Here is a 111529-nt window from a genome sequence, read left to right as displayed (position 1 = left end):
GGTCCGCGTCTCGTAGGACACCTTGATGTCGGCACCCAACTCGGCGAGCCGATCGAGCGCCCGCTGATCGGTGGCGCCCATGTACGTGGTCGTGATGACCCGTACCCGGCCGCCTCGGGCGACCAGATCGGTGATCGCGGGCTCGATGATGCGCAGACCGTGCCACTTGATGAAGGCGCAGAGGAGGTCCACCTCGTCCGCCGACGCCATCTCGTGGCTGACCTCATGGCCGATGCGCGGCTGGTGCCGGCCGTTGACCAGGAGCGCGCCGGTGGAAAGCGGTGTCGAGGGGCGGATCGGGAAGACCGGTGCGGCCGGCGGGGTGGGCGGTGCGGCGATGGCGTGCAGCAGACGCTGGGCGTCCGCCACCTGGTCGTCGGCGGTGACGGCGCGGGGCTCGGCCTGAGCGATGTGCGCGGCGATGCGGTTCGCCAGGTCGACCTGCCGGGCCAGCTTGTTCTCCCCGCCGCCGACGCCGAGGAGCGCCCGGCGCGCGAGGCCCGCGATGTGCCGAGCCAGGACATCATGCGCGTCGGCGGCATCCAGCTTCGCGTCCCGGACGAGGGCGCTATCGACATGCCTGAGCTGCGTCGCCAGCTTCTCCGTGATCAGGTGTTCGTAGATGCCCTTTTCAAGATCCCCCACGGTGGCAAGCTAATCGCGATGAACGCCGGGCGGAAGCCGGTGCGATAGGTGTCAGGAGCTTTGTCCTTTGGCCTGTCGGATCATCGACACCTGAAGGTGAAGGTCGACGCGTTGCCCATCGGGCGGCAGTCGCTTGCCGAGAGGCTCAGACGAGATCGGCGAATGGCTTCCAACGTAGACCGTGGTCGCCTTGGGAAACTGACTGCAATCGCTTGGCAAATTCGGCCGCGACGCTCGCCGAACTCGCGAGAAGCGGAGTGGCGGCAGCGATCATTTTGAGTTCGCGGGCTTCCCGCAGAAGCGGCCAGTTGCGGTCGGACATCACGTCGTACCCGTACGCCTCGGCGAGCGCCCGATGCGCCCCGCTCTTCCCGAAGCGGGCCTCGCCCACAGCGACCGCTGCCAGGTCCACCTGCCAAGGCCCACGACAAGTGGCGTCGAAGTCGCAGAGCAGGGTGCCGCCCGATGCATCCCGGAGCAGGTTGCCGACGTGTGCGTCCCCGTGGATGAGCGACTGCTCGACGCGTTGGTTGAGGTCGGTGACCTGCGGCTCCAAGCGGTCGCACCACGTCATCAAGTAGTCGTGGTCCTCTGCGCTCAAGCCGTCGGCATCCGCCAGGCGTCGACGCGCATCCCCGATCGGATCCCAGGCGGCTAGCGGGAAGGGCGGGGGTTTGAGCGCATGAAACCGCCGCAGCGCCGAGCCGAGGTCATCGACCGTCGGGGTAGGCGCGGCGGGTGGCACGTAAGTCCACACCGAGGCAACCAAGTCACCGACCGCCACGGGCTGCTTCACGCCAGGCGCCAGCCGGATCGTGGGCGCGTCCAGCTCGGCGAACCATCGCGCCAGCTGAACGACCTTCGTCACCCGGTCCCGGAGCCGGTACGTCCGCGCGATGCGGATGACAAGCCCGGATGCCGGCAACGCGAACACGGCGTTGTTGGTCAGCCGCAGGAGCCGAGCGTCGTCGGCCGGTACGTCGAGGCCGCCGGCGATCTCCCGCATGGCGCGGGTCATCGCTTCTTCCGAGAACCGTCCGCTCATGCCGTGGCCGCAGCTCGTGCGGTGAGTGTCCGTTCGAATTCGGCAACGACGGGAAGGTGGCGGTGCCGTCCGAGATCGCGCCGCAGGTTGAGTACTCGATCAACCACTCGACTGGAACTCAGCGCACGCGACTGCTCGACCACGCGCGTGCCGACGGCGACCGCCCGCTCGGGCTCATCGGTGAGGAAGAGCGCGCTGCACAAGCCGACCTCGTTCAGGACCATGCTGCGGACGTTCGCCGGGCCGAAGGCGACGGTCGCCTCTTCGACGCTCCGCACCGCCTGTGCCGCGCGCGTTCCGGCCTGCCGGGCCATGTCGCGGTACACGCGGCCGTACTGGGCTAGCAGTTCGCCACGGTCGTAGAAGGCCATCCAGGTCGGCTCGCGTTCGGGATCCACACGCTCGAACTGATCACTCGCGCGACCGAGGAGGGTCAGCGCGCTTCGGTGGTCGCCGAGTGCGGCTGTCGAAGCGGCCTCCGCGCCCCAGAGCAGCGCCGTCACCGCCGGGGTCGCCCGTGATCCCAGCTCTGAGTGGGCCAGCCTCAGCGCGGCCAGAGCATCCTGGTTGTGCCGAAGGTGCTGTAGCTGCTTGGCCTGCGAGTAGCGGATCAGGGCCGCCAGCGGGGCATCGTCAGCGGACATTGCGGCCCGCTCGCCGGCGGCGAAATGCCGCTGAGCGTCCGTGTGCCGGCCGGCGTCCAGCGCGGTCCAGCCGGCCAGTTGACGTGCCGCCGCGACCGCCGCGACCAAGCGGGGTGTCAGCCCGGGCGCGTGTGACCAGTCAAGCATTCTGTACACCGACTCCGCGAACCGCGCGACCTCCCGATAGAGCAGGCCGCCACCGCATTCGTAGTCGACCGACCGGTAGAGCTCCAGGACCGCGTTCAGCCGAGAGACGTCCGCACTGCCGATACGCCGGGGCCGGGGCTGCTCACCGACCCCGACCAGCCCGGCTCCTGCCGACACCGCGGCGATGCCGGCCAGAAGGGTTCGCCGGCCCAGGTCTGGTGTTGTGCGGACCTTGTCGGCCACAGCGCCGACTGCGAACCAGAGAGATCCCGGCGGGATGCGGAGCACTGTCGCCCAGTGCGCCAGCCGGTCGAGATGCACCAGGGCGGGGCCGTTCTCGATCCGGCTCAACTGCGCCTGCGTGATCCCTAGCCACCCCGCGACGACGCTCTGCGGCAACGGGTTCCGACCGTGGTACGGGTGGTGGCGGTACGCCCGGATCACCTGCCCGAGATGCCGCCGGGCCAACGCCGTCCGTACCGGTTCATGGTCCCAGAACGAGTCGGGTACGGCGGGCGGCGTGCTGAGGCGGTCGCGTTCGGCGGCCTGGCAGGGCGCGCAGCGTCCCGTGTCGTTGTCGCGCGCCAGGCGGCCGCCGCAGCGGGGGCAGTTCGCAGGTGTCACCGGCAACCTCGCCGTTCGCGGAGAACCTGTGTCCGAAGTCGAGCCTAGCCATTCAACCCGTTCCGGAGCGGGCCGGTATACGCGCTGTGCATATCGCGGGATGTTCCGGGGTGGTTACCGAGCGTATGCGGCGCATGCATGGCGGCCACGATCATCAGGGCATACGCCTCCTGCGGAGAAGGACTGAGGGTCGGCGCATGGCCCGGGGCGGGTGCCGGGCTCCGGCGGCACCGCGTCCCCCGATCGCGGCTTCCGCCGACCCCGCCCGCCCCGGCGCCACTCCACGAGATCCGATCCGGAGGCGTTTGCCGATGTCCGCCGTACTCGCCGACTTCCCCGTCCTCACCCCGGTCACCGACGAGGACCTGCTCGTCGCCGCGCTGGCCGTGCGCGTACACGTACCCGAGCGCTGGCCGCAGGGCCCGCTGTGCCGCAGCGAGCGCGTCCCGTACCCCTGCCGGCTGGCCCGGTGGGGGAGGGCGACGCTCGCCGCGGCCGGGCTGCCCGACGAGGCCGTGGCGGCCGGGACGGTGGCGTGGTGATCTACGTGACCGGGGATCGGGTGCAGGCGTACCAGGTACGCAGCGCTGTCTTCGACACCCGCTGGCGTCGCCTGGACCCGGCGCAGGTGCACGACTACCTGTGCCGGGTCGCCGACGAGATGGACCGCCTGCACCGGGAGCTGACCACGGCGCGCACCGAGTCGGAGCGGGTCCGCCAGGCGCTGCGGCAGTGGCAGTCCCGCCACAACGGCTGCCGGCGACGCGGCCACGATGACTGAGCCGCGCTGGATCGTCCACCTGCTGACCACGCTGACCAGCCGGGACGCCGCCGTCGAGCTGGCCGCCGCGCTCGCCCGGTCGCTCGGGCACCTGGATGCTGTCGACTTCGGTGAGACGACGCTCAGCGAGGAGGACGCGCAGCACCTGCGGTACCGGGTCTGGTGTGACGTGCGGCTGCCCGGCGGTGGGCGCTGCGGACACCGGGATGGTCACGACGGGTCCTGCGGGGCGACGGAGCTGCGCTGACAGCGGCGTGTCGATCGATGAACGCCCTGGTGACGGGCCGGTCCACTGGGAGCGGTCCCAAACGGGGCGACCATCCACCCCGTACGGTCGCTACACTCCCCGAAAACACCCGGAACCGTCCACAGAGTCTGGAGACGCCTGTGACCCGCGACAAGGCCGCGCCGCCCGGAATCGACGTCACCATCCCCAGCGTGGCCCGGGTCTACGACTACTTCCTGGGCGGCAAGGACAACTTCGAGGTCGACCGGAAGGTCGCCGAGCACGCCCTGCGGATCACGCCGGACGGGCCGGCCGCCGGTCAGGCGAACCGGGCGTTCCTCCGCCGGGTGATCCGCTACCTGGTGACCGAGGCGGGCATCGACCAGTTCCTCGACATCGGCTCGGGGCTGCCCACCCAGGGCAACGTGCACGAGGTCGCGATCGAGCACAACCCGGCCGCCCGCGTCGTGTACGTGGACAACGACCCGATCGTCCTGGCGCACGGGCGGGCGCTGCTCGCCGCGGAGGGCACCGCGACGGTGATCCAGGCCGACATCCGGGAACCGCAGGAGATCCTCAACGACCCGGACGTCCGCCGGTTCCTCGACTTCGACCGCCCGATCGGGCTGCTGCTGTTCGCGATCCTGCACCACATCGGCGACGACGAGGACCCGCGATCGGTGGCGGCGGCGCTGGTCGACGCGCTGCCGTCGGGCAGTTACGTCGCGATCTCGCACTTCCGTGACCCGGGCGAGCGGGATCCGGAAGGCTCCCGCAAGGCCCGCGAGGTCGAGCGGGTGTTCAACGAGTCGCTCGGCACCGGCCGCTGGCGTACCGACGAGGAGATCCTCGCCTTCGCCGACGGGCTGACGGTGCTGGAGCCGGGCCTGGTGCCGCTTGCGGAGTGGCGTCCGGACCCGGACGCGCCGGCCCAGCAGCAGACCGACACCTACCACACCTTCGTCGGACTGCTCGCCCGCAAGCCGTAGGCGGTGCGAAGGGCCCGCGAGCGGGTGCGGGCACGTCAACCGGGCTCCTCGTCGCTCTCCTCGAACCGTGCCAACGCGGCGGACAGGTCCCGCAGGAACGCGTCGACCCGGGCGCGGTAGTAGCCGTGGGCGACGAGCGGCAACTCGAGCAGGGCCCACTCCACCTGTACCTTCGTTGCGAGGCGCAGCAGGTGATCCTCCGACCGCAGCGCCTCCCGGCCCTTCTGCACGAGGGCGTCGACGGCATCCCTGTCGTATCCGCGCGCTTCGATCGGGAAGTCGGCTGAGTCGAAACGCTGCCGGACGATCTGTCGGTGGTCGGTGAAACGGCTGCCGCCGTACCGGGCGAGAGCGTCGGCTACCTGGTCCGTCTTCTCCCGAACGTCGTGCACTTCGAGCAGGACCAGGCAGGGCCGGTCGTCCAACGGGCTGCGGTGTGTCAGTGGAACGTCGAGGGCCGACGTGGCGGCGGGTACGAGCAGCAGCAGCGGCGATGGCATCCTCTTGTCGGACAGCACCGGAGGTTGCTGGTCCAGGACCAGGTGGTCGATCTCCGCCCAGGGCAGCAGCCGGTTCAGTCCGGCCGTCCGGACGGTCAGGCCGTCGACGTTGATGTGGAACCGGAACGGCCGGACCGCCTCGACGATGCCCGCAGCGCCGACGAGCATGACGAGCCCGCCGAAGATCAGCCCGCCGACCAGTCGAAGGGTGCTGCCGGTCAGCCCGGACAACACCATGCAGAAACCGAACGGCAGCATGACGACGCCGATTACCAAACCGGCGCGACGGTGGTGGAGATCCATCTTCTCACCCGCGATTCCCCGTCTTTCCTGACTGAGAGGGTGACAACCGGGCGCAAATTGATCGATGAAGCAGGCGGCGATCTTCCTGGCGGCGGTGGGCGGCCCTACCCGCGGGCGTGTTAAGAAGGGGCCCCGCCTCTACCGGAGACGTAAAAGGGGGCCCTTCCTTGCACGAAGCCGAGCAGGTGATCCAGCGTGTGCTGCGGGATCTGCGCGACGGCACGCACCGCGGCGTCGTCGTGGACTCGCCTCCCGGCGCCGGGAAGTCCACCCTCGTCGTCCGCGCCGCGATCGAGACCGCAGCCACCGGCGACCCGCTGATGATCGTGGCGCAGACGAACGAGCAGGTGGACGATCTCATCGACCGGCTCGGCCGCAAGGCGCCGGAGCTGCGCGTCGGGCGGCTCTCCGCGACCGACTACCGGCCCACCGAGCGGGTCACCGCCCACCCGGCGGTCCGGGTCGCGGCGAAGGTCGCCGACCTGGGAGGGCCGGCGGTCACCATCGGTACGGCGGCCAAGTGGGCCACCGTCACCGAGGGGAGCTGGCCGTGGGCGATCGTGGACGAGGCGTACCAGATGCGCGCGGATGCGCTGCTGCGCGTGGCGGGGCGGTTCGAGCGGGCGCTGTTCGTCGGCGACCCCGGTCAGCTCGATCCGTTCAGCACCGTGGAGACGTTCCGCTGGACCGGCCTGACCTGGGATCCGATGCAGTCGGCGGTGGCCACGCTGCTGCGGCACAACCCGGAGCTGCCGGTGCACCGGTTGCCGGTGTCGTGGCGGCTGCCCGACTCGGCCGCACCTGTGGTGTCCGCCGCGTTCTACCCGTTTACCGGGTTCCGCGCCGGGACCGGCCCGGCCGACCGGGCGCTGACGTTCACCGGGCCCGGTGCGGGTGACGCCTACGACGCCTCGGTCGAGCTGGCCGCCGCTACCGGCTGGGCGTTGCACGAGCTGCCGGCCCGGCACACGGTGCGTACCGACGGGGAGGCCGCCGCGGCCTGCGCGGAGCTGGCGCTGCGGGTGCTGGCGCGCGGCGCGGTCGCGGTGAGCGAGGCCGCGCCGGGCGGCGCGCCGGTCACCGCGGACCGGATCGCCGTCGGGGCCGCCCACCGCGACCAGGTCGCGGCCATCCGGTCCCGGCTGGGCGCGGCCGGGGCGGGCATCACCGTGGACACCGCCAACCGGCTCCAGGGCCGGGAGTACGACGTGACGATCGTGCTGCACCCGCTCTCCGGCCGGCGCGACGCCACCGCGTTCCACCTGGAGTCGGGGCGGCTGTGCGTGCTGGCGTCACGGCACCGGCACGCCTGCGTGGTGGTGGCGCGGGCCGGGATCGGTGAGCTGCTCGACGCGTATCCGTCGACCGAGCGGGTGCACCTGGACGTGCCGGTGAAGTTCCCGGACGGGTGGGAGGCCAACCAGACGGTGCTGACCCACCTCGATGCCCACCGGGCGTGACGAGGGGCCGTCGCGGCAGGATCGGCGGACCGTTCGGATCTTCCGGCGTTCGCGGCCGGTGGGCACGATGGCCGGATGCATCCTCACGATCCCTATCAGCAGGATCCGTACCAGCACCAGGCGTACCAACAGCAGGCGTACCCGCAACAGCCGTACTATCCGCCGCCGGCGTACGTGGAGCAGCCGAGCGAGGGGATGGGCCGGTGGGCGATCGTCCTGTGGGTGGCGGTGCCGGCGCTGCTGGTGATCCTGTGCTGTGCCGGGTGCGTCGTCTCCGGGTTCGCGGGCGGGTTCATGGAGGGCTTCAACGAGGGCTACTCGTCGTCGTAGGTGCGGGCCGGTGGTACACCGCCGCCCTCGGCGCGCGGCGCTGGCCGCGGTGCGTTAGACAGAGATCATGACCGCGAGCGTGTTGCAGTGGCTGGGCGGCTGTGTGGTGGCGGTGGCCGCCGGTTTCCTCGCCGTGTCGCTGCCCCGGCGCCGCGTCCGGGCCGAGGACCGGCGGGTCGCCTGGTCGTCGGCGCGGGCGGCGATCCACGACGCCACAGTCAGCCGGGACGCGTCCCCGGCCGCGGTGCCGGAGGCCGAGCGGCTGCTGGCCCGCGCCGAGATGCTCGCCGCCGCCCGCGGCGGCGCCGACGCGGCCCGCGCGGCGGCCGAGCACGCCCGCCGCGCCGACGAGCTGTGGCGGGCCGGGCGATGACGAGGGTACGGCGGGAGCTGCTGCGCTGGTCGCTGCTGGCCGCCGCGGCGGCGGTGCTCGTGGTGTTCCTGGTGGCGCAGCGGCAGAGCGTGGAGGTCAGCTACGGGCGTTCCCCGTCGGCCGCCGCGCTGCCGGAGGGCTCGGCCGGGGAGCTGAGCGACGCGAGCGTGCCGTCGGTCGAGGAGATGACGGCGCTGGTCGCCGCCGAGCCGGTGGTGCGGCTGCCGGGGGCGGTCGCGCGCTGGGACGAGCAGCGGGTCCGGGCCGCCATCGGTGACCGGGGCACGCGCATCCTGGTCGCCCCGCCCGGTCTGGACGAGGCCGAACGCCGGCGGGTCAAGGACGTGGAGAACGCGGAGATCCGGATCGTCGGCACCGAGGTCAGCGGCGGGCTCTACGTCGCCTCGCCGGACGACCTGCCGGGCTGGCGGGCCCGGTTCGCCACCGGCGACGTGACCGGCTCGGTGCTCGCGCTGCTGGCCGCGCTGCACGACCAGCCGACCCCGCCGGACGGCGACGACCTGCGCTGGCGGGAGCCGACCGGTCCGGAACTGGCCCCGATGGTCACCGCGTTGCGGGCCACCGGCCGGTACGTGGGCCCCGGAGCCACGCTGACCCGCCTGCCGGAGAAGGCGGCTGGTACCGCGTTCCCGGACGGCGCCTGGTTCGTGGTGCTGCCCGCGCAGCCGTACGGGGAGCCGCTGCCCGCGTACGGGCCGGCGCTGCACCGGCTCGCCCCGGACCAGCCGCTCGTGGTGATGTACGGCGACTGGATCGAGTACCACGGTCCGGGCGCTGCGGAATTCGCCGAGGTGGCCACCGCGAGCTTCTACGCCCAGTTCGGCGGGCGGATCGGCCGTTACGCCTATCCCCAGCAGAACGTGCTCGGCACGTATCTGGCCCAGGTCACCGACGTGCGGTACGCGGGGCTGTTCGACCGCCCGCTGCCGTACCGGCCGTTCGACCCGCTGCGGGTGGCGTTGCCGGCGCTGCCCTGGCTCTTCGCCGCGTGCGTGGCGGGTTTCGTGGTGCTGTCCATCCGTACCGTGCGGGGGTCCGGACGCCGCCCGGCCGACGTCGGCCCCGGTGGCACGCCGGCCCGGCTGGCCGGGCTCTCCGCGCTGGCTGTGGAGTTGTCGCTGCTGACCGACGCGCGCAGCGACCCGGCGCTGGTCCGGGGCGTGGGCCGGTTGCGGGCGGCCCGGGACGCCTTCGACGAGGGGTTGCCCGACCGGCACGTACGCGAACTGCTCGCCGACGCGGCGGCCGAGCTGGACGACGTGGCCCGGGACGTGCGGATGCCCGGCTACCGGCCGGACGTCTACCTGCGGGCGAGGCTGTCGTGAGCCGCGTCGCGAACCGGCCCCGACAGGCGGCGGAGCGTCGTGGCGGGACAGCGACCGGCCCGCGCCGGCTGCTGGGCCGCCTGGTCGGTACCGCGTTCGGCCGGGCGGTGCTCGCCTGCCTGGCGCTGGCCGGCTGGGCACTGTGGACCGGCGGCATCCTGGACGGGCCGATCGCGAGGCAGGTACGCGGCTCCTCGGTCTACGTGGCGCCCGGCGTGGACCTGGACCGGGCCGCCGCCGAACGGGTCATCGGCAACCGGCGGCTGGTGGTGCTGATCATGGAGCCCGGTGCCGACCTGCGGGAGGCGTGCGACGACACCGAGCGCGCCGCCCAGGGCACACTGGTGCTGGCGATGAGCCGCGACGGTGAGGACTGGGACACCTACGGCTGCTCCCGCCTCGGTGGTGACCTGGGCCGGGCCGTGGTCACCGAGACCACCATCGGCCGGGGCGCTGACGCGTTCGTGGACCGGCCGGTCGAGGCGCTGAAGGTGATCGTGCTCAACTACGACCGGCTGGTCCGGGCCGGTCTGGTGCCGGACGGTGCCCGTACCATCAGCCCGTCGCTGCCCCGGTACCTGCTGGCCGGCGGCGCGGTGACCGGGGTGGTCGCCGGTGCGGCGGTGCTCTGGCTGGGCGGCCGGCGGGCCGGGCGGCTGGCCGACGCCCGCCGGGCCGGGCGGGACGCACGCGCCGACGAGCGGGCCGCGCTCGGCGCTGCCACGGCTGTCCTCGCCCAGCAGATCATCGACCTGGACGGGCATGCCGGGCCGGCTGCCCCGGCGCATCGGCGGCTGGCCGCCGACTACGTGGGCCTGCTCGACGAGGTGTCCGAGGTGGACGACGACGCCGGGGCCGTGCGCCGGCTCCGGGAGCGGGTCGAGGAGCTGAGCCGCCGCGCGGCGGATCTCGCCGACGACGCCGCGTCCGGCCGGCGTGGGACGCGCGGACGGGGCCGGCGGTGATCCGCCGACCCCGTCGTCAGTGCGTCGTCAGCGCTGGGCGCCCACCGTCGAGGCGGCCGGCCAGCTGCCGGTGAAGACCTGGGCGGGCGTCGCGCTGCGGACGGCGAAGCCGAACAGCGAGTCGACCCGGGATGCCTCGGCGGAGCTGGGGTACGGGTTGGTGCAGCTCGTGCCGGCGCTGCCGCCGGACATCAGGATGGCGCAGTTGCCGTTGTAGTTGTCCGGCAGGCCGAGGATGTGGCCGATCTCGTGCGTCATGATGCGCAGTGCCGAGTACTGCTGGGCCTGGTTGTAGTCGATCACCACGCGGCCGTTGCCGAGGCTGGTGCGCTGGGCGTACGAGCCGCCGCCGTAGGTGTAGGTGATCCGCAGGTTGGACCCGCACTGGGCCATGTTGATGTTGTTGGTGTAGTTGTTCCAGATCGCCGCCGCCTGCACCGCCGTGTTGGCGAACGGGCCGGCCTGGCTGATGTTGTAGCAGACGTTGCGGACGGCGGCGGAGGCCGGAGCCGGGTTGACGGCTACCGCGCCTACTGCTGCCAGCGTCGCGGCCGCGAGGGTGGCGAGGATCCGGGACAGCTTGGGCTTACGCATGGTTCACACTCCTTGGGATGGGGGGTGAGCGGAACGCCGCAAGCCTATAGATAGGCATTCATCGATATCAAGGGTTGCGGTGAACTGACCGGGCTCGATCATCCGTACCCCTGGTCGTGCGGACCACGGAGCTGGTGACCTGTCCCCGCGAGCCCTGCGAACGGCTCGGCCCGGTCGCTGTGCGCGCCGCGGTGCACCGCTGGCTGCGGCTGATCGCTGCGGACGCGGAGCTGGCGCCGTACCTGATCGGGGTGGACCGCCGCCGGCTCGCCGCGCTGCTCACCGCCCGGCTGGGCGCGGCGCTGGGCGGGACGCGACGGAGTCCGGACGGCGTGCCCGCGGACGCCGGCGCACTGGTCCTCGGTGGACCACGACGCCCGCCGCTCACCGGCGAGCAGCGCTGGCGCGTCCTGGACTACCTGGCCGCGGCACTCTGGACGCTCGACCTGCCGGCGGCGACCGTCGTCGACGCGCAGCGGGCCGTGGCCGGGCTGCTCCGGGCCTGACCGCCCGTCCGGCCGGGGTGGCGTGAACCGGGCACAGGAACGGTCGTTCACGCCGCCGGGTATCCCCGGCTTTCCTGTCGGCCTCCCGTCACGCAGGGTGTATTTCTGATCGCTTCCGGTCGATAGCGTCGGAGCACTGCCGTCGACGAAGGGCCGACGATGAACGACAACGGACACCTGCTCGACCGTCGGCGACTGCTCGCCGGCGCGGCGGCGGCCTCTGCGGTCACAGTGACCGGCCTGGCCGTCGCCACCACCACCGGCGCCGCGGCGGCCGCACCGGGCCGCCCCGCGACGCCACTCGTCTCCCGGGACCGCATCGCCACCGCCGCGCTGCGGGCGCCCGACGGATCCGCACTCCCGGTCGCCGTCCAGGCCGACTTCCACGCCCGGCTCGCCGCCTGGCTGGCGTTCTGGTCGGCGAACTCGCCGGCGGCCTGGAGCGTGCCGGTGCAGGTGGTCGCCCGGATCGAGGCGGCCGGCGACGCGCTGGTGCTGCACGGGATCCGGCACCGCCGCGACGACGAGCTGCGCGCCGGCTTCGCCGCCGGCCGGCGGGACGCCACCCACCTGGCCACGCTGGCCAGCCTGCACCACCACTTCCCGAGCGTGCGGGTCCGCCCGGACGGCACGATCCGGGTCGCCGACGGACCCGCCGGGTTCACCGGCGCGCCGGAACAGGTCGCCTTCGCGGTCGCGTCCTGCCGCGAACTGTGGGGCGACACCACGGCGACCGCCGACCGCTGGGCGGAGCACGCCGCCCGGGTGCTCGCCCGCGCCGGGCATCGCACCGACGCCGCCTCGCACGCCGGCTGGGCGGCCTTCACCCGCACCAGCCTGCGTCGCGGGCTGGGCACCGAATCGTACGAGTGACCGGAGGAAGCACATGGCCCGCAACGAGTTCCGCTTCGTGGTCGACGGCGTCGACCTGAGCCCCGAACAGCAGACAGTGATCGCCGCGGAGATCCAGAAGGCCGGCCTGGCCGCGCTGCGTACCGCCGACGCCAGGCTGACCAACCCGCTGACCGTCGGCCACGGCAACATCAAGCTGCGTCCCGAGTGGTACGGCCTCTGGGTCATCGACGGGCCGTTCGCCCAGGACCTCGGGCAGAAGATCAACGACATCGGGTTCTGGATCCAGCGGTGACCGACGCCGCCCGGCCGGCCGGCACGCCGGAGCGGATGTGCCCGAGCACCCCGGCGTCGAACGCCACCGTGTTCCTCGGCATGATCACTCCGGCGGGCCGGGTGGCCTACGTGACTCCGGCCGTACCGGCCGAGGTGGCGCTCGCCGGGCTCGGTGACTCCGACGAGCCGATCGAGTCGCGGGCCCGACTCGCCGGCCCGTGCGTCACCTCGTCCTGTGGCTTCTGGACCGGCTCGCACTGCGGGCTGGGCGCCCGGATGGCCGCCTCGTACGCCGAGACCGCCCCGCCCGCGGAGGAGACGCTGCCGAAGTGCGCGATCCGGCGTACCTGCCGGTGGTTCGCCGAACAGGGACCGGCCGCCTGCCCGGCGTGCGCGCACGTGGTGACCGACGCGCGGCTCTGAGGGACCCTCCTTGTCGGACCCTTCGGCTAGCGTCGTGAGGTCATGGAGCCGCGGTTCGGCCAACACCTCATCGGGCGGGAGCATCCCGCTGCGCTGCTGCGCGCCGAGGTGGCCCGGCTGGTCGACAGTCACGGCGGTCTCGTCCTGGTCACCGGCGAGCCGGGCATCGGCAAGACCACGCTGGTGTCGGCCGCCGCCGACGAGGCCCGCCGCGGCGGGGCGCTGGTGCTCGGCGCCGCCTGCTGGGACTCCGACACCGCTCCCGACTACTGGCCCTGGGTGCAGGTGCTGCGCCGGCTGGCCCGGTCCGCCGACGACCCGCGCGGGGTGCGGGAGGCAGCCGCCGTCGGCCTGGCGGCACTGCTCGGCGAGCGCGCCGCCGGCGACGCGGCCGAGCCCGGCGGTGCGGCCGAGCCCGGTGACGCCGACGCACCGGGTGACGTCGGCCGGGCCGAGTTCGACAGGCACGACGCGGTGACCGCAGCGCTGGTCGCCGTGGCCCAGCACCGGCCGGTCGCGGTGGTCCTCGACGACCTGCACTGGGCCGACCCGGCGTCGCTGCGGCTGCTCCAGTTCGTCGCCCAGCACGCCTGGTTCGAGCGGTTGCTGCTGATTGGCACCTACCGGGACGCCGAAGTCGAATCCGGCGACCACCCGCTGCGGCAGTGGCTGCTGCCGCTCACCGCCAAGGCCACCACCGTCACGCTCGCCGGGCTGGGCCGCGCCGAGGTGGCCGCCCTGATGGCCCGCACCGCCGGCCGGGAGCCCGACGCGAGCCTCGTCGACGAGGTGCACCGGCGCACCGGCGGGAACCCCTTCTTCGTGGAGCAGACCGCCCGGCTCTGGCACACCCACGGCCTGACCGACACCGTCGCCCCCGGCGTACGGGAGGTGGTGCGCCGCCGGCTCGACCAGTTGCCCGCCGGAGTGGTCGAGGCGCTCACGGTGGCCGCCGTGCTCGGCCGCGAGTTCGACGGGCGGACGCTCGCGGCCTGCGTACCCGCTCCGGTCGCGCAGGTCGACCGGCTGCTCGGCCGCGCCGCCGCGGCCCGGCTGGTGCTGCCCCGCGACGGCGGCCGGTTCGTCTTCGTGCACGACCTGGTCCGCGAAACGCTCTACGACGGGCTCGCCGACGACGAACGGCGGGCCCGGCACGCGGCGGTGGTCCGGGCCGTCTACCGATCGGACGCGCTCGCGTGCGCGCTCAGCCCGGCCCACCTGGCCCGGCACGCCTGGCTGGCCGGCGCCGAGCTGGACCCGGAACGCGCCGGTGACCTGCTGGTGGCCGCCGCCCGCGACGCCGGGGGCCGGATCGCCGTGGACGAGTCGGTACGGCATTACCGGCGCGCGCTCGAGCTGACCGGCGAGCCCGGCCGGCGGGTCCGGGTGCTGCTGGAACTGGCCGGGCTGTTGCACCACGCCGGCCCGCCGGCCGAGGTGGAGCGGCTGCTGGCCGAGGCCGCCGCGCTGGCGAGGGAGCTCCCCGATCCCGGCGTGCTGACCCGGGTGGCGCTCATCGCCCACCGGCAGCACTCCGCCACCCGCCGCCGGCTCGACGCCGCCGAGCTGGTCCGGGAGGCGTACCGGCGGTTGATCGCGGAGCCGGACCCGGAACGGCCGGTACGCGCGCTGGTCACCGACCTGATCACCGCCACCGAGACGCTCGCCCGGCACGGCCGCGACGACGAGGCGCTCACCTTCAGCCTGTGGGCCCGCCACGACACGACCTGGGGTCTCGGCACCGCGCAGGAGCGAGCAGTGGTCACCGCCGAGATCCGGGAGGTGGCCCGCCGCAGCGGCGACCGGGAGACCGAGCTGTGGGCCACGGCGCTGCGCTGGGTCGCGCTGCTGGAGCTGGGCGATCCGGGTTACCGGCAGGAGCTGACCGCGTTCGTGACCGGCGCGCGACGCGACGACGTGGCCCGGCAGCGGGTGGCGGCGATCGCGGACACCGCCATCATCGCCGCCTTCCAGGGCGACCTCGCCGCCGCCGAGGCGGGCTTCGCCGAGGCGGAGAGCTACCGCGAGCCGGGGCACTCCGACCACGCGTTCATGACGCACCACATGCGCTGGTCGATTCTGCTGCTGTACGGCCGCCTCGCCGAGGCCGAGGCGGTGCTCGACCGGGTGGGCACCGGGCACCCGCAGGCCGAGCTGCTCCGGGCGATCACCGCGGCCGAGCGCGGCGACGCGGCCACGGTGCTGCGGCTCACCGCCGCGATCGAGGCCGCGGGAACCGCGTACCCCCGGTCGGTGTCGCCGTTGTGGCTGCGCCTGCGGGCGCAGGCGGCGGCAGTGGACGGCGACCCGGCGCGGTGCGCGGCGGTGCGGGCCGACCTGACCCCGCACCGCGGGCAGTGGGCGGCGGCGTTGTTCGGCTGCGACATCGGCGGCCCGGTCGATCTGTGGCTGGCCGGTGTGGACGCGGCCGAGGGCCGGTGGGACGCGGCGGTCGACTGCTACGCGGCGGCCCGGGACGCCGCCGACCGGCTGGGCGCCCGGCCCTGGTCGGTGCTGGCCCGGGCCGGTCTGGTGGGCGCGCTCGCCGGGCGCGACGGGCCGGGCGACGCGGCCGAGGCGCGGCGACTGCGGGCCGAGACGGTGGCCGAGGCGCGGGCGCTGGGGATGATCCAGGTGGTGGACCGGCTGGGCGCGGCGGATCCCGCCCCGGCGGCGGCGTCCGCAGTGGTCGCGCCGGTGGCGGCCCGGCTCGGCGCGGGCGTTCCGGCCCTGGCCGTCGCGCCGTCGCTGCCCAGCCGGCGGGGCGCGTCGGGCCTGTCCCGGGCGGGTGTGGTGCACGGGCGGACGCCCGACCCCGGCGCGGACGTCATCCGGCCCGAGTTCCGTCCGGACGGGCCGGTGTGGCGCCTCGCGTACGACGGCGTCGTGGTGCACCTGCCCGACGCCAAAGGGCTGCACGACCTGCGCCTGCTGCTGAGCCGTCCCGGCGCGGACGTGCCCGCCGTCGAACTGCTCGATCCGGCGGCCGGTCCGGAACTCGTCGCCGCGCGCCGCCTCGGAGCCGATCCGGTGCTCGACGACGAGGCGAAGGCCCGCTACCGCCGGCACCTGCGGCGGCTCGACGACGAGATCGACCGGGCGGCGGCCAAGGACGACGGGCGGCGGCTGGCCGAACTGGACGCCGAGCGCGCGGCGCTGCTCGACCAGTTGCGTGCCGCCGCCGGGCTGGCCGGGCGCGACCGGCGACTCGGTGACCAGGCGGAACGGGCGCGCAAGGCGGTGACCGGGCGGATCCGGGACACCCTGCGCCGCATCGACGAGCGGCATCCGGCGCTCGCCGCGCACCTGCGCGAGTCGGTCACCACCGGCGGCGCCTGCCGCTACCGGCCGGCCGAGCCGGTGCCCTGGCGGCTCTGACCACCGACGGTGGCGGGGCCGCGTGGACCCCGCCACAGTCGTCGCGTCAGCGGCGGGTGTAGCGGTACATCGTCAGCGTGCCGAACACGACCACGAAGAATGCGCTCCAGAGCAGCATCCACATGGTGCTCGGGCCGTCCATCGAGCCGGCCATCGCCGCGCGGACCGAGGTGACGAGCTGGGTGATCGGGTTGATCTTGACGAACGCCTGTAGCCAACCGGGCATGGTCGACGGGTCGACGAACACGTTGCTCAGGAACGTCAGCGGGAACAGCACCATCATGCTGGTCCCCATCACCGACTTCTCGCTGCGCAGCACCAGGCCGAAGAACGTCCACACCCAGGAGAACGCGAACGAGAAGACCACCAGCAGCCCGATCCCGGCGAGCACCCCGAGCAGCCCGCCGTCGGGACGGAAGCCGAGCACCACGCCCACGGTGAGGATGACCACGGCGGCCAGGACGTAGCGCAGCACGTCGCCGAAGATCATCCCGACCAGCGCCGCCGGCCGCCAGACCGGCAGCGTACGGATCCGGTCGAAGACGCCCTTCTCGATGTCGCTGTTCAGCCCCACCCCGGTGTACATGGTGATCATCACGACGCTCGTGACCATGATGCCGGGCAGGAAGAACTGCAGGTACGCACGCGGGCTGTCGGCGAGCGCGCCACCGAACAGGTACGTGAACATCAGCACCATGATGATCGGGAACGCGGTCACGTCGAACAGCTGCTCCGGCACGTGCTTGATCTTCAGCAGCGCCCGCCAGCCGAACGTCAGCGACGCCGACAACGCGCTGGGCCGGGCCGGCCGCTCGGCCGGGGCGAGCACGGTGGCCAGCGCCTCGGCGGACGGCATGTAGACGGACGGCGACCGCCCGGTGCTGATTGCGGTGTCGCTCATCGCGCCGCCTCCAGTTCGTCGTCCCGCTCGTCCGCCGGGACGGCCGGGTGGTCGGTCAGGGCCAGGAAGACCTCGTCCAGGCTGGGCTGGCCGAGGGAGAAGTCGTCCACCACGATGCCGGCGGCGGCCAGCTCACCGAGCGCCCGCGCCGCCTGCGTACCGGCCTCCAGGTCGGTGCCGTGCTCGCCGACGCGGGCGGTCAGCGCCGCCGGGTCCGCGGCGAGCTGCACCGGTACGCCGAGCGACGCCCGCAGCACCTGCTCGGCCTGCGGCCGCTGCTCCGGATCGCGCAGCCGGATGTGGACACTGCCCGCGCCGATCGACGACTTCAACTCGCCCGGGGTGCCCTCCGCGATCACCCGGCCGTGGTCGACCACAGCGATCCGGCCGGCGAGCTGGTCCGCCTCGTCGAGGTACTGCGTGGTCAGCAGCACCGTCGTGCCGTACGCCACCACCGCCCGCACGATCGCCCACACCTGGTTGCGGCTGCGCGGGTCCAGCCCGGTGGTCGGCTCGTCGAGGAACAGCAGGTCCGGCGTGTTGAGGATGCTCGCGGCGATGTCGATGCGCCGCCGCATCCCACCGGAGTACTTCTTCACCTGCCGTCCCGCCGCATCGGTCAGCCCGAACGCGGCGAGCAACTGCTCGGCCCGGTCCCGGGCGCCGGACCGGCCCAGCCCGAGCAGCCGGCCCAGCAGGACCAGGTTCTCCGCGCCGGTCAGGTCCTCGTCCAGCGAGGCGTACTGGCCGGTCAGGCTCACCCGGGCGCGCACCGCGTCGGCCTCGCGCACCACGTCGTGCCCGAAGACCCGGGCCGTGCCGCCGTCCGGGCGCAACAGCGTCGCCAGCACCCGTACGGCTGTGGTCTTCCCGGCGCCGTTCGGGCCCAGTACGCCGTAGACGGTGCCGGCGGGAACCCGCAGGTCCAGCCCGTCGAGTGCCCGGGTCGAACCGAAGGACCGGACCAGGCCCTCGGCCTCGACGGCCAGGCCGGTGTTCCGGTTGCTCATGAATCGCTACCTCTCTCGTCAATGTCTCCACAGGCGTACGGGCGTGCCGCCAGACCGATCGCCTGTTTCAACGAGGCCGGGATGCTGTGGTGTTGTGCCGGCCTCACCCCGAAGGCGCCAGACGGCCCGCCAGATCCGATCTGGCGGTGGCGATCCCCGGCCGACGACGGCCGGTACGGGAGGAAGGCGGGGTTATGACCGTTCCCGCAGCAGTCCGCCGGATGACCGGTCGCGGACAGTGCCCGATCGATCGTCTGCCATATGCTGCGCCGGCATCCGACGCACGGGGGGCGTGTCCTGGTTGTGGTGACGCGGACGCCTCTTGAGCGCATTGAAACCGAGAGGGGTCCACCGTGTCCATCGTCCGAAGAGTGCTCGGCGCACTCGCCGTGGCGGCCCTGGCCGTCACCGCCGCACCCACCGCCGCCGGTGCGGCGGCGGATCCGGCAGGCGTGCTCCACCTGACCGTCACCAGACCCGACGGCAGCCCGGCCGGCGCTAACGTCGCCGTGACGGCCGCCGACAACAGTTACGACAAGGACTTCCTGCCGCTCGACGAGTCCGGGCAGCTCAGCGTGGAGGTGCCGGCCGGCGATTACAAGATCGCCATCACACCGGTGTACGACGACGGCCAGGACGACGAGGTGCTCCGGCAGTGGGTGCCGGGCCGGACCAGTTGGGCGCAGGCCGGAACGGTCCGGGTGTCCGCGGGGGACACGACGGAGGTCTCCGAGCGCCTGCTCACGCCCAGCGGGTCGACCCTGCGGGCGCGCGACGCGGTCACCGGCGCCGCGGTCGACGGGGTGTGCGTGTTCCTCGACTCCCGGCGCAATCCGTGCGGCGACACCCAGGTGACCGTTCCGCCGCTGATCCCCGGCCCGCAGGAGGTGTGGGTCTACACCCGGGACGACACCCACCTGCCCCGCTACGCCACTGTGAACGTCCTGCCCGACGGCAGCGGCACCGCCGTGGTCGTCCTGACCCCGGCCGCGAACGTGGTCTCCCGGGTGGTCGACGCGGCGACCGGCGCGCCAGTCGCCGGCGCCTGTGTGACGCCGGCGCCCGCCGGTACCGGCGAACTCCCCGACAACCCGGGACGGTACTGCTCCGACGCCTCCGGGAACGTCCGCGTCGGCCTGGTCGCGGCCGGCTCCTGGAACCTGTTCACCCGCCCCGCCGGCGGAACGGCGTACGGCGCGCAGTGGGTCGGCGCGACCGGCGGCACCGGCGACGCGAAGCAGGCCCGGGTGGTCACCCTCCGGGCCGGGCAGACGGTCACCGTGCCCCCGATCCGGCTCGACCGCGCCGGTGTCGTCACCGGCACCGTGACCAGCGCGGCCACCGGCAGGCCGGCGACCTCCGGCGCCGTGACGCTCGCGCCCGAGTCGGGCTTCTTCCTCAACTGGGGTGTGAAGCTGGACGCGCAGGGCCGCTACCGGATCGACTGGCTCGGCCCGTACGCCTGGCCGTTGCTGTTCACCACCGCCGACAACGCCACCCAGTGGTCCGGCGGGTTCGCCCTGCGGGGCAAGGCCGTGCCGGTCACGGTCCGGGCCGGCGCCACCACCGTCTACGACCTCGCCGTACGGCGTGGCGTCCTGGTCACCGGCCGGCTCGTCGACCCGGAGGGCCGCCCGGTGGTCGCCGAGCTGACGGTGCGCAACGCGCGTACCCGTGAGGCCATCGGCTATACGTTGGATCTGGATCGCGACGGCGAGTACGCGCTGCGCGTGCTCGGCCCCCAGCCGGTCACCGTGGCGTGGCTGTGGACGCCGCCCTACGTCAACTACGCCGGCTGGTACGACGGCGCGACCCGCCCGGCCGACGCCACCGAGGTGGCCCTGCCGGGCACCGGCACCCTGCGGCTCGACGTCACTGTCGACCGGTTCCCGGCCGGCTGAGTGACGCGAGCCGGTCGATCGGCACGGGCCGGGTGGCGTGTGAGCCACCCGGCCCGGCGCCGGTCAGCGTGCCGAGTCCAGCCGGGTCCGCTGCTCGGCGGTCAGCTCCAGGTCGACGGCGGCCAGGCTCTCCTCCAGCTGCGCCACCGAGGAGAAGCCGACGAGCGGGATCGACGGGATGTCCCCGCCCGTCAGCCAGGCCAGCACCACCTGGTTGACGGTGGCGCCGGTCTCGGCGGCCACCGCCCGCAGCGCCTCCAGCCGGGCCGGGGTGGCCGGCAGCGCGTACTCCTCGCCGAGCCGTTCCGGCCTCGCGTACGCGCCCTTGAGCAGCGGCGAATAGGCCACCAGGGTGAGCTGCGGCTCGGTACGCAGATAGCTGAGCAGGTCCGGGCCGGCCCAGCCGACGTCGCCGTCGCGGTCCAGCTCGCTCGGCACGTCGAGACGCCGGGGCAGGTAGCTGCGGTGGTACTGGAGCACCTCGTACCCGGGCAGGCCGGCCGCGGCGGCGAGCGCGCGGGCCCGCTCCACCCGCCAGGCGCGGTGGTTGCTGGCGCCGAGCAACCCGACCGTGCCCTCGGCCACCAGCTCGGCGAATCCCTCCACGGTCTCCTGCAGCGGCACCGTGTGGTCCTCGATGTGGGCGTAGAGCAGGTCGATCCGCTCGACGCCGAGGCGCTCCCGGCTGCGCTCGGCGGACTCGCGGATCACCTTGGCCGACAGCCCTTCCGGGTTGTCGACGTAGCTGGTGCCGGGGGCGAGCGGGCGGGCGCCCAGCTTCGTCGCGATGACCACCTCGTCGCCGATCCCGCGGCTGCGCCGCCAGCGGCCGAGCAGCTCCTCGCTCTCGCCACCCTGGCCCCCGTTCTGCCAGAAGGCGTAGTTGTCCGAGGTGTCGATGAAGGTGCCGCCCGCCTCGACGTACCGGTCGAGGATGGCGAACGAGGTGGCCTCGTCGGTGGCGGTGCCGAACAGCATCGCGCCGAGACTGAGCACGCTGACTTCGCGGCGGGTGGCCGGGTCCGTGCCGATGGTGCGGTAGCGCATGTCTTCCTCCCCGTCGGAGCTTTGCCGGTCACCCTGCCCCTTCGAGTGCACGCGAAGTCAACAAGCGGAGGGGCCCCGGGTCTCCCCGGGGCCCCTCCGACGTGTGACTGCTCAGTTCGGGATGTAGTCGAACTCGTCCGGGTTCGGGCCCGTCCGGCCGGCCTCGCCCCGGTCCAGCGAGGTGAGCCGCTCCATCGCGGTGTCGTCGAGCGTGAAGTCGAAGATCGCGAAGTTCTCCTCGATCCGCTTCGGCGTGGTCGACTTCGGGAAGACGATGTCGCCGCGCTGCACGTGCCAGCGCAGCACCACCTGGGCCGGGGTCCGGCCGATCTGCTCGGCCACGTCGACGACTGTCGGGTCGTCGAGCACCTTGCCCTGCGCGATCGGCGACCACGCCTCGGTGGCGATGCCGTGCGCCTTGTCGTACGCCCGCACCTCCTCGTTGCCGAGGTAGGGGTGCGCCTCGATCTGGTTGACCGCCGGCACCACGTCCGCCTCGGCGGCCAGCCGCTCCAGGTGCGCGACCTGGAAGTTGGACACGCCGATCGACCGGACCGTGCCCGCGTCACGCAGCTCCTCCAGCACCTTCCAGGTGGAGACGAAGTCGCCGTCGTAGCGGGTGGGCAGCGGCCAGTGGATCAGGAACAGGTCGAGGTAGTCGAACTTCAGCTCCCGCAGCGACTGCTCGAACGCCTTGCGGGCGTCGTCCGGGCGGTGGAAGCCGTTGTTCAGCTTGCTGGTGACGAAGACCTCGCCGCGGTCCAGCCCGGAGGCGCGCAGCGCCTGACCCACCTCGGCCTCGTTGCCGTACATCTGGGCGGTGTCGATGTGCCGGTAGCCGACCTCCAGCGCGGTGCCCACGGCCCGGACGGTGTCCTTCGGCTCGATCTGGAAGACGCCGAAGCCGAGCTGCGGGATGGTGTTGCCGTCGTTGAGCGCGATGTCCGGAATGCCGTTCTGGGCCATGAGAGCCTCATCTCCGATCGTGCGGTGCCGGGGCGCGTCCGTGCCGACCGCCCCGGCCGTGCCAACCGGATGTCTCTACCCGCTCGCCACGCTTCCTCACATCGGGGACGAGCGTCAACCCCAGATCGACCGCGCCCACTCGGGGTGGTCGACGAACGGGTTGCGGTTGCCCTGCCAGCGCTCGTAGATGCGCTGGTTGCGGCGCTTCTCGAAGGCGTCCGGCGGATCCTGGTCGTTCCAGGCCAGCAGCTTCGACAGCCGCCCGAGGCGGGGCGCGGAGCCGTTGGAGACCGAGTCGTTCGGTTCCAGGTCCGGCCAGCCGTCGTCGCCCTCGTACCGGATCGCCATGTAGAGGATCATGCGGGCCACGTCGCCCTTCACCGCGTCGCGCGGCTCGAACGAGTCGGCGTCGGTGTAGCAGCCGGGCGCCTCGGCCACCGTTCCGCCGCCCGAGTCGAAGTCCTTGTTGCCGCGCGACGAGTTGACGGACACGTCCTCCGGGCGCAGGTGGTGCACGTCCGTGCCGGGACCGGTGGCGGTGCCGAAGTCGCCGTGCGACTTGGCCCAGACGTGCTCCCGGTTCCAGTCGTTCGCGCCGCCGCCGTTGCTCGTCTTGCTCTGCGACCGTCCGCTGTAGAGCAGGACCACGTTCGCCGGGTTGGCCGGATCCTGGTCGGTGTCCTTGAGTGCGTCCCACACCTGGTCGTAGCTGAGTTTCGTCTGCACCCTGATGATGCCGTGCAGCGCGGTGCGCAGCGCCGGCCCGGTCTTGCCGGCCGCGCTCGCGTAGTACGCGTCCGGCCCGGCGGTGCCGGTCGGGCCCGGGGTCGGCGTGGGACTCGGCGTGGCGCCGCCGCCGAGGCTCATGGCGGTCGGGGTCTTCAGCCCGCCGTGACTGAAGTACGCGGTGAGCGTGCCGGTGGCGGTCACCTGCCGTCCCCGCAGCGACGGGTTGGTGAGCAGCCCGAAGGTGCTCCGCCAGGCGGCCGTCACCTGCACGTACAGCATCCGGGCGGTGCCGGTCTCGCCGGCCTGGTCGGCGATCGCGATCGCCGTGTCGGCGGTGAAGCCCGAGGTGAGCACCGTGGTGGTGGCGGTGGGCTGGCCGATGACGTAGCCGGTGACGGTGGCCGTCCGGCCGTCCTGGGCGGCGAGCGCCTGCGCCACCGTCAGTGTGGTCGCGGCCGACGCGGCGCCGGTCACGCCGAGCGGGAACGCGACCGCGACGGCGAGCACCACCGCCGCGATCAGCCGCCCGGGTCGCGAGCGGGTGACGCACTTGATATTCATGATCAGCGATGTTAGTCGGATCGGGGTGAACTGCGGGAGGTCAGCGGGCCAACTTCTCGTCCCGGCCGGCCTCGAACAGCACCGGCCACGGCCGGGCCGCCGGGGCGAGGAGCGCCGGCCCGCCCGGTTCGTCGGGCGCGGCGAGCGTCTCGGTGGCGAGGTGGCCGAACATCGGCGCGGCCGGGTGCGCCGCACGGATCGGCCAGGCCGCGGAGATCCGCCGGACCAGCGGCGTGCCGGTGATCGGTCGCCAGGCGACACGTGGTTCCCGGCGGGCCAGCGCGGCGGGCTCGACGGCGACCGCGCCGCCGGCGAGGAGCAGACCGAACAGGAACTCCGGGTTGCGCGCGGGGCGGACCCGGGTCGGGGCGAAACCGTGCTGCCGGCACACGGTCAGCAGGTGCTCGTGCCAGCCCGGTGCGGTGGCCGGTGGCGCGGTGACCAGGTCCATGCCGGCCAGATCGGCGAGCGCGATCTCCCGCGGCCGGGCCAGCGGCGAGGCCCGGGGCAGCAGCACACCCACAGGTACGTCCACCGGCTCACCGAAGCGCAGCCCGGCCCCGTCGACCGGATGGTGCAGCAGGCCGACGTCCAGCCGCCCGTCCGCGAGCATCCGGTGCTGCTCGGCGCTCGTCAGCTCGTGCAGGTCGAGGGCGAGCCCGGGCGCGCGGGCCGCGAGCGCGTCGAGCAGCGCGCGCAACGTCACGGCCGGGGTCTCCGGGGGTACGCCGGCGCGCAGCACCCCGAGCGCGCCCCGGCGGACCCGGTCGGCGAGGTGACGCAGCCGGCGTTCACCGGCCAGCAGCTCGTCGGCCTCGCCGAGCAGCAGCTGGCCGGCGGTGGTGAGGCCGACCTGGCGCTGTGACCTGTCGAACAGGGTGACGCCCAGCTCCCGCTCCAACCGCTGGATCGACTGGCTCAGCGGCGGCTGTGCCATGCCCAGCGTCTCGGCGGCCCGGCCGAAGTGCAGTTCCCGGGCGACCACCACGAAATGCCGCAGGTGCCGCAGCAGGTCCATCCGCGAACCCTAGCGTCGCCGCTGGTTACCGTGTCGGCGTGGATGTGGCGGAACGGGTCGGGGAGATCTTCGGGCGGGCCGGGGTGCGGGGTTGCCTGCACGTCGTGGACGTGGACGACCCGGCCGGCGGTGAGGTGGCGCTGCGCGCCGACGAGCAGATCGTCATCGCCTCCGTCTTCAAGATCATGGTGGTGCTGGAGTTCGCCCGGCAGGCGGCCGCCGGCCAGCTCGACCCGACCGAACGGGTGCTCGTCGGTGCCGCCGACCGGCTCGGCGGCTGGGGTGTGGCCGGCTGCGCCGACGACGTGGAGGTCTCCCTGCGCGACCTCGCGTACCTGGCCATGTCGGTGAGTGACAACACGGCGGCCGACCTGCTCCTGCGGCGGGTCGGGGCGGACGTGCTGCCGATGCTGGCCGCGGAGCTGGACCTGCCGCGCACCCGGATCGTCGGCGGCCCCCGGCAACTCGTCGAGACGATGCTCTCCGACGTGGGCGCACGCACCGAGGCGGACTTCGCGCGGATCTTCCCCACCCTGTCGCCCGAACGGGTCCGCGCGATGCGGGTCTTCGACCCCGAGCACACCAGCTCCAGCACCGCCCGGGAGCTGACCCGGCTGCTCCGTCTGGTGTGGCGGGACGAGGCCGGCCCGGCGCCCGCGTGCGCCATGGTCCGGGAGCTGATGGCACGGCAGCTCTTCTGGACCCGGCTGGCCGCCGGTTTCCCACCCGGGGTCCGGGTCGCCGGGAAGACCGGCACCCTGCCGGGACTGCACCTCGAAGCGGGCGTCGCGGAGTACCCCGACGGCCGCAGGTACGCGATAGCGGTGGCGGTACGCACGCAACGGCTGGCCGCCCGCCGGATCGACGTGGACCTGGCGATGGGGGAGGCGGCCCGGACCGCCGTCGATTCGTTGCGTTGATCCGGGCCGGGCCACCGGCCTGGCCTGCGGTGATATCGGTCCGGATATCGGTCGTTACGCTCGTCGATCTTGGACATCGGCGCCGGCGGGGTGGTGGTCTGGGCCTACCGATCACCGATCCCGAACGGGGAGGACGACACATGCCCGAGAACCAGCCGTCCGGCTACGCCCGCCGTCGACTGCTACGCGACACCGCGGTCGGCGCCGCCGCCGTCACCACCGCCGGACTCGTCGCCGGCGCCCCGGCCCGCGCCGCCGGGCCGAGCCCCGTCGCCGCGCCGAGCCGCGCCGCCGGCGGTACGCGACGCGGCGGCGCGGTGAGCTTCCGCTGGTGGGGGACCTCCGGCTGGCGGATCGACATGGGGGACCGGACGGTGCTCGTCGACCCGTACCTGAGCCGGTACGACACCGGGCTGTTCCGGAAGCCGTTCAACCCCGACACCCGGCTGACAGTGGCCGCCGACGTGGTGGACCGGCTCGCCGACCGGGCGGAGAACGTCTTCGTCACCCACACCCACTGGGACCACTTCAACGACGTGCCGCACATCGCCGCCCGGACCGGTGCCCGGGTCTTCGGCACGCTCACCGCGTACCACCTCGGCCTGGCGTACGGGCTGCCGACCGGGCAACTGGCCCCGGTCAAGGGCGGCGAGGTGCTCGACTTCGACGGGTACACGGTGGAGGTGGTCGGCTCGCTGCACAGCCGGAATCCCACCTGGTCGATGGCCTTCCCCGGGGTACGGGTCACCCGGCCGCCGCGTCCGGAGACGATCGCCGACCTGCCCGAGGGCGACACGCTGGCGTACCAGATCCGGATCGACGGCGGCCCGTCCGTGTTCTTCATGGGCGCCAGCGACTTCGACGAGCGCAAGCTGAGCGGACTCGCCCCGGACGTGGCGATGGTCGCCTCCGCCGCCACCACGGCGACCGCCGACTACGTGCCCCGGCTGATGGCCGCGCTGGACCGCCCGAAGGTCGTGGTGCCGGTGCACTGGGACAACTTCGAGACGCCGCTCACCAACCCGCCGACGGTCGCCGACAGCGACCGGGAACGCCTCGACGCCCTCGTCGCCGAGGTGCGCCGGGTCTCGCCGCGCAGCCGCGTGCTGGTGCCGGAGTACCACACCCGGTACCGATTCTGACGGCGTCGCTCAGGAGGCCGCCAGCCGGGCGTAGACGTCGCCGGAGCGACCGGCCGGGCGGTACGTCTCCAGCAGGCGTACCAGCCCGGCCGCGTCCAGCCACCGGTCACCGGCGAACCGCATGGTCTCCACCGGCGAGTAGTTGTAGCGGTAGCCGCCCGCCTTCGCGCCCAGCCGTTCCACCAGATCCAGCGCAGCCAGCGCGGAGTCGTGCGCGGGCGGCAGGTACTCGAACGACAGCCCGCGCACCGGACGGCTCAGCCCGGCCAGCACGTCGACCTCGAAGCCCTCGACGTCGACCTTGCAGAACGCCGGTACGCCGTGCCGCTCGATCAGGTCGTCCAGCGTCACCACCGGCACCTCGACCGACCGGTCCCAGCGGACCCCGGCGAAGCTCGGATCGGCGGTGACCGACTCGATCCACGACGACGACATGGTGGACACCGTCGGCGTCGCGCTGGACAGCTCCAGGCGTGCGCTCCCGGACCGGGCGCCGACAGCCGTCGGCTCGATCGTCACGCCGGCGTCCCGCCCGAAGCCCAGGCGCAGCACCCGCAGGCAGTCCGGCTGCGGCTCCACCGCGACCACCCGCGCGCCCAGCCGCCGCCAGGTACGCACCCGGCCGCCGACGTGGGCGCCGATGTCGAACCCGAGGTCGCCGGGGGCGAGGAACTGCCCGTAGAGCTGCCGGGCACGCCGGTGCTTGGCCGGTTGACCGTGGTAGACGGCCAGGGAACGGGTGATCCCCCAGGCCCGAGCGAGCATCGTCACGACATCCCTAACTGTGAGTGGTGGACTTCGGTCCGAACGCGTTCAGGAACCGGTCGCGGAACGACTCCATCGGCCAGACCGGGGCCTGCGGGTCGGGGTTGAGGCCGTCCTGCCAGCCCCACCCCGCGATGCGGTCGAGCACTGCCGGGTCCTTGGCGACGACGGTGATCGGCACGTCCTTGCCGGCACCCTCGCCGGTGACCGCCCGGGCCGGCTGGTGGTCGCCGAGGAACACGAGCACCAGGTTCTCGTCACCGTAGCGCTGCACGTAGGAGATGAGCGTGCGCAGCGTGTAGACCACCGACTGCCGGTACGCCTCCCGGGTGCCCTCCGCCGAGCGGTCGGCGCGCGCGGTCCCCTGGTAGACCGAGCCGTCGCCGACGTCGTCCCAGTCCACGAGCGGCGGCACCGGCGTCCACGGGATGTGGCTGGACAGCAACGGGATCTCGGCCATCACCGGCGCGTGGCCGGGGCCGCGCTCGCGGCGCTGGAACGTCGACAGCGTGTACTGGTCCGGCGGTGAGGAGAAGCTGAACAGCGGCCCCCGGTAGCCGAGTTCCTTCATGCCGTACACCTGGTCGGGGGAGAAGAAGTCGGCCTCCGGCCAGGCCCGGGTGAGCGCCGGCATGACCAGCGTGGTCCGCCAGCCGGCACGCTTGAACGCGCCGTTGAGGGTCAGGTGGTCGCTGCGTACCAGGTTGGTGTAGCGCAACTGGTTGTCCGCCCGGATGCCGCTCATCAGGGTGGCGTGCGCGAGCCAGCTCCCGCCGCCGGTGGTGGACGAGGTGAGGAAGGCGCTGCGGCTGCCGTATCCGGCGGCGCGCAACTGCCGGGTGCCCTCGTCCAGGACGGCGTCCACCTCCGGCGCGAGGTCCGGGTCCTCCAGCGCGACCCGGCCGTAGCTCTCCACGAAGGTGAACAGCACGTCCTTGCCGCGCAGCGCGGTCAGCAACTCGTCGCCCGGCACGTTCTGGAACGGGTCGCCGGCGAGCTGCGTGTTCAGCGTCTCCTGGTCGTTGAGGCCCGCCCGTACCTGCCGGGCCCGGTCGTAGAGACCGGCCGCCACCGTGTCGGCGGCGACCGGGACGCCCGGCACGATCTGCGCGCCGAGCACGGCGCAGACCACCCAGGCGGCGGCGAACGCGGTGGTCGCGCGCGCGGAGACCACCCGGTGGCCGGCCACCACCCGGGCCAGCCGCCGCGCCGACAGCGTCACCAGCAGCGGTACGGCGAGAACGGCGACCACTGCCAGCGCCACCGCACCCACCTCGGCGGCCCGGCCGTACGACTCGGACAGGAACTCCGCGCCCGCACCGAGGAACGTCCAGTCGGCGATCAGGTCGAAGGGGCGGTCCAGGACCAGCGAGAACCCGAGGTCGGTGACCTTGAGGACGAGGACCAGACCGAGCAGCGCGCCGAGGATCGTGGCCACCACCCGGCGCGGACGTGGCGGCAGGACCAGCAGCAGGGCGACGCCGATCAGCCCCTCCACCGGGATGCGCAGGAACGCGCCCGGGCTGAACTCGTTGACGTCGCTCGGCGCGACGAGTGCCACCAGCACGAGCGCGGCGGCCAGCGCGGTGGCCGTAGCGGCGAGCACCCGCCGGGTACGCCGGCGGCCGGCCTGCCGGGCGTCGGCTGCATCGGCGTCCGGGGCGCCGCCGTCCTCGCGTGTGTCGGTGTCCGGAGTGGTGCGGTCCGGGACCCGGTCGCCCTCGGTCGTGGTGCCGGCGTCGTCGTCCGCCGCGCGGGACAGGTCGGTCACCGGTGCCGACCGCCGACCTCGGCGGGCTGCCGGGCGATCCGCGCGCCCGGCGTCCACTCGGGCCGGTGACCCGCCGGTGCGGGGGAGACCGGCGCGGCCGGGAGCGCGCGCGGCGCCGGCCGTACGCGGTGCCGCCACAGCCAGGCGACGTCACGGCCGAACGACTCGACGAGCATCGCGAGCGCGCCGAGAAGCACCGCGACTGCGAGCAGCCGGGGCAGGACGCCCGCCGCCACCACCGCCAGCGCGATGCCCTGCGTGGCGGCCACCACCTTGCGCCAGTAGCGCGGCGGCAGTGAGCCGCGCATCCACGGCAGCACCCAGCCGGCGGCGACGAAGACGTACCGCATCGCGCCGATCACCAGCACCCAGGCGCCCACCTGGTCGGCGACGTATCCGCAGAGGACCAGGACGAGGAAGGAGTCGACCTCCATGTCGAACCGGGCGCCCAGCGCGCTCACCGTGCCGGTACGGCGGGCCACCTGCCCGTCGACCCAGTCGAGGGACAGCGCCACGGCGCTCAGCACGACGAGCACCGGCACCACGATCGGCTCGCGGAACGAGTCGACTGTCAGCGCGGCCACGCCACCGGCGAGCGTCGCCCGGGTCAGCGTCACCCAGTCGGCCGGGCCGAGCCGGTCCGCGCCCGAGCGGCGCAGCCCGTATCCGAGCGCCGCGACCGTCACCACCCCGAAGAGCAGACCGGCAAGCCAGCCGTACGCGCTCAGGCCGACCGTGCCGGCCAGGGCCGCGAGTACGCCGACCTGGAGAATCGCCCCCGCGAATGGATCAGTTCGAAGTGCGGACACCATGCCTCCGAGGTAGACGTCACGAACCACACGTGTGTACGGAGAACATGCCCGAACAGTTCGTTCTGATGCCGGAAACGCGCCAGCGGAAGTAGTGACGCCGGCAGCTCCGCACGTTTGTTTGTTTGCACGTAAGTACGTACTTCCGTATCGTCGCTGTCGTGGCAAGCGTGGAGGAACGGCTCGCGGCCCTGGAGGCCCAGGTGGCCCGGCTCGTCGGCGAGCGGGACGCGGGAGCCGGCGCGGCGACCGGCGAGGTCACGCCGGCCGACGCCCTCTGGGCGCTCGGCGGCCTGAAACAGCGGATTCCCGCCGACGGCACCGGGGCGGTGCTCTACACCGGCACCGTCCGCACCGGGGACCGGCACTACGACTGGCAGTACGGCTCCACAGTCGACGACCTGCTCGACGACGACTGGCCCGCTCTGGCCGGCACGCTTACGGCGCTGGCGCATCCGGTGCGGCTGCGGCTGCTGCGGGAGATCCTCGGCGGGCGGCACGGCACCGCCGAACTGGCCGACCTCGACGGGATCGGCACCACCGGTCAGCTCCATCATCACCTGCGGCAACTCGCCGCCGCCGGCTGGCTGCGCAGCGGTGCCCGCGGGCGCTACGACATCCCGCCCGAGCGGGTGGTGCCGCTGCTGGCCATCCTCACCGCAGCCCGCCGCTGATCCGGACTTCCACCCCGACGGAAGGCAGCACCATGCGTACCCCGATCGTTCTCGCCGTCGCCGCCGGCCTCGCCGCCACGGCCGTGGCCGCCGTCCGGAAGCCCCGGCCACCGCGCCTGGGCCCGCAGCAGACAGGCGACGCGGACCTGGCCGCGACGGTCCGGGCCCCCGTCGACGGCACCGAAGGGCTGCGCGGCCTCGCGGTCGCCGTGATCGAGGGCGACCGGGTCCGCGTCGCGGGACTCGGCGAACGGGCGCGCGGCGGGCCGGCCGTCGAACCGGGCACTCCCTTCGAGATCGGCTCGATCGCCAAGCCGCTCACCGGGATGCTCCTGGCCCGGCAGGTGGCGGCCGGTGCGGTCGACCCCGACGACCGGCTGGCCGCCGTCCTGCCCGGCGTGACCGGTCCGGCCGGCGGCGTCACGCTCGCCGAACTCGCCAGTCACCGGGCCGGGCTGCCCCGGCTGGCACTCGACTCCACGGGTGCGACGATCCGCATGTGGTGGGCGGCGTCCACGGCCGGAAACGCGTACGCCGGCTACGACGTGGACCGGATCGTCGCCGTCGCCGCGAACACCGAGCCGGGCGGAGACCGCGGCACCGTCTCCTACTCGAACTTCGGCGCGGCGCTGCTCGGCCAGGCGCTGGCGGCCCGGGCCGGCGTCGGCTACCCGGAACTGCTGCGCCGGGACGTGCTGGGGCCGCTGGGCATGACCGCCACGCTGGCCGCCACCGAGGCCGGGCACCTGCCGGCCGGGCGGGCCGAGGGCGCCACCGCCGCCGGCCGCGCCGCCGACCCGTGGCTGGGTGCGGGCTACGCCCCGGCCGGCGTCGGAATCTGGTCCACGGCGGAGGACCTGGCCCGGCTCACCGCCGCGATGCTCGCCGGCACCGCCCCCGGCGCCGACGCCGCCATGCCCCGCTTCGACGCCGGGGACGACGGCCGGATCGGGTACGGCTGGTTCACCAGCCGGCACGGCGACCGGGAGGTCGTCTGGCACAACGGCGGCACCAGCGGCTTCCGGGCCTTCCTGGGCTTCGACCGGGCGGCCGGCCGAGGTGTGGTGGTGCTCGGCAACACCACACGCGACGTGGACCCGATCGGCCTGCGACTGCTCGACGTCTGAGGTGACGCGGCGGTCAGCGGGCCCGGTCGGCGGTGTCCTCGTCGCGCCGGGCCAGCGCCGAACGGCGGTAGCCGTACAGCGCGTAGACGAGCGCGCCGAGCAGGAACCAGACGCCGAACCGCAGCCACGTCACCGGGTCGAGGAACGTGATCAGCCAGATCGAGAACACCACGCCGATCGCCGGCACCACGGGCATGCCGGGGAGCCGGAACGTGCGCGGCGCGCCCGGGCGGCGGTAGCGCAGCACGATCACCGCCACGCACACCACCACGAAGGCGAGCAGGATGCCGATGTTCGTCAGCTCGGCGGCCTGCCGGATCGGCAGGAAACCGGCGATCAGCGCCGAGCCCACACCGACGATCCAGGTGACCCGGGTCGGCACCCGGCGTACCGGGTGCACCTTGGCGAACCAGCCGGGCAGCAGCCCGTCCCGGCTCATCGAGAACCACACCCGGGTCACGCCGAGCATGAACGTGAACATCACGGTGAGGATGCCGATGATCGCCCCGACCGCGATCACGCTGGCCAGCCCGGAGAGCCCGACCGAGGCGAACGCGGAGGAGAAGCCGCTCTCCGGGTCGATGTCCCGGTAGTTCTGCATGCCGGTGAGCACCAGCGTGGCCAGCACGTACAGCACCATCGAGACGACCAGTGACCAGATGATCGCCTTCGGCATGTGCCGGCGGGCGTCGCGCGACTCCTCGGCGGCGGTGCTCATCGCGTCGTACCCGAAGACGGCGAAGAAGACGGTGGCCGCGCCGGTGATCGCGCCGCCGACGCCGAACGGGAAGAACGGCGAGTAGTTGGCGGTCTTCACGTGGAAGAAACCGACCACGATCACCAGCAGCACCACAGCGACCTTGAGCCCGACCACCAACGTCTCGAACCGGGCTGCGGCCTTGATGCCCCGGGTCAGCAGGAACGCGATGAGCAGGCAGAGCACCACCGCGAACAGGTCGACCCGGTGCCCGTCGCCGGTGCCGGGCGCGCCGAGCATCCAGGCCGGCAGATCCGCGCCCAGCTCGTTGACGAGGAAGCCGAAGTAACCGGAGATGCCGATGGCGACCACGGCGACGATCGCCGTGTACTCCAGCAGCAGGTCCCAGCCGATGAACCAGCCGACCGCCTCACCGAGCACCGCGTACCCGTAGGTGTAGGCCGATCCGGCCTTCGGGATCATGCCGGCGAACTCCGCGTACGACAGCGCGGCGGCCGCGCTGGCCAGACCGGCGATCAGGAACGACACCAGCACGGCCGGGCCGGCGGTCTCGTTCGCCACCGCCCCGGCCAGCGCGAAGATGCCCGCGCCGATGATGCCGCCGACCCCGATCGCGGTGAGCTGCCACAACCCCAGTTCGCGGGAGAGGCCCGCGTCGGTCTCGTCGGCGATCTGCTCGACCGGCTTGCGCCGGAAGATGCCCTGTCCCACGGCCATGCCGGTCCCTCCCGTCGCACCGACGTACTCCGGCGGGGCCGCCGCCGTCCGGCGAGCCGCACCCGCATGGACGAACGTAGATGCTCGGCGCGAAGATCGCAGCGCGACGGCGGCGGTCAGCCCGGCGGCGGGCCGGCCACCAGCCGCCAGTACTGCCGTTTGCCCTCGTCGCGGACCACGACGCCGAGCCGGGCCAGCTCCCCGTGCAGCTCCCGGGTCTCGGCGTCGTGGCTGCCGTCGAGCGCCCGCTGCCGGGCGCGCAGCAGGGCGTCCGCGCCGGGCGGCAGGCCGGGCAGCCCTTCCACCCACCGCCGGTACGCGTCCCGGTGCGGGTCCTGCCCGGTCCACGGCCAGCCCTGTCTGGTGAACGCCTCCCGCAGCCGCTCGGCGTCCAGGTCGGACTTCTCCCGGGCCAGCTCGCCACCGGCGGTGTCCAGCAGCACCAGCGCCTTGCCGTCGACGAACACCCCCGCCACGTCGGCGCGGGCCAGGTCCCGGCCGTGCCCGTCGCGGTGCAGCCGTACCGTCCGGTGCCCGACCGTGACGGTCAGCCGTTCGCGGACCGCCACCACCGCCAGGAACAGGCCGCCGAGCAGGCCCACCCCGGCCCCGATCGGGTACGACCGCTCGTCCGGCCACCGGGCGAGCAGCTCGAACAGGCCCTGGAACGGGAACCAGGCCAGCCCGGCGATCCAGCCGGACAGCGCGGTCAGCCCGGCGCCCAGACCCGCCCCGAGCAGCGGGAATCCCGCCCACATCAGCACCAGCTCGCCGCGTCCGCCGTCGACCACGACGTCCTCGCCGGGTTGCCAGGCGGCCACTGTCAGGACACCTCCCGGCGCATCGTGCGAACCAGACCGGCGACCAGCGGCAGGAGCACCCAGACGGCGAGCGATACGCCGAGCCGGCCCCACTGCCCGCCGGTCATCTCGGCGCCGAGCAGCGGCTCCATCGTGTACGAGGTGTCCAGCCAGCGAGCCGGCTCACGCAGCGCCGAGATCATCGCGGCGAGCAGGCTCCACACGGTGGGCAGCAGCAGGTAGGTGACGATCGCCAGCGGCGTGTTCAGCAGCAGCAGGCCGAAGGCGGCGCCCATCAGCACGCTCGCCACCTGGAACACGGCCGCGTGCGGCAGCAGTTGCCAGTCGAACGTCCAGGTGCCCGCCCCGCCGGTGGCGCGGGCGGCGAGCGTGCCGACGGCGGCGACGGCCAAGCTGACCAGCACCGAGGCGAGCGCGGCGAGCACCACCGCGGCGAGTTTGGCGACGATCACCCGTTCACGGCGGGGCACCAGCGCGAACGTGGTGAGCGCGCTGCGCTGCGACCACTCGCCGGTGATGGAGAGGATGCCGAGCACCGGCAGCAGCAGCCCGACCGGCAGCAGCGACGGGGTGAAGAAGGCGGTGAACGTCTGGTCCGGCGCGTCGACGACGAACAGCTGCACCACCACGATCGCGGCCGCGATCAGCCCGATCGTGATCAGCAGCCAGCGTCCGGCCCGGGTGTCGGCGAGCTTGCGCAGCTCGACGGCGGTCAGCCGGGCCAGCGTCGGTCCGGCGACGGCGGCCTCGGGACGCGGCGGCGCGGGGGTACGGGTGGCGGTGGTCATCGGACGGCCTCCTTGGTCGACGCGCCGGCGGTGAGGGTGAGGAAGAGTTGTTCCAGGCCGCCGCTGCCGGCCGGGCGCAGCTCGGTGAGGACCAGTCCGGCGTCCGCCGCGGCCTGGCCGACCTCGCCCGGCTCGGCCCGGACCACGAAGCCGCCGTCGGTGCCGGCGGTGGCGGGCAGCGCGGCCCGGTCCAGCGTCAGTCGTAGGGCGTGCGCGTCACGGGCCCGCACGAGGGTGCCGGCGCCGGCGAGCAGCTCGTCCTTGCCGCCCTGGGCGACCACCCGGCCGCCGCCGATCACCACCAGCCGGTCGGCCACCGCCTCCACCTCGCGCAGCAGGTGCGAGGAGAGCAGCACCGTGCCGCCCCGGTCGGCGAAGTCGCGCAGCAGGCCGCGCATCCAGAAGATCCCCTCCGGGTCGAGGCCGTTGGCCGGCTCGTCCAGGATCAGGACCCGGGGGTCGCCCAGCAGCGCCAGCGCCAGGCCGAGCCGCTGCCGCATGCCCAGGGAGTACGCGCCGACGCGGCGCCGGGCCGCGGTGTCGTTCAGGCCGACCTGGTCGAGTGCCGTCGCCACCCGTCCCCGGTCCACGCCCATGGTCCGGGCGGCGAGCGTGAGCGTCTCCCGGCCGGTCCGCCCGGCGTGCTGCGCCGAGGCGTCGAGCAGCACGCCGATCTCCCGCCCCGGGTTGGGTAGCTGCCGGTAGGGGCGGCCACCGACTGTGGCGCCGCCCGAGGTGGGCGGCGTCATCCCGCAGATCATCCGCATCGTGGTGGACTTCCCGGCGCCGTTCGGCCCGAGGAAACCGGTCACCGAACCCGGTTCGCACCGGAACGTGACGTCCTCGACGGCGGTGTGCGGGCCGTACCGCTTGGTGAGCTGGTCGACTTCGATCATGCCGTCGAGCCTGCCGGGGCCACCCGGTCACGCGCTGCGGCCGGCGGTCTGCGCCGCCGTCGACCTCGGTTCACCGCAGGCGTCGACTTTGGTAGCTGGTAGCCGGGCCGGAGGGCTTCCTAGCATGGACGGGTGACCAGCGCCGCCGTACCCGATCATCCCTGGCTCCTGCCGGGCTCCCTGGTGCCCGCCCGAGCCGCCCGGCGGACACCGCGGGACTGGTTCGTGGACGGCATGCTGTTCGTGGCCTCGCTGCTCTGGGTGCTGATCGCGCACGGCGACGTCACCAGCGCCACTCCGGAGTTCGGCCTCAACGCCGGTCCGACCTGGCTGGAGGAGGTCGACCTGCTCATCGGCCTGCTCGTCAGCGGCGCGCTCTGGCTGCGCCGCCGCTGGCCGGTCGGGCTGGCGGTGGCCACCGCGCCGCTCATGTTCTTCTCGGTCACCTCCGGTGTCGCGTTGCTGATCATCATGTTCACCGTCCTGGTCCACCGGCCGCTGCCGGTGGGCCTGGGGCTGGTGGCCTGGCAACTGTTGAGCCTGCCGGTCTACCTCGCGGTCCGGCCCGACCCGACGCTGCCGGTCTGGGCCTCCGCCGTGTGGACCGGGCTGTTCATCTGCGTGGTGGTGGCGTGGGCGCTGTTCGTCCGGGCCCGCCGCCAGCTCGTGCTGTCCCTGCGGGACCGGGCCGAGCGGGCCGAGGCCGAGCAGCAACTCCGGCTCGACCAGGCCCGGCAGCTCGAACGCGGCCGGATCGCCCGGGAGATGCACGACGTGCTCGCCCACCGGATCTCCCTGCTCAGCCTGCACGCGGGCGCGCTGGAGTTCCGGCCGGACGCGCCACCGGAGGAGGTGGCGCGGGCGGCCGGGGTGATCCGGGCCAGCGCGCACGCCGCGCTCCAGGACCTGCGCGAGGTGATCGGCGTGCTGCGGGCCGAGGTCGGCTCCGAGGCCACGCCGGAACGGCCGCAGCCCACGCTGGCCGACGTGCCCGCGCTGGTCGCCGAGAGCCGCGACGCCGGGGTACGGGTCGCCGTGGTCGACGAGGTGATCGAGCCGGAGGCGGTGCCCGCGGCGATCGGGCGCAGCGCGTACCGGATCGTGCAGGAGGGGCTGACGAACGCCCGCAAGCACGCGCCCGGCGCGGTGGTGACGGTCCGGCTCGCCGGGGGCCCGGGGGACGGGCTTGCGGTGGAGATCGTCAATCCGTGGCCCGTCGGTGCGCCCGCCACCGCTATCCCGGGTGCCGGCACCGGGCTGGTCGGGATCGCCGAGCGGGTCACGCTCGCCGGTGGCCGCCTCGAACACGGACGGGACGCCGACGGCGGGTTCCGGCTGACCGCCTGGCTGCCCTGGGCGGCGACCCAGTGAGCGCGCCGGTGCGGGTGCTCATCGTCGACGACGACCCGCTGGTGCGCGGCGCGCTGTCGATGATCCTCGGCGGGGTGCCCGACCTGGCGGTGGTCGGCGAGGCCGCCGACGGCGCCGAGGTGCCCGACGCCGTCGCCGCGCACGCCCCGGACGTGGTGCTGATGGACATCCGCATGCCCCGGGTCGACGGGCTGGCCGCCACCGAGGCGCTGCGTGCCACCGCCGAGCCGCCCGAGGTGCTGGTGCTCACCACGTTCGACGCCGACGAGCAGGTGCTGCGGGCGCTGCGCGCCGGGGCGAGCGGCTTCCTGCTCAAAGACACCCCGCCGGCCGAGATCGTGGCGGCGGTACGCCGGGTCGCGGCGGGGGAGGCGACGCTGTCCCCGGCGGTGACCCGCAAGCTCATCGCGCACGTCACCGGCACCGCGCCGGTGGCGAGCCCGGACCCGAAACGGGAGCGGGCGGTACGGCTGCTCGACGGCCTCTCCGAGCGGGAGCGGGAGGTCGCCGTGCTGCTCGGCCGGGGCCGCACCAACGCGGAGATCTCCGCCGAGCTGTTCATGAGCGTGGCGACGGTGAAGGCGTATGTGTCGCGGCTGCTGACGAAGCTCGACCTCAACAACCGCGTGCAGGTGGCCCTGCTGGTCCAGGACGCCGGCCTGGTCTGACGCGCAGAAGCGCTCATTCGTGATAGTTCCAAGAATGAGAGTGTCGCCTCTGACGCATGCGTCTCCTGCCGACCGACAAGGCGGTCGACGGTGTCACGGCGATCGGGCCGGCCGAACTGCTCGCCGCGTGGCGGGATTGAACTGCTGCCGTTTCCCGGCCGTACCAGTGGTCGAGGATGTGGTGCGGCCGTTCCGCCGTACCGCTGCCGAGCTGCGGGAGGCCTGCCGTGCGAGTTGGTGAGCAGTCGACGGATCCCATCGACCAGATCCTGGGCGAGGTGCCGGTACCGGCGCCGTTGACCCCCGAGGACGTCCGCCTCGCGGTCCGGGCGGTGGTGGTGCACGCCGCCGAGGAGTGGCCCGCGGGGCCGAAGTGCCGCAACGACGGGTCGTCGTTCCCGTGCCGGTTGCACCGCTGGGGCCGGCGGGTGCTGGAGACACACGGTCTCAACGACCGTCAGATCGACGCGCTGATCCGGCACGGCAACCCGTTCGTGCACGTGCCCTTCCCGTTCGTGCTGACCGGGCCGTCCGGCGCCCGTCCGGCCCCGGGGCAGGTGGCCCGCCCGGCCGGACAGGTGACGCGGCCGGGCGTACCCGGTCAGGCCGGCCGGCCCGTGCCGGGGCAGCAGGCCCGGGCGGTGCCGGGGCAGGTCGCCCGTCCCGCCGCCGCGGCTCAGGCGGCGCGCGGTCCGGTCCCGCGGGTCGCCGCGCCACCGGTCCGGCCCGGTCTGCGGCCCGTCGCCGCCCGGTCGGCTCCCACCGCCCGGCCCCGCTGGCCCCGGGCGAGCTGACTCCCGCCGCCCGGTTCCGGGCGGACCGCCTGCCTCCGGGCCACCGGCCCGGGGTGAGCTGACGCCCGGCGCCCGGTTCCGGTCGCGTCGACGCCCCGTCGCGGAGCGGCGTCGCTCGTGCCGGAGCATGCCGACGGCGGCCCGGCCGGGGAGCCCCCACCCCCGTGCCGGGCCGCCGTCACCGCCTCACTTGACTCCGCAGTCCGGGGCGGACCAGTCCCTGGTGTTCGCCACCTTGTCCCGGTTGTTCTCCCGCCGCGAGTCCACGTGCGTGTGGTCGTCGTGGTCCGGGTAGCCGGGCCCGTAGATGCCACTGAAACCCTGGTCACGGGCGGATCGGGCGATGTCGCAGAGGCTGCGGTGCTTGGCGATCAGGTCGGCCGCGGTGCCGTAGAGGTGCTGGCTGTCCGCGGCGCCGCCGACCTGCCGGTTGCAGGCGATGCTGCGGAACCCGCTGGTCACGTAGAGCGGCTTGTCGCCGAGGCTGCGCCGCAGCGCCTCCAGCTTCCACATGGTGCGCAGCGCGTTCTCCCGGGTGGCCGACGAGGAGAGCGGGCCACCGGCCCACCCGCCCTTGCCGCAGCCGTTGTCCAGCTCGGCGTAGCTGAAGTGCTTCGGCGTGCAGTCGCTGTCCTTCTGCAGTTCGTAGATCTTGGCGAACGTCCGCGGCCCGGCCACGCCGTCGGCGCGCAGACCGTACGCGGCCTGGAAGCGCTTGACCGCGGCGGCCGTCTCCGGGCCGTACACGCCGTCGACCCGGACGACACCGCCGTACCCGGCCCAGCCGGCCACCCGGATCTGGAGCTGCCGGACCTCGGCGCCGGAGCTTCCCTGGGACAGCGTCCGGTTCCACGTGTAGCAGCCGTCGGCGTGCGCCGGTGGCGCGGCCACGACTGTCGCCACGGCGGCCCCGGGCAGGGCCAGCGCGAACGCGACCGCCGCCCGCTTCAGGGTGTTGACGCGCACAGAGTCCTCCCGATGTCAGAGCGGAACTGGGGTTGGACGGGCACATCGACCGGTACGTCCCGTCTCTCTCACCGTGACAGGTGAGAGGATTCTTCGTGGTGATTAGCCGAAATTGTTCTCACATCAGGCGGTTCCTGGATATCGGCTGTGAATAGTGCCTGTTTGCGAACGCGCCGCCGGGTGTCGCCCGTCGGAGGTGAGCGGTAACGTCTGCTCCCGGACCCGGGCGGCGACCTCGACGGGCGGGGAGGTGGGCGTTGGCGCGTGGCGGCGTGTTCTGCGTCGAGGGGCAGTGGCACCGCGACCTCAACGAACGAGGATCCGTCCTGCCCACGCTCGACCTGCTCGAACGACTCGGCCGCATCCGCTACATCCACAAGGACGCGGCCACCCGCGACGAGCTGTTCTACTTCGTCGACAGGTGGCTGCTCAAGCAGTACGCGGACCATCGGGTGGGCTTCTTCGCCATGCACGGCGAGCCGAGCCGGCTCTGCCTCACCGACTGGGACTCGGTCGCGCTGTCGGACGTGGCCGAGCGGATGGCCGGCCGCTGCGAGGGCCGCCGTCTCTACTTCGGCAGCTGCTCGGTGCTGCGCGCCTCCGACGCCACGCTGCGCGAGTTCCTCGACGTCACCGGCGCGGCGCTGATCTGCGGCTTCACCCGCGAGGTCGACTGGGTCGAGTCGGCCGCCTTCGAGACGGTGCTGCTCGACGTGCTCGCCAACGGCCAGCGCCACAACGCCGCCGAGGTGCGGATGCGCTCGGCGCACTGGGCACCGCTCGCCGCGTACCTCGGTTTCCGGGTCATCTACGCCAACGGCCGCGCCTGGCGGCCCTCGGCCCGCGCGCGCGTGCCCGAGCAGGTCACCGCGCAGCGGGCGGCCGGGCGTCCGCGCTGAGAACGACGACCATGCCTGGTAGAACCGAGGCATGGCACGCAGCATCGCGAAGAACACCCGGGTCGACCGGGACGCCCTGATCGAGTTCATCCGCCCCCGCCACCACGTCGTGCTCATGACCACCCGCTCCGACGGGCGACCGCAGTCCTCCCCGGTGGCCTGCGGGGTGGACGCCGAGGGCCGGCTGGTGATCTCCACCTATCCCGAGCGTGCCAAGGTCGCCAACGTCCGCCGCGATCCGCGCGTCTCCGCGTGCGTGCTCTCCGACGACTGGGACGGCCCGTGGGTCCAGGTCGACGGCGTGGCCGAGGTGCTCGACCTGCCCGAGGCGCTGGAACCGCTGGTCGAGTACTTCCGCAGCATCTCCGGAGAGCACCCGGACTGGGACGAGTACCGGTCGGCGATGGTCGCGCAGGGAAAGTCGCTGATCCGCGTCACGATCGAGTCCTGGGGCCCGATCGCCACCGGCGGCTTCCCGGCCCGGCTGGCTGGCTGAACCAGTACGCGCCGGATCAGTACGCGCCGGATCAGTACGCGACGGTGAACCGGGCGTTGCCGAACCGCTGATTCTCGATCTCGTCGACGATCGCCACCGCCAGATCCTCGTACGTGAGCACCGAACGGCCCTGCGCGTCGGTCACCGGATGGTCGGTGCCGGTGCGGTAGTGCCCGGTCCGCTCACCCGGGTGGAACTCCAGCGGCGGCGGCGAGACGTACGTCCAGGTCACACCGTCCGCGCTGGTGCGATAGAACTCCAGCGCGTCGGCCTGGCCGTGCGCCGAGTCCCGGTACTCCTCCGGGAAGTCCGGCTCGTCCAGGTAACGGGTGCCCTTCGGCGTGAGCAGCGTCGAGCCGCCGCCGACGTGGATCACCCGCGGTGGGTCCGGCAACTCACGCAACGTGTCGACCAGCGTCCGCGCGGCGTCGCGCCACAACTCCCGCTCGCCGCCGCCGATGGCCACCACCAGCACGTCCGCATCCTCGGCCAATTCGCGTACGCTGCGCGCCGAGGTGGCGTCGCCGGTCACCGTGCGTACGCCTGGGGGTAGGTAGCCGACCGCCTCCGGACGCCGCACCGCCGCTGTCACCCGGTGCCCCCGCTCGGCCGCCTCGGCCGCGATCCGCGAGCCCGCCGTCCCGCCGGCGCCGAACACGACGATGTCGCTCATGCCTCACAGGCTAGGCAGCCCACCGGCGGGCGGCGGGAAGTTCCGCAGAACCGGCTCAGTCGACGATCGCCGAGTAGACGAGCTGGCGCAGCTGGCTGCGCAGCGGGTACGTGCTCGACGGCATCAGCTGGGTGAACAGCAGCGCGGTGACCTCCTCCACCGGGTCCACCCAGAACGCGGTACTGGCCAGGCCGCCCCAGTAGAACTCGCCGACGCTGCTCGGCACCCGCGACGGCACCGGGTCCAGCACCACCGCGAAGCCCAGCCCGAAGCCGATCCCGTCGAGGATCGTCTCGGCGAAGCCTTCCGGCGAGAACGAGGCCAGGTCCCGGTTGCCCGGCAGATGGTTGCGGGTCATGAAACGCACCGTGCGCGGGCCCAGCAGGCGGACCCCGTCCAGCTCGCCGCCGCGCAGCAGGAACTGGGTGAACCGGTGGTAGTCGGCCGCCGTGGAGACCAGCCCCCCGCCGCCGGAGTGCCAGGTCGGCTCCGCCAGCGCGGCCCGGCCCACCCCGTCGGCGCGTACCGCCTGGCCGGTGGCCGGGTGCGGGGCGTAGAGCGCGGCCAGGCGCTTGGCGTCCGCCGCGTCCACCCACCAGCGGGTGTCGGTCATGCCCAGCGGGCCCAGGATCCGCTCGGCGAAGAACGCGTCCAGCGACTGCCCGGAGATCACCTCGACCAGGCGGCCCAGCACGTCGGTGGAGACGCCGTAGTTCCAGCTCGTGCCCGGCTGGAACAGCAGCGGCAGCCGGGCCAGTCCGGCCGAGGCCGCCGCCAGGTCCGCGCCCGCCGGCACACCCAGGTCGAAGCCCGCCGCCCGGTACAGGCCGTCGACCACCGAGACCTGGGCGAAGCCGTACGTCAGGCCGGCGGTGTGGGTGAGCAGGTGCCAGATCCGGATCGGCTCGACCGCCGGCACGGTGTACGGCTTGAGCACCGAACCCCGGTCGTAGACGCGTACGTCGGCGAACTCCGGCAGCCAGCGGCTCACCGGGTCGTTCAGCTCGAACCGGCCCTCCTCCCAGAGCATCATCGCGGCGACCGAGGTGATCGGCTTGGTCATCGAGTAGATGCGCCAGAGCGTGTCCGGCTCGACCGGCGTACCGGCCTCCCGGTCCCGCAGCCCGTACGTCGAGGAGTGGGCGACCTCGCCGCGGCGGGTGACGACGATCTGCCAGCCGGCGAGCCGGCCGTCGTCGACGTACCGGGCGAAGTGATCGTCGATCCGCGCCAGCCGGGCGGGATCGAAGCCGACGTGGCCGGGGTCGGTGCTCACCGTGACACTCACGACGCGAAACCTACCCGCAGGTACCGCGGCCGGAAAGTGTCACTAGGGTCGGTGGCATGCCCGAGCCGGTCGAGGACGTCACCTACCGCCAGCAGGACTGGTACGCCGAGGAGCTGGCCGACCGGCACTTCGTGCGATGCGAGTTCTTCCACGTCGACCTGACCGAGGCGGTCAGCCGGGGCGCGGTCTTCACCGACTGCGTGTTCGGCAACGTGGCGTTCAACGCCTCCCGGCACACCGACTCGGCGTTCACCAGGTGCTCGTTCACCAAGTGCAACCTCTTCGAGGCCGAGTTCACCGGCTGCAAGCTGGTCGGCAGCACGTTCGACCGCTGCGACCTGCGCCCGCTGCGGGTCGACCGGGGCGACTGGTCCTTCGTCACGCTCGCCGGCGCCGACCTGCGCGGGGCGCGGATCACCGACGTACGGATGCGGGAGGTCGACCTGAGCGGCGCCGACCTGACCGGCGCGACGCTGACCGGCGTGGACCTCTCCGGCGCCCAGTTGCACGCCGCCAAGCTGATCCGGGCCGACCTGCGCGGCAGCGACCTGTCCGCGCTCGACCCGACGGCGGTGCAGCGTTCCGGTGCCCGGATCGACGCCGAGCAGGCGGTGATGCTGGCCCAGGCGCTCGGTTTCCAGGTGGGCTGAGTCCGCCGGGAAATGTGCCGCGGGTTGTCAGGTTTTCCGGACACACTCGGGCACATGACATGGTGGTCCGATCTGGTGGCGGCGGAGCCCGAGTTCGCGGCGCGGGTACGCGCCCGCTTCGCGGTCCGCAAGCACGGCACGATGGCGACACTGCGCCGGGACGGCTCGCCGCGGATCAGCGGCACCGAGTTCGACTTCGGTGACGACGGGCAGCTGCGGCTGGGCAGCATGGCCGGCGCGGTCAAGGCGCTCGACCTGCGCCGCGATCCCCGGGTGGCGCTGCACAGCCCGACCGAGGACGCCCCGCCGGACGACCCGTCCACCTGGGACGGGGACGCGAAGATCGCCGGCCGGGCGCACGAGGAGCCGCCCGCCGAGGACGGCTCGCACAGCTTCCGGATCGAGCTGACCGAGGTGGTGCTCACCCGGGTCGGCGACCCACCCGACCACCTCGTGATCGAGAGCTGGCACCCCACCCGAGGCATCCAACACCGAACCCGCCGCTGACCCCCGCCCGCGGTCGCTGACACGCGTCGATCATGAACTTAGCGGCACTGGATGCCCGTTCTGCGGCCGCCAACTTCATGATCGACCCGACGGTCGAGGGTGGTCGGCGGGCGGCGGGCGTGGGAATTGCGAGGGGCTGACGCCTTCTGCAAGATCGCGTTCTGTGTCATCCTCCCTACGGCGAGCCACGGGGCCGGGCCGCTCGCCGCCGGTGGCCGAGGGAGGGTCGGTGGCTGAGGACGACATCGCGCGTACCGGGATCCGGGTCGGGGGCTGGCTGCCCACCCCGGACGACGCGGCCGACGCGCCGGAGCGCCCCGCCGGTCCACGCCGCCTGCCCGGGGACACGGATCCCGCCGCGCCCCGGACGGTGACCCCGCCGGACGGCGACCGTCCAACGGCCGACCCGGACGATCGAGTTCCCGTGGGGGATCTGGAACCGCCGGGTACCGCTGTCTGGCCGCCTCCGCGCACCTCCGTCCCGTCGGCTTCCGACCTTTCCGCCGCAGGCCCGCTTCCGGTCGACACCTCCGGGCCCGGCGCACGCCCGGCCGGTCCCGTCGTGCCGGAACCCGGTGCGGCGGCTCCCGTCGCGCCCGGCTCACGTGCGTCGACTCCGTTCGCCCCGGACCGGCTCGGACCAGGCCCGCTCGTACCGGTGGCGCCGGCGCCCGTCGGCCGCGAGGCCCGTCCGAATCCGACCGGCGGCCGGGTTCCGCTGGTCGGGCCGGCGCCCATCGGACTGCACCTGTCCGGTCCGTCGCCGGCCCGGCCGGCCGCCACCGCCGAGCCGGCGACGTCGGCAGGCAACACCCTCGGCCCGGTCGAGTCGGCAGGCACCGCCCACGATCCGGCCGGGTCGGCAGGCGCCGCCCTCGGTCCGGCCGAGCCAGCCGGGGCGGACCCGCTGGCGGAGGCGAGACCGGGTCGGCACTCCGCCCGGGAGAGCATCCCGGCACGCCTCGCCGACCTGACCGGCAGCCTGCCCGACGTGGCCGGCGGGATCGGCGTCCGGCTGCGCACCGCGGCCCGAGCGGCGAAGACCCGGCTGGGCCGGACCATCGCCCCGATCGCCGGTCCGATGCGTCCACCGCCCGACGCCCCGGCCACCCGCGTCGCGGTGGCCCGCGCTCGCCGTCGACGTCGACGCGCCGTGCTGTCGGCGGTGGCCGTGACCGGCCTGGTGGCGGCGCTGGCGTTCGCGGCCCGGTCGTCCACGCCACCCCCGCTGACCCGGGAGACCGCGCCCGTGGCGGCACCCGGCAACCAAGCACCCAGCGACCAAGCACCCAGCGACCAAGCACCCGGCGATCAAGCACCCGGCGATCAAGCACCGAGCGACCAAGCACCCGGCGGGCCGCTGCTCGACGTGGACCTGGCGCCGCTGCCGGGGTCGTTGTCGCTCACCGAACTCGGTACGCGGGACTGGCGGCACTGGGGCGGTACCGGCGCGGACAGCTTCCACCGCAAGGCGGGCGGCACCGGCGAGATCCAGGACCCGGGTGGCGAGCGGCTGGAGCACAACGCGGGCGCCTGTGATCTGCAGTGGACCGACGGCACGCCGACGGCGCGTCAGGAGGGCACCCGGGCGGGTGTCTTCCAGCGCGGCGCCGGGAAGAGCTTCACGCTCGGCGTGGCCGGGAGCGGTGATCTGCGTACGGTCCGGCTGTTCGTCGGCACCTTCTCGGCCGGTGCGCGGCTGGACCTGTCGCTGTCCAGTGGTGGCGACCCCGCCGTCCGCGAGGTCGCCCTCGCCGCGGGCGACCGCTTCTACCAGTACGTCATCCGCTTCCGGGCGGCCCCGGGGGAGCGGCTGCTGATCAGGTGGCAGGCCCTGACCGTGACCGGCGGCCAGAACGACGGGGTGGCGTTGCAGGCGATCACGCTAAGCTGAGCGGCCGGTCCGGCGAGCGGTCGCCAGGTAACGAACTGGAAACGCCCGTCACTCGACATATGGCGCAAAGAGCCGTCCGGTGACACCGTGAAGCCCGTCGCACACCTGTCGTATCCGGCGGTGTCGTGACCGAAGTGGAGGGTGTGGTGGGCCAGGAGGACCGTTCGCGTACCGGCCCCGGCTCGCACCGGCACGGCCTTCCGCGTACCCGGTCCGCGTTGCGCCGGCTGCGCCGCCGGCGTCGGCTGATGCTCGAAGGGCTGGCCGCCCTTCTCTGCCTGGCGGCACTGGCGGTCTACCTGGGCGTCGAACGGCACGACACGCCGCGCGAGGAGCACGCCGGAGTGCCGGTGGCGCCACCCGGCCGGGTCGGGCTGCCGAACGAGGCCGACGACACGGTGGTCAACCCGGGGCTGCGTCCCCGCCAGCGGCCGCCGTCGCCGAGCCCGTCGCCGTCCACGCAGTCACCGTCACCGACGCCCGCGCTCCCGCCGACCGTCACCGTGACCCGCGCCGAGGTCCCCGCCACCGTCGACCTCACCGCCGCCGGGCCCACCGACTGGGTCCACTGGGGGCTCACCGGCGCCGACCGGACGGTCCGCAAGCGCGGCGGCTCCGGCGAGATCCGCGACGAGGGTGGCCGGGGGCGGCGGGAGAGCTTCAGCAACAACCCCGAGGCGTACGCGTGGCGTGACGGCAACCCGGTCGCGTCGGCGAGCGGCACCATGTCCGGCGTCTACACCTGCCACCGGGGCAGCGGGTTCAACCTGTCGGTGGCCGCCGACGGGCAGCAGCGCACGGTGCGTCTGTACGCCGGACTCTGGATGGCCCGGGGCCGCCTCGACGTGCGCGTCTCCAGCGGCGGCCCGGTGACCACGCTCCGGATGGAGGATCCGCACACCGCGCTCACCACCGAGTTCACGATCAAGTTCCGTGCCTCGCGTGGCGCGCGGCTGCTGATGAGCTGGACGGTGGAGGAGTCGCTGGGCGACTGCGGCAACGTCAGCCTGCAGGCGGTGGCGCTGCGCTGAGCGGGGACAGTTTGTCCGTCGCGTACCCGGCCGGGCGTCGTACGTTTCCGTTGTCCCGTCCGACCATCCTCTGTGGAGGCCCGACCGATGACCGGCCCTGCACCCGTCGCCCCCGCCCGCCCGCGCACCGACCGTGACGTGCTGCGCGAGATCCCGATGCCGCCGTACGTGACGGTCGAGGACGTCCAGTTCGCGGTGCGGGCGGTGGTGGTGCACGCGCCGCGGGCCTGGTCGGGCGGGACCATCTGCCGCAACGACGCCAGCCCGCACCCGTGCCGCCTGCACGTGTGGGGCCGCCGGGTGCTCACTCTGCGCGGACTGCCGCCGGCCGAGATCGATGCACTCGTCGAGCGCGGCGACCCCGCCGCCGACCCGCGCCCGTACCGCCCCGGCGCCTGAGCACCGGGGCGGCCGGGCCGGTCAGCAGAGTGCGGGCTTCACCCAGGAGCACTCCCGCCCCTCCGGTACACGCGGCGACTCGGGCGCGACCGGCACCGTCCGCCGGGCGGTCGCCGTCTCCTTCTCGGTGTACGAGGCGAGCGCGATGGCGATCTGGTCCTCCAGCCCCTTCACCGACGAGGTGAGGTAGTTGTTCAGCACGATCGAGAACGCGAGCAGCCGTCCGTCGGCGTCGGTGACGTAACCGGAGAGCGCCGACGCGCCGGTCAGGCTGCCGGTCTTGGCGTGCACGTTGTTCGCGGCGGCGGTGCCGCCCATCCGGCTGCGCAGCGTCCCGCCCACGAACCGGTCCGGGTTGCCGGCCACCGGCAGCGCGGCGTACCAGGTGTCGAACCACGGTTCGGCGCGGACCGCCGAGAGCAGCGTGACGAACTGGGCCGGTGGGACCAGGTTGCGCCGGGACAGGCCGGACCCGTCGCGCTGGCGCAGCGTGCCGGTGTCCACTCCGGCGTCGCCCACGTATCCGCTGATCGCGGACAGCCCGGCGGCCCAGGTGCCGGCCCCGGACAGCTGCCGGCCCAGTTCCTTTGTGAGCACCTCGGCGTGACCGTTGTTGGAGAGCTTGAGGAACGGCACCATCAGGTCGGCCAGCGGCATCGAGTCGTGCCGGGCGAGCGGCTTGGCGGTGTCGGGGGTGGCGGTGCCGAGCACGGTCCGGCCGAGCACCCGTACGCCGTGGCGCCGCAGCGCGGAGCGGAACACGTCGGCGGCGTACCCGGTCGGTTCCCACACGGTGACCCAGTCGCTCTCGGCGGCTCGGCCGACCGCGATCTGGCCGGTCACCACCACGGTGTTGCCGCCGTGCTCGCGCTCGAAGGAGATGCTCGTCTCGCCGTCGGCGACCGTCTCGGCCCGGTTGTCGATCCGCAGCCAGCCGTTCTCCGGCGTCATGGAGATCTTCGGCCGTGCGCCGGCCCGCGTGCCGGGGGTGGCGTGCACGATCACGGTGCCGGCGTCGTAGTCGGTGTCCGGGGCGACCGTCAGCGCGGACACCTGCGCGGCGTAGTAGTAGGGCTCGTCGTCCCAGGTCCAGTCCGGACCGAGCCGGCCCTTGTCGTAGCGGGTGTCGTCGGCGACCAGATCGCCCGCGACCACGCGTACGCCCGCCGCGGCGACCTGCTGCGCGAGGCGGTCGTAGTCGGCGGCGAGGATGGTGGGGTCGCCGCCGCCGCGCAGGTAGAGGTCGCCGGAGAGCATCCCGGCGCGGTGCGACCCGTCGGCGCTGACCTCGGTGGTGAAGCGGTGACCGGGGCCGAGGAGTTCCATCGCCGCCGCCGAGGTGAGCAGCTTGGTGTTGGAGGCGGGGATGAGCCGCCGGGTGCCGTTGCGGTCGTAGAGCGTACGGCCGGTGGTGGTGTCGACGACGACCACTCCCGCCTGCGCCCCGTTGAGGCGGCTGTCGGCGAGGACCGCGTCGATTGTGGCGTTCAGCCGGGTCTGCGCGGGGGTGGGCGCTTCAGCGGTGGCGGTGGTGGTGCCGGCGGCGGCCGCGGTGGCGACCAGCGCCAGCACCGCGAGCGCCCGGGGGAATAGGCGTCGATGCATGGGACGATGCTGCCACGGAGATTTCCTGCGGAAAAGACTCCGGCGCGAAAGGTTATTTGCGGCCGCCGATGCGGTGACCGTAAACCCCCGGTGTTCCCGGTCCGGATCGGGGAAAACACCTGGTCACCGGGGAGCGGCCGATCGCCGGGTTCCGTTTGACGGATGACCTGGCAGCGGGCACGGTGGGGGTGAGGGCCGGGGAACCGCCCTGCTTCCAGCGCGGCGGGACCGTGTCTCGCCCGCTTCCGGGTCGCGAGCCGACCGCGTGGGCCGTGTCGCCCGCGAAACCCGACATCCAGCCATGAGGAGTTCAGCCATGCTGACCATGACCGACAACGCCGTCCTGGTGATCCGTGACCTCGCCGCCCAGCAGGACGTCGCCGACGCGGGCGGGCTGCGCATCGCCGCCGACACCGACGCCGGTTCGCTCTCGATCGAGCTGGTGCCGCAGCCGGTGCAGGGCGACCAGGTGGTGGACACCGAGGGGGCGCGCATCTTCCTCGACTCGGACGCGGCCGAGCTGCTCAACGACACGTCTGTGGACGCGCTCGTCGACGAGGAGGGCGTGGTCCAGTTCGGGTTCACCGAGAAGGAGTGAGCTCAGCCGGCCCGCTGGTCCGGTTCCGGCCGGACCAGCGTTGCCAGCACGTGCGCCAGATGGTGCGAGGTGCTCCATGCGATCCAGTTCGCCGGTGAGCCCGCGCCCGCACCCCGCCGGGCCCGCCGGACGATCTCGTGGTCGCCCCAGGAGAAGCCGGCCCCGGCCGTCGACCAGTGTGGCGCTGTGGTGAGCGTGCGGCACAGGTCGGCGAAGCGTTCGTCGCCCCGCCCGCCTCGCCGCGACCAGCGGTACACCCACCACGCGTCGTCGGCGGCCCAGCGCAGCGTCGGGGTCCGGTCGCCCGGCTCGTCCGCGTCCCGTACCGCGCAGCAGACGCCGTAGTCGCCGTATCCGAGGCCCAGGTCGGCCAGGCGCCGCCAGAGCGACCAGTCGTAGCGGTCCAGCCGCACCGGTTCGTCCACCGGTAGCCGGGACAGCGACGGCGGCATCCCGCCCGCGGCCACCGTGACCGAGCGCCAGGCGTGCCGCCGGGCCCACTGCGCCGCCCGCCGGACCCGCGGCTCGGCCAGTCGGACGTCGGCCCGGCAGCACACGTCCCCGGCGTCGAGCAGCAGGTCGCACTGCTCGGGCAGCAGTCCGGTCACCCGCCACACCCGTTCCGCGGCCGCCGTCGCGGCGTCCGGCCCGGCCCGGTCCGGACCGACGCGCAACCGGACCACCGCGTGGTGCGCCCAGACCCGGGCCGCCGCGCCGTGCGCGGCCAGCCGCCGGTCACTGTCCGCGAGACCGATCACCGGCACCAGCGGTACGCCCCAGCGGGCCGGATCGTGGTCCGCGCTGTCCGGCAGCGCCGACACGTCGACGGCGGGCAGCAGTCCGTCGGGCAGCCGGCTCAACGCGTCCACGATGGACGGCGCGTCGGCCGGAACGTCGAGGATCGGTGCGAGCAGCGCGGCGGAGGCGTCGTCGAGCCGGGTCAGCGCCTCCAGTTCCCCGCGCCGCGCGGCAAGCACCGGGCGGTAGGCCGGAGGTCGACCTCGAAGCGGCGGCACCATACTTCAATGTAGCCAGATGATTGCGCTACGTCATGAATTCCGGTCGCCTCCGGTGCCGGAGCGGGCGTCGCAGGGGCCGGCGGGGCGAGCCGCGACATCGACCATCGGACCGACGTTTCCGCAGCTCAGAGCCGTCCACTGTCAGTGATCGGACAGCTCTCCGGCTGGTTGCCGGGCGGCTCGCCGACATAGCGTCGGAATCACCGAGGGGGACCGCCGACGATCGCCCGGAAGTGTACGAACGCCTCCTGCAGGCGTACCGGCGGGAGAGAGGAACACCATGCCGAGCCGCAGGGCAAGGAGGGAGACCACCGGCCAGCCGATCCCGAGCATGCGGGAGGCCGCGCGCGCCGACACCGAGATCAACTCGTGTTCCCCGGTCGGGTTGCCGCCTACCGCGCGCATGCTGTTCGCCGTGGTCGACGCCAACGGACGGCTCGTCCGGGGCCTCGGCGCCACCTCGGCCACCCGGCTCGCCGCCGGGATGTACCAGGTCGCGTTCGACCAGGACGTGGCCGGGGCGGCGTACGTCGGGACGGTCGGTCTCGCGACGGCGAACGGGCTGGTACCGCAGGGCGTCATCACCGTGGCGCCACGCTCGGGCATCGCCAACGCGGTGTTCGTCGAGACGCACGGCGCGAGCGGGCACGCGGACCGCCCGTTCCACCTGGCCGTGCTGGCCTGACCGGACCCGCAGACGAGCGCACGGCGCCGCACGACCTCCGGTCGTAACGTCGCCGCGCTCCGGCCGTCTCCCACCACCGCAGCCGTACGGCGGTACGCCGGCGGGGACCTGGCTCGACCGGCCCAGCCCGCACCGGTCTTGTCGGCAGCACATGCCCCGTCTCAGGGCATCCAAACCGGATCGGCGTGGGGAATTCCACCATCTGCGACTCCCGGCGTGGCGGGCGCGTGATCGGGGTATGAGCGGGCCATGGAGCATTTCACTATCGCGACAGTCGCCGAGAAGAGTCCCGACTTCCGCCGCGTGCTCTGGACCGGGGAGCACACCCAGCTGGTCATCATGACCATTCCGCCGGGCGGCGAGATCGGCGAGGAGGTCCACGAGGGCATCGACCAGATCCTCACGTTCGTCAGCGGCACCGGCGAGGCGCGGGTGGCCGGGGAGAAGAAGGAGGTCGTCTCCGGCGACCTGGTGGTCGTACCGGCCGGCACGAAGCACAACTTCGTCAACACCGGGCCGAACCCGCTGGTGCTCTACACCGTCTACGGGCCGCCCGAGCACGCCGACGGTGCGGTGCACAAGACGAAGGAGGAGGCGGACGCCGCCGAGGAGGCGGGCGAGGACGAGCCGCCCACCTCCTGACTGCGGTTCGAGCGGGGCGCCACGACCTCGCCTGTCAGACGGGCGCCCCGCTGTGCACCAGACCCGGATACTTGACGCCGGCCCCGGTGTTCAGCACCACCACGCGCTCACCGGGCCGGATCCACCCGCCCGCGCGCAGGTGCCGGGCGGCGGTCAGGCAGGCCGCGCCCTCCGGACAGAGCAGCAGCCCTTCCCGGGCGGCGAAGTCGCGCAGGTCGGTGAGGATCTCCGCGTCGTCCACCGCGATCGCGGTGCCGGCGCTCTCCCGCAGCGCGGACAGGATCAGCTCGTCGCCGAGCGGGGCCGGGACGGTGATGCCGAACGCGACGGTGTGCGCGTCCTCCCACGGGGTGACGCGCTCCTCGCCGGCCGCGAACGCCCGCACGATCGGCGCGCACCCGGTGGACTGCACCGCGACCAGGCGGGGCAGCCGGTCCTCCACCCAGCCCAGCTCGCGCAGCTCGTGCAGCGCCTTGTGGATGCCGATCAGCCCGACGCCCCCGCCGGTCGGATAGACGATCACGTCGGGCACCTGCCAGCCGAGCTGCTCGACGATCTCGTACCCCATGGTCTTCTTGCCTTCGAGGCGGTACGGCTCGCGCAGCGTGCCGGCGTCGAAGATCCCGCCGTCCGACCCGGCGATCAGCTCGGCGATCTCCCGGCCCGCGTCGTTTATCAGGCCGTCGATCAGCCGCAGGTCGGCGCCGGCGGCGAGGCACTCCTCGCGGCAGATCGTCGGCGCGGCCAGCGGCATGGCGATCGTCGCGCCCATCCCGGCCCGCGCCGCGTACGTGGCCCAGGCCGCTCCCGCGTTGCCGTTCGTGGGCATGGCGATCCGCCGCACGCCCAGCTCCCGGGCCCGGCTCACGCCCACCGACGCGCCGCGCGCCTTGAACGACCCGGTCGGCGTCAGCCCCTCGTCCTTGACGATCAGGTCCGCGATGCCGATCTCGTGGCCGTACGCCGGCGCGCGCCACATCGGCGTCCAGCCCTCGCCCAGCGTGGTGACACACCGGGGGTCGGCCACCGGCAGCAGCTCCCGGTAGCGCCACAGGTCGGCCGGGCGCAGCCCGAACTGCTCGGGCGCGACGGTGGCGGCCACCGCGGCGAGGTCGTAACGGGCCAGCAGCGGCGAGCCGCAGCCGCACAGGTTCTGCAACACGTCGGCCGGGTGTTCACTGCCGCAGCGCGGGCACTCCAGGTGCGTCAGGTGCACGGTGGTCCTCAGCTCGCGTCGATGCTCAGCCAGTGCCGGCTGCGCCGGCCCGGCTCGTACGGGGAGTCGAGGCGTTTCGCCACCACTCCCGGGAGCCCCTGCTCACGGGCGGCCCGTAGGGCGTCCGCGCCGACTCCCGGGAACCACGGCGGAGTCTGCCAGTGCGGACCGGTGAGCGCCAGACCGTCGAGCAGGTCACGGCGTTGCGCGTACGGCACGTCGAGGCTGGACACGCCCTCCAGCCAGAGCAGGTCGACGGCGAGGAACTGACCGTCGCGCCGGGTCGGCGGACGGACCCGCCCGGCCGGGTCGATCCGGACCAGCACGCCGTCGAGCACCGCCTCGGCCGGGGCCAGCGCCTCGGCCATCGCCCGCGCCCAGGGGTACGACCCGGTGACGTCGGTGTCGTCGCCGTCGAGCAGCCGCAGCCGGCCGCCCGAGACGTACGCCGTCGCGCGCACGCCCGCCCAGCGCAGCTCGTACCCCCAGGCGGCGGCGTCGCGCGGCAGCCGCCCGCCCTCGGCGGGGAGCATCGGGCGGACCAGCTCGGGCATCGGCGTCCAGCCCTCCGGTGCCGGGTCGGTGCGCCTGATCATCCAGTCCCGGCCCCGCCCGCCGGTGGCGAACAGGACGTACCGGCCCTTCGTGCGCTCGCCGTCGAGCACCACGATCACCTCGTCGTCGCGCCACTTCTCCGCGCGGTAGGTGCCGGTGTCGTGCACTGTCATCCGCCCGCCGCCGTACTCCCCGGTGGGGATCTCCCCGTGGAACGTCAGGTACTCCATCGGGTGGTCCTCGGTGTGCACCGCCAGGTGGTTGCGGCCCGGGTCGCGCGGCAGGCCGCGCGGCACCGCCCAGGAGGCCAGCACGCCGTCGTGCTCCAGGCGCAGGTCCCAGTGCAGGCTCCGGGCGTGGTGCTGCTGGATGACGAAGCGGGGCGCGCGCCGCGCGGACCGCTTCCGGCCGGCAGCCCGCTCGGGCACCGGTTCCGGGGTACGCGCGGCGTCCCGTTTCCGCCGGTACTCCTCCAGCCGGTCCGCCATCCCCGCATCCTCCCCCAGACCCGCCGTACGCGCCGGGATGCCGGTGTGTGTGCGGCCAACCGGGGTAGAACGGGGGACATGGACAGCGACCAGCCCACCCTTCCGCTCCCCGGCGACGTCCGGATCCCGCTGCTCGGCTTCGGCACGTGGCAGGCCACCGGCGAGGCCGGGTACCAGGCGGTGCTCGCCGCGCTGGACGCCGGCTACCGGCACATCGACACGGCCACCATGTACGGCAACGAGAAGGAGGTCGGGCGGGCGGTCAAGGAGAGCGGGCTGCGCCGCGAGGACGTCTTCATCACCACCAAGCTGCCGCCGGACCGGGTGGGCCGGGAACGGGAGACCATCGAGGCCAGCCTGGCCGCCCTGGACACCGACTACGTCGACCTGTGGCTGGTGCACTGGCCGCCGTCCGCGCCGGGCGACAGCATCCCGGTGTGGCGGGAGATGCTCGCCGCGCGGGACGAGAACATGGCGCGCACGGTCGGGGTGAGCAACTACTCGATCGGGCAGATCGACGAGCTGATCCAGGCCACCGAGGAGACGCCGGCGGTCAACCAGATCCGCTGGAGCCCGTCGCTGTACGACAGGCACACCCACGCCGCCCACCGGGACCGGGGCGTGGCGCTGGAGGGGTACAGCCCGTTCAAGGCCAGTGACCTGTCCGACCCGGTGCTGGTCCGCATCGCCCAGGCGCACGACGTGTCGCCGGCCCAGGTGGTGCTGCGCTGGCACATCGACCACGAGATCGTGGTCATCCCGAAGTCGGTCACGCCGGAGCGCATCCGCGCCAACGTCGACGTGTTCGGGTTCTCGCTCACCGCCGAGGAGATGCGCGACGTCGACGCACTCGCCGGCTGAGGCGTACACGTGCAAGGGGCGCGGTCCGCTGCGGACCGCGCCCCTTGCCGCGTGCGGAGGTCAGCCCCGGGCGCAGGTGGAGCCGTTGAGCGTGAAGCTGCTCGGCGCGGAGTAGCTGCCGTTCAGCGTCGCCTGGTAGCCGAAGCTGGTGGACGCCCCGGGCGCCAGCGTGCCGTTGTAGCCGGCGTTGCGGGCGGTCACCGCCGAGCCGCTCTGGCTCACCGTGGCGTTCCACGCGTTGGTGACGGTCTGCCCGGAGGGCAGGTTGTAGTTCAGCGTCCAGCCGTTGATCGTGCCGGAGCCGGTGTTCTTGACCGTCACGTCGGCGGTGAAGCCGTTGTTCCACACGTTCGCCGCCTTGTAGGTGACGGTGCAGGACGCGCCGCCCGACGGCGGGGGCGTGGTCGGTGCCGACGTGGTCGGCGGCGGGTTGGAACCGGTGTTGACGCTCTGCGAGAACGAGTTCACCGCCAGCCCGACGCCGCCCTGCCACGGCTCGAACCCGGCCTGGATGCTGGTCAGGTACCAGTCGTTCGTGATCGCGCCCCGGTTACGGGTGTCGTTGATGAACGCCATCGCGTCGAAGCTGAAGCTGGGGACGGCCGACGGCGCCACGTACGAGATGACGTTGTTGGAGCCGTTGCTGCCGCGCCAGACCTCCCAGGTCCGGCCGGCGATGCTGGCGTTGCCGACCACCGAGCCGATGGGCTGGATCGGCCCCTGCCGGTTGAGCCAGATCATGATCTCCATCTGGTTCACGCCGTCGCGCTTCGGCGACGGGTCGAGCCAGATGTCGTACGCGGCGTCGTAGATCGCGCCGCTGACGTAGTTGTAGCTGATGCTGGCCGGTGCGCTGCTGATGTTCTTCACCTGTACCGGCAGGTTCGTGCCGGGCGAGCAGTTGGTGTAGTGGCAGCCCACGAAGATCGACGGGTAGGAGACCGGCGCCCCGTTGGTCGGCGCCGAGCCGTCCGCGCGGGTGATCGAGAAGCCGGTCGAGGTGACGTTGATGCACTGCTGGGCACTGGTGCCCCAGCGGTTGTTCTGCACCACGTACTTGCCGCCGATCGTGGTCGAGCCGTACTGCTCGCAGATCTGGGTGTCGGCGGAGGCGGTGCCGCCGAGCGCGACGGCGACGAGGGTGCCGGCGGCGAGCAGTCCGGCCGCCGCGAGGGCCCTGAGTGGACGCTTCATGATGCTCCTTGGCTCGGCGCGGGACGGCGCCGGTTCGGTCGGTGATACGGGCGGGAGCGCTCCCACGATGCAAGGAACACATTTACATGCCTCGAATCATTGCGCAAATGCGCCGGGCTCGTTAACGCTCCGCGTCCGGCCGGTGGCGCGAGCGAGGGCGACGGCCGTCCCCTTCCCCCAGATGGAGGCGGGATTCCTGCCGGTGGGACGGGGTGTGCCGCCGACCGGTGGCCCGCGCCAGGGCGCACGGGCACTTCCGCCGCCTGGTTGCGGCGAGTAATGTCTTGCCTCCAACGCGTTCCGATCCCCCTCCGGAGGCGTACCCCGTGATGGGTGGTTCCCCCGTGCGCATCCTCGTCGTCGGCGCGGGCATCGCCGGCCTCGCCGTGGCCCGGGCGCTGCGCCTGGCGGGGTTCCGGCCCGACGTCACCGAACGGCTGCCACCCACCGAGACGATCGAGACCGGCCTCTACCTACCAGGCAACGCCGCCCGGGCGATGCGCCGGCTCGACCTCGACGGGCCGCTGCGCCCCATCGGCCAGGTGATCCACCGGCAGCGCTTCCTCGACGCCGCCGGGGCGCCGCTGTGCGAGGTCGACCTCGACGCGCTCTGGGCCGGCGTGGGGGAGTGCCGGGCGCTGCCCCGGGCCGAACTGCACCGGGTGCTGCTCACCGGCGCCGGCGGCGCGGTGCGCCACGGCGCCGAGGTGAGCACCGTCGACCCGCTGCCCGGCCGGGTCGCCGTCGGCTTCACCGACGGCACCACCGCTGAGTACGACCTGGTCGTCGGCGCCGACGGACCCCGCTCGGCGGTACGGACCCTGGCCGCGCTCGGCGGACCGCCACGCCCCGCCGGGCAGGTGGTCTACCGCGCCCTGGTGCGCGGCGGCCCCCGCATCGCGGACTGGACCGCCCTGCTCGGCCAGCGGGCCGGGTTCCTCGTGGTGCCGCTCGGCGCCGGCCGGCTCTACTGCTACGCCGACGAGGCCGGCACCGACCTGCCCGCGGACCCGGTCGCCCGCCTGCACGAGCTGTTCGGCTCCTACGGCGGCCCGGTGCCCGAGGTGCTCGCCGCGCTGGAGACCGTGTGCGTGGAGCGCACCGAGGAGGTCGAGCTGGGACGCTGGTTCCACGGCCGGGTACTGCTCGTCGGTGACGCCGCTCACGCCACCGCGCCGACGCTGTCGCAGGGTGCCGCCATGGCGCTGGAGGACGCCGTCGTGCTCGCCGAGTCGCTGCGGGCCGCCGGCAGCGTCGACGCCGCGCTGATCGCGTACGAGAGTCGTCGCCGCCCGCGTACCCGCTGGGTGCGGGACCGGACCCGGGACCGCAACCGCACCCGCGACGTGCCGCCGGCGCTGCGCGACCCGTTGCTGCGCGGACGCGGCGGCCGGATCTTCCGGGAGCACTACCGGCTCCTGACCGGCCCCCTCTAGAGAGCGGGAGATCGTAGCCGCCCACCCCACGCGGCGGGGCCACCTACCGGGGACTATCCTCCCTACGGATGACGGCTGCGCCGATGACCAGCGCGCCGAGCGGGACAACCAGAACCGGAGGCCACTCGTGACCACCGTCGCACCCAAGCCGGTCGTGACCCGGCCCTGGCCGGTCCGCGAGCCGGTCAAGGGGTCGGCCATCGCGCGGCTGCTGCGCACCACGGACGCGAAGCAGATCGGGATCATGTACATGGTCACCGCGTTCGTGTTCTTCATGATCGGTGGCCTGATGGCCCTGATCATGCGTGCCGAACTCGCGCGACCGGGCCTGCAGTTCCTGTCGCCCGAGCAGTACAACCAGCTCTTCACGATGCACGGCACGATCATGCTGCTGTTCTTCGCGACGCCGATCGTGTTCGCCTTCGCGAACTACGTGGTGCCGCTGCAGATCGGCGCGCCGGACGTGTCGTTCCCCCGGCTCAACGCCTTCGCCTACTGGCTGTACCTGTTCGGTGGCACGCTCGCCACCGCTGGCTTCATCGCCCCGGGCGGCGCTGCCGACTTCGGCTGGACCGCGTACACGCCGCTGAGCACCGCCGACCACGCCCCAGGCGTGGGCGCCAACATGTGGGTCGTCGGCCTGGCCATCTCCGGTCTGGGCACGATCCTCGGCGCGGTCAACCTGATCACCACGATCCTGACCCTGCGCGCGCCCGGCATGACCATGTTCCGGATGCCGATCTTCACCTGGAACATGCTGGTCACCAGCCTGCTGGCGATCCTGGTCTTCCCGCTGCTGGCCGCCGCGCTGTTCGCGCTCGCCGCGGACCGCCTGATGGGCGCCCACGTGTACGACCCGGCGACCGGCGGGCCGATGCTGTGGCAGCACCTGTTCTGGTTCTTCGGTCACCCCGAGGTGTACATCATCGCGCTGCCGTTCTTCGGCATCATCAGCGAGATCATCCCGGTGTTCTCCCGGAAGCCGATCTTCGGCTACAAGGGCCTGGTCGCCGCCACCATCGCCATCGCCGCCCTGTCGATGAGCGTCTGGGCGCACCACATGTTCGCCACCGGCCAGGTGCTGCTGCCGTTCTTCAGCTTCCTGAGCTACCTGATCGCCGTGCCCACCGGTATGAAGTTCTTCAACTGGATCGGCACCATGTGGCGGGGCCAGATCACCTTCGAGACGCCGATGCTGTTCTCGATCGGCTTCCTGGTGACCTTCCTCTTCGGTGGTCTCACCGGTGTGCTGCTGGCCAGCCCGCCGCTCGACTTCCACCTGCACGACTCGTACTTCGTGGTGGCGCACTTCCACTACGTGCTCTTCGGCACCATCGTGTTCGCGGTGTTCGCCGGCATCTACTTCTGGTTCCCGAAGATGTTCGGCCGGATGCTCGACGAGCGGCTCGGCAAGATCCACTTCTGGCTGACCATGATCGGCTTCCACACCACGTTCCTGGTGCAGCACTGGCTGGGCAACGAGGGCATGCCGCGCCGGTACGCCGACTACCAGGCCGCCGACGGCTTCACCACGCTGAACACGATCTCCACGATCGGCGCGTTCATCACCGGTATCTCGACGCTGCCGTTCATCTGGAACTGCTGGAAGTCGTACAAGACCGGCCCGGTCGTCGAGGTCGACGACCCGTGGGGCCACGGCAACTCGCTCGAGTGGGCCACCAGCTCCCCGCCGCCGCTGCGTAACTTCGACCGCATGCCGCGCATCCGCTCGGAGCGGCCGGCGTTCGACGCGAAGTTCCCCGAGCTGGCCGCCGGGCAGAGCCTGGCCGGTCCGCCGGAGGGTGGTGCCAAGCCGCTGACCAGCGAGGTCAACGGTGGCGCCAGCTACCAGGAGGACACCGCAGGCAACCTCGACCAGCGCTGACGCACCAGTTCAAGGCCGGGCGCCGCACCCCCTCACGGGGTGCGGCGCCCGCCCTTTTCCCCTCCCGCCTGTCCCGCCCCCCGGGGGGTCCGCCTGTCCCCGTTGATCATGAGGTTGGCGGCAGTTCGTGCCCGATTTGTCGCCGCCAACCCCATGATCGCCGAGGTGAGGGCGGGGGCGCGGCACCAGTTCGGGGAAGTGGTGGTGTCCGGGGTGCGTGGACCTAGCCACTTCCCCGTACTGGCTCGCCCCGCCTCGGGAGACACGGACTCCTTGATCACGCCGGGCGGGGGTCAGCGGGAGGCGAGGGCCACGTCGGGGTCCGGGGTCGGGGTGAGGGCCGGGGTGCGGCGGTGGCGGAGCTCTATCGGGAGCACCGCCAGCGCCACCAGCGCGCCGATCGCGCCGGTGACCACGAAGCCCCACGCGGGCGCGGAGGCGTCGATGACCGCGCCGGCCAGCGGTGCGCCGAGCGCGATGCCGACCGTCACGGCGGAACCGTGCAGGCCCATCGCCAGACCCCGGACGGAGGACGGGGCCAGCCGGCTCACCGCGTCGGAGGTGGACGCGATGGTGGGGGCGCAGAGCGCACCGGCCGGGATCAGCGCCAAACACAGCAACCACCAGTGCGACCCGCCCAGCCCGACCGGGATGGTGGTGAGGCTCAGCGCCGCCATCAGCGCCAGCGGGGAGAACGAGCGGCGTACCGCGCCGTAGGCGAAGCCGCCGGCCAGCGAGGCGACCGCCCAGGCGGCCAGCACGGCGCCGGTCCAGCCGACCTCGCCTCCCTCCCTCAGCACGGCGACCACCGCGACGTCGGTGCCGCCGAGCACCAGGGTGGCGGCGAGGCTGACCGCCAGCACAGCGAGCAGCCGCGGGGTGAGCCATTCGCGGCGGTGCACCGGGCGCTGCGGACCGGCCGGTTCGTCGGCGGCCCGGATCGGCGGGTCGAGCAGCCAGAAGCAGACGCCGGAGGCGACGATGCCGGCGCCGACCGCCCAGAGCGTCAGGCGCGGCGTGACGGCGGTGGCCAGGGCCACGGCGAGCGCCGGGCCGACCATGAACGACAGCTCCACGGCCATCGAGTCCAGCGCGTACGCGGGGCGGCGCTTCTCCACCGGCACCAGCGCGGCGATCGACTGGCGGACCATCGAGAAGATCGGCAGGGCGAGCAGCCCGGCGAAGAACGCGGCAGGCAGCAGTACCGGGTACGGCAGTGTGGGCGCGGCGGACCAGAACAGGGCCTCGGCGACTGTGGTGAGCACCAGCACCGGCCGGAGCCCTCGGCGGTCGATGAGCCGCCCGAGCAGCGGGGCGCCGACCGCCGCGCCGATCGTCGATGCGGCGCCGACCAGGCCGGCGGCGCCGTAGCCGCGGCCCAGGTCGAGCACCACGTAGAAGGTGAGCGTCACCCCGGTGGCGGTCAGCGGCACACGGGCCAGCACCGACACCAGCAGCAACGATCGGAGACCGGGTAGGGCGAGCGCCTCCCGGTAAGGCTTCAGGTTCACGACGGTCCGTACCTCCGGCGCCATCCTGGGGCCGGGGTACGACACCCGCAAGCGATTACCGGGTCAAGCGGTGGCGATCACAGGCTCGCCCACCATTGTCACCCCGGCACCCTCGAGCGCCCGCAGCGCCACGTCGAGTGTGTCCGGCGCGACGGCGGCGGTCAGGTCGAGCAGCACAGTGGTCCGGAAGCCCTCCCGCGCGGCGTCCAGCGCGGTCGCGCGCACGCAGTGGTCGGTGGCGATGCCGACCACGTCGACCCGGTCCACGTCGTGCCGGCGCAGCCAGTCGGCCAGGCACTCGCCGTCGGGCGCGTGGCCTTCGAAACCGGAGTACGCGGCCGCGTGCTCGCCCTTGTGGAAGATCACCTCGACCCGGTCGGTCGTCAGCTCGCTGTGGAACTCGGAGCCGGTGGTGCCGACCACGCAGTGCCGGGGCCAGGAGTCGACGTAGTCCGGCGGGTCGCCGAAGTGCGCGCCCGGGTCGACGTGGTAGTCCTTCGTCGCGACCACGTGGTCCCACCGGTCCGGCTCGGCGGCGAGCAGCCGGGAGATGCCGGCGGCCACGCCGGCTCCGCCACCGACCGCGAGGGAGCCGCCCTCGCAGAAGTCGTTCTGCACGTCCACGATGATCAGGGCGTTCGCCATCTGACGGGTTCCTCCTCAGCTCGCTGGTACGACGGTCACCGGTACGGCGGGATCCCCGGCGGAGAGCTTGAGCCCCTCCCACGGGATCGAGATCAGGCACTGGCGCAGGTGGTCCCGGGACTCCTCCAGCGTGGGCAGCGTCTCCGGCTCGCCCGACACCACGTACGAGTGCTGGAGCAGCCGGTCGTTGGGCTGCCGGTCCGGTACGCCCTGCGGCACGATGACCTCCTCGGTGGCGGTGCCGGTGGGCTTGTGCCGGCGGACCGCGACCTTCCGGCCGCCGATGGTGGCCTTGTGCTCGGAGCGCTTGACCACCGGCCGCCCCTCCACCTCGACCAGCTTGTAGACCAGGCCGGCGGTGGGCGCCCCGGAGCCGGTCACCACCGCGGTGCCGGCGCCGTACATGTCGACCGGTTCGGCGGCGAGCGCGGCGATGGCGTACTCGTCGAGGTCGCCGGAGACGATGATCTTCGTCTCGGTGGCACCGAGCGAGTCGAGCAGCTCCCGGGACTGCTGGGCGATCACCGCGAGGTCGCCGGAGTCGATCCGGACCGCCCGCAGCTCCGGCCCGGCCACCGCGATCGCGTTGCGGATGCCCTGGGCGATGTCGTACGTGTCGACGAGCAGCGTGGTGTCCTTGCCCAGCGTGGCGACCTGGGAGGCGAACGCGGCCCGCTCGTCGTCGTGCAGCAGCGTGAAGGCGTGCGCGGCGGTGCCCGCGGTGGGGATGCCGTAGCGCTGCCCGGCGGCCAGGTTGGAGGTGAACCGGAACCCGGCCAGGTACGCGGACCGCGCCGCCGCGACGGCGGCCTCCTCGTGCGCCCGGCGGGAGCCCATCTCGATCAGCGCCCGGCCCCGGGCAGCGGTGACCATCCGGGCCGCGGCGGCGGCGACCGCGCAGTCGTGGTTGAGCACCGACAGCACGAGCGTCTCCAGCACCACGCACTCGGCGAACGTGCCGGACACGGTGAGGATCGGGGAGCCGGGGAAGAACAACTCGCCCTCGGCGTAGCCGTCGATGTCGCCGGTGAACCGGTAGTCGGCGAGCCACTGCGCGGCCGGCTCGTCCACCACGCCGGTACGACGCAGGAAGTCGATCTCCGCCGGATCGAACCGGAAGTCGCGGATCATCTCGATCAGGCGGCCGGTTCCGGCGACCACGCCGTACCGTCGCCCGGCCGGCAGCCGCCGGCTGAACACCTCGAAGACGCAGCGTCGGTCGGCCGTGCCGTCACGCAGGGCCGCGCTGACCATGGTCAGCTCGTAGTGGTCGGTCAGCAGCGCGGGGCGAAGGGTGCTCACCGCCCCAGCCTAGAGTTCAGCCCGGGTCCGCGCCGTCGTGCCCCGGCATCGACCGCAGGGCGGCCCGCAACTCGCCGCGCCCGGCGACGCCGAGCTTGCTGTAGACGCGCTGGAGGTGGTTCTCCACGGTGCGGGTCGACAGGAACAGCCGCTCGGCGATGGTGCGGCTGGTCACGCCGTCTGCGGCCAGCCGGGCTATCTCCCACTCCCGCTCGCTGAGCGCCGGGCGCAGCAGCCGCAGCGCCGGGGTGGAGATCTCGTCGCAGCGGCGCAGCAGATCCGCGAGGCGTTCCCGGATCGGCCCGGTGGCGCCGGCCCGGACGTGTCGCGTCCGGTGCAGGGCCAGGGCGGTCGCCTCGGCCGCGTACACGATCAGCTCCCGGTCGGCGAAGCCGTCGGCGACCGCGAGCAGCGCGTCCGGCGAGCCGTCGACAGCGGCCCGGCCGAACCGGGCGACGAGCGGCGGCAGGACGCCGTCGATCCGCTCGGAGAGTTCGGCCAGGCGTTGCGCCACGGTGCGCCGCCCACCGTCGGTGCAGGTCGGTCCGACCGGCGCGGCGGCCTGGTCCAGCCGGACCAGGTCGAGCAGGACGAGCAGCTCGTGCCCGGCCAGGCCGTCCTCGCGCAGCCGGTCGGCGAGCGCGCACAGGTGCTTGGTGGCCGCCGGCAGGTCACCGGTGGCGGCCTGGACCGCGCCCCGGGCCTGCTCCAGCCACGGGTAGAGCACGGCCATGCCGGGCGCGTGCGTCCGGTCCGCCTCGGCCATCGCGTCGGCCGCGTGCGTCACGTCCCCGCGCAGCGCGGCGGCCTGGGCGCGCTCGGCGTGCGCGAGGCCCGCGTACACCCGGCTGGTGGCGAGCACCGCGCACGCCTCCAGGCTGGTCCGCAGCGCGTCGTCGCCGCGCCCGCGCAGTCGCGCCGCGTACGCCTGGAGGATGGCCAGGTAGCCGGTGCCGAGCCGGAAGTCACCGGCCCCGGCCAGGTCGGCGAACTCGTCGGCGACTATCGCGTCGATGCCGGGCAGGTCGCCGGAGAGCGTCAGCCGGGTGCCCCGGGCCAGCTCCATGGCGAGCTGGAGGTAGGGCATGTCGGCCCGCCAGCACGCCGCCTCGGCCTGCACCCGGGCGATCGCGGTGGCGCTGCGCTGGTATTGCCCCTGCGCGGCCTGGAGGTGGGCGAGCGTGCAGCGGGCCAGCTCCCGGGCGGCCATCGGGGCGGCGGGCCGGTCCAGCACCTCCTGGGCCAGCCGGACCGCCACGTCGACGTCGAGCCGGTGCAGCCGCATGATGGCCTCGAACGCGCGTACGCGGGCCCGGTCGGCGGGGTCGCTCAGCTCCTCGCCGCGCGCGGCGATCTCCTCCACCGTGGACTCGCGGTTGAGCCCCCAGTAGCTGACCATGCCCCGCACGGTCAGCCACCGGCTGCGCCGCCGGTCGTCGTGGATCTCGCCGGCGACCTGGTCGAGCACGCCGATCGCCTCGTCCGGCCGGTCGCCGAACATGAGGATGGTGGCGAGCAGCTCGGCCGCGTCCGTGCCGCCGCCGGCCTCCAGCGCCGCGCGGGCCAGCCGGGTGGCAAGCGGCACGTCGTACCTGCCGAACGCCTGCACCGCCGCTTCGAGCAGCAGGGCCACGTCCTGTGCCGTACCCGAGTCGAGCCGCCACACGGCGACGCGCAGCAGGTCCTCCCGGCGGCGCTTGCCGACCTGCTCCAGCAGCCCGGCCAGCGTGGCCTGGAGCCGGCGGGTGCGGCTGACCGGGCAGTGCCGGCGCATCACCTCGCCGTAGAGCGGGTGCGCCAGCCGGACGTTGAGCCGCCGGTCGTCGTGGACCAGCGCGATGAGCCCACGTTCCTCGGCCCTCTCCACGTCCGCCGGGTCGACCGCCCGTTCCAGCAGTTGCAGGCCCAGCGGTTCGCCGAAGGCGACCAGTTCGACGACCGCCCGGACGCCGGGGGTGAGCTGGCCGATCCGGGTGTCGATCAGCTCGGTGAGATTCGGTGCCAGCTCCAGCGGGCCGGTCCAGGTCCAGAGCCCGTACCTGCGGTTCAGCGCGTCGTCGGCAGCAAGCACCAGCTCCCGCAGCAGCAGCGGGTTGCCGGCGGAGAGCTGGAACAGCCGCTCCGAGGAACAGGCGTCGACCGGGCCGCCCAGGATGGCGGCGAGCAGCCCGGAGGTCTCGGTGCGGCACAGCGGGCCGAGCTCGACCAGGTCGGCCAGGTCGTCGGTCCAGAGTGCCCGGATCGGCAGCGGGACCTGTTCGCCGTTGCGCAGCGTCCCGATGACGTACGCGTTCTCCGAGCGGGCGACCAGGTGCACGAGCGCCGCCGAGGGAGGGTCGAGCAGATGCGCGTCGTCGACGGCGAGCACGATGGGCCGGCCGGCTGCCTGTTCCTGGAGCACGTCCAGGGCCCAGCGCAGGATCCCGGCGGGGGACAGGCCCTGCGGCTGCGAGGCGGGCAGCACCTGGACCAGCCCGCCGAACGGCAGCGCGGCAGTGGTGGCGCTGGCCGCGATGGACCAGATCGCGTACCGCTCGGGGGAGAGCGCGGCCACCCCCTCGCGCAGCAGCCGGCTCTTGCCGACCCCGGCGTCGCCGCTGAAGAGCAACCCGCGCCCCTCGGGGCCGCCGACCGCCGACAGCAGACGGTTGAGTTCATCAGTACGGCCGACGAACTCCCACCTACTCATCGATGCAGCATATCGACCGTGTTCCGTCCGCGTGCGTATCGTCACGCAGTGAAGTTGAGTAATCTGTTCACTACCCGTGAGTATTGGAGTTGTTGGCTGTCGGATGGCCGACACCCTTACTCTTCCGGCAGTCCCCGTACCCAGGGAAGATCCGCGACCGGCACCCCGGTCGCCCGACCGGGAGGCCCACCTGATGACACCGGGTCCGCTCCCTTCGGTCGACGTGCCCGACCCGCGCCGTCAGGCCGAGCCCTCCTCCGGAAGCGCCCCGCTACCGACCCGGCTCGATGTGACAGCGCCCGGTCCGGACGAGCCGATGGCGGTGGTCGTCGCCGGTCCGGCCGGTGCCAACCGGCGCGAGCTGATCGCCGGCCTGCTCGGGATCGACGCCGCGACGCTCGCCGTGCCGCCGGGGAGCAACCTGCTGGTCCAGCACGCCGCCACCGCCACCCGCGCCGCGTACGTCCCGGGCTACCGCCAGCCGCACTCCTACGGCGCCGACCCGCTCGCGGCCGGCCCGGCGCTGGCCCGGCCGCCCCGCCGGGTCGAGCTGAGCCTGCCCGATCCGCTGCTGCGGCACTTCGCGGTGGTCGACACGCCTGACACCGGCACGCTCGGCGTGGCCGGCGGCCGGGTGCTGCGCGACGCCGTCGGCCGGGCCGGCGCGCTGCTCTTCGTGATCTCCGCCGACCAGGCGTTCAGCGCGGCCGAGCTGCACCTGCTGGCCGAGGTGGCGCGTACCCGGGTCGAGGTGTTCTTCGCCGTCACGCCCGGCGTGACCGGCCCGGCGCCGGGCGACGGCGCGCGGGCCCAGGATCGGACGGCGTCCGGCCGGGCCGGGTCCGCCCGCCCGCTCGACCCGGTCTCGGTCTCCATCGAGGCGCACCGCGCGGCGCTGCTGGCCGCCGTGCCGGCGCTCGCCCCGGCCCGGTGGTTCCCGGCCCGCCGCGCCGAGCTGCCGCACCTGCGCCGCGCGCTGGTGAACTGGGCCGCCGGCGAGGTGCTGCGGCGCGGCAGTGCCCACCCGCCGGTGCCGGTCGGCGGGCACGGCCGGGTGGCGGTGCTCGCCGGTGTCGAGCCGGGTGAGCTGGCCGACGGGATCGACCGCCAGGTCCGCGCCTGCGCCCGCCGGATCCGCCAGCACCTCGCCCTGGAGCTGGCGAACATCCACCTGCGAGTGGTGCAGGAGATCGTCTTCGGGGTCGGCTGCGCCGGCCTGCCGCAGATGCTCGACCGGGAGCTGGAGGCGCTGTCGCTGCTCGCCACCGCGCAGTGCGACGAGGCCGTGCGGGGCCTGGTCGACGAAGCCGCCGCCCGGGTCTTCGGCGCGCCGCTGGCAGAGGGCGTACGCCGGCGGATCATCCACGCGGTGCGCTGGGGCCTGGCCGACCACCCGGACGCCCCCGAGCTGGACCGGGTGCTCCTGGTCACCAGCACGGCCGGGGTCGCCGGGCTGACCGGCGCGGGCGCCCTGGACGCGCTGGCCGGGCTGCCCGGCGCGCAGCGGGACGAGGTGCTCCCGCCGGTCGGCGTCGCCCTCAACGGCGGCTGCTGGCAGCACTGGCGGGCACCGGGCAACGACGACCCGAACGCCGCCCGGTCCTGGGCCCAGCGCGCGCTGCGCGAGGTCGAGCTCGAACTGTCCCGCGAGGTGTCCCGCCGCTTCGAGGTGATCCGTCTCTCGCTCGGCGGGGTGCTCGCCGATGCGGTCGACCACGGCATCCTGCTTGCCTGACCACGGCGCGGGCACACCGCGACCCGGGCTCGCGTACGCGGCCCGGGCGGGTGACGACGACCGCCGCGCCGTTCCGGTTCATCGGTTCCCCGGATCCGGTGGCACGATGGGGGGCATGGCGGCTCCACAGGTTGCGCCGGTCGAGACGCCGGACACCGAAGAGGTGCCGGTCTCCGACCGGCCATGGGTGACCATCGTCTGGGACGATCCGGTCAACCTGATGACATACGTGACCTGGGTGTTCCAGAAGCTCTTCGGGTACAGCCGGGAGAAGGCGGAGCGGCTCATGCTGGACGTGCACCACAAGGGCAAGGCCGTGGTCTCCAGCGGCGCCCGGGAGCGGATGGAGCACGACGCGGCGCAGCTGCACGCGTACGGCCTCTGGGCGACGGTGGATCGGTCATGAGCATGTTCCGCCGCCGGGGCGACCACTACGTGGCCACGTTCGCGGTCGACGAGGTCCGGGTGCTGCGCAAGGTCGCAGGCGAGGTGGTCGGCCTGCTGACCGACGGCTTCGACCACGGCGATCCGGTGGTCGGGCGTCTGTTCCCCGACGTCTACCCGGACGACGACGCCGGCACCGCCGAGTTCCGCCGCTACACCGAGGGCGACCTGAAGACCGGCAAGATCGACCAGGCGGGCGCCGTGCTCGCCGCGCTGCCCGACGGGGACGCCGGCGGCGAGGTGCGGCTGGACGCGGAGGCGGCCGAGGCGTGGCTGCGGGCGCTGAACGACGCCCGGCTGGCGATGGGCGTACGCCTGGAGATCAAGGACGGCACCGACCTGGGTGAGGAGCTCGACGACGCGGTCGCCGCGGACCAGGGCTCGTCCCGGGTGTTCCAACTGTCGGTCTACGCCTATCTCGGATATCTCCAGGAATCCCTGCTCAACGCGCTCATCGACTGAGTGGTGACGGTCGCCACCTCGCCGTCCGGCCGGGCCAGGGGCTAGGCTTGGCGGCGTGCTGAGCATCGACCGGTCGATCATCGACGCGATCGTCGCCCACGCGCGTCGGGACCACCCGGACGAGGCGTGCGGCGTGGTCGCCGGCCCCGTCGGCAGCGACACCCCGACCCGGCACATCCCGATGGACAACGCCGCCCGCTCCATGACGTTCTACGAGTTCGACTCGATGGAACAGCTGCGGGTGTGGCGCGAGATGGACGACCGCGACGAGGAACCGGTCGTCATCTACCACTCGCACACCGCCACGGAGGCCTACCCGTCACGTACGGACGTCTCCTTCGCCGGCGAGCCGGGCGCGCACTACCTGCTCGTCTCGACCCGCGAGCCCGACACCGAGGAGATCCGCTCCTTCCGGATCGTCGACGGCGTGGTCACCGAGGAACCGGTGGAGATCGTGGACGCCGCCGTGGACCCGAACGCCGTCCAGTCCTACATGTTCGGGCAGAGCCCGGCGACGGTCGACTACGAGTGTTCCGACCGCTGACCTTCAGCGCCGGCACCTTCCTTTTCCCGTCACCTGGCACGATCCCGAACGAGGAGCACGAGACACCATGGCCATCGAGGTTCGCATCCCCACCATCCTGCGCAGCTACACCGGCGGCGCGAAGGTCGTCGAGGGCAGCGGCGACACGCTCGCCGACCTGATCGCCGACCTGGACTCCCGGCACGGCGGCCTGAAGGCCCGCCTGGTCACCGACGCGGGCGCGCTGCACCGGTTCGTCAACGTCTACGTCAACGACGAGGACGTCCGCTTCCTCGGCGCGCTCGACGCCAAGCTCAACGACGGCGACAGCGTGACCATCCTGCCGGCCGTGGCCGGTGGCGCGTTCGGCTTCGCGGCCGCCGCGGCGATCGCCTCGCACGCGGTCTCCACGCGCGCCGCCCGCTGAGGGGGCCCGCGATGGCGCGGTACGACAGCCTCCTCGACGCCTGCGGCGGCACGCCGCTGGTCGGGTTGCCCCGGCTCTCCCCGACGGTCCCGGCCGGGGCACCACCGGTGCGGCTCTGGGCCAAGCTGGAGGACCGGAACCCGACCGGCAGCATCAAGGACCGCGCGGCCCTGTTCATGGTGCGCGCGGCCGAGGAGTCCGGCCGGCTGCGTCCGGGTGACACGATCCTGGAGCCGACGAGCGGCAACACCGGCATCTCGCTGGCGATGGTGGCGAAGCTGCGCGGCTACCGGCTGGTCTGCGTGATGCCGGAGAACGTCTCCACCGAGCGGGTGCAACTGCTCCGCATGTACGGCGCGGAGATCATCTTCTCACCGGCCGTGGGCGGCTCGAACCAGGCGGTCGCGACCGCGAAGCAGATCTCCGCCGAGCACCCGGACTGGGTGATGCTCTACCAGTACGGCAACGAGGCGAACGCCCGGGCGCACTACGAGACGACCGGGCCGGAGCTGCTCCAGGACCTGCCGGGCATCACCCACTTCGTGGCCGGGCTGGGCACCACCGGCACGCTCATGGGCACCGGGCGCTACCTGCGGGAGAAGGTCGAGGGCATCCAGATCGTGGCGGCCGAGCCGCGCTACGGCGAGCTGGTCTACGGTCTGCGCAACATCGACGAGGGCTACGTGCCCGAGCTGTACGACGCCGGGGTGCTGTCCCGCCGCTTCTCCGTTGGCACCCGGGACGCGGTGCTGCGTACCCGGCAGCTCGTCGAGGTGGAGGGCATCTTCGCCGGGTTCTCCACCGGAGCCATCCTGCACGCCGCGCTCGCGGTGGCGCACGAGGCGGTCCGCGACGGCCGCGGCGCGGACGTGGCGTTCGTGGTCTGCGACGGCGGCTGGAAATACCTGTCGACCGGCGCGTACGGCGGCACCCTCGCCGACGCGGAGGAGGCCCTGGAGGGTCAGCTCTGGGCCTGACGGACCGATGGCCGGTCCGGTCGGTGGCGTGCCCGCCGGCCGGGCCGCCGGTCTCGTCCGGAGCGGACGTGTATGGGTGTCACGTTGATGACAACTTCCGGCAGATGATTCTTGCCCGACCGGGGCGACGCGTAGGCTGCGCAGCGTGGCGAGCGCGTCGGTAGAGATCATCGGCGGTGTCGCCGCCGGCGCATCGACTACTCATGGTGAGATCGAGGCCACCGGATGAGACTGACCGTCCTCGGCTGCGCGGGCAGCTTCCCGGGCCCCGAATCCCCCTGTTCGGCCTATCTCATGGAAGCCGAGGGCTTCCGGCTTCTGATCGACTTCGGCGTGGGCTCGCTGTCCACGCTCCAGCGCTACGTCGGGCTGCACGCCCCCGACGCCATCCTCCTCACCCACCTGCACTGCGACCACATGTTCGACGCCGTGTCCTACGTGGTGGTACGCCGGTACGCGCCGGACGGCCCGTACCCGCCCCTGCCGATGTACGCCCCCTCCGGCGCGCCCGACCGGCTGGCCGCCGCGTACGGGCAGGAGGAGGGCTCGGTGGAGGACGTCTACCAGTTCTACGGCCTCCAGCCGGGCACGTTCCCGATCGGCCCGTTCACCGTCACCGTCGACCGGATGAACCACCCGGTCGAGACGTACGGGGTGCGGCTGGAGCACGGCGGCCGGGTGTTCTGCTACTCCGCCGACACCGCACCCTGCGAGGCGCTGCTGCGCCTGGCCCAGGACGCCGACGTGTTCCTCTGCGAGGCCAGCTACATGGACGGCGTGGAGAACCCGCCGGACCTGCACCTGACCGGCCGGGAGGCCGGCGAGGCGGCCACCAAGGCGGGCGTGGGGCGGCTCCTGCTCACCCATCTCGTACCCGCCTGGGGCAGCGAGTCGCAGACGGTGGAGGCGGCGGCCGGGGCGTACGCCGGGCCGCTGGACGTGGTCCGGCCCGGCGCCTGCTACGAGGTCTGAGCCCGGCGGCGGCCCTGTCGTCGGCGGGCACCCGCGGGCGGTGCGATCACCGCACCGCATAGGGTGCAGGCATGGCGCGACCTGACGGGCGGCGGCCCGACCAACTCCGACCGGTGACCCTGACCCGGGGCTGGAGCACCCACCCGGAGGGCTCGGTACTCGTCGAGTTCGGCGCGACCCGGGTCCTCTGCACGGCGAGCGTCACCGAGGGCGTGCCCCGCTGGCGCAAGGGCTCCGGGCTGGGCTGGGTGACCGCCGAGTACGCGATGCTGCCCCGGGCCACGAACACCCGCTCGGACCGGGAGAGCGTCCGCGGCAAGGTCGGCGGGCGTACCCACGAGATCTCCCGGCTGATCGGCCGCAGCCTGCGCGCCTGCGTCGACCTGAAGGCGCTCGGCGAGAACTCAATCGTGCTGGACTGCGACGTGCTCCAGGCCGACGGCGGCACCCGTACCGCCGCGATCACCGGCGCGTACGTCGCGCTGCACGACGCGGTGACCTGGCTGGCCGAGCGCAAGGCGCTGGCCGGCAAGGTGGAGAAGGTGATGCACCGCTCGGTGGCCGCGGTGAGCGTCGGCGTGATCGGCGGTGAGCCGATGCTCGACCTCTGCTACGCCGAGGACGTCACCGCCGAGGTCGACATGAACGTGGTCTGCACCGGCACCGGCGACTTCGTCGAGGTGCAGGGCACCGGTGAGGCGGGCGTCTTCGCCCGCGACCAGCTCGACGCGCTGCTCGACCTGGGCGTGGCGGGCTGCCTGGAACTGGCCGACGCGCAGCGGAAGGCGCTCTCGTCATGAACAAGGTCCTGCTCGCCACCCGGAACCGGAAGAAGCTGGTCGAGCTCCAGCGGATCCTGGACGGCGCGCTCGGCGCGCACCGGATCGCCCTGCTCGGGCTCGACGACGTCGAGGAGTACCCGGAGCTGCCGGAGACCGGCCTCACGTTCGGTGAGAACGCGCTGATCAAGGCGCGGGAGGGCTGCCGGCGTACCGGCCTGCCGACCATCGCCGACGACTCCGGCCTGGCGGTGGACGCGCTCAACGGCATGCCGGGTGTGTTCAGCGCCCGCTGGTCCGGCCGGCACGGCGACGACCACGCCAACCTCCAGCTCGTGCTGGACCAGGTCGGCGACGTGCCGGACGAGCACCGGGGCGCCGCGTTCGTCTGCACCGTCGCGCTGGTGCTGCCCGGCGGCAAGGAGCACCTGGTCGACGGCCGCCAGTCCGGCCGGCTGCTGCGCGCGCCGCGCGGCGACGGCGGCTTCGGCTACGACCCGATCTTCCTCGGTGACGGGCAGGAGCGGACCAACGCGGAGCTGACGCCGGAGGAGAAGGACGCGGTCAGCCACCGCGGCAAGGCGCTGCGGGAGCTGGCCAAGCTGGTCGCGAAGGTGCTCCCACCCGCCGCCTGAGATCAGCCGAGCGGGCCGATCTCCCGTTCGATCGCCGCGCGCAACTCCGGGCCGCGTACCACGTCCCGCGCGGCCTCCATGAGCGGCGCGAGGAACACGTCCGGTCCCGGCTCGCCGATGGTGCGGCCGAGCACGTCGAGCGCCGCCCGCCCGGCCGGTGACGGGGTCAGCGGCGCGCGGAGCTGGAGCCCGCGTACGGCCGCCAGCAGCTCCACCGCGAGCAGGCTGGTCAGGTTGTCCAGCACCGTGCGCAGCTTCTTGGTGGCCGCCCAGCCCATCGAGACGTGGTCCTCCTGCATGCCGCTGGTGGGCAGCGAGTCGATCGAGGCGGGCGCGGCGAGCCGGCGGTTCTCCGCGACGATCCCGGCGGCGGTGTACTGGGCGATCATCAGCCCGGAGTTCACCCCGGCGTCGGGGGACAGGAACGCGGGCAGCTCCCGGGAGCGGGTCACGTCCAGCAGGCGGTCCACCCGGCGCTCGGCGATCGCGCCCACCTCGGCGGCGGCGATGGCCAGGTAGTCGGCGGCGAAGCCGAGCGGCGCGCCGTGGAAGTTGCCTGTCGACTCGACCCGCCCGTCCGGCAGCACCACCGGGTTGTCCACCACCGACAGCAGTTCCCGGCCCGCGACCACCTCGACGAAGTCGAGCGTGTCCCGGGCCGCGCCGGCGACCTGCGGGGCGCAACGCATCGAGTACGCGTCCTGCACTGCGTGCGCCAGGTCGTCGCGGTGCGAGTCCATCACCGCCGAGCCCTGCAACAGCCGGTGGATGTTCGCCGCCGACGCGGCCTGCCCGGGGTGCGGGCGGATCGCGTGCAGCTCGGGCAGGAACGGCCGCTCCGAGCCGAGCATCGCCTCGATGGCGAGCGCCGCCGTTACGTCCGCCATGGCGAACAGGTGCCGGGCGTCGGAGACGGCGAGCAGCAGCATGCCGAGCATGCCGTCGGTGCCGTTGATCAGCGCCAGCCCTTCCTTGGCTGCGAGCGACACCGGCTTCAGCCCGACCCGGCGCAGCGCGTCCGCGGCCGGGATGCGGTCACCGGCCGCGCCGAGCACCCAGCCCTCACCGAGCAGCACCAGCGCGCAGTGCGCCAGCGGCGCCAGGTCGCCTGACGCGCCGAGCGAGCCGTGCTCCGGCACCCACGGGGTGACCTCGTGGTTGAGCAGGTCCACGAGCGCCTCGGCGACCAGCGGGCGGACCCCGGAACGGCCGAGCGCCAGCGACCGGACCCGCAGCAGCATCATGGCGCGTACCACCTCGCGCGGCATCGGCGCGCCCACCCCGGCGGCGTGCGAGCGGATCAGCGCGTGCTGAAGCTCGGCCCGCCGCTCCGGGGCGACGAACGTGTTGGCGAGGGCGCCGAAGCCGGTGGAGACGCCGTACACCGGGCGGCCGGCCGCCTCGATTCCGTCCACGATGGACCGTGAGGTCGCCATCGCCTCGGTGGCGGCCGGGTCGAGCACGACCTTTGCGGTGCCGCGGGCCACCGCGAGCACGTCGGCGGCGGTGACGCCGGTGGACAGGATGGTCACGGTGGTCATCGCGGTACTCCGTTGTGCAGGACCTGGCGGATCAGTGGCACGCCCGGCCGGTAGGCCAGGTGCAGGTGGGACGGGGCGTCGAGGACGATCAGGTCGGCCCGCGCCCCGAGGGTCAGCCGCCCCACGTCGGTGCGGCGCAGCGCCGCCGCCCCGCCGGCGGTCGCGGCCCACACCGCCTCCGCCGGAGTCATCCGCATCTCGCGTACGGCCAGCGCGACGCAGAACGGCATCGACGACGTGTACGACGAGCCGGGGTTGCAGTCGGTGGCCAGCGCGACAGTCACGCCAGCGTCGAGCAGCCGCCGGGCGTCCGGGTACGGAGACCGGGTGGAGAACTCCGCGCCCGGCAGCAGCGTGGCGACCGTCTCCGAGCCGGCCAGCGCGTCGATGTCGGCGTCGGTCAGGTGGGTGCAGTGGTCGACGCTGGCCGCGCCCATCTCCACGCCGAGCCGTACGCCCGGCCCGGGGCCGAGCTGGTTGGCGTGCAGCCGTACGCCCAGACCGGCGGCCTGCCCGCAGGCGAGGATCGCCCGCGCGTGGTCGGCGTCGAACGCACCCCGCTCGCAGAACACGTCGATCCAGCGGGCGTACGGCGCGGCGGCGGCGAGCATCGGCCCGCAGACCATGCCCACGTAGTCGTCGGGGCGGCCGGCGTACTCGGCGGGGACGACGTGCGCGCCGAGGAACGTGGTGTCCTCGGTGAACTCGGCGGCGATCCGGAGCGAGCGGGCCTCGTCGGCGACGTTCAGGCCGTACCCGCTCTTGATCTCGACGGTGGTGGTGCCCTGCCGCAGCATCTCGGCGCGCAGCCGGCGCACTGTGGCGCGCAGGTCGTCGTCGGAGGCCGCGCGGGTGGCGCCCACAGTGGTCCTGATGCCGCCACCGGTGTAGGGCTCGCCGGCCATCCGGGCGGCGAACTCGGCGGCCCGGTCCCCGGCGAAGACCAGGTGGGCGTGGCTGTCCACGAAGCCGGGCAGCACCGCCGCGCCACCGGCGTCGATCCGCCGGTCGGCGGCCGGCGCGTCGCGGGCCGGCCCGATCCAGGCCACCTGCCCGTCCTCGACCAGCAGGGCGGCGTCGCGCCGGATGCCCAGTGGGTCGCCGTCGCGGCCGTCGTTCGTGACCAGCTCGCCGATGTGGTCCACGAGCAGGCTGCCGCGCATCACGAGTCGTCCTTCGCGGTCACCGCCGAGATCGCGTCCCGCAGCTCGGTGGGTACGTCCACGGTCAGGTGCCGGCCGCCGTCCACCACGGGCCGGCCGTCGACCACGACGCTCGTCACGTCGGCGGCGGTGGCGGCGAAGAACGCGCCGACCGGCGGCACCCCGGCGGTGCGGGCGCTGTCCAGCCGTACCGTGACCAGGTCCGCCCGCTGCCCGACGGCGAGCCGGCCGGCGTCGCCCCAGCCCAGCGCGGCGTGCCCGCCGACGGTGGCGGCGCCGACCAGCTCGGCCGGCGTGAAGTGCCCCCGCCGCCGGGTACGCAGCCGCTCGTCCATCTCCAGCGCGCGGGCCTCCTCGAACAGGTCCACCACGGCGTGGCTGTCGCTGCCCAGGCTCAGCGGGCTGCCCGCGTCGGCCATCCGCCGCACCGGGCCGACCCCGTCGGCCAGGTCGCGTTCGGTGGTGGGGCAGACGCAGACCCGGGTACGGCTGTCGCCGAGCAGTGCCACGTCGGCGGCGGTCGGGTGGGTGGCGTGCACGGCTGTGGTGTGCGGGCCGAGCACGCCGTGGTCGGCCAGCAGCCGTGTCGGCGTGCACCCGTGCACGGCCCGGCAGGCGTCGTTCTCGGCCGGCTGTTCCGACAGGTGTACGTGCAGCGGCAGCCCGTTGCGGTCGGCCCAGCCGGCCACGGTGGCGAGCTGATCGGCCGGGACCGCGCGCACCGAGTGGATGGCCGCGCCGAGCCGGACGTGGTCGTCGGCCGGGCGGAACGCGTCCACCCGCGCCGCCCAGCGCAGCGCGTCGCCGTCACCGAAGCGGCGCTGCGGCCCGGCCAGCGGCGTGCCGTCCACGCCCCCGGCCAGGTACGCGGTGTCCAGCAGCGTGAGCCGGATCCCGGCGTGCGCGGCGGCCTCCACGAGCGCGGCGGACATGGCGTTCGGGTCGTCGTACGGGGTGCCGCCGGGACCGTGGTGCAGGTAGTGGAACTCGCCCACGCAGGTGATCCCGGACAGCGCCATCTCCGCGTACACGGCGCGGGCCAGCGCCAGGTAGGTGTCCGGGTCGAGCCGGATCGCGACGGCGTACATCAGGCTGCGCCAGGACCAGAAGTCGCCGCGCCCGTCGTGGGTGCGCCCGCGCAGCGCCCGGTGGAACGCGTGCGAGTGGGCGTTTGCCAGGCCGGGCACCGTCAGGCCGGGCAGCCGGACCGCGTCGCCGAGTACCTCCACCCCGGCGGCCGGCGGACTGTCCACGGTCAGCGGGGTGACAGCGGTGATCCGCCCGTCGGTCGCCTCGATCAGCACGTCCCGGGTGGGCTCGGCGCGGTCGGGCAGCCAGGCGTACTCGGCCAGCCAGCGGGTCAGCGGCATGCCAGCTCCTCCAGCACCCGGGCCAGGGCGGCCACCCCGGCGGCGCAGTCGGCGTCGGTGGCCGCCTCGGCGGGGGAGTGCGACACCCCGGTCGGGTTGCGCACGAACAGCATCGCGGTGGGCAGGTGCGCCGCCAGCACGCCCGCGTCGTGCCCGGCGCCGGTGGGCAGCACCGGCGCGTCGAGCAGCGCGGCCAGCCGGTCGGCCAGCCCGAGGTCGAACGCGACGAGCGGGGTCGCCGACTCCTGCGTGCAGGTCAGCGCGGTGCCGTCGCGGCCGGCCCGGTCGGCGGCCTTGGTGCGTACCGCCTCGACCAGACCGTACAGCGTCTCCGCCTCGGCCGCCCGCGCGTCGAGCCAGCCGGTGACCCGGGACGGGATCGCGTTGGTGGCGTTCGGCTCGACCGACACCCGGCCCACTGTGGCGTGCGCGTCGCGCAGCCGGGCCTCCTTGTTCGCCGCCAGCACGGTGAACGCGTAGGTGAGCATCGGGTCGCGGCGGTCCGCCATCCGGGTCGTACCCGCGTGGTTGCCCTCGCCGGTGAAGTCGAACCGCCACCGGCCGTGCGGCCAGATCGCGGAGGCCACCGCGACCGGCGCGTCCAGGTCGACCAGCGCGCGGCCCTGCTCGACGTGCAGCTCCACGAAGGCCGCGAAGCGGCCGAGCAGCGCCGGGTCGGCGCCCGCCGGCCGCTCGCCCAGCGCCTCGGCGAAGGTCGTCCCGGCCTGGTCGCGCAGCCCGGCCGCGCGGTCGACGTCGATCTCGCCGGTGAGCAGCCGCGACCCCAGGCAGGGTACGCCGAACCGCGCGCCCTCCTCCTCCACGAACGCGGCCACCACCACCGGCCGGTCCGGGGTGACGCCCGCGGCCCGCAGCTCGTCCACGGCGAGGAACGCGCTGACGATGCCGAGCGGACCGTCGTACGCGCCGCCGTGCGGCACCGAGTCGAAGTGGCTGCCGGTCAGCACCGCCGCGCCGGCCGCCGGGTCGCCCCACCAGGCGAACAGGTTGCCGTTGCCGTCCTCGGACACCGGCATGCCCCGCCGGTCGGCCTGTTCCCGGAACCAGGCGCGCAGCGTGCGCTCCGGCTCGGTGAGCGCGTAGCGCAGGTAGCCGCCGCTGCCGGCGTCCCGCCCGACCGGGGCGATCTCGTCCCACAGCGCGCGGAACCGGTCCGCCAGGTCGGTCACAGGTCTCCCTCGGTCATGGGGACGCGCACGCCGGTGCGCTCGGCGACCGCGCGGGCGTCGTCGTAGCCGGCGTCGACGTGCCGGATCACGCCCATCGCCGGGTCGTTCGTGAGCACCCGCTCGATCTTCTGCCCCGCGAGGGCGCTGCCGTCGGCCACGCAGACCTGGCCGGCGTGGACGGACCGGCCGATGCCGACGCCGCCGCCGTGGTGGATCGACACCCAGGACGCGCCGCTGGCGGTGTTGACGAGCGCGTTCAGCAGCGGCCAGTCGGCGATCGCGTCGGAGCCGTCGGCCATCGCCTCGGTCTCCCGGTACGGGCTGGCCACGCTGCCGCAGTCCAGGTGGTCCCGGCCGATCACCACCGGGGCGCTCAGCTCGCCCGAGGCGACCATCTCGTTGAACCGCACCCCGGCCCGGTCGCGCTCGCCGTAGCCGAGCCAGCAGATCCGCGCCGGCAGGCCCTGGAACGCGACCCGCTCGCCGGCCATCCGGATCCACCGGGCGAGGGACTCGTTCTCCGGGAACAGGTCGAGGACGGCCCGGTCGGTGGCCGCGATGTCCTTCGGGTCGCCGGACAGCGCGGCCCAGCGGAACGGGCCCTTGCCCTCGCAGAACAACGGCCTGATGTACGCGGGCACGAACCCGGGGAAGTCGAACGCCCGCTCGTACCCGCCGAGCTTGGCCTCGCCCCGGATCGAGTTGCCGTAGTCGAAGACCTCGGCGCCCGCGTCCAGGAAGCCGACCATCGCCTCCACGTGCTTCGCCATCGACGCCCGGGCCCGGTCGGTGAACTCGGCCGGCTTGGCCGCCGCGTAGTCCCGCGCGTCGCCGAGGTCCACGCCCTCCGGCACGTACGACAGCGGGTCGTGCGCGCTGGTCTGGTCGGTCACGATGTCGATGGCCACGCCCCGGCGCAGCAGCTCGGGGAAGACCGTGGCGGCGTTGCCGACCACCCCGACACTCAGGGCCCGCCGGTCCCGCTTCGCGGCGAGCGCCCGCTCGACCGCGTCGTCGAGCGAGTCGGCGATCTCGTCGAGGTAGCGGTCGTGCGCCCGCCGCTCCAGCCGGGACCGGTCCACGTCCACGATCAGGCAGACGCCGCCGTTCATGGTGACCGCCAGCGGCTGCGCGCCCCCCATGCCGCCGCACCCGGCGGTGAGCGTCAGCGTGCCGGCGAGCGTGCCCTCGAAGCGCTTGGCGGCGACAGCGGCGAACGTCTCGTACGTGCCCTGGAGGATGCCCTGGGTGCCGATGTAGATCCAGGAACCGGCCGTCATCTGCCCGTACATGGTCAGGCCCAGCGACTCCAGGCGGCGGAACTCCGGCCAGGTGGCCCAGTCGCCGACCAGGTTCGAGTTGGCCAGCAGCACGCGCGGCGCCCACTCGTGGGTGCGCATCACCCCGACCGGCCGGCCCGACTGCACCAGCATCGTCTCGTCGTCGCGCAGCTCGGTGAGCGTGCGCACCAGCGCGTGGTACGACGGCCAGTCCCGGGCCGCCTTGCCGGTGCCGCCGTAGACCACCAGGTCCTCGGGGCGCTCGGCCACCTCCGGGTCGAGATTGTTCATCAGCATCCGGAGGGCGGCCTCCTGCGGCCACCCCTTCGCGGTGCGTGCGGTGCCGCGGGCGGCGCGGACGGGCTGGTGCATCTCGTACTCCTCTCAGCCGAGGAACAACTGGCGGCGGGCGGCGGACGACTCGAACGCCTCGAGCCGGTTCTGGGTCTCGGCCGGCGCGGCGTCGCAGATCGCCTGGAGCACCACCATGGCCAGCGTCATCGGGGCGGTGTGCAGGTCGAAGACCAGGTCGGCGCCGACGGCGGCGGGCAGGACCACCTCGGCGTGCTCGGCGGCCGGGCTCACCGGCGAGTCGGTGATCGCCACGACGGTCAGCCCGGCGTCCCGGGCCTCGCGCAGTGCGTCGAGGGTCTCCCGGGGGTAGCGGGGCAGCACGAACGCGAGCAGCGCCGTCGCGCCGGCCGCGACCGCCTGGTCCAGGCGGTCGACGAGCATGCTGCCGCCGTCGTCGAACACCCGCACGTCGGGGTGCACCTTCGCGGCGAAGTACGCGAAGTACGCGGCGAGCGGCGCGGCGGCGCGCAGCCCGAGCACCGGCAGCGGACGGCTGGCCGCGAGCAGCTTCCCCACCTCGGCGACCCGCTCGGCGTCGGCGAGCTGCGCGGCGAGCCGGTCGAGATTGTCCCGCTCGGCGTGCACCGCCCGTTGCAGGGCGTTGCCGGCGGCCGGTTCGGCCGACCCGGTGACAGTCAGTTCCCGCAGGCGGCGGCGCAGCGCGGGGTAGCCGTCGTGCCCGAGCGCCATGGCGAACCGGGTCACCGACGGCTGGCTGACGCCCGCCAGCTCGGCCACCTCGGCGGCGGACAGGTACGCCGCCGCGCCCGCGTGCCGCACCAGGCAGTGGGCGATGCGGCGCTGGGTCGGGGTGAGCCGTACGCCGTGGAAGAGGTCGAGCAGGCGGTCGGGGGCGGCCGCACTGCTTTCATTCACCCCGCGACTCTATGCATGAAAACTTTCAGAGCGCAAGAGTGGCCCGACCGCAGGGAGATCCGGTGAGCGTGCTCTCTGTACTATCCGCACGGCGGGTGAGCAGAGGAGTGGGGCATGCAGCCGGAAGGTCCGTACAGGTTCACCGAGGTGCTGGGCGAGTGCCAGGTCGGCAGGGCCTGGGCCGCGCTCGACGGGCAGGACCGCGCGCTCACCGTGGCGGTCCTGGACGGCGCCGCTGCCGGTGACCAGCGCTGGCGCGAGGCGTTCACGAACGCGGCGAACGTGCTGGCTCAGACGCCCGGCGGCCACCGGTACGTGAACTCCGACTTCGCCGCCGGTCAGCCCTGGGTGGCGTACCCGTCCGACGAGGACGGTGCGGCCGAGCGGCTGTTCCGCAGCCTGGGCATGGACTACCAGCGCACCGCCACCGGCGAGATGCTCCCGCCGCCCCCGCCGGTGTCCGCGCCGCCGCAGCAGGTCTCGTCGCCGCCGCAGTTGCCGTGGAGCCCGCAGCCGTGGGCGATGACGCCGCAGCAGCCGGTCTCCGGCGCGCCCGTCTCGTCCGGCGCGCCCGTGTCGCCCGGCATGCCGGTGTCGCCGGGCATGCCGGTGCCGGCGATCCCGGCCCAGGCCACCGCCGCGGATCCGCTCGTGCCGACCGGCGGTCCCCGGATCGCCCCGGTCGCCCGCCCGCCCAAGAGCCGTACCGGCCTGTGGATCGGTGGCGTGGTCATGGCGGCGGTGCTCGCCGGTGGCGCCGGTCTGCTGGCCGGGCGGTCGCTGGCCGACGGCGGCGAACCGTCCACTCCGACTGCCAGCGCCTCCCCGGCGCTGTACGAGGCCACTCAGCAGTCGCTGAACAAGGCGAAGTTCGACGCCACGCTCATGCCGATCGCCGAGCCGTGGCTCGACGGGGTGGGCGGCTGCGCGATCAACACCGAGAAGAGCGGCCCCGGGCTCGCCGCCGGGGAGAAGCAGCACGTCTTCTGCCGCTACCTGGGTGTGTCGCTGCACTTCGCCGAGTACGAGTCGGCCGAGAAGAAGGAGGCGGCGCGCGCCTTCCGCCAGCAGATGGGCATCATCGGCCGCGCGCTCGCGCCGGGCATGCGGGAGGCCGGTCCGGCCACCGGCGGCGTCAGTGGCGCACAGGGCAGCTACGTCGAGTACGCCGGTAACGGCCAGGACGGCCGCCCGGTCTGCGGCATCTGGTGGGGCCGCGACGACAACACCAGCGCGATCTACATGGAGACGCCCTGCGGAGCCGGGCTCGGCGGCAACTGGGACGCGCTGCGCGACCTCTGGCAGCGCCACAGCTAACGGACGCGGGCGCCGTTCGGCGGCGGCACCAGGCAGACGTCGCTGCCCTTGGTGACGCCCGCGGCCAGGTCGAAGCGGACCACGCGTGCCCCGCTGAACTGCCGCTCGGTGACCGCCACGCCGCTGCCGCCGAGCCGGACGATGACGTCCCGGTTGGCCCCGTCGGCCCAGTCGGTGGCCTGGAACAGCCAGACCCGGGCCCGTCCGGGCAGCAGCGTGGACACCGTCCGCCCGGGGCAGCCGCCGGGTCCGGCCGCCACCACGTAGGCGTCCGCCGCCGGGCCGTACCAGGTCTGGGCGTTCCACGACACGGTGGTGGCCAGCACGAGGTCACCAGGGCGGCGCTTGTCCTCCAGGTAGCCCAGCGCGCCCCGGTAGTCGACAGCGTTGGCGCCGCCGCCCTGGGCGAAGGCCCGCGCCGGATGGACAGTCGCCACCACGGCGGTCGCCAGTTGCGGAACGGCGAGCGCGAGCACCAGCACCACGCCGACCACCCACCGGATCCGGGCGGGCAGGCCGGCCCGGATCGGCGGCGGCGCGACGGCGAGCGCGGCGAGCAGCAGGCAGGCGGGCACCGCGTAGAGCGCCAGCCGGCCGTTGAACGGGTAGACCGACACGGCCGCGCCGGCCAGCCCGGTCGCCAGCGGCGTGAGCAGGACCAGCACGGCCACAGTGGAGAGCCGGCGCAGCCCGGCGGCCGTGCCCAGCACCAGCAGCGGTACGACGACCCACGCCGACCAGGCCACGAACGGCACCGTGGCGAGACTCCGGTACGTCGCCGCGAGCCATTCCACAGTGGCGGCCAGGTCGGTGAGCGGGTGCGCCGGGTAGATCGACTTCGCCCGCCAGTACGCGGCGAGCTGCGGATCGGCGAGCCCCGGCGCCAGGAACAGCACGTAGACCACGAGCGCCACCACGGCCCAGGCCGGCGCCGGGGCGAGGAATCGGCCCACCTCCCGCCACCTGCTCGCCCACTGCCGATCAGGGCGGGACAGCGCGTACCCGCCGAGCAGCACGCCGAGCGCGCCGGTGACCGGAATGGACAACGTGCTGACGAACGCCATGACCGCCGCGGCCGACCAGAACACCGCCGACCCGGCCCAGGTGACGCCGTCCCGGACGAGCAGCAGCGCCAGCCCGACCACGAGCGTGACGCCGAACGCCTCGGCGCTGTACTGCTTCAGCTCGTTGGAGTAGCCGATCAGGAACGGCGCGACGGCGACCAGCAGCAGCGCCGCCAGCGCGGCGAGTGGTGGCACGAGCCGCCGGCCGAGCCAGGCCACGAGCGGCAGCAGCGCCAGCCCGAACAGCAGCGGCACCAGCCGCAGCGCCCGCTCACCGTCGCCGAACTGCTCGTACGCGAACCGTTCCAGCCACAGCCAGCCGGGCGGAGCGGACTGGCTGAACGCCAGCGGCCGCAACAGGTCCAGGTAGCCGCGCTCCCGGATGTTGTGCGCCACGTACAGCTCGTCGCTCCAGAAGCTGCGCGCGTACGCCCACTGCCGGATCCGCAGCACGGCGCCCAGCGCGACCAGCAGGCCCGCGACGGACCAGTACGGGGACCGGCTCAGCCGGTCCCACGCGACGGCGACGTACGCCACCGGCGTGCCCGGCCGCGACGGCGCCGGTGTCGCGGGCGCCATCGAGGGGGAGAAGGCCGGGCGTGTCACGGACACGGCGAGACGGTATCAAAACGTCATTCACGTCAGCGGCCCCGCGACCGGCTCCGATCACTCCCCGGCGCGGTCCGGAGTGGACGGCAGGTCCGGAGTGGACGGCAGATCCGGAGTGGACGGCAGGTCCGGAGGGGACGCGACCGGCGGCACCGCCGTACCGACCAGCCCGGCGGCCCGGCGGTGCCGGCGCGCGGGTCGCGGCAGGCCGACCAGGAACTCCGGGTACAGCCCGAAGAACGTCCGGGCGCTGCGCAGCTCCAGCGTGTGCGCGTGGGACCAGCGCACCGAGTTCGTCGCGCGGGCCCAGTGGTGGGTCCACCGCACGTCACCGAGCACCGCCACCGGCATCCCGTGCCGCCAGGCGCGCAGCCCCAGCTCGTGGTCCTCGTAGTAGAGGAAGAACCGCTCGTTCCACCCGCCCAGCTCGGTGACGTCAGCGGTCCGGCCGGCCACCGCCGCGCCCATCACCCAGGCCACGTGGCGCGTCTCGCCGGGCGCGGCCACCAGCCGGTACGAGGCGTGCAGCCGGGACAGCGGCCACACCTTCCGGTTGCCGAGCTTCGCCGTCGCGTACGGGAAACCACGCCCGTTGGCCTGCGGTGTGCCGTCGGTGCCCAGCAGTTGCGGCGCGACCAGCCCGCCGTGCGTGTCCAGGTGCCGGGCCAGCGCGTCCAGTCCGTCCGGGCGTACCTCCAGGTCGGGGTTGGCGAACAGCACGTACCGGCCGGTCGCCTGGCGCAGCGCGACGTTGTTGGCCCGGGAGAAGCCGACGTTCTCCGGCAGCCGGATCACCCGCGCGCCCAGCTCCTCGGCGACCGCCGCCGAGTCGTCGGTCGAGGCGTTGTCGACCACCAGCCACTCGTACGGCTTCGGCCCGCGCCAGCAGCGGCGCAGCGTGTCCGCCGAGTGGTAGGTGACTGTCACCACGGTCCACGGCTGTGCCGTCATCACGCCCTCCGAGCGGTCAGGTAGCCGAGCAGCGACGCGAACCCGAAGCGCCGCCCGGTCCAGCGGCGGCGAGCCGCCGGCCCTTCGGCCAGCCCGCGTCCGACGCCGCGCAGGAACGGGCGCAGCAGGCCCTGCCGGACCCGCCGGGCGGCCAGCGCGAGGTGCGCGAGCGCCAGCACCGGCACCGCCACGAGCAGCAGCGGCCAGGTGAACGTGCGGGACGCGACAAGCAGCCGGTTGCGGGCCAGCAGGAACGCCCGGAACCCCTGCAACCGGGTGTCGCCGTCCACGCTGTGCCCGCCCGCGTGCGGCAGCACCACGTCCAGCGCGCGCGTGCGCAGCCCGGAGGCGTAGAGCCGGAACGCCAGGTCGGCGTCCTCGCCCCACGCGAACAGGTGCTCGTCGAAGCCGCCGAACCGCCGGTACAGCGCGGCCGGGAAGACCGCCGCGCCGCCGGACGGGCCGAGCGGGGCACGGCCAGCGGTGGACCGCCTGTCGATGAACAGCGACACCGGGTTCAGGTCGATGCCCACGTACTCGCCGCCGTGCATGGCGAGGCCGACAGCGAGCGGGGCGGCCGGGTCGGCGGCGACGGCGGCGCAGATCCGGGCCAGCGCGTCGTCCGGCAGCCACACGTCCGGGTTCAGCAGCAGCAGGTGGCTCGTGGTGACCGTCGCCGCGGCCCGGTTGCAGCCGGCCGCGAAACCCGGGTTGGTGGAGTCGGGCAGGTACGCGTACCGGTCGGCGGGCAGGTGCCCGGCGATCACCTCGGCGCACCCGTCGGAGGGCCAGTTGTCCGCGAAGACGAACCGGACCGGCAGGTCACCGGCGCTGCGGACCCAGGTCGGCAACGTCTCGGCGAGCATGCCGGCGGACCGGTAGAGGACGGTGACCACGGTGAGCCCGTCGAACGTCATGCCGTGCTCCTGCCCAGCCGGTGCAGCACCCAGAGGCCGGGCACGAGGCTCAACCAGGTCGGATAGATCAGCGGATACAGCTCGTAGACGCCGAACAGCGCGAAGTAGACGACGAACGCCCGCGCCAGCTGCCCGGCCGGCGCGCGGGAGAACTCGAACCACCGCTCGGTCGCGCCCACCGCCAGCCCCAGCGCGGCCAGGAAGAACACCGCACCCAGCGGGCCGTAGTCGAGCAGCGGGATGGCCACGAACGTCGCCGTGTTCATCAGGTACGGCTGGCTGAGCTGGGACGTCAGCCCGTACAGGTCCGCTTTGCCCACGATCGGCTCGACCCGGGAGCCGAGGAACGTCAGCGAGTACGTGCCGTACCGGGGTTCCAGGTGTTCCCGCTGCGACCACACCCGCCCGAACGTCTCGGTGGACGAACTCAGCGACAGGTCCAGCGACCCGGCGCTGCTGGTGAGCGCGTTGCTGCCGTAGCGGGCCCGGAACTCGGTCTCGAACGCGCCGGTGCCGGCCATGGTGCGCTGCCCGCCGAGGAACACCGCCGCCCCGAGCGCCAGCGCGCCGATCAGCAGCACCACAGGTGTCCGCGCGGCCAGGAACGACGCGGCCCGCCCCCGGGTACGCCGGACCGACAGCGCCGCGATCAGCGCGGGCGCGATGCCCACCAGCACCGAGTTCTTGCTCGCGCCGAGCGCCGCACCGACGGTGAAGACGGCGGTGAGCGCGTAGTAGACGGGCAGCGCCCGGCCGCGCGCGGACAACGCGCGCAGCAGCGAGACGGCCATGCCGAGCGTCCACGCCTCGGACAGCAGCCCGATGACCAGGTTCGACTGCTCGCGCAGCACCTGCCGGGCGGCGTCCGGGTTGTCGGCGAGCAGCGGCGGCACCGTTCCCCGGAACCGGATCGCCGCGGTCACCACAGCGATGCCGAGCAGCACGAACAGGTACGTCAGCAGGCGCCGCTCGGACGGCCAGGACAGCGCCGGACGGGACCGGTCGTCGTCCTCGTCCCGCCTGTCGATCAGCCGCCGGCCGGCCGCCCAGGCCAGCAGGAAGACGGTGACGTAACCGGCGAGTATCGGCAGCACGCCGCGGCCGGCCCACGAGTCGTACGGGCCGGGCAGTACCCGCACGGCGAGCAGCGCGGCGGTCCAGACGGCGGCGCAGGCGGCGAGCGCCCACATCCGCAGTCGCGCGGCGAGCAGCGTGCCGACCGCCAGCGCGAGCGCGACGGCGATCCCGGCGTCGAGCGTGGCCAGCAGTGCCGCCGCGCCGAGCGCGAACGGGATCCCGACCGACCAGAGGCGTCGCTCAGCGGCTGTCACGGGCGACCGTCCGGTACAGGTCGTGCCAGGTGTCCACGCATCCGTCGAACGAGTGCCGGTCCGCGTACTGCCGGGCCAGCTCGCGCCGCCGCTCGTCCCACGCGGCCGGGTCGGTGGCGGTCCGTACGGCGGCGGCCAGCGCCTGCGGCGTCAGCTCCGCCCGGTACGCGAGCACGCCGTCACCGGCGGCTGTCACCTCGGTCAGGCCGCCCGCGCCGGAGTGCACCACCGGCACACCCAGCGACATCGCCTCCAGCGCGCTGCGCCCGAACGCCTCCACCCGGGACGGCACCAGCAGGCAGTGCAGCCGTTGCAGGAACGGCGCGGCGTCCACCCGGCCGACCAGGTGCAGGTTCGGCCGCTCCTCGACGTCGACGGTGCCCGCGCCGGCCACCAGGAACTCCACGTCCGGCAGCGCCGCGGCGACGCCTGCCAGCAGGTCGGCGCCCTTCTCCCGTTCCAGCCGGCCGAGGAAGCCGACCCGGACCGGGCCGTCCGGTGCGAGGCCGCCGGTGTCGGTCACCTGCGGCCAGATGGCGGGCAACGGGTTCGGGATCACCCGCACGTCACGGATCCGCCCGCGTACCCGAAGCTCGTGGGCCTCGAAGCCGGAGACCGCGACGGTCGCGTGCGGCCGCAGCCGCCGGAACATCAGGTCGGTGCTGATGTTTGCCTGCACCGCGGCCTTCGCGCGCAGCGTCTCCGCCGTGTCGCGGTACTGCCAGAGGCTGTTGTGCAGCGTCACCACGAGCGGCGTGCGGCGGCCCCGCACGCCCAGGCCGGCGCGGGCGTGCATCGCGGCGGAGAGCAGGTGCGCGCTCACCACGTCCGGCCGCAGTTCCTCGACGAGGGCGCGGATGCCGCGCGCGTACCCCAGGTCCACCCGCTTGGCCGCGCCCAGCGGACGCCACGGCACGCCCGCGTCCCGCAACGCCGCCGCGACCTCGTCGTCAGGGGTGGCGGCGACCACGTCGACGCCGCGGGCCGCGAGCGCCGGAAGCATCTCGATCAGGAAGCGCTCGGCGCCGCCGAGCTGCCGCCGCCCCGACCCGCCGGTGGTGCAGACGAACAGCACCCTCATCGGACGCCCATGCCTTCCAGGGCGCCGCGGGCGATCGCCCGCCGCGCCGCCCCGCCGCCCACCGCCGCCCGGGCGAGCACCCCCACTGTGTACGCGGAACAGGCCACAGTGCCCCGCCACCCGGCGAGTTCACGGCTGGCCCGGATGAACTCCCGGGTCTGCCGGCGGGAGATCTCCTCCGCCGCCCACCGGCGCTTCGCGCTCGCGTCGTCCTCGTGCGTGACGACGGCGTCCGGCAGGTACGCCAGGCGCAGCCCGAGCCGCCGCACCGCCCAGCACAGCCGCAGGTCCTCGGAGTAGAAGAACGACGACTCGTCCACCCCGCCGATCCGGTCCAGCGTCTCCCGCCGGATCGCCACGAACGGCCCGGAGAGCCAGTCGCCACGCTCCGGTGGCGCCACGATCCGCAGCCTCGGGAACACCAGGCTGAGCCCGGTGGCGTGCGCGACGCCGGTGCCCAATGTGAGGAACCGGCCGGCCGCGGTCTGGTCCCGGCCGGTCGCGTCCAGCACCTTGGGGAACGCCGCGCCCACAGCCGGGTCGTCCAGTTCGGCCGCCAGCCGCTCGATCGCGCCTGGCTGCACCAGGATGTCGTTGTTGGACAGCACCACCCGGGACCGGGTGCTGTGCCGGACGCCGAGGTTCATGCCCTTGGCGTAGCCGAGGTTCGTCTCCGAACGCACGTACCGCGCGCCGGTCTCGGCGCACATCGCCCGCAACCTGTCGCTGATCTCGGCGGCGCTGCCGTTGTCCACCACGACGGCTTCCACACCCTCTGGCAGCGAGCGGACGCAGCCGTCGGTGCGCTCGAAGTCTTCCCAGGTCAACACGACGATTGAGACGTCCACCGCTAGGCCATCCGATTGACGAGGAGGTGCGTGGACCGCTGGAGTCGCTGCCGGGTGCGCAACGCGTAGACGCCGTAGGCGACAGACGACGCGACCGCGGCGCCGAGCGCGCCGGCCCACGGGATGAGCAGAACGTACAGCACGACCGACACCGACATGGTGACCAGGGCCACGGCGGTGGTGGCCTGCTCGCCCGCGCGCTTGAGCAGCGCCGCGCTCCACGTCTTGCCGGCCGACAACGCCAGCGTCCCCGGCAGCAGGAGCAGCCCGAAGATCCAGGCGTCGTGGTAGTCGGGCGCCAGCACGCCGAGCACCGCCAGGCCGATCACGGCGAGCGCGGCGATCGGCAGCGCCGACCTGACCACGTCGCGGCCGTGGTCGCCGATCGCGTCCGGGTCGCGTTCGGCAAGGATCCGCTGCGCCCGTACCACCGCGCCGGACTGCGCGAACTCCAGCGCCGCCACCGCCAGCGCGAACACGCCGAGCGCACCCGCGCCGGCGAAGCGGGCCACCAGGACCTGGCTCAGCCGGTACGTCAGCATCTGCGCGCACACCCCGACGTGCAGCCGGCCCACCGCGAGCAGGTCGGCGCGGTACTCAGTGCGCCCGGCCGTCGCCGCCGGCACCGGACCGAACCGCCGCGCCCAGCCCAGCACCGCCACCCCGAGCACCGTCGCGGTGGCGACCTGCACGCCCAGCCAGAGGACGCTCCACAGGCCACCGTCGAGCCGGTGGCCCAGCCACAGCAGCCCGTACCCGGCCACCAGCACCGCACCGCCGAGCGCCCGCATCGTGTAGACGAACCAGAACCGCTTCAGGCGCAGGCCGAGCGAGGCAGCAGTGTTGAACACGGTGAGCGCGCAGCCCGCCCCGATGCCGACCGGGTGGCTGCCCAGCCCGGCCAGCGTGGTCAGCAGCGCCGCGGCCAGCGCGGTGAGGCCGAGTGACACGGTCAGGATGCCGGCGATCCACAGGCGACCGCGCGACATGATCCAGCCGGCCGGGCGGGACAGCAGGAACGTGTCGACGGACAGGCCGCCGAGAGCCGCGCCCACTGTGGCGCTGACCATGTTCGCCGCGAGTTCGCCGCGTTCCGCCGCCGGCAGCGTCACCGACACCAGCGCGGCGAGGCCGGTCAGGCCCAGGGCGACCAGATAGAGACGCTCGGGGGAGACGATCCGCCGGAGCCGGCCTAACACCCGGCGCCCAGGCGCCGGCGCCGGCCACGAGCCGGCCACGCGGAATCCACTCGATCTTCCCCCGAGATGCGCGGATGTGTGCGGGCCTGTTCTACCCGACATGAGCGCCGCCGCGCAATGGACCCGGCGGGCGGGTACGCCCAGGGCTCCACGACGCCGGTAGGGTGACGCGTCGTGGACCTCGCCCACTTCCGCGACACGATCGGCAGGCGGTGGCCGATCGTGCTGGCGCTGACGCTGCTGTGCGGCGCGTTCACCGGGGTCCTCGCCGAACGCCGGCCGCCGGTCTACCGGGCCGAGACCCAGATGCTCGTCACGTTCGCCGCCGAGAAGTCGGCCGAGCCCCAGCCCCGCCCGCCTGCGGACGAGGCGGGCCGGCTGATGCAGCGGCGGGTGAAGACGTACGCCACCATGATGAACACGCCCCGGCTGACCCGCCCGGTGATCGACTCGCTCGGACTGCCGTACACCACCGACGACCTGGCCGGCCGCGTCGTCGCATCGTCCACTGTCGACTCGCTGGCGATCGACGTGGCGGTCACCGACCGGTCCGCCGGCACGGCCGCGGCGATCGCCGCCGCGCTCGCCGCCGAACTGCAACGGATCGCCGAACGTGACCTGCCGCCCGCCGGACTCGGGCTCAAGGCCCACGTCGCGGTGGTCCGGGCCGCCGCGCCGCCGCCGCGTCCCGAGCCGGTGCGGTGGCAGTGGTACGCCCTCGGCGGCGCGCTCGGGGGCCTGGCCGTCGGGGTCGGCATCGCGCTGGTGCTCGGCTACCGCAGGGCCGGCACTCCGGTGAGCGCGGACGTGCGGGCGCTCTGGGCGACGGTGGCGCGCCGCCGTCCGGCCGACGCCGTCGCGGAGCCGGCGGGTGTGCCGGGTCAGAGCGACGGCCGGGTGTCCAACGCTTCGGTGAAGGAGCGGCAGGCGTCGTAGCCGGGCAACAGGCCCGCCGCCCGCGCCTCGGCCAGGCGCGGTGCCGACGCGTCCCGCTCGGACAGCAGCGGCGTCGCCGCCGGCCAGTCGATCCGGAGATCCGGATCGAGCGGGTGCACCGTGTGCTCGGCCGCCGGGTTGTACGTGGCGGAGCAGAGGTAGCTGAGCGTCGCGTCGTCGGTGAGCGCGCAGAACCCGTGCCCCAGCCCTTCGGCCAGGTAGACGGCCCGCCGGTCGGTGTCGTCGAGACGTACCGCCTCCCACCGGCCGTACGTCGGCGAGCCGACCCGCACGTCCACCACCACGTCCAGCACCGCCCCGCGCACGCAGGTCACGTACTTGGCCTGCCCGGGCGGTACGTCGGCGAAGTGGATGCCGCGCACCACGTCCCGCGCCGACACGGACAGGTTGCCCTGCGCCAGCCGCAGCGGATGCCCGACCGCCTCGGCGAGCCGGTCGAAGCGGTACCACTCCAGGAACAGGCCGCGCGGGTCGCCGTGCAGGCGCGGGGTCACCTCCCAGGCACCCTCGATGCCCAGCGGACGGATCTTCACGACGCGCCCACCGTCCCGGACCGGTCGGCGAGCAGGCCCAGCAGGTACTCGCCGTAGCCGCTGCGGGTCAGCGGATGGGCCAGCATCCGCAGCCGCTCGTCGTCGATCAGCCCGGACCGCCAGACGACCTCCTCGACGCAGCCGATCTTCATGCCCTGGCGTTCCTCGATCACCCGGACGAACTCGGCGGCCTGCATCATCGACGCGAACGTGCCGGTGTCCAGCCAGGCGGTGCCCCGGTCGAGCACCGTCACCGTCAGCTCGCCCCACGCCCGGTACGTCTCGTTGATCGCGGTGATCTCCAGCTCGCCCCGGGCGCTCGGGGTCAGCTTGCGGGCGATGTCGACCACCCGGTTGTCGTAGAAGTAGAGGCCCGGCACCGCGTACCGGGACCGGGGGCGGGCCGGCTTCTCCTCGATCGACAGCACCCGGCCGGCGTCGTCGAACTCGACCACGCCGTAGTCCTGCGGGTTCGCCACCGGGTACGCGAAGACCCGCCCACCGGCCGGTTCGCGGTGCTGCGCGAGCTGCCGGCCGAGCCCGACGCCGTGGAAGATGTTGTCGCCGAGGATCAGCGCCACCGACTCCTCGCCGACGAAGTCGGCGCCGAGCAGGAACGCCTGCGCGATGCCCTCCGGGCGGGGCTGCTCGGTGTACGACAGGCGCAGCCCCCACTGACTGCCGTCGCCGAGCAGCCGCTCGAACTGGGTGCGGTCCTCCGGTGTGGTCACCACCAGGATCTCCCGCACTCCGGCCATCACCAGAGTGGAGAGCGGGTAGTAGACCATCGGCTTGTCGAACACCGGCATCAGTTGCTTCGAGACGGCCCGGGTGATCGGCCAGAGCCGGGATCCGGTGCCACCGGCGAGAAGGATTCCGCGCACCCGCGGAGACTACCCGCGACGCCGCCGCCCCCGTGGCCCGTCGACGTCCCGCCCGGGCTGCCGCTACGGCGTAGACTCCACGACCCGTGAGGGTCCTCGTCACCGGCGGCGCCGGCTTCATCGGGTCGGAGTACGTGCGGATGCTGCTGGGCGTGCCCGGCGGCGACGCGGCCGGGGTGCCGGTCGAGGGCCCGGCCGCGCTCACAGTGCTGGACAAGCTCACCTACTCCGGCAACCTGGCGAACCTGGCGCCGGTACGCGACGACCCCCGGCTGCGCTTCGTCCGCGGTGACATCTGCGATCCGGCGCTTGTCGACGAGGTGGTGCCGGGCCACGACGTGATCGTCCACTTCGCCGCCGAGTCGCACGTGGACCGTTCGATCACCGGCGCGGCACCGTTCGTCACCACGAACGTCCTCGGCACCCAGACGCTGCTGGACGCCGCGCTGCGGCACGGCGTCCGCCGGTTCGTGCACGTCTCCACCGACGAGGTGTACGGCTCGATCGACTCCGGCTCGTGGACGGAGGACTGGCCGCTGGCGCCGAACTCGCCGTACTCCGCGTCGAAGGCCGGGTCGGACCTGCTGGCGCTATCCTACCACCGCACCCACGGCCTGGACGTCGTGGTGACCCGCTGCTCCAACAACTACGGGCCGTACCAGTTCCCGGAAAAGGTCGTCCCGCTGTTCGTGACCAACCTGCTCGACGGCGGCACCGTGCCGCTCTACGGCGACGGCGGCAACGTCCGGGACTGGCTGCACGTGCACGACCACTGCCGGGGCGTGGCGATGGTGCAGGAGAAGGGGCGGGCCGGCGAGGTCTACCACATCGGCGGCGGCACCGAGCTGACCAACCGGCAGCTCACCGAGCGGCTCCTGGCGGCGTGCGGGGCCGGCTGGGACCGGGTCGTGCCGGTCACCGACCGCAAGGGCCACGACCGCCGGTACTCGCTGGACATCAGCAAGATCAGCAGCGAGCTGGGGTACGCCCCGAGCATCGACCTCGACCGGGGCCTGGCCGAGACGATCAGCTGGTACCGGGAGAACCGGGCCTGGTGGGAGCCGCTGAAGACGGCCGGCCCCGAATGACCCGGATCCTGGTCACCGGCGCGGGCGGGATGCTCGGGCGGGACCTGCTCGCCGTGCTGCGGACCCGGCCGGACCTGTCCGTCACCGCCGCCGGCCGCGCCGACCTCGACGTCACCGACACACAGGCGGTCCGGGACGCGGTGGGCGGCCACGACGTGGTGTTCAACGCGGCCGCGTGGACCGACGTGGACGGCGCCGAGACGCGCGAGCGGGACGCCACCGCCGTGAACGGCGACGCGGTGGCCGCGCTGGCCGGCGCCTGTGCCGTGTCCGGCGCGCGTCTCGTGCACGTCTCCACCGACTACGTGTTCGCCGGGGACGCCACCGAGCCGTACCCGGAGGACGCCCCGACCGGCCCGGTCAACGCGTACGGGCGCAGCAAGCTCGCCGGGGAGCGGGCGGTGGCCCGGCTGCTGCCCGAGACCGGGTACGTGGTGCGCACCGCCTGGCTCTACGCCACCCACGGGCGCAACTTCGTCACCACGATGCTGCGGCTGGCGGCCGAACGCGACCGGCTCGACGTGGTGGACGACCAGCGCGGACAGCCCACCTGGTCGTACCGGCTCGCGGAGCGTCTCGTGGCGCTCGCCGACGCGGCGCTCGCCGGCGACGCGGCACCCGGGACGTACCACGGCACCGCCGCCGGCGAGACCACCTGGTACGGCCTGGCCCGCGCCGTGTTCGCCCTGCGTGGTCTCGACCCGGACCGGGTCCGGCCGACGACGAGCGACAGCTTCCCGCGCCCGGCGCCGCGCCCCCGCTACAGCGTGCTGGCGCACGGCCGGTGGGCCGCCGCGAAGCTGCCGCCGCCGGGGGATTGGCACGCGGACCTGGCCGAGGCGTTCAGCGCCCTCCGCCCCGGAACACCTCGGTGACGGTACGCAGCACGATCTTGATGTCGAGCCAGAGCGACCAGTTCTCGACGTAGTAGTTGTCGAACCGCGCCCGGTCCGAGATCGGCGTGTCCCCGCGCAGACCGCTGACCTGCGCCAGCCCGGTGAGCCCGACCGGTACGCGGTGCCGCATCGCGTACCTCGGGTATTCCATGGAGAACTTCTCCACGAAGTACGGCCGCTCCGGCCGGGGCCCCACCACGCTCATCTCGCCGCGCAGGATGTTCCACAGCTGCGGCAGCTCGTCCAGTGAGGTACGCCGCATGAACCGCCCGATCGGCCCGACCCGCTCGTCGTGCGCGATCGACCAGGTGGTCTGCGACTCGTACTCGTCGGCCGGGCGCATCGACCGGAACTTGATCACGTGGAACGGCTTGCCGTACCGGCCGATGCGCTCCTGACGGAAGAACACGCCCCGGCCGCCGTCGAGGAACGTGGCGACGGCGCAGAGCAGCAGCAGCGGGCTCAGCACCAGCAGGGCGGTCACCGCGAACACCACGTCGGAGGCGCGTTTGAGCCGCCACCGGGGGCCGGTGAGCGTGGTGTCGCCGATCTTGACGATCGGGATGGCGCCGATGTGGTCGGGGTAGCCGCCCTGCGACCGCGAGCCCCACAGGCGCGGCACCGCCCACAGGTCACAGCGGGAACTGGCCGGGCGCAGCAGCGCCTCCATCAGGTCGGCCTCGGAGCAGTCCGGGTCCGCGATGACCAGGACCTCGCACTCCAGCATCTCGGCGAGCTTCTCCAGGTCGTCGATGGTGCCGATGAGCGGCAACGCGCCGATCCGCGGCCGCGACGGGGCGTCGACGGCGCCGACGAACCGCAGCCCGTACTGCGGGTAGCGCCGCAGCAGCCGGGCCAGCTCGCCGCCGATCGGCCCGCCGCCGATGACTATCGCGTTGTGCTCCACCCACCGGCGCTTGCGGGCCAGCAGGATGAGCCGGCTGTTCAGCGCCCGCCCGACGATCACCAGGCCGGCGGAGAGCGCGACACCGCGCATGAACCCGCTGACGTACGGCACCGAGTCGTGCCGCAACGCCGCGATGATCGCCCCCACCGCGCCGGAGGCCAGCAACCGGCCGCCGAGGCTCGGCAGTTCGTCCAGGATGCTGATGTGCCGGCGCGGCCGGTAGAGGCCGCCCGCGGCGAACAGGCCCACTGTTAGCGCGGCGTTGAACAACGTGCCACGCCAGTAGTTCTGGGTCAGCAGCAGCGGCGTGAGCAGCGCCGCGACGTCGATGGGCGCGGTCACCATCCAGGCCCGCAACCATCGGGTACGCGTCGACGCGCGCGACCCCGCGTACGGCAGCACAGTGGTCGTGTCCATGCCGCTGTCCATCGGCCTGTTCATGGCCACACCGGACGGCGGCGCGGACGGATGCTCGAACGCCGGCAGGCGTGGCATGGTCGATCCTCCCCCGTGACGCCGCCGGCCCGGATACAGAGACCGACGGCGATCGCAGGATACGAGCGACCCCGCCCCGCCGCCAGCACCGGCATGGCAGATCGACGTCCTACTTTCCGCTGATGGCGAGGATCTCGGGGACCGAATCGCGGCGCACCGCGTCGAACAGCGTCTTCGAGCGCGCCGGATCGGGGAACACGACGCTCTCGCTGCCGACCCGGCCGGTGCCCTTGACCGGGCAGGTGAAGAACGTCAGGTTGCCGCCGCGCAGGCCCCGCATCTCCATCGCGAGATCCACCAGCGACAGTGACTTGTCGACGGCCACCGAGTCGGACGTGGCGCGGACGAACGAGTTCAGCTTGGCCGGGTTGGTCAGCACACCGCCCGAGGCGGCCTTGTCCAGGATCGCCTTGATCACCTGCTGCTGGTGCCGGATACGCGCGAAGTCGCCGTCCGGGAAGGCGTGCCGCTCCCGCGCGTAGTCCAGCGCGGCGGCCCCGTCCATCGTCTGCCGGCCCTTCTCGAAGGTCCGCGTGCCGATCAGCGAGTACTTCGTGGTGAAGCCCTTCTCCACGTCGATCTCGACACCGCCGAGCGCGTCGATGATCTCCTTGAAGCCGGCGAAGTCGACCATCGCCACGTTGTCCACCCGGACGCCGCTGAACTTCTCCACCGTCTGCACCATCAGCGGCACGCCGCCCCAGGCGTACGCGGCATTGATCTTCGCGTCGCGACCGCCGCGGCCTTCCTTCGACTTCGGGACGGCCGTCCAGGTGTCGCGGGGGATCGAGATGAGCTGGGCGCTCGACCGGTCCTTCGGCAGGTGGGCCAGGATGATCGTGTCGCTGCGCGAGCCGCCGGTGCTCTCCGGGTCGCGGGAGTCGCTGCCCAGGATCATGATGTTCATCGCGCCCTTGGCCTCGACCTGCGGCCGCGACTCGTCCGGGACGCCCTCGAAGGCGTCGACCCGCTCGATCGACTTGTCGACGGAGCGGTAGTAGAGGCCGCCGGCCAGGGCGGTGCCGCCGGTCAGCAGCACCACTACGAGCAGCACGATCAGGGCGATCCGCCGGCCCCGGCGGCGCCGGGGCGCCTTCTCCTCCACCGGCCCGCCCGGCTCCACATCGGAGCCCTGCGCACGACTGTCGGAATCGGTGAGCTGGTGGCGATCTGACATGCCGCGATGCTACTGATTCGCGTCGTACCGTGTGGACCCGCGCCCGGACGGTGACGCCCCGGCGGCGCGGGTCCGCCGCGGTGAGGTGGCCGGGTCCGGGCCTTGCCCCGGCCGGCTGCGGGATCGATGATGGTGAGGAATGCCACATCGACCGAGGAGTCGAGATGCAGGTCATCCACCAACCGCGGGTGGCGTGGGACGCCGCCCGGGTCATCGGCGGGGCGATCCACGACGAGCAGCTGTTCGGCTGGCTGCGTGGCGAACTCGGCGCCCTGATGGGTCCCGCGGCGGCGGTGGCCCTCGACGAGAGCCGGGACCGGGTCCGCTGGGCCGGCGACGCCCGGCTGCCGGTCGAGACCGGCGTGTGGCGCGTCCGCCTGGAGGACTCGCTGCGGCAGCGCCCCGACCTGGCCGGCGGGCTGGCCGGTGTCGTCTCCACCGCCCGTACGCTGCGCCCGGTTTAGCTTTCGCTTAGCTCGCTTGTCCCACGGCACGCCGGTCCGGCAGCATCGACCGGCGTGACCGACGGCCCCGCACCCCACCCGCCGACCACCGGCGCCGCGCCCGGACCCGCCACCCCGGACGACCGGCGCCGCACCGCCGCACGCCGTCGCCGCCTGGCCGCCGCCGGGCTGGTCACCGTCGCCGCCGCGGTCGCGGTGACCCTCGCGGTACGCGGCGGGGCCGCCCCCGCCTGCGCCGCCCCGGCTGGGCGCGCTGCCGTGGCCGCTCTTCCGCCCGCCGTTCTGCCGCCCGGCGCTGCCCTGCCGGTGGCTGCGGCCCCGCCCGTCGGTGGCGCGACGCACAGCGGCAAGGCCACCTTCTACGACTCCGAGGGTGCCGGTGGCAACTGCTCCCGGCCCGCCGCGCCCGCCGACCGGATGTACGTCGCGCTCGGCCCGAGCGAGTACGCCTCCGGCGCCTCCTGCGGCGGCTTCCTCGACGTCACCGGCCCACGCGGCACCGTCCGGGTGCTCGTGATGGACCAGTGCCCGGAGTGCGCACCAGGCCACCTCGACCTGTCCGCCGAGGCGTTCGCCCGGATCGCCGATCCGGTGCAGGGAGTGGTGAAGGTCAGCTACCGCGCGGTGGTGAACCCGAGGCTGCCCGGCCCGCTCACCTTCCGGATGAAGGAGGGCTCGTCGCAGTGGTGGTTCGCCGTCCTGGTCGGTGACCACGGCAACCCGCTGCGCTCGGTCGAGGTACGGCAGAACGGTTCGTGGCGGGCGGCGCAGCGGCAGGACTACAACTACTGGCTGATCCCGTCCGGGGCCGGTCCCGGCCCGTACGAGATCCGGGTCACCGACGTGTACGGCCACCGCGTGACGGCCACCGGCATCCGGATGCTCCCCGGCCAGGTGCAACGCAGCAAGACCCGCATGTACGGCGCCGATCCCGCCACCCCCAGGCCGACCCCGAAGAAGCCGACCCCGACGCCCAGAACCTCCACCCCAAGCCCTTCCACCCGCACAACGTCGCCGGCCCCCGCCCCCGCCCCGGTGGACCCCGTCGTGCAGGCAGCCGCCGCCCTTCCCACCCAAACCCCCTGTTCCTGACCCGCCCCCACCTCGTTGATCTTGCACTTGCGGCCCTCGACATGCCCTGAATGCGGCTTTTGCGGGGGCGGAAAGTGCAAGATCGGCGGGGCAGGCTAGGGCGGGGCGGGGCGGGGCGGGGCAGGGCGGGGTGGGGTGGGTGGGTCAGGGGGAGGTGGGGAGGTCCAGCCACATGAGGATCTCGTCGCGGGCGTCGGTGGGGGACAGGCGCAGTGCGGCGGGGAGGCGGCCGATCTCGCGGTAGCCGAGGCGCTTGTAGAAGCGGTCCAGCCCCAGGCCGTCGCGGACCGTCACGTGCAGCGCCGTCAGGCCGAGGCCGCAGGCGATCCGCTCGGCCTCGCGCATCAGCGCCGCGCCGTGGCCGCGTCCCTGCGTGTCCGGGTGCACCATGACGCGCTTGAGCACCCGCCAGTGCGTCTTGAGGTGGAACCGGTTGTCGGCGATGACCAGCACCGCGACCAGCTTCTCGCCCTCGTAGCCGGCGAGCAGCCGGTCCGGCCCGTCCGCCACCTCGTCGAGCGTGGAGGTGGCGAGCGGGCGTACGTCGTCGGCCGTCACCGGGGCGACGAAGCCGACGGCGCCGCCGGCGTTCGTCACGTCCACCCAGAGCGCGATGATCTGCTCGCGCAGTTCGGGAGTCAGGTCGGGGTCGAGTACGAAGCGCAGGTCCACGACGCCATCCTGCGCGTGACGACGTGGCCCGGACCCGCGTTCGTGATGCGGGTGACACAGTTGATGGTGCGGGAGGGGGGTTTCGAACCCCCACGTCCTCTCGGACACAGGCTCCTAAGGCCTGCGCGTCTGCCGTTCCGCCACTCCCGCCGGCCCGCTGAGTTTAGAGCGTCGCGCCGGAGCCGTGTGTACTCCGGGCCGCGACCGGCCGCGACGCGACGAGCCGCGACGAGGCGGCCCGTCCGGCGACCTCAGTCGAGGCCGAGGTCCCGGCGCAGCTTGGCGACGTGGCCGGTGGCCCGCACGTTGTAGAACGCCTGCTCGATCTTGCCGTCCTCGTCCACCACGAACGTCGAGCGGATCACGCCGGTGACGGTGCGGCCGTACATCTGCTTCTCGCCGAACGCGCCGTACGCGGTCAGCACCGCCTTGTCCTCGTCGGAGACCAGCGGGAACGTGATGGCGTCCCGGTCGCGGAACTTGGCGAGCTTCGCCGGCTTGTCCGGCGAGACGCCCACCACCTCGTAGCCGGCGGCCTGGAGGGAGGCGAGCGAGTCCCGGAAGTCACACGCCTGCTTCGTGCAGCCGGGCGTCATGGCGGCCGGGTACGCGTACAGGATGACCTTGCGGCCGCGCAGGCCGGACAGGGACAGCGTGCCGCCGTCGTCGGTGGGGAGGGTGAAGTCGGGGGCGGGGTCGCCGGGCTTGAGGCGGTCGGTCATGGCGGTGACGATACCGCCGGGCCGGTACGGTCGGCGGGCGGCGACGCGCGGGCGCGGTGACGGGCACCATGTGCAGTTGCAAGATATTGGCAACAGTGCCTTCCTGGAAATACGCTGAGCGCGTGGACACCCTGGCGATGCACATCTCCAACGGGATCATCAACGGTCCGGTCGCCGCGATCTTCGCGGCTCTCGCCCTCGCCGCGCTCGCCTTCTGCGTGCTGCGGGGCCGCGCCGACCTCGACGACCGGCTGGCCCCGATGGCCGGGCTGGTGGCGGCGTTCATCTTCGCCGTGCAGATGCTCAACTTCCCGATCTTCACCGCCGGGGTCAGCGGTCACCTGCTCGGCGGGGCGCTGGCCGCGCTGCTCGTCGGCCCCTGGGTCGGCGCGCTCTGCGTCGCCGTGGTGCTCATCGTGCAGGCGCTGGTCTTCGGTGACGGCGGGGTGGCGATGCTCGGCCTCAACATCACCAACATGGCGCTGCTCGGCACCGCCGCCGCGTACCTGCTGATCGCGCTCCTGCTGCGCGTGCTGCCGCGTACCCCGGCCGGCCTGGCGGTCACCGCGTTCGTGTCCGCGCTGGTCAGCGTGGTGGTCGCGTCCCAGGGCTTCGTCCTGCAGTACTGGCTGGGCGGCACCACCGACCTCGGCGGCAACCTCACCGGCCTGGCCGGCACCATGGCCTTCGCCCACCTGCTCATCGGCATCGGCGAGGGCCTGATCACCGCGACCACTGTGGTCACCGTCGCCAAGGTCCGGCCCGACCTGGTGTACGCGCTGCGCGCCCTCAAGCCGGCCACGCCGGCTCCCGCCGTCCCGGTCGCCGGAGGTGCCCGATGAGCAAGCGTCACTGGCCGTTCCTGCTCGGCGGTCTGCTGGTGGCCCTGCTGCTGGCCGGCGTGGTCAGCAACTACGCCTCCTCGCACCCGGACGGCCTCGACTCGTCGCTGCTCAAGGGCTGCACCGTCAACGCCGACGACGAGATCACCGGCGGCAGCTGCCCGGCCCAGCAGGCCAAGGACCACGAGCTGGCGGACAGCCCGCTCGCCGACTACGGCGTACGCGGCATCGGCAACGACTTCCTCTCCACCGGCCTGTCCGGCGTACTCGGCGTGCTGCTCACCTTCGCGCTCGGCGGCGGCCTGTTCTGGCTGGCCCGCCGCCGCGGCCCCGCCACGCCCGTCACGTCCGCCGGGCCCGGGGCGCCTGACACGACCACCGCGACCACCGACCCGGCGGGCGACGCAGCGACCCCGTCCACCGGCACCCGCTGACCATGGGCGCCGGGCACGCGCACGTCCTCTACCGCGAGTCCGGCTCGCCGGTGCACCGCCTCCCGCCCGAGGTGAAGATCGCCGCGATGGTGCTGTTCACCATCGCGGTGGTGGCGACGCCCCGGGAGGCGTACTGGGCCTTCGGCGGCTACGCGCTCCTGGTCGCCGCGGTGGCCGCGCTGGCCCGGGTCGGCCCGCGCTGGCTGCTCAGCCGGGCACTGATCGAGCTGCCGTTCGTGCTGTTCGCGTTCGCGCTGCCGTTCCTCGGGGCGGGGGAGCGGGTCGAGGTAGCAGGGCTCGCCCTGTCCGTCGACGGGCTGCACGGCGCGTTCAACATCCTCGCCAAGGGCACGCTCGGCGTACTCGCGTCGCTCCTGTTGGCGGCGACCACGACGACGCGTGACCTGCTGCTCGGCCTGGACCGGCTGCGGTGCCCGCAGATCCTCACCCAGATCGCCACGTTCATGCTGCGCTACCTGGAGGTGCTCGTCGGCGAGGCCCGCCGGATGCGCGTGGCGCGGGTGTCGCGCGGCGACGACCCACGGTTCCTGTGGCAGTTGCGCGGCTTCGCGGCCGGGGTCGGCGCGCTGTTCCTGCGCGCGTTCGAGCGCGGCGAGCGGGTCTACCTGGCGATGCTCTCGCGCGGCTACACCGGCCGGATGCCGGCGGTGTGGCAGGGGGCCGGCGCGGCCACCGCCGGCCAGTGGGCGGCCGCCGCGACCGTGCCGGCGATCGCGGCCACCATCGCCGCCGTCGCGCTCGTCCTGCAATGATCGGGTACGTGCAGCAGCCGCCCTCCCTCGACGTCAACGGCGTCCGGTACGCGTACCCGGACGGTCACGTCGCCCTGCACGGCGTGGACCTGACCGTGCCGCGCGGCGATCGGGTGGCGCTGCTCGGGCCCAACGGCGCCGGCAAGACCACGCTCGTGCTGCACCTCAACGGCATCCTCACGCCGACCGAGGGCACGGTGACCGTCGGCGGCCTGACCGTCAGCCGGGACCGGGACACGCTGGCCGAGGTACGCCGCCGCGTCGGCATCGTCTTCCAGGACCCGGACGACCAGCTGTTCCTGCCCACAGTCGCCGAGGACGTGGCGTTCGGCCCGGCCAACCTGGGCCTGCGCGGCGCCGAGCTGGCCGCCCGGGTCGACGAGGCGCTCGCGGCGGTCGGCATGAGCGAGCATCGGGATCGCGCGCCGCACCACCTGTCGTTCGGGCAGCGGCGCCGGGTGGCGGTGGCGACGGTGCTGGCCATGCGCCCGGAGATCCTGGTGCTGGACGAGCCGTCGTCGAACCTCGACCCGGCCGCCCGGCGGGAGCTGGCGGAGATCCTGCGTGCCCTGCCGGTGACGTTGCTCATGGTCACGCACGACCTGCCGTACGCGGCCGAGCTGTGCCCCCGCTCGGTCATTCTGGACGGCGGCCGCATCGTCGCCGACGCCCCCACCGCAGACCTCCTGTCCGACGAGGCACTGCTGACCGCCCACCGCCTGGAGCTGCCTTACGGCTTCGCCCCCCGCCCCACCTGACCCGGCCCTCGCCCGTCCCGCCCTCCTCCGCCGCGATCTTGCACTTTCCGCCCGGGCATTCCGGGACAAGAGCCGCAAGCTCGGGGCGGCAACTGCAAGATCACGCCGTCCAGGGGTGAGTGCGGCGGGAGTGGAGCGGTGGAGATCTTGGTAGGAAAGGGCCCCTAGGGGGGCCGTTTGGTACCAAGATCTCGCGGGGGCCCGGGGACGCTGACAACCTCCACTCAGAGGGCGGGGCGGGTCAGGGCACGGGGGTTGGGTGGGGGGTGGGGCGGGCTGCCCTTGCGGCGGTGCGCAGGCGCAGCAGGCCCGCCGCCACCGCGCCGGCACCCGTCGCCAGGCCGAGCACCACCAGCACCCGCACCAGCGTGGCCGGGCCGGCGGCCGGGGGGATCGCGCGGGACAGCGCGGCCAGGTTCGTCGCCCCGGCGAACAGCGTGAGGCAGGCGCCTGCGAGCGCCAGCACGAAGTCGGCGGCCGGGCGGCGGGCCAGCGCGTACCCGCCCGCGGCGAGCGCGCCGAGCCCGGTGAGCAGCGTCCACACCTGGCCGGTGACCAGCTCGGCGAGCGTTCCGCCGACGCCGGGCGCGCCGGTGTCCAGCGCGCGGGCGACGGTGAGCGCCACCGTGGCGGCGCCGCCCAGGGCGAGCAGCGCGCCGACCGCGCGCAGCGCCCGCACCCCGGCGGCGGTGCCACCAGGTGCCAGCCCGGCCGCGCCGATCAGCAGGAAGCCCAGCGTGGCGGCAACCCACCAGGGGTACGGGTCGGGCGGCGGCACCCAGTCCAGCGTGCCGCGTACGGCTCCGGTGGTGTCACCGGCGCGCAGCGGCACCGCCCAGTCGCGTACCCGGTGTTCCCGGTCCGGGTCGGCGGCGACGGCGGCCGGCGGAGCCTCCTCCCGCCACAGCGTGCGCTGGTCGTGCCAGCGGGCGGTGGGGCCGTCGTCGATCCGCCGCCAGTCGGGCGCGGCGGCCGGGTTCGCCTCGGCCGGCAGCCGGGTCTCCCCGGCCAGCGTCCGGTTCAGGTACGTGGCGGGGGAGCGGGTGTTCTCGTACACGCCGCCCGGGCCGATGCGCAGGTACGGCTCACCGGAGTAGCCGAGCACGGTGACCTCGGCGCCGGTGTCGTTCGTCAGCTCCAGTCGTGCGCCGGCCTCCACCATGCGCGCGGTGAGGCCGGGCCGATCCGGGTCGACGCCGCTGATCGTGGCGCGGTAGTCCGTGCCGTCGGGCGCGTCCGCGCCGTGTGCGGCGGCCGGCGCGGCGAGCGTGAGCAGCGCGGTGGCCGCGACGGCGAGCACCAGCGCGGCCCGGCGCAGGGGTGCGATCACTTGCCGGCCGCCTCCACCGCCGACTTGATCCCCTCGGGGCTGCGGTCCTGGAGCTCACTGCCGTTGACCTTGATGGTCGGGGTGCCGGTCACGCCGGCCTTGCTCGCCTCGTCGGTGACGTGCTCGGTCCACGACCGGTACGTGCCGTCGGAAACGCAGGAGGCGAACTCGTCCCGGTTCAGTCCGACGCCCGCGCCGATGTCGACGAGTTCGTCGTTGCTGAGCCCGGCGCCGCCCTCCGGCGGCTGCTTGGCGAAGAGCTGGTCGGTGAACTCGCGGAACTTGCCGCCCTGGGCGGCGCAGCCGGAGGCGGCCGAGGAGCGGGTCGAGTATTCCGTGGTGGAGAAGCGGTTCAGGAACGCCACCGGGTGGAACACCAGCTTCGCCTTGCCCTCACTGACGAGCTGGTTGAGCGTCTCGCCGTTGACCTGCTGGAACTGCTTGCAGGCCGGGCAGAGGTAGTCCTCGTACAGGTCGATGGTGACCGGCCCGGTGCCGAGCACGATGCCGGTGCCGGCGTCGTTGGCCCCGGGCGGGGCGGTGAACTCGTCGGACTTCTGGCTGGAGTAGACCGCCCAGCCGATGCCGCCGGCGATGACGAGCACCAGCACCGCGGCGATCGAGGTCCAGAGCGTCCGCTTGCGCCGCTTCTCCCGGGCGATCTGCTCGCGTACGACCCGGGCCGCGTCCTTGCGCCCCTTGCGACTACTCATCGGTGTCCTCCACGGTGTCGTCGCCCGCCAGCCACCCGTCCACCGAGAACGGGGTGCGGGGCCAGATCAGCAGGAACCCGGCGAGTACCAGGAACCCGAGGTCCCGGAGGATCTCCGGGAGGTAGCTGGGCGTCTGGCCGGCGGCGAGCTGCCCGCCGCTGCCGAAACACCCGCAGTCGATGGCCAGGCCACGGGCCCAGGCCGAGGCGATGCCGGCGATGAAGACCACGAGCAGCGCCGCTGAGACGCCGGCGCTGATCCGGGTGGCGAGCCCGGCGAGCAGCAGGACGCCCAGGGCCAGCTCGACGAACGGCAGCGCCGCGCCGATCACCGTGGCCACGTCGTACGGCATCACCTGGTACGCGTTCACGGCCCGGCCGGAGGCGGCAAGGTCGCCGACCTTGGTGCCACCGGCGACCAGCCACACGGCGGCCAGTCCGAGGCGGGCCGCGACGCCGAGCCAGGGCCGCAGGGCCGGCCAGCGGCCCGCCCGGGGTGAGGGGGAGGGGGTCACAGTCATTCGTCGTCCGAGCGCCACGAAAGGTTCCCGCTATCCGGCCAACGTGTCGCCGACGGCGTCGACCAGTTCGTCGCGGGCGCGGGCCACCCGGGAGCGGATCGTGCCCACCGGCACCCCCTCCACGTCGGCGGCCTCGGCGTACGACAGGCCGAGCAGTTGGGTGAGCACGAACGCGGAGCGCCGCTCGGCGGGCAGCCGGCGGACCAGGTCGGTGGCGCCGAGCTGCCCGGCCGGGTCCGGGTACGGGCGGTCGGTGGCGGCCTGGGCGGCGAGCCGCGCGTCGAGCCGGCGGCGGCGCACCACTGTGCGCAGGTGGTCGGCGCAGGCCCGCCGGGCGATGCCGAGCAGCCAGGTCCGCACGCTGGAGCGCCCCTCGAAGCCGGGCAGCGCCCGGAACGCCCGCAGGTATGTCTCCTGGGTGAGGTCGTCCGCCGTGTCCGGGTCGACGAGCGCGGCGGCGAAGCGCCACACCTCGGCCTGGGTGGCCCGGACGAAGGCGGCCTGCGCGTCGCGGTCGCCGTCGCGGGCGGCCAGCGCCCAGCCGGTGGCCGCGTCCCGGGCAGCGTCGGGCGCCGACACGGGGCGGTCGGCGGCGGTGTCGCGCGGGCCGGGGATCACGTCACCCGAGGTTACGCGGCGTACCTGGAGTGGACAGGGTCCTTCGACCCATTCCGTGGTCCCGCACACGCCGGGAACTTTTCCCGCCCGCCGTCCGACTACCCTCCCATGACCTCCGAGCAGGCCCGGCGTGGCGCGCGCCGCCGTGCCGGGTGGGCGCTCGGTCACGCCCGCCCGAGACCGGCTCGCCGGACCCGCCCCGGTTCGGGAACCATGGCGGTCATGACTGCTGCCGTACGCCGCCCGTCCCGGGCCGTCGCCGCCCGCTCCGGGGCCGCCGCCGGGCTGCTGCTCCTGCTGGTCGCCCTGCTGCTCGCCCCGGCCTCCCCGGCTGCCGCCCACGCGGTGCTGGTGAGCAGCAGCCCTGCCGCCTCCGCCGTGGTGCCCGAGGCGCCCGCGCAGGTGGTGATCACGTTCAGTGAGGGCGTCCGCAAGGTGCCCGGGAAGGTCCGGGTGATCGCCCCCGACGGCTCGCGCGCCGACCGGGGCGAGCCGACGTTCCAGGGCGCCGAGGTCACCATCCCGGTGGACCCGTCCGGCGGGCGCGGCACCTACCTGGTGAGCTACCGGGTCATCTCGGCCGACAGCCACCCCGTCTCCGGCGCCTTCACCTACTCCGTCGGCGCACCGTCCGAGCCACCCACCGACAGCGGTTCGGACAACCGGGCGAACCCGGTCACCGAGAACGCGGTGAAGGTGGCGAAGTACGCCGGCTACGTCGGGTTGCTGCTGCTCGTCGGCCCGGCGCTGGTGCTCGCCGCGCTCTGGCCGCGCCGGCTGTCCCGCCGGGGACCGGCGCGGCTGGCCTGGACCGGGCTGGGCCTGCTGGCGGTGGCCACCGTGGCCGAGGTGTGGCTGCAGGTGCCGTACGTCAACGGCGGTGGTCTGTTCGACGTGACCGGCTCCGGACTCAGTGACGTGCTCGGCAGCGCCTACGGCACCACGCACCTGGTCCGGCTGGGCCTGCTCGCGGCGGCGGCGTTCCTGCTCCGGCCGCTGTTCGCCGGCCCGATCGGCCGTACCGACGGGATCATCCTGGCGGTCCTCGGCGGCGCGGCGCTGTTCACCTGGCCGCTGGCCGGGCACGCGGCGGCCTCGCCCGCGCCCGCGGTGTCGGTGGTGGTGGACGCGGTGCACCTGGGCGGCATGGCGGTGTGGCTGGGCGGCCTGGTCATGCTCGCGGTGTTCCTGCTGCGCCGGGCCGACGAGCGCGAGTTGGACGCGATCCTGCCGATCTGGTCCCGCTGGGCGGCGCTCGCGGTGGCCGCGCTGCTGCTGGCCGGCACCGTGCAGGGCCTGATCGAGGTGGCCGGTCTGCAGGCGCTGTTCGACACCACGTACGGCCGGCTCCTGCTCGCCAAGATCGCGCTGTTCGTGCTGGTGATCGGCGTGGCCGCGTACTCCCGGGCGCTGGTGCGGCGGCGGGTCGCCGCCGGCCGGCCGGGCTCGATGCGGCGGGCGGTGGTGGCCGAGCTGGCGATCACGGCGGTGGTGCTGGGCGTGTCGGCGACGCTCGTGCAGACCACCCCGGCGCGTACCGCCGCCGCGAACGTCGCGGGCGCCGAGCAGGGCTACTTCTCGGCCACGCTGAGCAGCCCGCTCTACTCGCTGGAGGTCCAGGTGGACCCGGCCGAGACCGGCAACAACTCGATGCACCTGTACGCCTACACCAAGGACAGCCGCCCGCAGCCGGTGCAGGAGTGGAAGGTCACCGCCGCGCTGCCGTCGGCCGGGATCGAGCCGATCACCGTCCCGCTGCTGCCGTTGAGCGACAACCACGCCACCGGCGAGGTCAACCTGCCGGCCCGGGGTGACTGGCAGGTGCGCATCACCGTCCGCACGTCCGACATCGACCAGGCCACGGTGACCGCCACCGTGCCGATCAAGTAACGGAAGGTCCCATCTGATGATCCGTCTCCGGCGCTCCGCGACAGTCGCCGCGCTGACCCTCACCGCCGTCGCCACGGCCGTGCTCGGCGTGGCCGGTGCGGCCTCGGCGCACGTCACGATCAACCCGGCCGAGGGTACGCAGGGCGGCTACGGCCGGTTCGCGTTCCGGGTGCCGAACGAGAGCGACACGGCGTCGACGGTCAAGGTCGAGGTGAACCTGCCGGAGAACGCCCCGGTCGGCTCGGTCTCCACCATGCCGGTGGCGGGCTGGACGGTGGCGGTGGAGAAGCGCAAGGTCGATCCGCCGATCGAGGTGCACGGCAGCCAGCTCACCGAGGCGGTCTCCAAGCTGACCTTCACGGCCGCGCCGAACGGCGGCGTGAAGCCGGGCGAGTTCCAGGAGTTCCCGGTGTCGATGGGCCCGCTGCCGCAGGCCGACACGATGGTGTTCAAGGTGCTCCAGACGTACTCCGACGGCAACGTCTCCCGGTGGATCGAGGAGCCGACGCCGGGCGCGGAGGAGCCGGAGAACCCGGCGCCGGTGCTCAAGCTGGCCGCGGCGGCGCCCGCCTCGTCCGCTGCGAGCGCGCCGGCCGCCGCAGCCGACGACGATGACGACGACGACGGCTCCGGCGGGGCCACCGCCCTCGGCGTGGCCGGCCTGGTCGCCGGACTGGGCGGCCTGGCCCTCGGCGGTCTGGCGTTCGCTCGTACCCGGCGGGAGCCCGCCGCGAAGTCCTGAACGCGAGCCACGCACCGGCCCGGCGGAACGATCCGCCGGGCCGGTCGCCGTTCCGGCCCCGGTGCCGCCGATATCCGGCGATCGGCCGACCCCCGTCGGTAAGGTCGGCCGGGTAATCGGCTACCGAGAGGGACGACGCGAATGCGTTTCGTACGCACGATCGCCGGCATGGTGCTGCTGGCGTTGGGGATTCCGGCGCTGCTGGCGGGCGGAGGTCTCTGGCTCGCCGCCCGGCACGCCGGCCCGGACGGCGGCTTCGGCGCCCGGTTCGAGCCGGTCCGCACGCCGGCCCGCGCGGTGCTGGTGACCGACGTGGACGCGTTGCTACGCGCCGACCTGCCGCTGGCGCGTACCGGACAGGCCCGGCTGCACCTGACCGCGCGGGACGACGACGGCCCGGTCTTCCTCGGCCTCGCCCCGGCCGACCAGGTGCGACGGTGGCTGGCCGACATCCCGCACAGCACCGTGCGCCGCGTCGCGGTCACCCGGGGCCCGCTGCCTGTCGATCTCGACCCGGCCACCGTCGGCGCCGCCACCGCCGCGCCGATGACGGAGCCCTTCTGGGTACGCGAGGGCGTCGGCTCCCTGGAGTGGAGCCCGGCGGAACTGTCCGGCCGGTCGCTGAGCCTGGTCGTGATGCGCGTGGACGGCGCGGACGAGCTCGACCTGCGGATGCGTGCCGAGCTGCGGGCCGGATGGTTCCCCGGGCTGGCATGGGCGCTGCTGGCCGGCGGCACGCTGCTGGTGGTCCTCGCGGTGGCGGTGCTGCTGCGCCCGCTGCGGCCGCGTGAGGTGGTCTTCGTGGTCGAGCCGGACCAGGTGCCGGTGCTGGCCGGGCGTCTCGGCGTCACCTCGCTGAGCGGCCTGGGCCGCCAGCCGGGCCCGGTGTCGCGACCCGAGCGGCACCTGGTGGCGGTGGGCTCCGGGTCCGGCGGGCGGACCCGTGCGGCGATCGCCGCCCCGCCCCGCCGGTGCCCCGACGACAAGGACTGAGGACGGGAAACCGAACGGCCCTCCGCGCTGCCGACGCGGAGGGCCGTTCATCACCGGGGGATCGGTGCTACCTGGGAGAAAACTGAGGTAGTTGATACCAGATTAGCGCTGATCGCCGTTTGTTGCGAGGTGTGTCCGTTCAGTCCGGGTCATCGGTTTCTCGCCCGCATGCCGGCGGATCGGCAGCACCGCGAGCAGGAGCAGGCTGAGCAGCACGTACACGTTGCGGACGACGAAGTCGACAGGATCGTCCGTGTGCACGATGGCGGTACCCCAGTCCTGGAACGTCACCAACCCGTACACGATCGGCAGGCCGACGACGGCGACCAGCGCGAAGAGGCCGCCGCGACGGCGGGCCCCGGCGGGCGTCGCCGGATCGGCGTCCAGTGCCGCGTCGACGAGCACCACCACCGCGGGGATGAACCAGTACAGGTGGTGGATCCAGGTGATCGGGCTGACCAGCCCGCCCACCAGCCCGGTCACTGTGAGACCCACGAGCGCGTCCCCCGCCCGGGCCGCGCGCGCCGCCCGCCACAGGCCGAACGCGGCCACCGCCAGCACGAGCAGCAGCCACAGCAGCCGGTCCGGCTCGGCCGGCGCGGTCAGGCGGCTGAGCAGCCCGAACAGCGACTGGTTGCCGGTGTAGTCGGGGCGGCCCACCCGGTCGGTCACCCACAGCTCGTGCGTCCAGAACCGCCACGAGTCACCCGGCGCGACCGCCGCGGCCAGCAGCGTGGCCACCGCCGCCGTCACCGCCGCCACGGCCGCCGCCCGCCACTTCCGGGCGGCGAGCAGGTAGAGCACGAAGATGCCGGGGAACAGCTTGAGCGCCGCGGCCAGGCCCACGCCCACACCGGCCCAGCGCCGCCCCTGCGGTACGGCGAACAGCAGGTCGCCCAGGATCAGCACCACCAACAGCATGTTGATCTGCCCGAGCGTGAGCGTCTCCCGCGTGCTCTCCACCGCCAGCACCAGCAGCACGGCGACGGTCAGGCCGAACCCGCGCGGCAGATCGTGCCGCCGCAGCACCGGCAGCACCAGCCAGCGGGTGGTCACCACCACGGCGGCCACCGTCAGCACCGCGAAGGCGGCGATCGCCACCCCGAGCCTCAGGTACCCGAACGGCGCCAGGAGCAGCGCCGCGAACGGCGGATAGGTGAAGTACAGCGCGCCCTGCAGCCGGTCCGGCTGGACGTAGTCGTAGAGCGGGTGCCCGGCCGCCCACCAGTCCATCGCCGACATGTAGATCTTCTGGTCGTAGTAGTCGTGGCGCAGGTTGGGCAGGTAGAGCGCCGGCAGGATGGCGACCAGCGCCAGCACCGCTACGACCCGCCGGACCGTACGCGCGCCCGCGTCGTCGCGGGCGACGGCGGGTGGCGCGTCGGGTTCGGCTGGCACGCAGGAAACCCTAGCGGTCCACCTCGGCCGCCGGGCCGAGGCGCGGGCGCGTCGGCGGCGCGTAGTCTGTTCCGGTGGCTGATCTTCTCGTCTGGATCGACTGTGAGATGACCGGGCTCGACCTGCGGCGGGACGCCCTGATCGAGGTCGCCGCGCTCGTCACCGATCCCGACCTCAACGTGCTCGGTGACGGCGTCGACGTGGTGATCCACGCCGACGACGAGGCGCTCGACGGCATGCCGGAGATCGTGCGCACCATGCACGCCAAGTCCGGCCTCACCGAGGAGGTACGCCGCTCCACGGTGACGCTGGCCGAGGCCGAGGACATGGTGCTCGACTACGTGACCAGCTACGTCAAGGACCCGCGTACGGCCCCGCTGTGCGGCAACTCGATCGCCACCGACAGGGGCTTCCTGGCCCGCGACATGACCCGGCTCGACGCGCACCTGCACTACCGGATGATCGACGTGTCCTCGATCAAGGAGCTGTGCCGGCGCTGGTACCCGCGGGTGTACTTCGGGCAGCCGCAGAAGGGCCTGGCCCACCGGGCGCTCGCCGACATCCGGGAGAGCATCCGCGAGCTGGAGTACTACCGGCGGACCGTGTTCGTGCCGCTGCCGGGGCCGGACGTCGAGGCCGCGAAGGCGATCGCCGCCCAGCTCTGAGGGCCCCGCCGAACCCGGTGGACGGGGTCGGCGGGAGTGTGGCTATGATTAGTCCGCGCACCGCCCCGGGCGACCGGAGCGGCGAGCATGGTGGCTGTAGCTCAGTTGGCAGAGCACCGGGTTGTGGTCCCGGTTGTCGTGGGTTCAATTCCCATCAGTCACCCCACACGACGAAGCCCCCTCCTCCGGGAGGGGGCTTCGTCGTGTGCCGGGGATGCTCCTATAGAAGTCAAGGGGTGTTGAGGGTGGTGAAGTCAGCGAGGAGG

Annotated in this window: 112 protein-coding genes and 2 tRNA genes (1 of these 114 cut by a window edge); 59 read left to right on the top strand and 55 right to left on the bottom strand. The window is 73.6% G+C overall.

Annotated features, from left to right (window positions below):
- The 3 genes from OC439_RS21135 to OC439_RS21125 all read right to left on the bottom strand — a co-directional run.
- A protein-coding gene (locus OC439_RS21135; protein ID WP_262014928.1) for a DUF3427 domain-containing protein crosses the window boundary here: on the bottom strand, positions 1 to 645 show its 5' portion. 2430 nt of this gene lie to the left of the window's left edge; the window shows 645 of its 3075 coding nt (coding positions 1-645); it begins with the start codon at positions 643 to 645; its stop codon lies off the left edge, out of view.
- 145 nt (positions 646 to 790) lie between these two features.
- Positions 791 to 1690 carry a phosphotransferase gene (locus OC439_RS21130; protein ID WP_262014927.1) on the bottom strand — a complete coding sequence of 300 codons (900 nt, stop codon included), beginning with the start codon at positions 1688 to 1690 and terminating at the stop codon, positions 791 to 793.
- On the bottom strand, positions 1687 to 3105 hold the full coding sequence (locus OC439_RS21125; protein ID WP_262014926.1) for a helix-turn-helix domain-containing protein: 1419 nt from the start codon (positions 3103 to 3105) through the stop codon (positions 1687 to 1689). The genes OC439_RS21130 and OC439_RS21125 overlap by 4 nt, the downstream gene beginning before the upstream one ends.
- Before the next feature lie 311 nt (positions 3106 to 3416).
- Between OC439_RS21125 and OC439_RS21120 the strand changes: the two genes are divergently transcribed.
- The 4 genes from OC439_RS21120 (at position 3417) to OC439_RS21105 (ending at position 5101) form a co-directional block, all read left to right on the top strand.
- Complete coding sequence (locus OC439_RS21120; RefSeq protein ID WP_262014925.1) at positions 3417 to 3647, top strand: hypothetical protein; 231 nt, start codon at positions 3417 to 3419, stop codon at positions 3645 to 3647.
- Positions 3644 to 3886 (top strand): cell division protein DivIVA, encoded by a 243-nt coding sequence (locus tag OC439_RS21115; protein WP_262014924.1) that lies wholly within the window; start codon positions 3644 to 3646, stop codon positions 3884 to 3886. Before OC439_RS21120 ends, OC439_RS21115 begins: the two co-directional genes overlap by 4 nt.
- Positions 3879 to 4133: a hypothetical protein gene (locus OC439_RS21110; RefSeq protein WP_262014923.1), complete on the top strand. Its 255-nt coding sequence runs from the start codon at positions 3879 to 3881 to the stop codon at positions 4131 to 4133. The genes OC439_RS21115 and OC439_RS21110 overlap by 8 nt, the downstream gene beginning before the upstream one ends.
- A gap of 140 nt (positions 4134 to 4273) precedes the next feature.
- Positions 4274 to 5101, top strand: a complete 828-nt coding sequence (locus OC439_RS21105) for an SAM-dependent methyltransferase (protein WP_262014922.1) — start codon at positions 4274 to 4276, stop codon at positions 5099 to 5101.
- Positions 5102 to 5136: 35 nt separating this feature from the next.
- Here the strand turns inward: OC439_RS21105 and OC439_RS21100 are convergent, their stop codons facing one another.
- A complete protein-coding gene (locus OC439_RS21100) occupies positions 5137 to 5904 on the bottom strand; it encodes a hypothetical protein (RefSeq protein WP_262014921.1) in 768 nt (255 codons plus the stop codon).
- Positions 5905 to 6071: 167 nt separating this feature from the next.
- Between OC439_RS21100 and OC439_RS21095 the strand changes: the two genes are divergently transcribed.
- From OC439_RS21095 to OC439_RS21075, 5 genes are all read left to right on the top strand, one after another.
- The gene (locus OC439_RS21095; RefSeq protein WP_194799499.1) at positions 6072 to 7364 is read left to right on the top strand and encodes an AAA family ATPase; all 1293 of its coding nucleotides are present in this window, start codon (positions 6072 to 6074) and stop codon (positions 7362 to 7364) included.
- A 75-nt stretch (positions 7365 to 7439) separates the two neighbouring features.
- Positions 7440 to 7694 (top strand): hypothetical protein, encoded by a 255-nt coding sequence (locus tag OC439_RS21090; RefSeq protein ID WP_262014920.1) that lies wholly within the window; start codon positions 7440 to 7442, stop codon positions 7692 to 7694.
- Between the two features lie 67 nt (positions 7695 to 7761).
- Positions 7762 to 8067, top strand: coding sequence for a DUF6403 family protein (locus tag OC439_RS21085; RefSeq protein ID WP_262014919.1), 306 nt, complete (start codon positions 7762 to 7764; stop codon positions 8065 to 8067).
- Positions 8064 to 9413: a hypothetical protein gene (locus OC439_RS21080; protein WP_262014918.1), complete on the top strand. Its 1350-nt coding sequence runs from the start codon at positions 8064 to 8066 to the stop codon at positions 9411 to 9413. Before OC439_RS21085 ends, OC439_RS21080 begins: the two co-directional genes overlap by 4 nt.
- A complete protein-coding gene (locus tag OC439_RS21075; RefSeq protein WP_262014917.1) occupies positions 9410 to 10378 on the top strand; it encodes a hypothetical protein in 969 nt (322 codons plus the stop codon). Before OC439_RS21080 ends, OC439_RS21075 begins: the two co-directional genes overlap by 4 nt.
- Positions 10379 to 10405: 27 nt before the next feature.
- Here OC439_RS21075 and OC439_RS21070 read toward each other — a convergent pair whose 3' ends face one another.
- Entirely contained in the window at positions 10406 to 10972 is a 567-nt protein-coding gene (locus OC439_RS21070) for a snapalysin family zinc-dependent metalloprotease (RefSeq protein WP_262014916.1), read from the bottom strand.
- 116 nt (positions 10973 to 11088) lie between these two features.
- Between OC439_RS21070 and OC439_RS21065 the strand changes: the two genes are divergently transcribed.
- The 5 genes from OC439_RS21065 (at position 11089) to OC439_RS21045 (ending at position 16407) form a co-directional block, all read left to right on the top strand.
- Positions 11089 to 11478 (top strand): globin, encoded by a 390-nt coding sequence (locus OC439_RS21065; RefSeq protein WP_262014915.1) that lies wholly within the window; start codon positions 11089 to 11091, stop codon positions 11476 to 11478.
- Between the two features lie 159 nt (positions 11479 to 11637).
- On the top strand, positions 11638 to 12351 hold the full coding sequence (locus tag OC439_RS21060; RefSeq protein WP_262014914.1) for a hypothetical protein: 714 nt from the start codon (positions 11638 to 11640) through the stop codon (positions 12349 to 12351).
- Positions 12352 to 12364: 13 nt separating this feature from the next.
- Positions 12365 to 12625, top strand: a complete 261-nt coding sequence (locus OC439_RS21055; protein ID WP_262014913.1) for a hypothetical protein — start codon at positions 12365 to 12367, stop codon at positions 12623 to 12625.
- Entirely contained in the window at positions 12622 to 13029 is a 408-nt protein-coding gene (locus tag OC439_RS21050; protein WP_091418959.1) for a hypothetical protein, read from the top strand. The genes OC439_RS21055 and OC439_RS21050 overlap by 4 nt, the downstream gene beginning before the upstream one ends.
- Positions 13030 to 13071: 42 nt before the next feature.
- Positions 13072 to 16407, top strand: a complete 3336-nt coding sequence (locus OC439_RS21045; RefSeq protein ID WP_262014912.1) for an AAA family ATPase — start codon at positions 13072 to 13074, stop codon at positions 16405 to 16407.
- A 46-nt stretch (positions 16408 to 16453) separates the two neighbouring features.
- Here OC439_RS21045 and OC439_RS21040 read toward each other — a convergent pair whose 3' ends face one another.
- The gene (locus OC439_RS21040) at positions 16454 to 17308 is read right to left on the bottom strand and encodes an ABC transporter permease (RefSeq protein ID WP_262014911.1); all 855 of its coding nucleotides are present in this window, start codon (positions 17306 to 17308) and stop codon (positions 16454 to 16456) included.
- The gene (locus OC439_RS21035; protein WP_262014910.1) at positions 17305 to 18318 is read right to left on the bottom strand and encodes an ATP-binding cassette domain-containing protein; all 1014 of its coding nucleotides are present in this window, start codon (positions 18316 to 18318) and stop codon (positions 17305 to 17307) included. The genes OC439_RS21040 and OC439_RS21035 overlap by 4 nt, the downstream gene beginning before the upstream one ends.
- Positions 18319 to 18671: 353 nt before the next feature.
- Here OC439_RS21035 and OC439_RS21030 point away from each other — a divergent pair, with 353 nt between their 5' ends.
- Positions 18672 to 20219: a hypothetical protein gene (locus OC439_RS21030; RefSeq protein ID WP_262014909.1), complete on the top strand. Its 1548-nt coding sequence runs from the start codon at positions 18672 to 18674 to the stop codon at positions 20217 to 20219.
- 63 nt (positions 20220 to 20282) lie between these two features.
- On the opposite strand, the gene OC439_RS21025 is transcribed toward OC439_RS21030, so the two are convergent.
- From OC439_RS21025 to OC439_RS21010, 4 genes are all read right to left on the bottom strand, one after another.
- Positions 20283 to 21266, bottom strand: a complete 984-nt coding sequence (locus OC439_RS21025) for an aldo/keto reductase (protein ID WP_262014908.1) — start codon at positions 21264 to 21266, stop codon at positions 20283 to 20285.
- A 111-nt stretch (positions 21267 to 21377) separates the two neighbouring features.
- On the bottom strand, positions 21378 to 22232 hold the full coding sequence (locus OC439_RS21020) for an aldo/keto reductase (RefSeq protein WP_262014907.1): 855 nt from the start codon (positions 22230 to 22232) through the stop codon (positions 21378 to 21380).
- A 114-nt stretch (positions 22233 to 22346) separates the two neighbouring features.
- Positions 22347 to 23522 (bottom strand): endonuclease, encoded by a 1176-nt coding sequence (locus OC439_RS21015; protein ID WP_262014906.1) that lies wholly within the window; start codon positions 23520 to 23522, stop codon positions 22347 to 22349.
- A 40-nt stretch (positions 23523 to 23562) separates the two neighbouring features.
- A complete protein-coding gene (locus OC439_RS21010) occupies positions 23563 to 24540 on the bottom strand; it encodes a LysR substrate-binding domain-containing protein (RefSeq protein WP_262014905.1) in 978 nt (325 codons plus the stop codon).
- Positions 24541 to 24578: 38 nt separating this feature from the next.
- On the opposite strand from OC439_RS21010, the gene OC439_RS21005 reads away from it, so the two are divergent.
- Both OC439_RS21005 and OC439_RS21000 read left to right on the top strand, forming a co-directional pair.
- Positions 24579 to 25460 (top strand): serine hydrolase, encoded by an 882-nt coding sequence (locus OC439_RS21005; RefSeq protein ID WP_262014904.1) that lies wholly within the window; start codon positions 24579 to 24581, stop codon positions 25458 to 25460.
- 140 nt (positions 25461 to 25600) lie between these two features.
- Positions 25601 to 26602, top strand: a complete 1002-nt coding sequence (locus tag OC439_RS21000) for an MBL fold metallo-hydrolase (RefSeq protein WP_262014903.1) — start codon at positions 25601 to 25603, stop codon at positions 26600 to 26602.
- Positions 26603 to 26611: 9 nt separating this feature from the next.
- On the opposite strand, the gene OC439_RS20995 is transcribed toward OC439_RS21000, so the two are convergent.
- From OC439_RS20995 to OC439_RS20985, 3 genes are read right to left on the bottom strand one after another with little or no spacing between them, the layout of a single operon-like run.
- Positions 26612 to 27367 carry an FkbM family methyltransferase gene (locus OC439_RS20995; protein ID WP_262014984.1) on the bottom strand — a complete coding sequence of 252 codons (756 nt, stop codon included), beginning with the start codon at positions 27365 to 27367 and terminating at the stop codon, positions 26612 to 26614.
- A 13-nt stretch (positions 27368 to 27380) separates the two neighbouring features.
- A complete protein-coding gene (locus tag OC439_RS20990) occupies positions 27381 to 29138 on the bottom strand; it encodes a sulfatase (protein WP_262014902.1) in 1758 nt (585 codons plus the stop codon).
- On the bottom strand, positions 29135 to 29950 hold the full coding sequence (locus OC439_RS20985) for a CDP-alcohol phosphatidyltransferase family protein (RefSeq protein ID WP_262014901.1): 816 nt from the start codon (positions 29948 to 29950) through the stop codon (positions 29135 to 29137). The genes OC439_RS20990 and OC439_RS20985 overlap by 4 nt, the downstream gene beginning before the upstream one ends.
- Positions 29951 to 30108: 158 nt before the next feature.
- On the opposite strand from OC439_RS20985, the gene OC439_RS20980 reads away from it, so the two are divergent.
- Positions 30109 to 30621, top strand: coding sequence for an ArsR/SmtB family transcription factor (locus tag OC439_RS20980; RefSeq protein ID WP_262014900.1), 513 nt, complete (start codon positions 30109 to 30111; stop codon positions 30619 to 30621).
- Positions 30622 to 30653: 32 nt separating this feature from the next.
- A complete protein-coding gene (locus OC439_RS20975) occupies positions 30654 to 31748 on the top strand; it encodes a serine hydrolase domain-containing protein (protein WP_262014899.1) in 1095 nt (364 codons plus the stop codon).
- 13 nt (positions 31749 to 31761) lie between these two features.
- Here the strand turns inward: OC439_RS20975 and OC439_RS20970 are convergent, their stop codons facing one another.
- From OC439_RS20970 to OC439_RS20955, 4 genes are all read right to left on the bottom strand, one after another.
- Positions 31762 to 33183, bottom strand: a complete 1422-nt coding sequence (locus OC439_RS20970) for an amino acid permease (protein ID WP_262014898.1) — start codon at positions 33181 to 33183, stop codon at positions 31762 to 31764.
- A 116-nt stretch (positions 33184 to 33299) separates the two neighbouring features.
- Positions 33300 to 34004, bottom strand: a complete 705-nt coding sequence (locus OC439_RS20965; protein WP_262014897.1) for a hypothetical protein — start codon at positions 34002 to 34004, stop codon at positions 33300 to 33302.
- A 2-nt stretch (positions 34005 to 34006) separates the two neighbouring features.
- Positions 34007 to 34792, bottom strand: a complete 786-nt coding sequence (locus OC439_RS20960) for an ABC transporter permease (RefSeq protein WP_262014896.1) — start codon at positions 34790 to 34792, stop codon at positions 34007 to 34009.
- Positions 34789 to 35688: an ABC transporter ATP-binding protein gene (locus tag OC439_RS20955; protein ID WP_262014895.1), complete on the bottom strand. Its 900-nt coding sequence runs from the start codon at positions 35686 to 35688 to the stop codon at positions 34789 to 34791. The genes OC439_RS20960 and OC439_RS20955 overlap by 4 nt, the downstream gene beginning before the upstream one ends.
- A gap of 132 nt (positions 35689 to 35820) precedes the next feature.
- On the opposite strand from OC439_RS20955, the gene OC439_RS20950 reads away from it, so the two are divergent.
- From OC439_RS20950 to OC439_RS20940, 3 genes are all read left to right on the top strand, one after another.
- Positions 35821 to 37059, top strand: a complete 1239-nt coding sequence (locus OC439_RS20950; protein WP_262014894.1) for a sensor histidine kinase — start codon at positions 35821 to 35823, stop codon at positions 37057 to 37059.
- A complete protein-coding gene (locus tag OC439_RS20945; RefSeq protein ID WP_402810340.1) occupies positions 37032 to 37727 on the top strand; it encodes a response regulator in 696 nt (231 codons plus the stop codon). The genes OC439_RS20950 and OC439_RS20945 overlap by 28 nt, the downstream gene beginning before the upstream one ends.
- Before the next feature lie 227 nt (positions 37728 to 37954).
- A complete protein-coding gene (locus tag OC439_RS20940) occupies positions 37955 to 38521 on the top strand; it encodes a hypothetical protein (protein ID WP_262014892.1) in 567 nt (188 codons plus the stop codon).
- Between the two features lie 186 nt (positions 38522 to 38707).
- Here the strand turns inward: OC439_RS20940 and OC439_RS20935 are convergent, their stop codons facing one another.
- Entirely contained in the window at positions 38708 to 39487 is a 780-nt protein-coding gene (locus OC439_RS20935; protein WP_262014891.1) for a D-Ala-D-Ala carboxypeptidase family metallohydrolase, read from the bottom strand.
- A gap of 257 nt (positions 39488 to 39744) precedes the next feature.
- Between OC439_RS20935 and OC439_RS20930 the strand changes: the two genes are divergently transcribed.
- Both OC439_RS20930 and OC439_RS20925 read left to right on the top strand, forming a co-directional pair.
- Positions 39745 to 40386, top strand: a complete 642-nt coding sequence (locus OC439_RS20930; protein ID WP_262014890.1) for a DUF6642 family protein — start codon at positions 39745 to 39747, stop codon at positions 40384 to 40386.
- Positions 40387 to 40417: 31 nt separating this feature from the next.
- The gene (locus OC439_RS20925) at positions 40418 to 40882 is read left to right on the top strand and encodes a PPOX class F420-dependent oxidoreductase (RefSeq protein ID WP_262014889.1); all 465 of its coding nucleotides are present in this window, start codon (positions 40418 to 40420) and stop codon (positions 40880 to 40882) included.
- Between the two features lie 31 nt (positions 40883 to 40913).
- Here OC439_RS20925 and OC439_RS20920 read toward each other — a convergent pair whose 3' ends face one another.
- Positions 40914 to 41555, bottom strand: coding sequence for an NAD(P)-dependent oxidoreductase (locus OC439_RS20920; protein WP_262014888.1), 642 nt, complete (start codon positions 41553 to 41555; stop codon positions 40914 to 40916).
- A 55-nt stretch (positions 41556 to 41610) separates the two neighbouring features.
- A complete protein-coding gene (locus OC439_RS20915; protein WP_262014887.1) occupies positions 41611 to 42843 on the bottom strand; it encodes a serine hydrolase domain-containing protein in 1233 nt (410 codons plus the stop codon).
- A gap of 56 nt (positions 42844 to 42899) precedes the next feature.
- Between OC439_RS20915 and OC439_RS20910 the strand changes: the two genes are divergently transcribed.
- From OC439_RS20910 to OC439_RS20890, 5 genes are all read left to right on the top strand, one after another.
- Positions 42900 to 43493: a pentapeptide repeat-containing protein gene (locus OC439_RS20910; protein WP_262014886.1), complete on the top strand. Its 594-nt coding sequence runs from the start codon at positions 42900 to 42902 to the stop codon at positions 43491 to 43493.
- A gap of 54 nt (positions 43494 to 43547) precedes the next feature.
- The gene (locus OC439_RS20905) at positions 43548 to 44000 is read left to right on the top strand and encodes a pyridoxamine 5'-phosphate oxidase family protein (RefSeq protein WP_262014885.1); all 453 of its coding nucleotides are present in this window, start codon (positions 43548 to 43550) and stop codon (positions 43998 to 44000) included.
- Positions 44001 to 44229: 229 nt separating this feature from the next.
- On the top strand, positions 44230 to 45894 hold the full coding sequence (locus tag OC439_RS20900; RefSeq protein ID WP_262014884.1) for a hypothetical protein: 1665 nt from the start codon (positions 44230 to 44232) through the stop codon (positions 45892 to 45894).
- A gap of 125 nt (positions 45895 to 46019) precedes the next feature.
- On the top strand, positions 46020 to 46925 hold the full coding sequence (locus OC439_RS20895; protein ID WP_262014883.1) for a hypothetical protein: 906 nt from the start codon (positions 46020 to 46022) through the stop codon (positions 46923 to 46925).
- Positions 46926 to 47012: 87 nt separating this feature from the next.
- Positions 47013 to 47324 (top strand): hypothetical protein, encoded by a 312-nt coding sequence (locus tag OC439_RS20890; protein WP_262014882.1) that lies wholly within the window; start codon positions 47013 to 47015, stop codon positions 47322 to 47324.
- Positions 47325 to 47345: 21 nt separating this feature from the next.
- Here the strand turns inward: OC439_RS20890 and dacB are convergent, their stop codons facing one another.
- Positions 47346 to 48929 (bottom strand): D-alanyl-D-alanine carboxypeptidase/D-alanyl-D-alanine-endopeptidase, encoded by a 1584-nt coding sequence (gene dacB / locus OC439_RS20885; protein WP_262014881.1) that lies wholly within the window; start codon positions 48927 to 48929, stop codon positions 47346 to 47348.
- 316 nt (positions 48930 to 49245) lie between these two features.
- Here dacB and OC439_RS20880 point away from each other — a divergent pair, with 316 nt between their 5' ends.
- The gene (locus OC439_RS20880; protein ID WP_262014880.1) at positions 49246 to 49527 is read left to right on the top strand and encodes an iron-sulfur cluster biosynthesis family protein; all 282 of its coding nucleotides are present in this window, start codon (positions 49246 to 49248) and stop codon (positions 49525 to 49527) included.
- Positions 49528 to 49529: 2 nt separating this feature from the next.
- Here OC439_RS20880 and OC439_RS20875 read toward each other — a convergent pair whose 3' ends face one another.
- Positions 49530 to 50546, bottom strand: a complete 1017-nt coding sequence (locus OC439_RS20875) for a beta family protein (protein WP_262014879.1) — start codon at positions 50544 to 50546, stop codon at positions 49530 to 49532.
- A gap of 280 nt (positions 50547 to 50826) precedes the next feature.
- Between OC439_RS20875 and OC439_RS20870 the strand changes: the two genes are divergently transcribed.
- Both OC439_RS20870 and OC439_RS20865 read left to right on the top strand, forming a co-directional pair.
- The gene (locus tag OC439_RS20870) at positions 50827 to 51231 is read left to right on the top strand and encodes a hypothetical protein (protein WP_262014878.1); all 405 of its coding nucleotides are present in this window, start codon (positions 50827 to 50829) and stop codon (positions 51229 to 51231) included.
- Positions 51232 to 51480: 249 nt separating this feature from the next.
- Positions 51481 to 51873 (top strand): cupin domain-containing protein, encoded by a 393-nt coding sequence (locus OC439_RS20865; protein WP_013284343.1) that lies wholly within the window; start codon positions 51481 to 51483, stop codon positions 51871 to 51873.
- 34 nt (positions 51874 to 51907) lie between these two features.
- Here the strand turns inward: OC439_RS20865 and OC439_RS20860 are convergent, their stop codons facing one another.
- Entirely contained in the window at positions 51908 to 53089 is a 1182-nt protein-coding gene (locus tag OC439_RS20860) for a threonine synthase (RefSeq protein ID WP_262014877.1), read from the bottom strand.
- Positions 53090 to 53097: 8 nt separating this feature from the next.
- Positions 53098 to 54132: a DNA polymerase ligase N-terminal domain-containing protein gene (locus OC439_RS20855; protein ID WP_262014876.1), complete on the bottom strand. Its 1035-nt coding sequence runs from the start codon at positions 54130 to 54132 to the stop codon at positions 53098 to 53100.
- A 78-nt stretch (positions 54133 to 54210) separates the two neighbouring features.
- Between OC439_RS20855 and OC439_RS20850 the strand changes: the two genes are divergently transcribed.
- Positions 54211 to 54993: an aldo/keto reductase gene (locus tag OC439_RS20850; RefSeq protein WP_262014875.1), complete on the top strand. Its 783-nt coding sequence runs from the start codon at positions 54211 to 54213 to the stop codon at positions 54991 to 54993.
- Between the two features lie 60 nt (positions 54994 to 55053).
- On the opposite strand, the gene OC439_RS20845 is transcribed toward OC439_RS20850, so the two are convergent.
- Entirely contained in the window at positions 55054 to 56187 is a 1134-nt protein-coding gene (locus OC439_RS20845; protein ID WP_262014874.1) for a GH12 family glycosyl hydrolase domain-containing protein, read from the bottom strand.
- A gap of 329 nt (positions 56188 to 56516) precedes the next feature.
- Between OC439_RS20845 and OC439_RS20840 the strand changes: the two genes are divergently transcribed.
- Both OC439_RS20840 and ctaD read left to right on the top strand, forming a co-directional pair.
- The gene (locus tag OC439_RS20840) at positions 56517 to 57623 is read left to right on the top strand and encodes an FAD-dependent monooxygenase (RefSeq protein WP_262014873.1); all 1107 of its coding nucleotides are present in this window, start codon (positions 56517 to 56519) and stop codon (positions 57621 to 57623) included.
- A 127-nt stretch (positions 57624 to 57750) separates the two neighbouring features.
- On the top strand, positions 57751 to 59508 hold the full coding sequence (ctaD, locus tag OC439_RS20835) for a cytochrome c oxidase subunit I (RefSeq protein WP_013284349.1): 1758 nt from the start codon (positions 57751 to 57753) through the stop codon (positions 59506 to 59508).
- Between the two features lie 293 nt (positions 59509 to 59801).
- On the opposite strand, the gene OC439_RS20830 is transcribed toward ctaD, so the two are convergent.
- The 4 genes from OC439_RS20830 to OC439_RS20815 are packed head-to-tail and all read right to left on the bottom strand — an operon-like array spanning position 59802 to position 65655.
- Positions 59802 to 61043 carry an MFS transporter gene (locus OC439_RS20830; protein ID WP_262014872.1) on the bottom strand — a complete coding sequence of 414 codons (1242 nt, stop codon included), beginning with the start codon at positions 61041 to 61043 and terminating at the stop codon, positions 59802 to 59804.
- A gap of 39 nt (positions 61044 to 61082) precedes the next feature.
- Positions 61083 to 61664, bottom strand: a complete 582-nt coding sequence (locus OC439_RS20825) for an isochorismatase family protein (RefSeq protein WP_262014871.1) — start codon at positions 61662 to 61664, stop codon at positions 61083 to 61085.
- Positions 61665 to 61679: 15 nt separating this feature from the next.
- The gene (locus tag OC439_RS20820) at positions 61680 to 62966 is read right to left on the bottom strand and encodes a nicotinate phosphoribosyltransferase (RefSeq protein WP_120571413.1); all 1287 of its coding nucleotides are present in this window, start codon (positions 62964 to 62966) and stop codon (positions 61680 to 61682) included.
- Positions 62967 to 62982: 16 nt separating this feature from the next.
- Positions 62983 to 65655: a LuxR family transcriptional regulator gene (locus OC439_RS20815; RefSeq protein WP_262014870.1), complete on the bottom strand. Its 2673-nt coding sequence runs from the start codon at positions 65653 to 65655 to the stop codon at positions 62983 to 62985.
- A 193-nt stretch (positions 65656 to 65848) separates the two neighbouring features.
- Here OC439_RS20815 and OC439_RS20810 point away from each other — a divergent pair, with 193 nt between their 5' ends.
- The 9 genes from OC439_RS20810 to rdgB all read left to right on the top strand — a co-directional run bounded on the left by OC439_RS20810 (position 65849) and on the right by rdgB (position 72609).
- Positions 65849 to 67390, top strand: a complete 1542-nt coding sequence (locus tag OC439_RS20810) for a hypothetical protein (protein ID WP_262014869.1) — start codon at positions 65849 to 65851, stop codon at positions 67388 to 67390.
- Positions 67391 to 67505: 115 nt separating this feature from the next.
- On the top strand, positions 67506 to 67796 hold the full coding sequence (gene clpS, locus OC439_RS20805) for an ATP-dependent Clp protease adapter ClpS (protein WP_018786685.1): 291 nt from the start codon (positions 67506 to 67508) through the stop codon (positions 67794 to 67796).
- On the top strand, positions 67793 to 68296 hold the full coding sequence (locus OC439_RS20800) for a DUF2017 domain-containing protein (protein ID WP_262014868.1): 504 nt from the start codon (positions 67793 to 67795) through the stop codon (positions 68294 to 68296). Before clpS ends, OC439_RS20800 begins: the two co-directional genes overlap by 4 nt.
- Before the next feature lie 55 nt (positions 68297 to 68351).
- Positions 68352 to 68840, top strand: a complete 489-nt coding sequence (locus tag OC439_RS20795; protein WP_013284357.1) for a Mov34/MPN/PAD-1 family protein — start codon at positions 68352 to 68354, stop codon at positions 68838 to 68840.
- Positions 68841 to 68907: 67 nt separating this feature from the next.
- Entirely contained in the window at positions 68908 to 69246 is a 339-nt protein-coding gene (locus tag OC439_RS20790; protein WP_047892373.1) for a MoaD family protein, read from the top strand.
- A gap of 11 nt (positions 69247 to 69257) precedes the next feature.
- Complete coding sequence (locus OC439_RS20785) at positions 69258 to 70223, top strand: PLP-dependent cysteine synthase family protein (protein WP_262014867.1); 966 nt, start codon at positions 69258 to 69260, stop codon at positions 70221 to 70223.
- Positions 70224 to 70448: 225 nt separating this feature from the next.
- Positions 70449 to 71195 (top strand): MBL fold metallo-hydrolase, encoded by a 747-nt coding sequence (locus OC439_RS20780; RefSeq protein WP_262014866.1) that lies wholly within the window; start codon positions 70449 to 70451, stop codon positions 71193 to 71195.
- Positions 71196 to 71266: 71 nt separating this feature from the next.
- Positions 71267 to 71995: a ribonuclease PH gene (gene rph, locus OC439_RS20775; protein ID WP_210893717.1), complete on the top strand. Its 729-nt coding sequence runs from the start codon at positions 71267 to 71269 to the stop codon at positions 71993 to 71995.
- Entirely contained in the window at positions 71992 to 72609 is a 618-nt protein-coding gene (gene rdgB / locus OC439_RS20770) for an RdgB/HAM1 family non-canonical purine NTP pyrophosphatase (protein ID WP_262014865.1), read from the top strand. Before rph ends, rdgB begins: the two co-directional genes overlap by 4 nt.
- Before the next feature lie 2 nt (positions 72610 to 72611).
- Here the strand turns inward: rdgB and hutH are convergent, their stop codons facing one another.
- From hutH to OC439_RS20740, 6 genes are read right to left on the bottom strand one after another with little or no spacing between them, the layout of a single operon-like run.
- On the bottom strand, positions 72612 to 74150 hold the full coding sequence (gene hutH, locus OC439_RS20765; RefSeq protein ID WP_262014864.1) for a histidine ammonia-lyase: 1539 nt from the start codon (positions 74148 to 74150) through the stop codon (positions 72612 to 72614).
- Complete coding sequence (gene hutI, locus OC439_RS20760) at positions 74147 to 75313, bottom strand: imidazolonepropionase (RefSeq protein WP_262014863.1); 1167 nt, start codon at positions 75311 to 75313, stop codon at positions 74147 to 74149. The genes hutH and hutI overlap by 4 nt, the downstream gene beginning before the upstream one ends.
- Complete coding sequence (locus OC439_RS20755; protein WP_262014983.1) at positions 75313 to 76677, bottom strand: formimidoylglutamate deiminase; 1365 nt, start codon at positions 76675 to 76677, stop codon at positions 75313 to 75315. Before OC439_RS20755 ends, hutI begins: the two co-directional genes overlap by 1 nt.
- Positions 76674 to 77873, bottom strand: a complete 1200-nt coding sequence (locus OC439_RS20750; RefSeq protein ID WP_262014862.1) for an allantoate amidohydrolase — start codon at positions 77871 to 77873, stop codon at positions 76674 to 76676. The genes OC439_RS20755 and OC439_RS20750 overlap by 4 nt, the downstream gene beginning before the upstream one ends.
- A complete protein-coding gene (gene hutU, locus OC439_RS20745) occupies positions 77870 to 79525 on the bottom strand; it encodes a urocanate hydratase (protein ID WP_262014861.1) in 1656 nt (551 codons plus the stop codon). The genes OC439_RS20750 and hutU overlap by 4 nt, the downstream gene beginning before the upstream one ends.
- Before the next feature lie 12 nt (positions 79526 to 79537).
- On the bottom strand, positions 79538 to 80383 hold the full coding sequence (locus tag OC439_RS20740; RefSeq protein WP_262014860.1) for a MurR/RpiR family transcriptional regulator: 846 nt from the start codon (positions 80381 to 80383) through the stop codon (positions 79538 to 79540).
- A 114-nt stretch (positions 80384 to 80497) separates the two neighbouring features.
- Between OC439_RS20740 and OC439_RS20735 the strand changes: the two genes are divergently transcribed.
- Positions 80498 to 81700: a hypothetical protein gene (locus OC439_RS20735; RefSeq protein ID WP_262014859.1), complete on the top strand. Its 1203-nt coding sequence runs from the start codon at positions 80498 to 80500 to the stop codon at positions 81698 to 81700.
- On the opposite strand, the gene OC439_RS20730 is transcribed toward OC439_RS20735, so the two are convergent.
- Genes OC439_RS20730 through OC439_RS20700 form a run of 7 tightly spaced genes read right to left on the bottom strand, consistent with a single transcriptional unit; the run spans position 81697 to position 89700 of the window.
- Complete coding sequence (locus tag OC439_RS20730; protein ID WP_262014858.1) at positions 81697 to 83376, bottom strand: glycosyltransferase family 39 protein; 1680 nt, start codon at positions 83374 to 83376, stop codon at positions 81697 to 81699. The two genes, OC439_RS20735 and OC439_RS20730, sit on opposite strands and share 4 nt — an antisense overlap.
- A 54-nt stretch (positions 83377 to 83430) precedes the next feature.
- A complete protein-coding gene (locus tag OC439_RS20725) occupies positions 83431 to 84324 on the bottom strand; it encodes a glycosyltransferase family 2 protein (protein WP_262014857.1) in 894 nt (297 codons plus the stop codon).
- A complete protein-coding gene (locus OC439_RS20720; RefSeq protein ID WP_262014856.1) occupies positions 84324 to 85241 on the bottom strand; it encodes a glycosyltransferase family 2 protein in 918 nt (305 codons plus the stop codon). The genes OC439_RS20725 and OC439_RS20720 overlap by 1 nt, the downstream gene beginning before the upstream one ends.
- A complete protein-coding gene (locus OC439_RS20715) occupies positions 85238 to 86572 on the bottom strand; it encodes a hypothetical protein (RefSeq protein WP_262014855.1) in 1335 nt (444 codons plus the stop codon). The genes OC439_RS20720 and OC439_RS20715 overlap by 4 nt, the downstream gene beginning before the upstream one ends.
- A complete protein-coding gene (locus tag OC439_RS20710) occupies positions 86559 to 87653 on the bottom strand; it encodes a glycosyltransferase family 4 protein (RefSeq protein WP_262014854.1) in 1095 nt (364 codons plus the stop codon). Before OC439_RS20710 ends, OC439_RS20715 begins: the two co-directional genes overlap by 14 nt.
- A complete protein-coding gene (locus tag OC439_RS20705; protein WP_262014853.1) occupies positions 87650 to 88501 on the bottom strand; it encodes a glycosyltransferase in 852 nt (283 codons plus the stop codon). The genes OC439_RS20710 and OC439_RS20705 overlap by 4 nt, the downstream gene beginning before the upstream one ends.
- A 2-nt stretch (positions 88502 to 88503) precedes the next feature.
- Positions 88504 to 89700: a hypothetical protein gene (locus OC439_RS20700; protein WP_262014852.1), complete on the bottom strand. Its 1197-nt coding sequence runs from the start codon at positions 89698 to 89700 to the stop codon at positions 88504 to 88506.
- Between the two features lie 174 nt (positions 89701 to 89874).
- On the opposite strand from OC439_RS20700, the gene OC439_RS20695 reads away from it, so the two are divergent.
- Positions 89875 to 90636, top strand: coding sequence for a YveK family protein (locus OC439_RS20695; protein ID WP_262014851.1), 762 nt, complete (start codon positions 89875 to 89877; stop codon positions 90634 to 90636).
- Here the strand turns inward: OC439_RS20695 and OC439_RS20690 are convergent.
- Positions 90582 to 91190 carry a dTDP-4-dehydrorhamnose 3,5-epimerase family protein gene (locus OC439_RS20690; RefSeq protein WP_262014850.1) on the bottom strand — a complete coding sequence of 203 codons (609 nt, stop codon included), beginning with the start codon at positions 91188 to 91190 and terminating at the stop codon, positions 90582 to 90584. The genes OC439_RS20695 and OC439_RS20690 overlap by 55 nt on opposite strands.
- Positions 91187 to 92074 carry a glucose-1-phosphate thymidylyltransferase RfbA gene (gene rfbA / locus OC439_RS20685; protein ID WP_262014849.1) on the bottom strand — a complete coding sequence of 296 codons (888 nt, stop codon included), beginning with the start codon at positions 92072 to 92074 and terminating at the stop codon, positions 91187 to 91189. Before rfbA ends, OC439_RS20690 begins: the two co-directional genes overlap by 4 nt.
- An 86-nt stretch (positions 92075 to 92160) precedes the next feature.
- On the opposite strand from rfbA, the gene rfbB reads away from it, so the two are divergent.
- Positions 92161 to 93162 (top strand): dTDP-glucose 4,6-dehydratase, encoded by a 1002-nt coding sequence (gene rfbB / locus OC439_RS20680; protein ID WP_262014848.1) that lies wholly within the window; start codon positions 92161 to 92163, stop codon positions 93160 to 93162.
- Positions 93159 to 94037 (top strand): dTDP-4-dehydrorhamnose reductase, encoded by an 879-nt coding sequence (gene rfbD, locus OC439_RS20675; protein WP_262014847.1) that lies wholly within the window; start codon positions 93159 to 93161, stop codon positions 94035 to 94037. Before rfbB ends, rfbD begins: the two co-directional genes overlap by 4 nt.
- Here the strand turns inward: rfbD and OC439_RS20670 are convergent.
- Entirely contained in the window at positions 94006 to 95460 is a 1455-nt protein-coding gene (locus tag OC439_RS20670) for a sugar transferase (RefSeq protein ID WP_262014846.1), read from the bottom strand. The two genes, rfbD and OC439_RS20670, sit on opposite strands and share 32 nt — an antisense overlap.
- Positions 95461 to 95569: 109 nt before the next feature.
- A complete protein-coding gene (locus OC439_RS20665) occupies positions 95570 to 96637 on the bottom strand; it encodes an LCP family protein (protein ID WP_262014845.1) in 1068 nt (355 codons plus the stop codon).
- Between the two features lie 164 nt (positions 96638 to 96801).
- Between OC439_RS20665 and OC439_RS20660 the strand changes: the two genes are divergently transcribed.
- On the top strand, positions 96802 to 97101 hold the full coding sequence (locus OC439_RS20660) for a hypothetical protein (RefSeq protein ID WP_262014844.1): 300 nt from the start codon (positions 96802 to 96804) through the stop codon (positions 97099 to 97101).
- Between the two features lie 54 nt (positions 97102 to 97155).
- Positions 97156 to 98193: an expansin EXLX1 family cellulose-binding protein gene (locus OC439_RS20655; protein WP_262014843.1), complete on the top strand. Its 1038-nt coding sequence runs from the start codon at positions 97156 to 97158 to the stop codon at positions 98191 to 98193.
- A 144-nt stretch (positions 98194 to 98337) separates the two neighbouring features.
- Here OC439_RS20655 and OC439_RS20650 read toward each other — a convergent pair whose 3' ends face one another.
- The 3 genes from OC439_RS20650 to bcp all read right to left on the bottom strand — a co-directional run bounded on the left by OC439_RS20650 (position 98338) and on the right by bcp (position 99587).
- The gene (locus OC439_RS20650) at positions 98338 to 98865 is read right to left on the bottom strand and encodes a GNAT family N-acetyltransferase (protein ID WP_262014842.1); all 528 of its coding nucleotides are present in this window, start codon (positions 98863 to 98865) and stop codon (positions 98338 to 98340) included.
- A 64-nt stretch (positions 98866 to 98929) separates the two neighbouring features.
- Positions 98930 to 99015 (bottom strand) — tRNA-Leu (locus OC439_RS20645).
- 101 nt (positions 99016 to 99116) lie between these two features.
- Positions 99117 to 99587 carry a thioredoxin-dependent thiol peroxidase gene (gene bcp, locus OC439_RS20640; protein ID WP_262014841.1) on the bottom strand — a complete coding sequence of 157 codons (471 nt, stop codon included), beginning with the start codon at positions 99585 to 99587 and terminating at the stop codon, positions 99117 to 99119.
- Between the two features lie 122 nt (positions 99588 to 99709).
- Here bcp and OC439_RS20635 point away from each other — a divergent pair, with 122 nt between their 5' ends.
- The 4 genes from OC439_RS20635 to OC439_RS20620 are packed head-to-tail and all read left to right on the top strand — an operon-like array spanning position 99710 to position 102394.
- Positions 99710 to 100429 carry an energy-coupling factor ABC transporter permease gene (locus OC439_RS20635; RefSeq protein ID WP_030270233.1) on the top strand — a complete coding sequence of 240 codons (720 nt, stop codon included), beginning with the start codon at positions 99710 to 99712 and terminating at the stop codon, positions 100427 to 100429.
- Complete coding sequence (locus OC439_RS20630; protein ID WP_262014840.1) at positions 100426 to 100863, top strand: PDGLE domain-containing protein; 438 nt, start codon at positions 100426 to 100428, stop codon at positions 100861 to 100863. Before OC439_RS20635 ends, OC439_RS20630 begins: the two co-directional genes overlap by 4 nt.
- A 2-nt stretch (positions 100864 to 100865) precedes the next feature.
- Positions 100866 to 101636 (top strand): cobalt ECF transporter T component CbiQ, encoded by a 771-nt coding sequence (gene cbiQ / locus OC439_RS20625; protein ID WP_262014839.1) that lies wholly within the window; start codon positions 100866 to 100868, stop codon positions 101634 to 101636.
- The gene (locus OC439_RS20620; protein WP_262014838.1) at positions 101633 to 102394 is read left to right on the top strand and encodes an energy-coupling factor ABC transporter ATP-binding protein; all 762 of its coding nucleotides are present in this window, start codon (positions 101633 to 101635) and stop codon (positions 102392 to 102394) included. The genes cbiQ and OC439_RS20620 overlap by 4 nt, the downstream gene beginning before the upstream one ends.
- A gap of 241 nt (positions 102395 to 102635) precedes the next feature.
- Here the strand turns inward: OC439_RS20620 and OC439_RS20615 are convergent, their stop codons facing one another.
- Genes OC439_RS20615 through OC439_RS20600 form a run of 4 tightly spaced genes read right to left on the bottom strand, consistent with a single transcriptional unit; the run spans position 102636 to position 105575 of the window.
- Entirely contained in the window at positions 102636 to 103724 is a 1089-nt protein-coding gene (locus OC439_RS20615; RefSeq protein ID WP_262014837.1) for a hypothetical protein, read from the bottom strand.
- Positions 103721 to 104437, bottom strand: a complete 717-nt coding sequence (locus OC439_RS20610) for a thioredoxin domain-containing protein (RefSeq protein WP_262014836.1) — start codon at positions 104435 to 104437, stop codon at positions 103721 to 103723. The genes OC439_RS20615 and OC439_RS20610 overlap by 4 nt, the downstream gene beginning before the upstream one ends.
- Entirely contained in the window at positions 104430 to 104957 is a 528-nt protein-coding gene (locus tag OC439_RS20605; RefSeq protein WP_262014835.1) for a MauE/DoxX family redox-associated membrane protein, read from the bottom strand. The genes OC439_RS20610 and OC439_RS20605 overlap by 8 nt, the downstream gene beginning before the upstream one ends.
- Before the next feature lie 30 nt (positions 104958 to 104987).
- On the bottom strand, positions 104988 to 105575 hold the full coding sequence (locus OC439_RS20600; protein ID WP_262014834.1) for a sigma-70 family RNA polymerase sigma factor: 588 nt from the start codon (positions 105573 to 105575) through the stop codon (positions 104988 to 104990).
- Positions 105576 to 105797: 222 nt separating this feature from the next.
- On the opposite strand from OC439_RS20600, the gene OC439_RS20595 reads away from it, so the two are divergent.
- From OC439_RS20595 to OC439_RS20585, 3 genes are all read left to right on the top strand, one after another.
- Positions 105798 to 107465 carry a copper resistance CopC/CopD family protein gene (locus OC439_RS20595; RefSeq protein ID WP_410054942.1) on the top strand — a complete coding sequence of 556 codons (1668 nt, stop codon included), beginning with the start codon at positions 105798 to 105800 and terminating at the stop codon, positions 107463 to 107465.
- 16 nt (positions 107466 to 107481) lie between these two features.
- Complete coding sequence (locus OC439_RS20590; protein WP_262014832.1) at positions 107482 to 108207, top strand: YcnI family protein; 726 nt, start codon at positions 107482 to 107484, stop codon at positions 108205 to 108207.
- A 141-nt stretch (positions 108208 to 108348) separates the two neighbouring features.
- A complete protein-coding gene (locus OC439_RS20585; protein ID WP_262014831.1) occupies positions 108349 to 109200 on the top strand; it encodes a hypothetical protein in 852 nt (283 codons plus the stop codon).
- Between the two features lie 102 nt (positions 109201 to 109302).
- On the opposite strand, the gene OC439_RS20580 is transcribed toward OC439_RS20585, so the two are convergent.
- Complete coding sequence (locus OC439_RS20580; protein ID WP_262014830.1) at positions 109303 to 110598, bottom strand: glycosyltransferase 87 family protein; 1296 nt, start codon at positions 110596 to 110598, stop codon at positions 109303 to 109305.
- A 74-nt stretch (positions 110599 to 110672) separates the two neighbouring features.
- Between OC439_RS20580 and orn the strand changes: the two genes are divergently transcribed.
- Together orn and OC439_RS20570 are read left to right on the top strand one after the other, a co-directional pair.
- Complete coding sequence (gene orn, locus OC439_RS20575) at positions 110673 to 111263, top strand: oligoribonuclease (protein ID WP_013474266.1); 591 nt, start codon at positions 110673 to 110675, stop codon at positions 111261 to 111263.
- A gap of 90 nt (positions 111264 to 111353) precedes the next feature.
- Positions 111354 to 111429: transfer RNA gene (locus OC439_RS20570), tRNA-His, on the top strand.
- The last annotated feature ends 100 nt before the right edge of the window (positions 111430 to 111529 follow it).

Origin of the sequence: Micromonospora sp. Mcm103, from assembly GCF_024519755.1 — a bacterium.
Lineage (GTDB): Bacteria > Actinomycetota > Actinomycetes > Mycobacteriales > Micromonosporaceae > Micromonospora > Micromonospora aurantiaca.
This window is presented reverse-complemented; position numbering and strand designations above follow the sequence as displayed.

Bases quoted from the DNA above. Each gene is read 5' to 3' on its own strand.
- OC439_RS20985 (WP_262014901.1), bottom strand. From the start codon at position 29,950: ATGGTGTCCGCACTTCGAACTGATCCATTCGCGGGGGCGATTCTCCAG.
- OC439_RS21010 (WP_262014905.1), bottom strand. From the start codon at position 24,540: ATGGACCTGCTGCGGCACCTGCGGCATTTCGTGGTGGTCGCCCGGGAA.
- OC439_RS20815 (WP_262014870.1), bottom strand. From the start codon at position 65,655: ATGAGTAGGTGGGAGTTCGTCGGCCGTACTGATGAACTCAACCGTCTG.
- OC439_RS20865 (WP_013284343.1), top strand. From the start codon at position 51,481: ATGGAGCATTTCACTATCGCGACAGTCGCCGAGAAGAGTCCCGACTTC.
- rfbD (WP_262014847.1), top strand. From the start codon at position 93,159: ATGACCCGGATCCTGGTCACCGGCGCGGGCGGGATGCTCGGGCGGGAC.
- OC439_RS20850 (WP_262014875.1), top strand. From the start codon at position 54,211: ATGGACAGCGACCAGCCCACCCTTCCGCTCCCCGGCGACGTCCGGATC.
- OC439_RS20610 (WP_262014836.1), bottom strand. From the start codon at position 104,437: ATGAGTAGTCGCAAGGGGCGCAAGGACGCGGCCCGGGTCGTACGCGAG.
- OC439_RS20735 (WP_262014859.1), top strand. From the start codon at position 80,498: ATGCAGCCGGAAGGTCCGTACAGGTTCACCGAGGTGCTGGGCGAGTGC.
- OC439_RS20825 (WP_262014871.1), bottom strand. From the start codon at position 61,664: ATGGCGAACGCCCTGATCATCGTGGACGTGCAGAACGACTTCTGCGAG.
- dacB (WP_262014881.1), bottom strand. From the start codon at position 48,929: ATGCATCGACGCCTATTCCCCCGGGCGCTCGCGGTGCTGGCGCTGGTC.
- OC439_RS21040 (WP_262014911.1), bottom strand. From the start codon at position 17,308: ATGAGCGACACCGCAATCAGCACCGGGCGGTCGCCGTCCGTCTACATG.
- OC439_RS20790 (WP_047892373.1), top strand. From the start codon at position 68,908: ATGGCCATCGAGGTTCGCATCCCCACCATCCTGCGCAGCTACACCGGC.
- OC439_RS20800 (WP_262014868.1), top strand. From the start codon at position 67,793: ATGAGCATGTTCCGCCGCCGGGGCGACCACTACGTGGCCACGTTCGCG.
- OC439_RS20890 (WP_262014882.1), top strand. From the start codon at position 47,013: ATGACCGGCCCTGCACCCGTCGCCCCCGCCCGCCCGCGCACCGACCGT.
- OC439_RS20785 (WP_262014867.1), top strand. From the start codon at position 69,258: ATGGCGCGGTACGACAGCCTCCTCGACGCCTGCGGCGGCACGCCGCTG.
- OC439_RS20875 (WP_262014879.1), bottom strand. From the start codon at position 50,546: ATGGTGCCGCCGCTTCGAGGTCGACCTCCGGCCTACCGCCCGGTGCTT.
- OC439_RS20920 (WP_262014888.1), bottom strand. From the start codon at position 41,555: ATGAGCGACATCGTCGTGTTCGGCGCCGGCGGGACGGCGGGCTCGCGG.
- OC439_RS20710 (WP_262014854.1), bottom strand. From the start codon at position 87,653: ATGAGGGTGCTGTTCGTCTGCACCACCGGCGGGTCGGGGCGGCGGCAG.
- OC439_RS21025 (WP_262014908.1), bottom strand. From the start codon at position 21,266: ATGCGCTACCGCACCATCGGCACGGACCCGGCCACCCGCCGCGAAGTC.
- OC439_RS20830 (WP_262014872.1), bottom strand. From the start codon at position 61,043: ATGGCGCCGGAGGTACGGACCGTCGTGAACCTGAAGCCTTACCGGGAG.
- OC439_RS21035 (WP_262014910.1), bottom strand. From the start codon at position 18,318: ATGAGCAACCGGAACACCGGCCTGGCCGTCGAGGCCGAGGGCCTGGTC.
- OC439_RS21080 (WP_262014918.1), top strand. From the start codon at position 8,064: ATGACGAGGGTACGGCGGGAGCTGCTGCGCTGGTCGCTGCTGGCCGCC.
- hutU (WP_262014861.1), bottom strand. From the start codon at position 79,525: ATGCACCAGCCCGTCCGCGCCGCCCGCGGCACCGCACGCACCGCGAAG.
- OC439_RS20955 (WP_262014895.1), bottom strand. From the start codon at position 35,688: ATGATCGAAGTCGACCAGCTCACCAAGCGGTACGGCCCGCACACCGCC.
- OC439_RS20840 (WP_262014873.1), top strand. From the start codon at position 56,517: ATGGGTGGTTCCCCCGTGCGCATCCTCGTCGTCGGCGCGGGCATCGCC.
- OC439_RS20720 (WP_262014856.1), bottom strand. From the start codon at position 85,241: ATGACGTTCGACGGGCTCACCGTGGTCACCGTCCTCTACCGGTCCGCC.
- OC439_RS20590 (WP_262014832.1), top strand. From the start codon at position 107,482: ATGATCCGTCTCCGGCGCTCCGCGACAGTCGCCGCGCTGACCCTCACC.
- OC439_RS20630 (WP_262014840.1), top strand. From the start codon at position 100,426: ATGAGCAAGCGTCACTGGCCGTTCCTGCTCGGCGGTCTGCTGGTGGCC.
- OC439_RS20855 (WP_262014876.1), bottom strand. From the start codon at position 54,132: ATGGCGGACCGGCTGGAGGAGTACCGGCGGAAACGGGACGCCGCGCGT.
- OC439_RS21120 (WP_262014925.1), top strand. From the start codon at position 3,417: ATGTCCGCCGTACTCGCCGACTTCCCCGTCCTCACCCCGGTCACCGAC.
- OC439_RS21060 (WP_262014914.1), top strand. From the start codon at position 11,638: ATGAACGACAACGGACACCTGCTCGACCGTCGGCGACTGCTCGCCGGC.
- OC439_RS20975 (WP_262014899.1), top strand. From the start codon at position 30,654: ATGCGTACCCCGATCGTTCTCGCCGTCGCCGCCGGCCTCGCCGCCACG.
- OC439_RS20660 (WP_262014844.1), top strand. From the start codon at position 96,802: ATGCAGGTCATCCACCAACCGCGGGTGGCGTGGGACGCCGCCCGGGTC.
- OC439_RS20910 (WP_262014886.1), top strand. From the start codon at position 42,900: ATGCCCGAGCCGGTCGAGGACGTCACCTACCGCCAGCAGGACTGGTAC.
- bcp (WP_262014841.1), bottom strand. From the start codon at position 99,587: ATGACCGACCGCCTCAAGCCCGGCGACCCCGCCCCCGACTTCACCCTC.
- OC439_RS21070 (WP_262014916.1), bottom strand. From the start codon at position 10,972: ATGCGTAAGCCCAAGCTGTCCCGGATCCTCGCCACCCTCGCGGCCGCG.
- OC439_RS21100 (WP_262014921.1), bottom strand. From the start codon at position 5,904: ATGGATCTCCACCACCGTCGCGCCGGTTTGGTAATCGGCGTCGTCATG.
- cbiQ (WP_262014839.1), top strand. From the start codon at position 100,866: ATGGGCGCCGGGCACGCGCACGTCCTCTACCGCGAGTCCGGCTCGCCG.
- OC439_RS21015 (WP_262014906.1), bottom strand. From the start codon at position 23,522: ATGAATATCAAGTGCGTCACCCGCTCGCGACCCGGGCGGCTGATCGCG.
- OC439_RS20780 (WP_262014866.1), top strand. From the start codon at position 70,449: ATGAGACTGACCGTCCTCGGCTGCGCGGGCAGCTTCCCGGGCCCCGAA.
- OC439_RS20725 (WP_262014857.1), bottom strand. From the start codon at position 84,324: ATGACGGCACAGCCGTGGACCGTGGTGACAGTCACCTACCACTCGGCG.
- OC439_RS20670 (WP_262014846.1), bottom strand. From the start codon at position 95,460: ATGCCACGCCTGCCGGCGTTCGAGCATCCGTCCGCGCCGCCGTCCGGT.
- OC439_RS21000 (WP_262014903.1), top strand. From the start codon at position 25,601: ATGCCCGAGAACCAGCCGTCCGGCTACGCCCGCCGTCGACTGCTACGC.
- OC439_RS20905 (WP_262014885.1), top strand. From the start codon at position 43,548: ATGACATGGTGGTCCGATCTGGTGGCGGCGGAGCCCGAGTTCGCGGCG.
- OC439_RS20585 (WP_262014831.1), top strand. From the start codon at position 108,349: ATGCGTTTCGTACGCACGATCGCCGGCATGGTGCTGCTGGCGTTGGGG.
- OC439_RS20925 (WP_262014889.1), top strand. From the start codon at position 40,418: ATGGCACGCAGCATCGCGAAGAACACCCGGGTCGACCGGGACGCCCTG.
- clpS (WP_018786685.1), top strand. From the start codon at position 67,506: ATGGCGGCTCCACAGGTTGCGCCGGTCGAGACGCCGGACACCGAAGAG.
- OC439_RS20595 (WP_410054942.1), top strand. From the start codon at position 105,798: ATGACTGCTGCCGTACGCCGCCCGTCCCGGGCCGTCGCCGCCCGCTCC.
- OC439_RS21110 (WP_262014923.1), top strand. From the start codon at position 3,879: ATGACTGAGCCGCGCTGGATCGTCCACCTGCTGACCACGCTGACCAGC.
- OC439_RS20995 (WP_262014984.1), bottom strand. From the start codon at position 27,367: ATGCTCGCTCGGGCCTGGGGGATCACCCGTTCCCTGGCCGTCTACCAC.
- rph (WP_210893717.1), top strand. From the start codon at position 71,267: ATGGCGCGACCTGACGGGCGGCGGCCCGACCAACTCCGACCGGTGACC.
- OC439_RS20870 (WP_262014878.1), top strand. From the start codon at position 50,827: ATGCCGAGCCGCAGGGCAAGGAGGGAGACCACCGGCCAGCCGATCCCG.
- OC439_RS21130 (WP_262014927.1), bottom strand. From the start codon at position 1,690: ATGAGCGGACGGTTCTCGGAAGAAGCGATGACCCGCGCCATGCGGGAG.
- rdgB (WP_262014865.1), top strand. From the start codon at position 71,992: ATGAACAAGGTCCTGCTCGCCACCCGGAACCGGAAGAAGCTGGTCGAG.
- hutI (WP_262014863.1), bottom strand. From the start codon at position 75,313: ATGCGCGGCAGCCTGCTCGTGGACCACATCGGCGAGCTGGTCACGAAC.
- OC439_RS21085 (WP_262014919.1), top strand. From the start codon at position 7,762: ATGACCGCGAGCGTGTTGCAGTGGCTGGGCGGCTGTGTGGTGGCGGTG.
- OC439_RS20845 (WP_262014874.1), bottom strand. From the start codon at position 56,187: ATGAAGCGTCCACTCAGGGCCCTCGCGGCGGCCGGACTGCTCGCCGCC.
- OC439_RS21090 (WP_262014920.1), top strand. From the start codon at position 7,440: ATGCATCCTCACGATCCCTATCAGCAGGATCCGTACCAGCACCAGGCG.
- OC439_RS20605 (WP_262014835.1), bottom strand. From the start codon at position 104,957: ATGACTGTGACCCCCTCCCCCTCACCCCGGGCGGGCCGCTGGCCGGCC.
- hutH (WP_262014864.1), bottom strand. From the start codon at position 74,150: ATGACCACCGTGACCATCCTGTCCACCGGCGTCACCGCCGCCGACGTG.
- OC439_RS20960 (WP_262014896.1), bottom strand. From the start codon at position 34,792: ATGACCACCGCCACCCGTACCCCCGCGCCGCCGCGTCCCGAGGCCGCC.
- OC439_RS20810 (WP_262014869.1), top strand. From the start codon at position 65,849: ATGACACCGGGTCCGCTCCCTTCGGTCGACGTGCCCGACCCGCGCCGT.
- OC439_RS21045 (WP_262014912.1), top strand. From the start codon at position 13,072: ATGGAGCCGCGGTTCGGCCAACACCTCATCGGGCGGGAGCATCCCGCT.
- OC439_RS21020 (WP_262014907.1), bottom strand. From the start codon at position 22,232: ATGGCCCAGAACGGCATTCCGGACATCGCGCTCAACGACGGCAACACC.
- OC439_RS21055 (WP_262014913.1), top strand. From the start codon at position 12,365: ATGGCCCGCAACGAGTTCCGCTTCGTGGTCGACGGCGTCGACCTGAGC.
- OC439_RS20665 (WP_262014845.1), bottom strand. From the start codon at position 96,637: ATGTCAGATCGCCACCAGCTCACCGATTCCGACAGTCGTGCGCAGGGC.
- OC439_RS20620 (WP_262014838.1), top strand. From the start codon at position 101,633: ATGATCGGGTACGTGCAGCAGCCGCCCTCCCTCGACGTCAACGGCGTC.
- OC439_RS20880 (WP_262014880.1), top strand. From the start codon at position 49,246: ATGCTGACCATGACCGACAACGCCGTCCTGGTGATCCGTGACCTCGCC.
- OC439_RS20970 (WP_262014898.1), bottom strand. From the start codon at position 33,183: ATGGCCGTGGGACAGGGCATCTTCCGGCGCAAGCCGGTCGAGCAGATC.